The organism is Micrococcus sp. 63XJN7_6_ISO-PGPR-S23-444 (assembly GCF_058072765.1).
Genome location: NZ_CM176516.1, coordinates 2,091,160 through 2,201,159, shown reverse-complemented (window position 1 = coordinate 2,201,159; position 110,000 = coordinate 2,091,160). Strand labels below are relative to the sequence as shown.

At 71.5% G+C, this 110,000-nt stretch carries 103 protein-coding genes and 4 pseudogenes (2 of these 107 only partly in view); 52 read left to right on the top strand and 55 right to left on the bottom strand.

The annotated features are described in order from the left end of the window. Window positions 1-1,433: the 5' portion of an SDR family oxidoreductase gene (locus AC3RJ9_RS10095; RefSeq protein WP_123243936.1), read on the bottom strand. Its footprint begins 253 nt before the window's first position; 1,433 of the gene's 1,686 nt are visible here — the first part of the coding sequence; the start codon lies at window positions 1,431-1,433; its stop codon lies beyond the left edge, outside the window. A 134-nt stretch (window positions 1,434-1,567) separates the two neighbouring features. On the opposite strand from AC3RJ9_RS10095, the gene AC3RJ9_RS10090 reads away from it, so the two are divergent. The 3 genes from AC3RJ9_RS10090 (at window position 1,568) to AC3RJ9_RS10080 (ending at window position 8,114) form a co-directional block, all read left to right on the top strand. Then, on the top strand, window positions 1,568-4,999 hold the full coding sequence (locus tag AC3RJ9_RS10090) for a DEAD/DEAH box helicase (protein ID WP_489727658.1): 3,432 nt from the start codon (window positions 1,568-1,570) through the stop codon (window positions 4,997-4,999). A 156-nt stretch (window positions 5,000-5,155) separates the two neighbouring features. Then, the gene (locus AC3RJ9_RS10085; RefSeq protein ID WP_119217715.1) at window positions 5,156-6,388 is read left to right on the top strand and encodes an aminotransferase class I/II-fold pyridoxal phosphate-dependent enzyme; all 1,233 of its coding nucleotides are present in this window, start codon (window positions 5,156-5,158) and stop codon (window positions 6,386-6,388) included. A gap of 244 nt (window positions 6,389-6,632) precedes the next feature. Then, a complete protein-coding gene (locus AC3RJ9_RS10080) occupies window positions 6,633-8,114 on the top strand; it encodes a hypothetical protein (RefSeq protein ID WP_489727657.1) in 1,482 nt (493 codons plus the stop codon). Between the two features lie 238 nt (window positions 8,115-8,352). Here the strand turns inward: AC3RJ9_RS10080 and AC3RJ9_RS10075 are convergent, their stop codons facing one another. From AC3RJ9_RS10075 to AC3RJ9_RS10065, 3 genes are all read right to left on the bottom strand, one after another. Further along, window positions 8,353-8,577: a hypothetical protein gene (locus AC3RJ9_RS10075; protein ID WP_233263222.1), complete on the bottom strand. Its 225-nt coding sequence runs from the start codon at window positions 8,575-8,577 to the stop codon at window positions 8,353-8,355. Beyond that, window positions 8,577-9,146 carry a hypothetical protein gene (locus tag AC3RJ9_RS10070; RefSeq protein WP_233263221.1) on the bottom strand — a complete coding sequence of 190 codons (570 nt, stop codon included), beginning with the start codon at window positions 9,144-9,146 and terminating at the stop codon, window positions 8,577-8,579. Before AC3RJ9_RS10070 ends, AC3RJ9_RS10075 begins: the two co-directional genes overlap by 1 nt. Window positions 9,147-9,306: 160 nt before the next feature. Then, the gene (locus AC3RJ9_RS10065) at window positions 9,307-9,978 is read right to left on the bottom strand and encodes an SGNH/GDSL hydrolase family protein (RefSeq protein ID WP_036341247.1); all 672 of its coding nucleotides are present in this window, start codon (window positions 9,976-9,978) and stop codon (window positions 9,307-9,309) included. Between the two features lie 82 nt (window positions 9,979-10,060). Here AC3RJ9_RS10065 and AC3RJ9_RS10060 point away from each other — a divergent pair, with 82 nt between their 5' ends. Then, window positions 10,061-10,522, top strand: coding sequence for a DUF805 domain-containing protein (locus AC3RJ9_RS10060; RefSeq protein WP_036341245.1), 462 nt, complete (start codon window positions 10,061-10,063; stop codon window positions 10,520-10,522). Here the strand turns inward: AC3RJ9_RS10060 and AC3RJ9_RS10055 are convergent. Next, the gene (locus AC3RJ9_RS10055) at window positions 10,504-10,932 is read right to left on the bottom strand and encodes an organic hydroperoxide resistance protein (protein ID WP_036341242.1); all 429 of its coding nucleotides are present in this window, start codon (window positions 10,930-10,932) and stop codon (window positions 10,504-10,506) included. The two genes, AC3RJ9_RS10060 and AC3RJ9_RS10055, sit on opposite strands and share 19 nt — an antisense overlap. 121 nt (window positions 10,933-11,053) lie before the next feature. Here AC3RJ9_RS10055 and AC3RJ9_RS10050 point away from each other — a divergent pair, with 121 nt between their 5' ends. Further along, window positions 11,054-11,485 (top strand): MarR family winged helix-turn-helix transcriptional regulator, encoded by a 432-nt coding sequence (locus AC3RJ9_RS10050; RefSeq protein WP_012751108.1) that lies wholly within the window; start codon window positions 11,054-11,056, stop codon window positions 11,483-11,485. Between the two features lie 97 nt (window positions 11,486-11,582). Here the strand turns inward: AC3RJ9_RS10050 and AC3RJ9_RS10045 are convergent, their stop codons facing one another. Both AC3RJ9_RS10045 and AC3RJ9_RS10040 read right to left on the bottom strand, forming a co-directional pair. Then, entirely contained in the window at window positions 11,583-12,416 is an 834-nt protein-coding gene (locus AC3RJ9_RS10045; RefSeq protein WP_010080013.1) for a cytochrome c oxidase assembly protein, read from the bottom strand. Then, window positions 12,409-12,945, bottom strand: coding sequence for a DUF2243 domain-containing protein (locus AC3RJ9_RS10040; RefSeq protein ID WP_010080014.1), 537 nt, complete (start codon window positions 12,943-12,945; stop codon window positions 12,409-12,411). Before AC3RJ9_RS10040 ends, AC3RJ9_RS10045 begins: the two co-directional genes overlap by 8 nt. A 99-nt stretch (window positions 12,946-13,044) precedes the next feature. On the opposite strand from AC3RJ9_RS10040, the gene AC3RJ9_RS10035 reads away from it, so the two are divergent. Continuing rightward, window positions 13,045-13,509, top strand: a complete 465-nt coding sequence (locus AC3RJ9_RS10035) for an NUDIX hydrolase (RefSeq protein ID WP_036341256.1) — start codon at window positions 13,045-13,047, stop codon at window positions 13,507-13,509. Between the two features lie 31 nt (window positions 13,510-13,540). Here AC3RJ9_RS10035 and AC3RJ9_RS10030 read toward each other — a convergent pair whose 3' ends face one another. Both AC3RJ9_RS10030 and AC3RJ9_RS10025 read right to left on the bottom strand, forming a co-directional pair. Then, window positions 13,541-14,314, bottom strand: coding sequence for a class I SAM-dependent methyltransferase (locus AC3RJ9_RS10030; protein WP_010080016.1), 774 nt, complete (start codon window positions 14,312-14,314; stop codon window positions 13,541-13,543). Beyond that, complete coding sequence (locus AC3RJ9_RS10025) at window positions 14,311-14,928, bottom strand: hypothetical protein (protein WP_036341240.1); 618 nt, start codon at window positions 14,926-14,928, stop codon at window positions 14,311-14,313. The genes AC3RJ9_RS10030 and AC3RJ9_RS10025 overlap by 4 nt, the downstream gene beginning before the upstream one ends. Window positions 14,929-14,987: 59 nt before the next feature. Here AC3RJ9_RS10025 and AC3RJ9_RS10020 point away from each other — a divergent pair, with 59 nt between their 5' ends. From AC3RJ9_RS10020 to AC3RJ9_RS10010, 3 genes are all read left to right on the top strand, one after another. Further along, window positions 14,988-15,557: a P-loop NTPase family protein gene (locus tag AC3RJ9_RS10020; RefSeq protein ID WP_049145716.1), complete on the top strand. Its 570-nt coding sequence runs from the start codon at window positions 14,988-14,990 to the stop codon at window positions 15,555-15,557. Window positions 15,558-15,681: 124 nt separating this feature from the next. Further along, window positions 15,682-16,122, top strand: a complete 441-nt coding sequence (locus AC3RJ9_RS10015; protein ID WP_010080019.1) for a hypothetical protein — start codon at window positions 15,682-15,684, stop codon at window positions 16,120-16,122. Window positions 16,123-16,262: 140 nt separating this feature from the next. Next, on the top strand, window positions 16,263-16,778 hold the full coding sequence (locus AC3RJ9_RS10010; RefSeq protein WP_049145708.1) for a GNAT family N-acetyltransferase: 516 nt from the start codon (window positions 16,263-16,265) through the stop codon (window positions 16,776-16,778). Between the two features lie 52 nt (window positions 16,779-16,830). On the opposite strand, the gene AC3RJ9_RS10005 is transcribed toward AC3RJ9_RS10010, so the two are convergent. The 8 genes and pseudogenes from AC3RJ9_RS10005 to AC3RJ9_RS09970 all read right to left on the bottom strand — a co-directional run bounded on the left by AC3RJ9_RS10005 (window position 16,831) and on the right by AC3RJ9_RS09970 (window position 21,485). After that, entirely contained in the window at window positions 16,831-17,382 is a 552-nt protein-coding gene (locus AC3RJ9_RS10005; protein ID WP_225348748.1) for a hypothetical protein, read from the bottom strand. Then, entirely contained in the window at window positions 17,379-17,951 is a 573-nt protein-coding gene (locus AC3RJ9_RS10000; protein ID WP_167754990.1) for a DUF2812 domain-containing protein, read from the bottom strand. Before AC3RJ9_RS10000 ends, AC3RJ9_RS10005 begins: the two co-directional genes overlap by 4 nt. 61 nt (window positions 17,952-18,012) lie before the next feature. After that, on the bottom strand, window positions 18,013-18,192 hold the full coding sequence (locus AC3RJ9_RS09995) for a hypothetical protein (protein ID WP_158184041.1): 180 nt from the start codon (window positions 18,190-18,192) through the stop codon (window positions 18,013-18,015). 121 nt (window positions 18,193-18,313) lie between these two features. Further along, window positions 18,314-18,475 (bottom strand): hypothetical protein, encoded by a 162-nt coding sequence (locus tag AC3RJ9_RS09990; protein WP_489727656.1) that lies wholly within the window; start codon window positions 18,473-18,475, stop codon window positions 18,314-18,316. A 286-nt stretch (window positions 18,476-18,761) separates the two neighbouring features. Continuing rightward, window positions 18,762-18,896, bottom strand: a pseudogene (locus AC3RJ9_RS09985) (GNAT family N-acetyltransferase); the annotation flags it as partial. A 79-nt stretch (window positions 18,897-18,975) separates the two neighbouring features. Further along, a complete protein-coding gene (locus AC3RJ9_RS09980) occupies window positions 18,976-19,389 on the bottom strand; it encodes a VOC family protein (protein ID WP_036339525.1) in 414 nt (137 codons plus the stop codon). A gap of 45 nt (window positions 19,390-19,434) precedes the next feature. Next, complete coding sequence (locus tag AC3RJ9_RS09975) at window positions 19,435-20,760, bottom strand: MFS transporter (RefSeq protein WP_233569958.1); 1,326 nt, start codon at window positions 20,758-20,760, stop codon at window positions 19,435-19,437. Continuing rightward, a complete protein-coding gene (locus AC3RJ9_RS09970) occupies window positions 20,757-21,485 on the bottom strand; it encodes a class I SAM-dependent methyltransferase (RefSeq protein WP_036339527.1) in 729 nt (242 codons plus the stop codon). Before AC3RJ9_RS09970 ends, AC3RJ9_RS09975 begins: the two co-directional genes overlap by 4 nt. Before the next feature lie 295 nt (window positions 21,486-21,780). On the opposite strand from AC3RJ9_RS09970, the gene AC3RJ9_RS09965 reads away from it, so the two are divergent. From AC3RJ9_RS09965 to AC3RJ9_RS09940, 6 genes are all read left to right on the top strand, one after another. Next, entirely contained in the window at window positions 21,781-23,130 is a 1,350-nt protein-coding gene (locus AC3RJ9_RS09965) for an O-acetylhomoserine aminocarboxypropyltransferase/cysteine synthase family protein (protein WP_206495878.1), read from the top strand. Window position 23,131: 1 nt separating this feature from the next. Further along, entirely contained in the window at window positions 23,132-24,442 is a 1,311-nt protein-coding gene (locus AC3RJ9_RS09960; protein ID WP_440315619.1) for a cystathionine gamma-synthase, read from the top strand. After that, a complete protein-coding gene (locus AC3RJ9_RS09955) occupies window positions 24,439-25,485 on the top strand; it encodes a putative oxygenase MesX (protein ID WP_127435210.1) in 1,047 nt (348 codons plus the stop codon). The genes AC3RJ9_RS09960 and AC3RJ9_RS09955 overlap by 4 nt, the downstream gene beginning before the upstream one ends. Beyond that, a complete protein-coding gene (locus AC3RJ9_RS09950) occupies window positions 25,482-26,513 on the top strand; it encodes a methionine synthase (protein ID WP_206495879.1) in 1,032 nt (343 codons plus the stop codon). Before AC3RJ9_RS09955 ends, AC3RJ9_RS09950 begins: the two co-directional genes overlap by 4 nt. Window positions 26,514-26,708: 195 nt before the next feature. Further along, window positions 26,709-27,050: a luciferase domain-containing protein gene (locus tag AC3RJ9_RS09945; RefSeq protein ID WP_010080039.1), complete on the top strand. Its 342-nt coding sequence runs from the start codon at window positions 26,709-26,711 to the stop codon at window positions 27,048-27,050. Window positions 27,051-27,125: 75 nt separating this feature from the next. After that, window positions 27,126-27,638 carry a helix-turn-helix domain-containing protein gene (locus AC3RJ9_RS09940; protein ID WP_012751105.1) on the top strand — a complete coding sequence of 171 codons (513 nt, stop codon included), beginning with the start codon at window positions 27,126-27,128 and terminating at the stop codon, window positions 27,636-27,638. Between the two features lie 37 nt (window positions 27,639-27,675). Here AC3RJ9_RS09940 and lysE read toward each other — a convergent pair whose 3' ends face one another. Beyond that, window positions 27,676-28,290 carry an L-lysine exporter gene (gene lysE / locus AC3RJ9_RS09935; protein WP_206495880.1) on the bottom strand — a complete coding sequence of 205 codons (615 nt, stop codon included), beginning with the start codon at window positions 28,288-28,290 and terminating at the stop codon, window positions 27,676-27,678. A gap of 71 nt (window positions 28,291-28,361) precedes the next feature. On the opposite strand from lysE, the gene AC3RJ9_RS09930 reads away from it, so the two are divergent. Further along, on the top strand, window positions 28,362-29,237 hold the full coding sequence (locus AC3RJ9_RS09930) for an ArgP/LysG family DNA-binding transcriptional regulator (RefSeq protein WP_012751104.1): 876 nt from the start codon (window positions 28,362-28,364) through the stop codon (window positions 29,235-29,237). Window positions 29,238-29,261: 24 nt separating this feature from the next. Here AC3RJ9_RS09930 and AC3RJ9_RS09925 read toward each other — a convergent pair whose 3' ends face one another. Then, complete coding sequence (locus AC3RJ9_RS09925) at window positions 29,262-30,332, bottom strand: GNAT family N-acetyltransferase (RefSeq protein ID WP_206495881.1); 1,071 nt, start codon at window positions 30,330-30,332, stop codon at window positions 29,262-29,264. Window positions 30,333-30,471: 139 nt separating this feature from the next. After that, window positions 30,472-31,719: an IS256 family transposase gene (locus AC3RJ9_RS09920; protein WP_011117090.1), complete on the bottom strand. Its 1,248-nt coding sequence runs from the start codon at window positions 31,717-31,719 to the stop codon at window positions 30,472-30,474. 279 nt (window positions 31,720-31,998) lie between these two features. Between AC3RJ9_RS09920 and AC3RJ9_RS09915 the strand changes: the two genes are divergently transcribed. From AC3RJ9_RS09915 to AC3RJ9_RS09900, 4 genes are all read left to right on the top strand, one after another. Beyond that, window positions 31,999-33,342: an IS256-like element ISMlu11 family transposase gene (locus AC3RJ9_RS09915; RefSeq protein ID WP_010078807.1), complete on the top strand. Its 1,344-nt coding sequence runs from the start codon at window positions 31,999-32,001 to the stop codon at window positions 33,340-33,342. 154 nt (window positions 33,343-33,496) lie between these two features. Beyond that, entirely contained in the window at window positions 33,497-34,759 is a 1,263-nt protein-coding gene (locus AC3RJ9_RS09910) for an IS110 family RNA-guided transposase (RefSeq protein ID WP_220482113.1), read from the top strand. Window positions 34,760-35,062: 303 nt separating this feature from the next. Further along, window positions 35,063-35,326, top strand: a complete 264-nt coding sequence (locus AC3RJ9_RS09905) for a hypothetical protein (RefSeq protein ID WP_087114240.1) — start codon at window positions 35,063-35,065, stop codon at window positions 35,324-35,326. After that, window positions 35,299-36,438: an aminotransferase class I/II-fold pyridoxal phosphate-dependent enzyme gene (locus tag AC3RJ9_RS09900; RefSeq protein WP_063190184.1), complete on the top strand. Its 1,140-nt coding sequence runs from the start codon at window positions 35,299-35,301 to the stop codon at window positions 36,436-36,438. Before AC3RJ9_RS09905 ends, AC3RJ9_RS09900 begins: the two co-directional genes overlap by 28 nt. A gap of 56 nt (window positions 36,439-36,494) precedes the next feature. On the opposite strand, the gene AC3RJ9_RS09895 is transcribed toward AC3RJ9_RS09900, so the two are convergent. Then, window positions 36,495-37,115 carry a TetR/AcrR family transcriptional regulator gene (locus AC3RJ9_RS09895; protein WP_063190183.1) on the bottom strand — a complete coding sequence of 207 codons (621 nt, stop codon included), beginning with the start codon at window positions 37,113-37,115 and terminating at the stop codon, window positions 36,495-36,497. A 179-nt stretch (window positions 37,116-37,294) separates the two neighbouring features. Between AC3RJ9_RS09895 and AC3RJ9_RS09890 the strand changes: the two genes are divergently transcribed. The 3 genes from AC3RJ9_RS09890 (at window position 37,295) to AC3RJ9_RS09880 (ending at window position 40,937) form a co-directional block, all read left to right on the top strand. Beyond that, window positions 37,295-38,743, top strand: a complete 1,449-nt coding sequence (locus AC3RJ9_RS09890; RefSeq protein WP_231866355.1) for an MFS transporter — start codon at window positions 37,295-37,297, stop codon at window positions 38,741-38,743. Next, window positions 38,740-39,567: an SDR family NAD(P)-dependent oxidoreductase gene (locus AC3RJ9_RS09885; RefSeq protein ID WP_063190181.1), complete on the top strand. Its 828-nt coding sequence runs from the start codon at window positions 38,740-38,742 to the stop codon at window positions 39,565-39,567. The genes AC3RJ9_RS09890 and AC3RJ9_RS09885 overlap by 4 nt, the downstream gene beginning before the upstream one ends. A 116-nt stretch (window positions 39,568-39,683) precedes the next feature. Further along, window positions 39,684-40,937 carry an IS256 family transposase gene (locus AC3RJ9_RS09880; protein ID WP_206495990.1) on the top strand — a complete coding sequence of 418 codons (1,254 nt, stop codon included), beginning with the start codon at window positions 39,684-39,686 and terminating at the stop codon, window positions 40,935-40,937. A 111-nt stretch (window positions 40,938-41,048) separates the two neighbouring features. On the opposite strand, the gene AC3RJ9_RS09875 is transcribed toward AC3RJ9_RS09880, so the two are convergent. Further along, the gene (locus AC3RJ9_RS09875) at window positions 41,049-42,299 is read right to left on the bottom strand and encodes an IS256 family transposase (protein WP_206495861.1); all 1,251 of its coding nucleotides are present in this window, start codon (window positions 42,297-42,299) and stop codon (window positions 41,049-41,051) included. 166 nt (window positions 42,300-42,465) lie between these two features. Beyond that, window positions 42,466-42,855, bottom strand: a complete 390-nt coding sequence (locus AC3RJ9_RS09870) for a heavy metal-responsive transcriptional regulator (protein WP_036382791.1) — start codon at window positions 42,853-42,855, stop codon at window positions 42,466-42,468. A gap of 71 nt (window positions 42,856-42,926) precedes the next feature. On the opposite strand from AC3RJ9_RS09870, the gene merA reads away from it, so the two are divergent. Next, window positions 42,927-44,375 carry a mercury(II) reductase gene (gene merA / locus AC3RJ9_RS09865; protein WP_446740581.1) on the top strand — a complete coding sequence of 483 codons (1,449 nt, stop codon included), beginning with the start codon at window positions 42,927-42,929 and terminating at the stop codon, window positions 44,373-44,375. A gap of 271 nt (window positions 44,376-44,646) precedes the next feature. On the opposite strand, the gene AC3RJ9_RS09860 is transcribed toward merA, so the two are convergent. The 3 genes from AC3RJ9_RS09860 to AC3RJ9_RS09850 form a co-directional block, all read right to left on the bottom strand. Continuing rightward, window positions 44,647-44,787: a hypothetical protein gene (locus AC3RJ9_RS09860; RefSeq protein ID WP_002854087.1), complete on the bottom strand. Its 141-nt coding sequence runs from the start codon at window positions 44,785-44,787 to the stop codon at window positions 44,647-44,649. A gap of 64 nt (window positions 44,788-44,851) precedes the next feature. Next, entirely contained in the window at window positions 44,852-45,763 is a 912-nt protein-coding gene (locus tag AC3RJ9_RS09855) for a cation diffusion facilitator family transporter (protein ID WP_044659924.1), read from the bottom strand. Continuing rightward, entirely contained in the window at window positions 45,763-46,137 is a 375-nt protein-coding gene (locus tag AC3RJ9_RS09850) for an ArsR/SmtB family transcription factor (protein ID WP_036334148.1), read from the bottom strand. The genes AC3RJ9_RS09855 and AC3RJ9_RS09850 overlap by 1 nt, the downstream gene beginning before the upstream one ends. A 78-nt stretch (window positions 46,138-46,215) precedes the next feature. Here AC3RJ9_RS09850 and AC3RJ9_RS09845 point away from each other — a divergent pair. Beyond that, window positions 46,216-46,347 (top strand): annotated as a pseudogene (locus tag AC3RJ9_RS09845) (ArsR family transcriptional regulator); the annotation flags it as partial. 234 nt (window positions 46,348-46,581) lie between these two features. Here AC3RJ9_RS09845 and AC3RJ9_RS09840 read toward each other — a convergent pair. The 3 genes and pseudogenes from AC3RJ9_RS09840 to AC3RJ9_RS09830 all read right to left on the bottom strand — a co-directional run bounded on the left by AC3RJ9_RS09840 (window position 46,582) and on the right by AC3RJ9_RS09830 (window position 49,264). Beyond that, window positions 46,582-47,069 (bottom strand): annotated as a pseudogene (locus AC3RJ9_RS09840) (type IIL restriction-modification enzyme MmeI). Between the two features lie 88 nt (window positions 47,070-47,157). Then, window positions 47,158-48,270, bottom strand: a complete 1,113-nt coding sequence (locus tag AC3RJ9_RS09835; protein ID WP_206495996.1) for a low temperature requirement protein A — start codon at window positions 48,268-48,270, stop codon at window positions 47,158-47,160. A gap of 169 nt (window positions 48,271-48,439) precedes the next feature. Further along, on the bottom strand, window positions 48,440-49,264 hold the full coding sequence (locus AC3RJ9_RS09830) for an aldo/keto reductase (RefSeq protein WP_241252599.1): 825 nt from the start codon (window positions 49,262-49,264) through the stop codon (window positions 48,440-48,442). Between the two features lie 491 nt (window positions 49,265-49,755). On the opposite strand from AC3RJ9_RS09830, the gene AC3RJ9_RS09825 reads away from it, so the two are divergent. The 3 genes from AC3RJ9_RS09825 to AC3RJ9_RS09815 are packed head-to-tail and all read left to right on the top strand — an operon-like array spanning window position 49,756 to window position 51,814. Further along, complete coding sequence (locus AC3RJ9_RS09825; RefSeq protein ID WP_010080061.1) at window positions 49,756-50,421, top strand: biotin transporter BioY; 666 nt, start codon at window positions 49,756-49,758, stop codon at window positions 50,419-50,421. Beyond that, entirely contained in the window at window positions 50,418-51,179 is a 762-nt protein-coding gene (locus AC3RJ9_RS09820) for an energy-coupling factor ABC transporter ATP-binding protein (protein WP_206495994.1), read from the top strand. Before AC3RJ9_RS09825 ends, AC3RJ9_RS09820 begins: the two co-directional genes overlap by 4 nt. Beyond that, window positions 51,179-51,814 carry an energy-coupling factor transporter transmembrane component T family protein gene (locus AC3RJ9_RS09815; protein ID WP_182488640.1) on the top strand — a complete coding sequence of 212 codons (636 nt, stop codon included), beginning with the start codon at window positions 51,179-51,181 and terminating at the stop codon, window positions 51,812-51,814. Before AC3RJ9_RS09820 ends, AC3RJ9_RS09815 begins: the two co-directional genes overlap by 1 nt. Window positions 51,815-51,912: 98 nt before the next feature. Here AC3RJ9_RS09815 and AC3RJ9_RS09810 read toward each other — a convergent pair whose 3' ends face one another. Beyond that, the gene (locus AC3RJ9_RS09810) at window positions 51,913-52,365 is read right to left on the bottom strand and encodes an acyl-CoA thioesterase (RefSeq protein ID WP_010080066.1); all 453 of its coding nucleotides are present in this window, start codon (window positions 52,363-52,365) and stop codon (window positions 51,913-51,915) included. A 125-nt stretch (window positions 52,366-52,490) separates the two neighbouring features. Here AC3RJ9_RS09810 and AC3RJ9_RS09805 point away from each other — a divergent pair, with 125 nt between their 5' ends. Then, entirely contained in the window at window positions 52,491-53,312 is an 822-nt protein-coding gene (locus tag AC3RJ9_RS09805) for a hypothetical protein (RefSeq protein WP_489727655.1), read from the top strand. Between the two features lie 6 nt (window positions 53,313-53,318). Here the strand turns inward: AC3RJ9_RS09805 and AC3RJ9_RS09800 are convergent, their stop codons facing one another. The 3 genes from AC3RJ9_RS09800 to AC3RJ9_RS09790 form a co-directional block, all read right to left on the bottom strand. After that, window positions 53,319-55,850, bottom strand: a complete 2,532-nt coding sequence (locus AC3RJ9_RS09800; protein ID WP_144825151.1) for an HAD-IC family P-type ATPase — start codon at window positions 55,848-55,850, stop codon at window positions 53,319-53,321. Window positions 55,851-55,943: 93 nt separating this feature from the next. Further along, entirely contained in the window at window positions 55,944-56,510 is a 567-nt protein-coding gene (locus tag AC3RJ9_RS09795) for a DinB family protein (protein ID WP_100059152.1), read from the bottom strand. A gap of 269 nt (window positions 56,511-56,779) precedes the next feature. Next, window positions 56,780-57,385 carry a TetR/AcrR family transcriptional regulator gene (locus tag AC3RJ9_RS09790; protein WP_095353721.1) on the bottom strand — a complete coding sequence of 202 codons (606 nt, stop codon included), beginning with the start codon at window positions 57,383-57,385 and terminating at the stop codon, window positions 56,780-56,782. A 221-nt stretch (window positions 57,386-57,606) separates the two neighbouring features. On the opposite strand from AC3RJ9_RS09790, the gene AC3RJ9_RS09785 reads away from it, so the two are divergent. From AC3RJ9_RS09785 to AC3RJ9_RS09740, 10 genes and pseudogenes are all read left to right on the top strand, one after another. Beyond that, window positions 57,607-59,289: a long-chain-fatty-acid--CoA ligase gene (locus AC3RJ9_RS09785; RefSeq protein ID WP_095353722.1), complete on the top strand. Its 1,683-nt coding sequence runs from the start codon at window positions 57,607-57,609 to the stop codon at window positions 59,287-59,289. A 45-nt stretch (window positions 59,290-59,334) separates the two neighbouring features. Further along, entirely contained in the window at window positions 59,335-60,549 is a 1,215-nt protein-coding gene (locus tag AC3RJ9_RS09780; RefSeq protein ID WP_100057820.1) for an acetyl-CoA C-acetyltransferase, read from the top strand. A gap of 46 nt (window positions 60,550-60,595) precedes the next feature. Next, window positions 60,596-62,773: a 3-hydroxyacyl-CoA dehydrogenase NAD-binding domain-containing protein gene (locus AC3RJ9_RS09775; RefSeq protein ID WP_100057819.1), complete on the top strand. Its 2,178-nt coding sequence runs from the start codon at window positions 60,596-60,598 to the stop codon at window positions 62,771-62,773. After that, entirely contained in the window at window positions 62,770-63,621 is an 852-nt protein-coding gene (locus tag AC3RJ9_RS09770; RefSeq protein ID WP_044658735.1) for a CoA transferase, read from the top strand. The genes AC3RJ9_RS09775 and AC3RJ9_RS09770 overlap by 4 nt, the downstream gene beginning before the upstream one ends. Before the next feature lie 46 nt (window positions 63,622-63,667). Beyond that, complete coding sequence (locus tag AC3RJ9_RS09765) at window positions 63,668-64,849, top strand: acyl-CoA dehydrogenase family protein (RefSeq protein ID WP_087113629.1); 1,182 nt, start codon at window positions 63,668-63,670, stop codon at window positions 64,847-64,849. Window positions 64,850-64,888: 39 nt separating this feature from the next. Beyond that, window positions 64,889-66,250: an AMP-binding protein gene (locus AC3RJ9_RS09760; protein ID WP_489727654.1), complete on the top strand. Its 1,362-nt coding sequence runs from the start codon at window positions 64,889-64,891 to the stop codon at window positions 66,248-66,250. 109 nt (window positions 66,251-66,359) lie between these two features. After that, a pseudogene (locus tag AC3RJ9_RS09755) lies at window positions 66,360-66,848 on the top strand (LD-carboxypeptidase); the annotation flags it as partial. A 214-nt stretch (window positions 66,849-67,062) separates the two neighbouring features. Further along, window positions 67,063-68,586 carry an IS21-like element ISMlu14 family transposase gene (locus AC3RJ9_RS09750; RefSeq protein WP_031943827.1) on the top strand — a complete coding sequence of 508 codons (1,524 nt, stop codon included), beginning with the start codon at window positions 67,063-67,065 and terminating at the stop codon, window positions 68,584-68,586. After that, window positions 68,583-69,368, top strand: a complete 786-nt coding sequence (gene istB, locus AC3RJ9_RS09745) for an IS21-like element helper ATPase IstB (protein ID WP_010078636.1) — start codon at window positions 68,583-68,585, stop codon at window positions 69,366-69,368. Before AC3RJ9_RS09750 ends, istB begins: the two co-directional genes overlap by 4 nt. A gap of 114 nt (window positions 69,369-69,482) precedes the next feature. Continuing rightward, window positions 69,483-69,920: a S66 peptidase family protein gene (locus AC3RJ9_RS09740; protein ID WP_206495989.1), complete on the top strand. Its 438-nt coding sequence runs from the start codon at window positions 69,483-69,485 to the stop codon at window positions 69,918-69,920. Window positions 69,921-69,922: 2 nt separating this feature from the next. Here the strand turns inward: AC3RJ9_RS09740 and AC3RJ9_RS09735 are convergent, their stop codons facing one another. Beyond that, window positions 69,923-70,099 carry a hypothetical protein gene (locus AC3RJ9_RS09735; RefSeq protein WP_489727653.1) on the bottom strand — a complete coding sequence of 59 codons (177 nt, stop codon included), beginning with the start codon at window positions 70,097-70,099 and terminating at the stop codon, window positions 69,923-69,925. A gap of 385 nt (window positions 70,100-70,484) precedes the next feature. On the opposite strand from AC3RJ9_RS09735, the gene AC3RJ9_RS09730 reads away from it, so the two are divergent. The 7 genes from AC3RJ9_RS09730 to AC3RJ9_RS09700 are packed head-to-tail and all read left to right on the top strand — an operon-like array spanning window position 70,485 to window position 79,557. Continuing rightward, window positions 70,485-71,600 (top strand): DNA cytosine methyltransferase, encoded by a 1,116-nt coding sequence (locus AC3RJ9_RS09730; protein WP_206495987.1) that lies wholly within the window; start codon window positions 70,485-70,487, stop codon window positions 71,598-71,600. Between the two features lie 35 nt (window positions 71,601-71,635). Then, window positions 71,636-74,347, top strand: coding sequence for a Z1 domain-containing protein (locus AC3RJ9_RS09725; RefSeq protein WP_206495986.1), 2,712 nt, complete (start codon window positions 71,636-71,638; stop codon window positions 74,345-74,347). After that, on the top strand, window positions 74,340-75,314 hold the full coding sequence (locus tag AC3RJ9_RS09720; protein ID WP_206495985.1) for a PD-(D/E)XK motif protein: 975 nt from the start codon (window positions 74,340-74,342) through the stop codon (window positions 75,312-75,314). The genes AC3RJ9_RS09725 and AC3RJ9_RS09720 overlap by 8 nt, the downstream gene beginning before the upstream one ends. Before the next feature lie 4 nt (window positions 75,315-75,318). Next, the gene (locus AC3RJ9_RS09715; protein ID WP_206495984.1) at window positions 75,319-77,304 is read left to right on the top strand and encodes a hypothetical protein; all 1,986 of its coding nucleotides are present in this window, start codon (window positions 75,319-75,321) and stop codon (window positions 77,302-77,304) included. Further along, window positions 77,304-78,206, top strand: a complete 903-nt coding sequence (locus AC3RJ9_RS09710; RefSeq protein ID WP_206495983.1) for a hypothetical protein — start codon at window positions 77,304-77,306, stop codon at window positions 78,204-78,206. The genes AC3RJ9_RS09715 and AC3RJ9_RS09710 overlap by 1 nt, the downstream gene beginning before the upstream one ends. Further along, window positions 78,203-79,102: a DUF6339 family protein gene (locus AC3RJ9_RS09705; RefSeq protein WP_206495982.1), complete on the top strand. Its 900-nt coding sequence runs from the start codon at window positions 78,203-78,205 to the stop codon at window positions 79,100-79,102. The genes AC3RJ9_RS09710 and AC3RJ9_RS09705 overlap by 4 nt, the downstream gene beginning before the upstream one ends. A 56-nt stretch (window positions 79,103-79,158) precedes the next feature. Further along, the gene (locus tag AC3RJ9_RS09700) at window positions 79,159-79,557 is read left to right on the top strand and encodes a very short patch repair endonuclease (protein ID WP_206495981.1); all 399 of its coding nucleotides are present in this window, start codon (window positions 79,159-79,161) and stop codon (window positions 79,555-79,557) included. A 100-nt stretch (window positions 79,558-79,657) separates the two neighbouring features. Here the strand turns inward: AC3RJ9_RS09700 and AC3RJ9_RS09695 are convergent, their stop codons facing one another. The 5 genes from AC3RJ9_RS09695 to purB form a co-directional block, all read right to left on the bottom strand. Then, entirely contained in the window at window positions 79,658-81,214 is a 1,557-nt protein-coding gene (locus AC3RJ9_RS09695; RefSeq protein ID WP_134377443.1) for a DUF1846 domain-containing protein, read from the bottom strand. Window positions 81,215-81,280: 66 nt separating this feature from the next. Further along, window positions 81,281-82,294 (bottom strand): trimeric intracellular cation channel family protein, encoded by a 1,014-nt coding sequence (locus AC3RJ9_RS09690; RefSeq protein WP_060775426.1) that lies wholly within the window; start codon window positions 82,292-82,294, stop codon window positions 81,281-81,283. Window positions 82,295-82,366: 72 nt separating this feature from the next. Next, entirely contained in the window at window positions 82,367-83,266 is a 900-nt protein-coding gene (locus AC3RJ9_RS09685; protein ID WP_489727652.1) for a trimeric intracellular cation channel family protein, read from the bottom strand. A 150-nt stretch (window positions 83,267-83,416) separates the two neighbouring features. After that, complete coding sequence (locus AC3RJ9_RS09680) at window positions 83,417-84,580, bottom strand: hypothetical protein (protein ID WP_363932599.1); 1,164 nt, start codon at window positions 84,578-84,580, stop codon at window positions 83,417-83,419. Between the two features lie 139 nt (window positions 84,581-84,719). Further along, window positions 84,720-86,159, bottom strand: coding sequence for an adenylosuccinate lyase (gene purB / locus AC3RJ9_RS09675; protein ID WP_489727651.1), 1,440 nt, complete (start codon window positions 86,157-86,159; stop codon window positions 84,720-84,722). A gap of 196 nt (window positions 86,160-86,355) precedes the next feature. Between purB and AC3RJ9_RS09670 the strand changes: the two genes are divergently transcribed. Next, window positions 86,356-87,936 carry an AMP-binding protein gene (locus AC3RJ9_RS09670; protein ID WP_098094205.1) on the top strand — a complete coding sequence of 527 codons (1,581 nt, stop codon included), beginning with the start codon at window positions 86,356-86,358 and terminating at the stop codon, window positions 87,934-87,936. Window position 87,937: 1 nt separating this feature from the next. Here the strand turns inward: AC3RJ9_RS09670 and AC3RJ9_RS09665 are convergent, their stop codons facing one another. Continuing rightward, window positions 87,938-91,528, bottom strand: a complete 3,591-nt coding sequence (locus AC3RJ9_RS09665; RefSeq protein ID WP_159833546.1) for a TM0106 family RecB-like putative nuclease — start codon at window positions 91,526-91,528, stop codon at window positions 87,938-87,940. 212 nt (window positions 91,529-91,740) lie between these two features. Here AC3RJ9_RS09665 and AC3RJ9_RS09660 point away from each other — a divergent pair, with 212 nt between their 5' ends. The 3 genes from AC3RJ9_RS09660 to AC3RJ9_RS09650 all read left to right on the top strand — a co-directional run bounded on the left by AC3RJ9_RS09660 (window position 91,741) and on the right by AC3RJ9_RS09650 (window position 94,282). Then, the gene (locus tag AC3RJ9_RS09660) at window positions 91,741-92,157 is read left to right on the top strand and encodes a PaaI family thioesterase (protein WP_020624995.1); all 417 of its coding nucleotides are present in this window, start codon (window positions 91,741-91,743) and stop codon (window positions 92,155-92,157) included. 71 nt (window positions 92,158-92,228) lie between these two features. Then, a complete protein-coding gene (locus AC3RJ9_RS09655; protein ID WP_095353730.1) occupies window positions 92,229-93,578 on the top strand; it encodes a phenylacetate--CoA ligase family protein in 1,350 nt (449 codons plus the stop codon). 92 nt (window positions 93,579-93,670) lie between these two features. Continuing rightward, the gene (locus AC3RJ9_RS09650) at window positions 93,671-94,282 is read left to right on the top strand and encodes a TetR/AcrR family transcriptional regulator (protein WP_095353731.1); all 612 of its coding nucleotides are present in this window, start codon (window positions 93,671-93,673) and stop codon (window positions 94,280-94,282) included. Window positions 94,283-94,295: 13 nt separating this feature from the next. Here AC3RJ9_RS09650 and AC3RJ9_RS09645 read toward each other — a convergent pair whose 3' ends face one another. From AC3RJ9_RS09645 to paaZ, 3 genes are all read right to left on the bottom strand, one after another. Then, a complete protein-coding gene (locus tag AC3RJ9_RS09645; protein WP_095353732.1) occupies window positions 94,296-95,246 on the bottom strand; it encodes a hypothetical protein in 951 nt (316 codons plus the stop codon). Window positions 95,247-95,361: 115 nt separating this feature from the next. Further along, a complete protein-coding gene (locus AC3RJ9_RS09640; RefSeq protein ID WP_061866831.1) occupies window positions 95,362-96,294 on the bottom strand; it encodes a 3-hydroxyacyl-CoA dehydrogenase in 933 nt (310 codons plus the stop codon). A 138-nt stretch (window positions 96,295-96,432) separates the two neighbouring features. Continuing rightward, on the bottom strand, window positions 96,433-98,553 hold the full coding sequence (paaZ, locus tag AC3RJ9_RS09635) for a phenylacetic acid degradation bifunctional protein PaaZ (protein WP_095353733.1): 2,121 nt from the start codon (window positions 98,551-98,553) through the stop codon (window positions 96,433-96,435). A gap of 286 nt (window positions 98,554-98,839) precedes the next feature. On the opposite strand from paaZ, the gene AC3RJ9_RS09630 reads away from it, so the two are divergent. Both AC3RJ9_RS09630 and panD read left to right on the top strand, forming a co-directional pair. Further along, the gene (locus tag AC3RJ9_RS09630; RefSeq protein WP_095353734.1) at window positions 98,840-99,832 is read left to right on the top strand and encodes a DUF559 domain-containing protein; all 993 of its coding nucleotides are present in this window, start codon (window positions 98,840-98,842) and stop codon (window positions 99,830-99,832) included. 183 nt (window positions 99,833-100,015) lie between these two features. After that, a complete protein-coding gene (panD, locus tag AC3RJ9_RS09625) occupies window positions 100,016-100,453 on the top strand; it encodes an aspartate 1-decarboxylase (RefSeq protein ID WP_119217749.1) in 438 nt (145 codons plus the stop codon). Between the two features lie 21 nt (window positions 100,454-100,474). Here panD and AC3RJ9_RS09620 read toward each other — a convergent pair whose 3' ends face one another. The 12 genes from AC3RJ9_RS09620 to paaA form a co-directional block, all read right to left on the bottom strand. After that, the gene (locus tag AC3RJ9_RS09620; RefSeq protein ID WP_119217750.1) at window positions 100,475-100,969 is read right to left on the bottom strand and encodes an SRPBCC family protein; all 495 of its coding nucleotides are present in this window, start codon (window positions 100,967-100,969) and stop codon (window positions 100,475-100,477) included. Further along, window positions 100,969-101,352, bottom strand: coding sequence for an MmcQ/YjbR family DNA-binding protein (locus tag AC3RJ9_RS09615; RefSeq protein WP_119217751.1), 384 nt, complete (start codon window positions 101,350-101,352; stop codon window positions 100,969-100,971). Before AC3RJ9_RS09615 ends, AC3RJ9_RS09620 begins: the two co-directional genes overlap by 1 nt. Before the next feature lie 120 nt (window positions 101,353-101,472). Beyond that, on the bottom strand, window positions 101,473-102,360 hold the full coding sequence (locus tag AC3RJ9_RS09610) for a 3-hydroxyacyl-CoA dehydrogenase family protein (RefSeq protein WP_123244484.1): 888 nt from the start codon (window positions 102,358-102,360) through the stop codon (window positions 101,473-101,475). Between the two features lie 8 nt (window positions 102,361-102,368). Next, window positions 102,369-103,154, bottom strand: a complete 786-nt coding sequence (locus AC3RJ9_RS09605) for an enoyl-CoA hydratase/isomerase family protein (RefSeq protein WP_060973844.1) — start codon at window positions 103,152-103,154, stop codon at window positions 102,369-102,371. 4 nt (window positions 103,155-103,158) lie between these two features. Then, window positions 103,159-104,376 carry a thiolase family protein gene (locus AC3RJ9_RS09600; protein WP_060973845.1) on the bottom strand — a complete coding sequence of 406 codons (1,218 nt, stop codon included), beginning with the start codon at window positions 104,374-104,376 and terminating at the stop codon, window positions 103,159-103,161. A 353-nt stretch (window positions 104,377-104,729) separates the two neighbouring features. Next, complete coding sequence (locus tag AC3RJ9_RS09595; RefSeq protein ID WP_061866837.1) at window positions 104,730-106,088, bottom strand: MFS transporter; 1,359 nt, start codon at window positions 106,086-106,088, stop codon at window positions 104,730-104,732. A gap of 231 nt (window positions 106,089-106,319) precedes the next feature. Beyond that, on the bottom strand, window positions 106,320-107,105 hold the full coding sequence (locus tag AC3RJ9_RS09590; RefSeq protein ID WP_123244416.1) for an enoyl-CoA hydratase/isomerase family protein: 786 nt from the start codon (window positions 107,103-107,105) through the stop codon (window positions 106,320-106,322). Between the two features lie 31 nt (window positions 107,106-107,136). Beyond that, complete coding sequence (paaE, locus tag AC3RJ9_RS09585) at window positions 107,137-108,306, bottom strand: 1,2-phenylacetyl-CoA epoxidase subunit PaaE (RefSeq protein ID WP_061866839.1); 1,170 nt, start codon at window positions 108,304-108,306, stop codon at window positions 107,137-107,139. Further along, a complete protein-coding gene (paaD, locus tag AC3RJ9_RS09580) occupies window positions 108,306-108,815 on the bottom strand; it encodes a 1,2-phenylacetyl-CoA epoxidase subunit PaaD (RefSeq protein WP_061866840.1) in 510 nt (169 codons plus the stop codon). The genes paaE and paaD overlap by 1 nt, the downstream gene beginning before the upstream one ends. Further along, window positions 108,812-109,645: a 1,2-phenylacetyl-CoA epoxidase subunit PaaC gene (paaC, locus tag AC3RJ9_RS09575; protein ID WP_095347245.1), complete on the bottom strand. Its 834-nt coding sequence runs from the start codon at window positions 109,643-109,645 to the stop codon at window positions 108,812-108,814. The genes paaD and paaC overlap by 4 nt, the downstream gene beginning before the upstream one ends. Next, window positions 109,642-109,944, bottom strand: a complete 303-nt coding sequence (gene paaB, locus AC3RJ9_RS09570) for a 1,2-phenylacetyl-CoA epoxidase subunit PaaB (protein WP_020624884.1) — start codon at window positions 109,942-109,944, stop codon at window positions 109,642-109,644. The genes paaC and paaB overlap by 4 nt, the downstream gene beginning before the upstream one ends. 3 nt (window positions 109,945-109,947) lie before the next feature. Next, on the bottom strand, window positions 109,948-110,000 hold the 3' portion of the coding sequence (gene paaA, locus AC3RJ9_RS09565; RefSeq protein WP_144859535.1) for a 1,2-phenylacetyl-CoA epoxidase subunit PaaA. It continues 955 nt past the right edge of the window; 53 of the gene's 1,008 nt are visible here — the last part of the coding sequence; the start codon falls outside the window, past its right edge — the gene reads right to left on this strand; it ends in the stop codon at window positions 109,948-109,950.

Here is a 110,000-nt window from a genome sequence, read left to right as displayed (position 1 = left end):
TAGACGGAGCCGCCGCCCTCCCGCGGTTCGGTGCTCAGCTGCAGCCAGGCCCGCCCGCCGGCCTTCATCTCCGCCCGCAGCGTCAGCCGCCGCCCCGGCTCCATGTCCTCCACCCGCCACCAGTCCACGGCGTCGCCGCGTCGCAGGTGGTCCGGGTCCCGCCGGCCGCGGGTCAGGCCGGGCCCGCCGACCAGCTTGTCCATCAGCCCGCGGATCTTCCACAGCAGCGGGGTGGAATACCAACCGTTGGCGCCGCCCACCGACTCGATCACCGGCCACACCTCCTGCGCGGGCAGGTCGGACTCGCGCTCGCGCTCGTCCGTGTAGACCGTGGTGCCGGCCCACTCGGGATCCGAGGGCAGGGGGGCGGCCGGGTCCGCGGAGCTCTGGAGGTCCGCGTCGAAGGTGACGTCCAGGGGACCCTCCTTCTCCCGCTTCAGCGCCAGCCGCACGGCGTCCATGTAGGAGGTCAGCCCGCCCGGCGGGTCCGGGATGAGGTCGCGGACCGAGCGGTCCTCCACGACCGCCTCCTCGGCGAGGGATGCGGCCAGGGGCAGGGCCACCGCGACCGGGATGGGGGTCACCATGCCGATCCAGAAGCCCGCCAGGGTCTTCAAGGGCAACGGGGTGGGGATCACGATGCGTCGGGACAGGCCGGCGGCCTTGGCGTAGTCCACCAGCACGCTCGCGAACGACTGGGGGTGTCCGTTGCCGATCTGGGCCCTCAGCTGCACGGGCTCCGGGAGGGCGCAGGCCTGCAGGAGGTAGTACAGGACGTCGCGGATGGCCAGCGGCTCCACCCGGTTCCTCAGCCAGGACGGGCCGGGCATCACGGGCAGCCGCTCGGCGAGATGGCGGATCATCTCGAACGAGGTGGAGCCCGAGCCGATGATCACCCCGGCCTCGAACGTCAGCGCCGGGGTCGCCGCCCGCTCGAGACGCTCGGCCACGAGGGCGCGGGAGCGCATGTGGTCGGACAGCTCCGCGACGGGGACCGTGTCCGGGTGCAGGCCGGAGAGATAGACGAGCTGGGCCACGCCGGCCGTGTCCGCGGCGGTGCCCACGATGTCCGCGATCCGCTGCTCCTGGGCCACGAAGTCGCCGCCCCCGCCCATGGAGTGCACGAGGTAGAGCACGGTGTGCACGTCCTGCATGGCGGCTTCGACGAGGTCCGCCTCGGTGAGGTCGAGCTCCACCGCCTCGATGCTGTCCGACCACGGTCGGTCCGCGAGGACGGAGGGGTTCCGGGCGCCGGCCCGGACGTCGAAGCCGGCGGCGAGCAGCTCGGGGATGAGGCGCCCGCCCACGTAACCGGTGGCACCGGTGACGAGGACGCGACGGCCCCGGCCGTCCGGCAGGGACAGGCCGAGGGGGGAGGTGTGGGACGCCGGCGTGGCACCGGCGGGGACGGGGGAGGGCTGTGTGGACGCCATGGGCGCACTCTAGGGTCCGGGGCGGGTCGGGCTGAAGGTCTCAGGTGTGCGGACCCGGGGCCCGTGAGTGGGCACGCCGCCGGACCTGCGTCGGTCGGAGCGGGCCCGGCACGGTCCGTGAAAGACTGCTCGCTATGGCCACTGCAGATTCCGGAGACGTCCTGCCGCACCTGCGCACCGAGGCCATCCGCGCCGTCGTCGGGCCCACCAGTGCGGACCGCGGCTTCGCCGTGGCCGCGTCGGGTGCCGTGGGGCGCCTGCGCTATGACGCCGCCACCGGCCGTCTGAGCGCCTCCGTCCAGGGCACCGCGCCCAGCCCCTACCGGGTGCAGGTGCAGCTGCAGGAGGCCTACGACGACGCCGCCGAGGACGGCGCCGGCGCCCTCATGGAGCCGGTGGGCGGGCGCTGCACGTGCCCGGTCGGGACGGACTGCAAGCACGTGGCCGCCGCGCTCTACCAGGTGGTCCGCCTCGACGCCGACCAGGCCCTCGACGACGCCCGCCGCAAGCTCGCCGAGATGGTCACCACGGCGGACGCGCTGCCCGCGCCCGCCGGCCGGGGCCACGACGGCGGCGGCCCGGCCGGCCTCGACGCCCCGGCCGCGGACGGGGCGGCACCCCCACCCCCTGCCGGCCTGGACTGGCGACGGGTCATGGAGCCGCTGGCCGGACTCCACGGCCCGCGCCGGGTGGGCACGCCGCCCGCGCTGGCGATCGGCGTGGAGCTCGTGGCCGAGTCCTCCCGCAACGCGTTCCAGCAGTGGGGCCCGGCGACCGCCGGGGAGGAGCAGGTGCGCGAGGGCCGCCCGCTGTACGTGACCGTGCGCCCGCTCAAGCGCGGGGCCAAGGGGACGTGGATCAAGGGCGGGCTGACGTGGAAGGCGTTCCAGTTCCCGCGCGCCGAGTTCGCCCCCGCCCAGGAGCGGGCGATGCGCCTGATCTGGCGTCAGGTCCAGGCCGAGGACTCCTACCCGGGCGACGCCTGGTTCGGTCTGCACGTCTTCGACTCCCCGCGGATCTGGCAGCTGCTCGCGGAGGCCCGCGAGGTCGGGGTGGAGCTCGTGCCGCTGGGGCTGCTGACGGACGTGGTGCTGGAGGCGCCCGTCGCCGTCGGGCTGGACGTCACCCGCGCCCCCGACGGCGGTCTGGACGTGGCCCCGTCCCTGGACCCGGCCCCGCCCGGCCCCGGGCTGAGCGGTGTGCACGCCGTGGGAGGCATCGGCTTCTACCGCGTGGAGCTCACGGACGAGGAGGCCGTGCTCCACCTGATCCCCGCCGCACGCCCCGTCCCCGAGGCCGTGCAGCAGCTCGTGCTCGCCGGCGGGCCCGTGCGCGTGCCCGCCGCGGACCGCGAGGAGTTCCTCGGCCGGATCTACCCGCGGCTGCGTGGCGCCCTGCCGGTGACCAGCGGCGACGCCTCCGTGGAGCTGCCCGAGTTCGAGCCGCCCGTGCTGCGGCTGCGCGCCGACTTCCGACCCGGCCACGAGCTCGTGCTGCGCTGGTCCTGGCTCTACTTCGACCCGCCCCGCGAACTCGGCCTCGACGCCGGCGGCGACCCCCTGCGGGACACCCGGCACGAGGACGCGGTGCTGCGCGCCGTGGCCGAGCTCTGGCCGCGCGCCGGCCGTGCGGAGGAGCAGGTCCTCGAGGGCGTGGGCGCCGCCCGGTTCTCCGAGCAGGTGCTGCTGCTGCTGCAGCGCGCGGACCACGTGCGCGTGGACGTCACCGGCGACCGCCCCGACTACCGCGAGCTGAAGGCCGCCCCGCGCATCGAGGTCGGCACGAAGGCCACGCAGAACGACTGGTTCGACCTCGGCGTGCAGGTCTCCGTGGACGGGCACGTGCTGCCGTTCGTGGAGCTGTTCACCGCGCTCGTGCAGGGCAGGACCACGCTGATCCTCGCGGACGGCTCCTACCTGGGCCTCGACCACCCCGCCTTCGACCGGCTGCGCGCCCTGCTCTCCGAGGCCGCCACCCTGCAGGAGTGGACCCCGGAGCACACCCCCGTCTCACGGCACCAGGTCGGCTTCTGGGAGGACCTCAAGGAGCTCGCGGACGAGGTGGACGAGGACCCGGAGTGGACCGCCGCCGTCGGGCGTCTGGCCGCCGTCGAGCGCCTCCCCGAGGCCCCGCGCCCCGCCGGCCTGAAGGCCGACCTGCGCCCCTACCAGGAGGAGGGCCTGCGCTGGCTCGCGTTCCTGTGGGAGCAGGACCTCGGCGGGATCCTGGCCGACGACATGGGCCTGGGCAAGACCGTCCAGACCCTCGCGCTCTTCGCCCACGCACGCCAGGCACGGCCCGAGCGGCCGCCGTTCCTCGTGGTCGCGCCGAGCTCCGTGGTGTCCGTGTGGGCGGCCGAGGCCGAGAAGTTCACTCCGGACCTCGACGTGCGCGTCCTGGACACCACCACCCGCAAGCGCGGCACCGCCGTGGCGGACGAGGTGGCGGGGGCGGACGTGGTGGTCACCAGCTACACGCTCCTGAGGATCGACGCCGGCCAGTACGGCGGACTGGACTGGGGCGGGGTGGTCTTCGACGAGGCCCAGTTCCTGAAGAACCGCGCCGCGAAGGTGCACACGGTGGCCCGCGACCTGCGCGCCCCCTTCCGGCTGGCCATCACCGGCACGCCGATGGAGAACTCCCTCAGCGACCTGTGGGCGCTGCTGGGCGTCGTCGTGCCGGGCCTGTTCCCGAGCCACCGCCGGTTCCGCGAGACCTACGTGACCCCCATCGAGACCGGGGGGGACCCCGAGCGGATGGCGGCCCTGCGCCGCCGCGTGCGCCCGTTCATGCTGCGCCGCTCCAAGGAGCTCGTGGCGAAGGACCTGCCGTCCAAGCAGGAGCAGATCCTCCAGGTGGAGCTCGAGCCGGCCCACCGCAAGCTCTACGACCGTGTGCTCCAGCGCGAGCGCCGCAAGGTGTTGGGCCTGCTCGGGGACATGGACGGCAACCGGTTCACCATCTTCACGTCGCTCACGCTGCTGCGGATGCTCGCGCTGGCGCCGCAGATCGTCGACGACCAGTACGCCTCCGTGCCCAGCTCGAAGCTCGAGCGGTTCCTCGACGACCTCACCGAGGTGATCGGCGAGGGGCACCGCGTGATCGTGTTCAGCCAGTTCACGAGCTTCCTGCGGGTGATCGCCGAGGAGCTGGACCACCTGGAGATCGAGCACGCGTACCTCGACGGCTCCACGCGCGGGCGCGCCGACGTGATCCGCGGCTTCCGCGAGGGCGAGGCGCCGGTGTTCCTGATCTCCCTGAAGGCGGGCGGCTTCGGCCTGACCCTGACCGAGGCGGACTACGTGTTCCTCATGGATCCGTGGTGGAACCCCGCTGCGGAGGCGCAGGCCGTGGACCGGGCGCACCGGATCGGGCAGGAGCGGACCGTGATGGTCTACCGGCTCGTGTCCGAGGGGACGATCGAGGAGAAGGTGCTCGAGCTGCAGCGGCGCAAGGCCGAGCTGTTCGGCGCGCTCATGGACGAGTCCGACGACTCCGGAGCCGGCGCCTTCACCGACTCCCTCACCGCCGAGGACATCCGGGAGATGCTCGGCGCCGAGGAGTGAGAGCCACCCGAGGCGCGCCGGACGTTTTCGTTCGGGAAACGGCGGCGTGTCGCGACGTTTTCGTTCGGGAAACGGCGGCCCGCCCGCCCGTTTCGTCAACGAAAGTCGTCCCCGGGGCGCCGTTTCCCGAACGAAAGCGGGGGGTAGCCTCGGGCCATGCGTCGCCCGTCCCGTTCCAGCACCACCACCCCCACCTTCGTGCCGTCCGCCCGGTCGCAGGTGCCGCCGTTCACGGTGATGAGCATCCTCGGCCGGGTCGCCGAGCTGCGTGCCGCCGGCCACGACGTCGTCAGCCTGTGCGCGGGGGAGCCGGGCGGGGGCGCCCCGCCCGCCGTCGACGCCGCGGCCGCCGCCGTCCACGCCTCCGGCTGTGCCCTCACCTACACCCCGGCGCTGGGCCTGCCGGAGCTGCGGGCCGCCGTCGCCGGCCACTACCGCCGCTGGTACGGGCTCGACGTGCGCCCCGAGCAGGTCGCGATCACCACGGGCTCCTCGGGGGCGTTCATGCTCGGCTTCCTCGCGGCGTTCTCCCCGGGGGACCGCGTGCTCCTGCCGCGCCCCGGCTATCCGGCGTACCGCAACATCCTCACGGCGCTCGGGGTGGAGGTGGTGGACGTGGACGTCGACGCCGGCACCCGCTACCAGCCCACGGTCGCCCACCTGGAGGCGGCGCTCGCGGAGGGCCCGGTCGCGGGGCTCGTGCTCGCCTCCCCGGCCAATCCCACGGGCACGATGGTCAGCGCCGCCGAGCTCGCCGAACTCGCCCGCTGGTGCGAGGAACGCGGTGTGCGGCTCGTCTCGGACGAGATCTACCACGGCATCGTGCACACGGACGGGGAGGGGCTCGGCGCCTGCGCATGGCGCACCTCCCGCACCGCGCTCGTGGTCAGCTCGTTCTCCAAGTACTGGGGCATGCCCGGCTGGCGGCTGGGCTGGATGCTCATGCCGGACGATCTGGCCGCCGCGGTCGACGGCCTCGCCGGCTCGGTCGCCCTCTGCCCGCCCGCCGCGGCACAGGAGGCGGCCGTCCACGCGTTCAGCGAGGAGTCCTACGCGTTCTGCGCTGAGCAGGCCGGCGGCTTCACGGCGACGCGCGGCGTCGTGCTGGCCGCCCTGCCCCGGCTCGGCTGGGCCGACGCCGCCCCCGCCGACGGCGCCTTCTACCTGTGGGCCCGTCTCGCCCCGGGCATGCTGGCGGAGTTCGGCAGCGCCGTCGGCTACTGCGCCGCCCTGCTGGAGGAGGCCGGCGTCGCGCTGACCCCCGGCGACGACTTCGACGCCGTCCACGGGCCCGAGTCCGTCCGGCTCTCCTTCGCCGCCGGCCCGGACGCCCTCCACGAGGCGCTCGAGCGGATCGCCGCCTGGCACGCGGCGCGCGGCCTGGCCTGACGGGCTCCGCCGCACGCCGCACCGGCCGACGTCTCAGCCGCCCAGCCGGTAGCGGCGCCCGAGCGGCGTGTCCGTGACGGCCCGGTCGCCGCGTCGAGGGCGTCACGTGCCGGTTCCCGCGACGGGGGCGCGCCGTCGGCGCCGCCGGGATGACGGGGTGAGGTCCACCGCAGTATTGCGAATCATCCGCAACAGTCTTTATTGTGAATCAGTCGCATCTTCTCGCTCTCGTGAAAGGCTCCCCGTGTCCCACTTCGCCCCGCAGCGCCGTTCCACGCGCACCGCCACCTTCTCCGCCACCCTCGCCGCCGCGGCCATCGCCCTGACGGCGTGCGGCGCGGACGCCGACCCGTCCGGCCCGACGTCGGCACCCGCCTCCGCCGCGGGCGGCTCCGAGTCGCCGGCGGGTGAGGCGACGGCGGCCTCCTCCGTCTCCGCGGAGGACCGCGTCGACCCGACCCAGACCACCGAGGTCTCCGCGGTGACGCCGCGCATCCTGCTCTCGCACGAGGACGGGCTCACGCTGCTCGACGCCGAGTCCGGTGAGGTGGTGAAGGAGCAGGATATCACGGGCTTCAAGCGGCTGAGCAACGCCGGCAACGGCAAGGACGTCCTGGTGACCACCGGGAAGGGCTGGGAGGTGTTCTCCACCGGCATCCAGGCCAAGGCCCACGGCGATCACGTCCACAACTACGAGTCCGCGCCCGGCATGACCGGCGTAACGTTCCCGGGTGAGCATCCCGGCCACGTCGTCACCCACAACGGCAAGACCACCCTCTTCGCGGACGGCACGGGCGCGATCCGCACCTTCGACTCGACCCACCTGGACAAGGCGACCCCGGACCTCATGCCCGTCATGACGGAGGCCGAGACCGAGGACCCGCACCACGGCGTGGCGCTCGAGCTCTCCGACGGCACCCTCTTCACCACGCAGGGCACCGAGGACTCCCGGAACACGCTCCAGGTGATCGACCCGAAGACCGGCAAGGTCACGGCCGAGACCGACGACTGCCCCGGCAGTCACGGCGAGGCCGCGGCCCAGCCGACGGAGGCGGGCGACGTCGTCGTGATGGGCTGCGAGAACGGGCCCGTCGTGTACCGGGACGGCGAGTTCCACAAGGTGGACGTCGAGACCGAGTACCAGCGCTCCGGGAACCTGTTCGGGTTGCATGACTCACCCATCGTCCTGGGTGATCACAAGGTCGAGGAGGAGCCGACGGAGGCCGTCGAGCGGCCCACGGGGATCGCCCTCATCGACACCCGCACCGATGAGCTCACCACCGTGGACCTCGGCTCGTCCTACTGGTTCCGCTCGCTCGGCCGCGCTGAGGACGGCTCCGCGGTCGTGCTGACCTACGACGGCGAGGTCAACGTGATCGACGAGGAGACCGGTGAGGTCACCGCCGAGTACCCGGTGATCGAGCCGTGGAAGGAGAAGGACGAGTGGCAGGAGCCCGGCCCGATCCTGAAGGTCGCCGGGAACACCGCCTACGTCACCGACGCGGAGGCCCAGAAGCTCGTGGCCGTCGACCTGGAGACCGGTGAGACCGTCCTGGAGAAGGACCTGGAGTTCGCCCCGGTTGAGATGGCCGTGGTCACCGGCGAGCCCGAGTCCGTGAAGCCCGAGGAGGGCGCGCACGGTGACGAGGACCACGACGACGACGGCCACGAGGGCCACGACCACGGCGCCGAGCCCTCGGAGGGCCACGAGGGGCACGACCATTGATCGTGTGACGAGACTCCGGCCGGGCGCCCTTCGTGGGGAGGGGTGCCCGGTCGGCGGCCGGGGGCGTCGTGGGGACGCTGACGGCCAGGGCCGGCACCTGCCGCCGGCCCGTGGATGGAGGAGGGCGGGGTCGCGTCGTGGGGACGCGGCCCCGCCCGCCTGTCCGCAGGCCCCGCTCCGGGAGGGCCTGCCGGATCCAGGAGGGCCTGCCGGAGAGGATGCCCCGGGGATGGTGGGGTCAGTCGGCCACCGGATCGTGGTCCGTGATCACGCTCAGGCGGTACCGGGTGCCCTCGGGGACCTCGGCGCTCACCACCAGGTCCTCCGCGTCCGACTCCGGCACCATGACGACGTATCCGCCGCAGCGGTCCGACCACCCCAGGGGTTGGTAGGCGGCGAAGCCGTCCGCCCCGAGGATGCCCACCGAGGACGGGCCGGCGTCCGGGTCGTCGCACAGCAGCATCAGGCGCAGGGTGCCCTCGGGGCGTTCGCCGCCCATCGCCGCGCCCCCTCCCCGGGGGTCTGGAGGCCCTGCAGCTCGGAGGCGATCACGTTGACGTCCGTCGTGGGCGTGCCGGGCAGCTCGACGCCCTCCAGGGCCCGGGCCAGGGGGTCCTCCGTCGGACTGCCCGCCCGGTGCGTGACGGCGGCCTCCGGGAGGGCGGCGAGGAAGCCCTCGCTCAACGGCAGAGCCCCGTTCCTGGCGGGATCGGCGCCCTCGGGCACGAACCCGGCACCGGCGGTGGAGCCGCCGCCCGAACCCTGCGTGGCGCTCCCGGAGGCCGGCGCCGGAGTGCTCGGCGCCGTGGTGCCGGAGGCTGGCCCGCCCGCGGACGGCGTGGTGGTCTCGGACGTGCTCGACGGGGACGGCGTCGTGTCGGAGGACGCCGCAGGGGAGGGTGTGGTGCCGGACGCCGTCGCTGGGCCCCCGCCGCCGGAGCAGCCGGCGAGCGTGAGGGCCAGGGTCAGGGCCGCCGTCGTGGCCGGGAGGGCATGGCGGGCGGAGCGGAAGGAAGGGGGTGAGGGGGTCATGGCGGACCTCCGTCGGTCGGGGGAGCCCGTGCTCCCGGACGCCGGCCCGACCGGTCGTCGTGCAGTGCGTGAGGGGAGACTATGCATCGCATGGGTCCCCGTCTAGCCCCCGGTGTGAGGGACGCCGGATGTGCGCTTCGCGCGCGGCGGGGAGGAGTCCTCAGGCGGCCGGTGCCTGACCCCGCACCTGCCGCAGCGCCTCGGGGGCGACCGCCGCGGCCCAGTCCTCGTAGCCGGCGCCGTTGGGGTGGAACAGGTCCCGGGCCAGGCGGTTGACCTGGTGCCTCAGATTCCGCCGCCACGTGGCCGCGTGCACGTCCGCCACGCCGAGGCCGTGCCGGGCGGCCACCCGCCGCACCACCGTGTTCGCCCGGCGCACGCGAGCCTCGAACGGCGGGATGCGGAACGTCGGGACCAGGCCCAGCGTGGCGCCGGCGGGCAGGGCGCGGGCGATCGCCTCGAGGGGCTCCTCGAAGGCGGCCTCGCGGAACCGCCAAGCCCAGGTGACGTCGTTGCCGCCGACGACGCACGTCACCGCGTCCACCCCGCTCGCCGGCATGAGGGGCAGCTGGTCGGCGAGCACGTCCTTCGCCATGGCCCCGCTGACGGCGAGGTTCACCACCCGCACGGGCCGGCCGGTCTCGGCGGCCACCCGCTCGGCCACCTGGGCCACGTACGTGCGCTCCACGCTCTCGGCCCCGATCCCGACGGCGGCCGAGTCGCCCAGCACCACCCACGTGAGCGCGTCGGGGTCCGCGCGGGCGGCGAGGGCGTGCCAGTGGGCGCGGTAGTCGGCGTCGTGCTGGGCCTGCCAGCCGGAGGGGGAGGGCATGCGCGCCAGGCTACCGGCGCCCTGACGTGCGGACACGCGGGAGGGCCTCGACTCGGGCCACCTCATGGGCCAGGATCCGGCCATGACGTTCCTCCGGGCCGTGGGCCGCTTCTACGGACGCTACGCGCAGTTCGGCGGCCGGGCCGGGCGCGCCGAGTTCTGGTGGGTGGTGCTGTACCTGTCCCTCGCGTCCCTCGGCATCACCCTCCTGTTCGGGGCCCTCGGGGCGGACACGACGACGGCCACCCCCTCCGCCGTCGTGTTCCCCGGCTTCGCGGTCAGCGGTCTCAGCGTCCCCGCCGTCGACTCGATGACCGAGGCCTACCAGGCCTTCTCGGGGGTCTGGGGCCTGCTCCATCTGGTGCCCGCCTGGGCGCTGACGGCCCGGCGCCTGCACGACGCCGGGCTCAGCCGCGCCTGGCTGCTCCTGGCGCTGCTGCCCGTGCTCGGTGCGATCGCCCTGCTGGTGATGGTGCTCCAGCCCTCGGATCCGCGGGTGGCCGCGGAGGCCGCCGCGCCGAGCGGTCAGTCGTCGACGACCTGAACGTCCACGCGGATGTTGCCGCGGGTGGCGTTGGAGTAGGGGCAGACCTGGTGGGCGGCGTCGGCGAGCTGCTGCGCCTCGTCCTGGGGCAGGTCCGGGATGACGACCTCGAGGGTGACGGCCAGGCCGAAGCCCTCGCCGGCCTTGCCGATCGAGACGCGGGCGCCCACGGAGGAGTCGCCGAGCTTCTTCTTGGCCTGGCGGGCGACGCTCTGCAGGGCGGAGTGGAAGCACGCGGCGTAGCCGGCGGCGAAGAGCTGCTCGGGGTTGGCGCCGTCGCCGCTGCCGCCCATCTCGGCGGGGATCGCCAGGTCCATGTCGACGCGGCCGTCCGCGGTCCGGACGTGGCCGTTGCGGCCGCCGCCCGTGGCGATGGCCTCGGTGGTGTAGAGGGGCTCGATCTCGATCACGGTGTGCTCCTTGACGGTGTCTGGCCCGGGGTGCCGGGGGCCGCTCGACGGCGGCCACGGTCCAAGGTAGTCCGCGATCAGGTTGTGTGCAATCCAGTTGTCTGCGGGGTAGGTTGTCCGGGTGGACGTCACCCCCCTCGACCTCGACCGCCAGCTGTGCTTCTCCCTCTACCGCGCCAGCCGGGCGGTGACCCGCGCCTACCGGCCCCTGCTCGAGGAGCTGGGCCTCACCTACCCCCAGTACCTCGTGATGCTGGTGCTCTGGCAGGAGGACGGGCCGGTGGGCGTGAACGACATCGGCGCGCGCCTGGGACTCGACAGCGGCACCCTCACCCCGCTGCTGCGCCGCCTCGACCACGCCGGCCTGGTCACCCGTGCCCGCAGCGCCGACGACGAGCGGCGTCGCCTCATCTCCCTCGCCCCCGCCGGCCGGGACCTGCGCGAGGCCGCCGCCGACATCCCCGCACGCATGGCCGACCTCTACCCCGGGCCGGCCGGACAGCGGGAGGAGCTCAAGGCCTTCCTGGACGAGCTGGCCGCGGGACTCGACTGAGCCGGGGCGCGGGCGGGGGCGCAGGATCCCCGCGACCGCCTGCTGTGCTCAGGACCGCGTCATGAGGACGCGGTCCTGAGCACATCGAGCGGTCTTCTCAGGACGCCGCCCGGGCCACCACACCGCCCCGCCCCGACCGCACCGGCGCGGTGCGGCGGTACCAGTCCAGGCAGAAGACGGCGATCAGCACGAGGTCGATCCAGTCGCCGCCGTAGTACATGAGCTGGGCGCCGGCCTGGGCCTCCGCCACGCCCACGCCCGCCGGCGGATGCGCGTAGACGTGCTTGGAGAGGATCGCGTGCAGCGCGAGGAACGCCACGAGCACACCTGCCCGCAGCGGGTGTCCGTGCGGGTGCGGTGCCGGGTCCACCTGCAGGATCGCGGCGGTGAACACCCACCCGGCCAGCAGCACGTGCACGTGCACCAGCAGATGCCCCACCGCGGAGGCATGCATCCAGGCGTGCAGGGGTGTGGTGTAGAGCAGCCACAGCCCGCCGATGTTCAGCAGCCCCGCCACCACCGGGTGCGAGACCACCCGCACGTACGGCGTGGACAGCACCCGGGACAGCCGCCGCGCCCACGCCACGGGCAGGCCCCGCAGGGCCACGGTCACCGGCGCGGACAGCACCAGCAGCAGCGGGGCGAGCATGCCCAGCAGCAGGTGCCCCCACATGTGGGCCGTGAAGTCGTGGTGGCCGAGCACCCCCAGCGGTCCCACCGCCACGACGCCGGCCACCACCCCCGCGGCCGCGCTCAGGGTGCGCGCGTCGGACCAGGCGCGGCCCCGGCGTCGTCCGGCGCGGACCAGCGCCGCATAGGCGACCAGGAACAGCAGGAGTCCGCCGCCGATGACGACGCCGGCCAGCGGGAACGGGGCGCTCGCCGCCTGGGCGCCGAGCTCCGCCCCGATCCCGCCGGGGTGCTCATGCACGGGCGGCCGCCCGGCGGGAGCCGCGCCGCCACGCCAGGGTGCCGATCACGAGGAAGGCGATCGCAATGGCCATCCACACGAGGTCGTACACGAGGATGTCGTCCACGGGCGCGTACGGGCCGGTGCCCTGCAGCTCCGTGGGGATGACCTCGTACCGGATCTGGTGGATCCTCATGAGCTTGTGCTGGACGGTGCCGTCCCACGCCTGGAACGCGCCCGCGCCGATCAGCACCGCCGGCCACCACCGGCCGACGCCGGGGCCGCCGCGGCGTCGCACGTCCGCGAAGAGGAACAGCCCGGCCACGGCGGCGAACCAGCCGAAGGCGTGGAAGAGTCCGTCGGAGACCAGGCCGACGGCCGCGGTGGACAGGTCGTAGAAGTGGTGCCAGTGCAGGAGCTGGTGCAGGACGACCTCGTCGACGAAGGCGGCCACGCCCACCCCGAAGAGGATCCCGGACAGCAGCAGGCGGCGGTGGAGGTCGGGGGCGGGGCGGCCGACGGGCCGAGCCGTGACGGAGGGGGAGGCCATGGCGCCCACGCTAGCGGCAGTTCCCAGCGAATGCCCAGGTCACGGGCGTCATCCACGCACCGGCCGCAGTGGCGGTCCCGTGAGGCGATGATGGTGCCCATGGCCGCCCACTCCTTCGCCCTCGTGCCCTCCTCCTACGTCCTCTTGCTGCGGGGACGGGAGGTGCTGCTGCAGCGCCGGCATCACACCGGGTACATGGACGGGTTCTGGGTGGCGGGCGCCGCCGGGCACGTGGAGCCGGGGGAGGCGGCCCGGCAGGGGGCGGTCCGGGAGACGGCGGAGGAGCTCGGCGTCGAGATCGAGCCTGCTGCCCTCGAGCTGCTGACCGTCATGCAGCGCACGGACGGCACGGACACCCCGCGCGAGCAGCGCGTGGACTGGTTCTGGGCCTGCCGGTCCTGGGCGGGTGAGCCGCGGATCTGCGAGCCCGGCAAGGCCCCCCACCTGGAGTGGTTCCCCCTGGATTCGTTGCCGAGCCCGATTCCGGACTACGAGCGGCTCGTGCTGGAGGGCCTGCGCGACGGCGACCTCACCCCGGACACGGCGGTCGGGTTCGGGGGCTGAGGGGCATAGGGGCTCGCCGTCCACCGCCCGGTCAGTCCCGCACCGCCTCCACCACCATGAGCGGGTGCTCGGCGGGGTCGAAGGCCGTGCGGTGCCAGTCTCCGGAGAGCCGTTCCACCCGCAGCCCCGCTGCGGCCAGGTCCGCGCGCACCTGCTCCGCGGAGCGGAACTGCAGGTGCTGGTCCACCTCGGACACCTCCCCGGAGTCGAGGAACTCGGTGCGCACGCGCATCGTCACCACCCCGTGCCGGTCCGGGGCGGAGGTGCGCTCCGACTCGAGGACCCGCCCGGCCGGCATCGTGCGCTCCGTGGGGTCCTGCTGCCAGCCCTCCCACGCGCGCCGGACGGGGTTGCGCGTCTCGAAGACCAGGCGGCCGCCGGGCACGAGCCCCGCACCGATGCGCCGCAGCGACGCGTGCCAGTCGTCGTCGACCAGGTGCATGGCCACGTTGCCGCTCATCACCACCAGGTCGGCGGAGTCCGGCGCGATCAGCCCCGCATCCCCGTGTCGCCACTCGACGCCGTCCCCGCCCGGGCGCGCGCGGGCCGCCGCGAGCATGGCCTCGGCCGGGTCGATCCCGACAACGTCCCGCCCCGGGCCCGCGAGCGTCACCGTCAGGATGCCGGTGCCGCAGCCGAGGTCGACGATGCGGGTGCTGGCCCGCGCGGCCGAGACCTCGTCCGCGACCCGGCGGAAGAACGCGTGGTCCTCGCCCGCGGGGTTGTCCACGTCGTAGATCGCGGCGAGGCGGGCGTCGTCGTAGGTGCGCCGGTTGGCCTCGGCGCGGGAGGGGGCGTCGGTCATGCGCGCAGTCTGTCACCCGGGGCGGGCGCCCCCTGCCGCAGGGCCTGCCCCGCCACGATCAGCAGCATCGCCGCGCCGGCCGCCGCGGCCCCGGCCGGTCCCGCGGCGGGCACGCGGAGCATCGCCGCCAGGGCGCCGACCAGGCCCAGGACCAGCATCGACCCGCCGATCCACCGGAACACCGGCGCGCCGAACGCGCGCGCGAACGGCAGGAAGTGCGCGCCCACCACGGCCGCCACCAGGGCGATCTGCGCCGTCGGCGCGTCTGCGGCCCGGGCCACCAGACGGGTCACCGGGAACAGCAGCAGCATCACGACGACGGCGGCCCCGTAAACCCGCAGCGCCCCGGGCGCCGGGGGCGGCAGGGCGGGCAGGGTCCGGCGGCGGAGCAGGACCGCCGCGAGGGCGAAGACGGCGAGGGCGACCGCCGCACTGCGGAGCATGCTCTGAGCGTCGCCGGGCAACCCGGCGATCCCGGCGAGCAGGAAGGCCATGCCGCCGACCACCCCGATCAGCCCGCCGAAGACCACCGGATGACCCGCCCGGCTGATCCCGCGGACGCGCTGGCCGTCCACGATCTGCCTGTGAGCGTTGCCTGTGTGCACCTGTGTCATCGTTCCCCTCCTGCTGTGTGCGACCGGGGCCATCGTGTCACGGCCGTTAGCCTCCTCCCATGCCCTCCGCCTCGATCGACCACGTGCGGCAGGCCCGCCGCGTCCTGTTCCACGGGGTCACGGGGGCCGGGAAGTCCACCGCGGCCGTGCGGCTCGGCGCTGTGCTCGGCCTGCCGGTCACCCTCGTGGACGAGGAGTTCGGCTGGCTGCCGGGCTGGGTCCCGCGGCCGGAGGCCGAGCAGACCGCCCTGGCGGACTCGGTCACGGCGGGGGAGGCCTGGGTGCTGGACTCCGCCTACGGCTTCTACCGGCCGATGGTCATGAAGCGGACCGACGTCGTCATCGCCCTGGACTACTCGCGGGCCCGGACCTTCACGCGCCTGGTGCGGCGCACGATCCGCCGGGTGGTGGGGCAGGGGGAGATGTGCAACGGCAACCGCGAGTCCTGGCGTCGGGTGCTCGGGGAGGAGTCGATCCTGCGCTGGCACGCCGCCACGTTCGACCGCAAGCGGGCATGGGCCCGGGAGCGGGAGGCCGCGGCGGAGGGGGCGCCGGTGCTGCGCCTGAGCACGCCGCGGCAGTGGGAGTGGGTGCTGGCCCGGCTGGAGGGCAGGCGGCAGGCTCCCTGAAGCACGCTGCTCCTCCGGACCTCACGTCGTGCTCAGGACCGCGTCCTCAGGACACGGTCCTGAGCAGAAGGGGAGGTCCTGCGGCCGCCTCGCCCTTCGTCCCGCGCTCTGACAGGGTGGGGCCATGGACGGGATGGAGCGGGAGAAGGTCTGGCACGTGCGGATCGCCGTCGCGGCGGCGCTCGTGGGATGCGCCGGCGTCGTGTCCGGACTGCGGCACGAGCTGGGGCTGGGATGGGCGGTCGGGCTGCTGACGGCGTGCCTCCTGGGCGTGGCCCTCGCCCTGCGCGACGTGCACCACCGGGTGGACCAGGAGGAGGCGGGGCGTCAGGTGTTCTACGCCGGCCGGGGGAGTACGGCGTGGTTCGCGGTGGTGATGGTGGGGGTCGCGATCGTGCCGGGCATGGTGATCCCCCTGCTCGCGGACGGGGCCGCCACGGCGCTGGGTGTGGGACTCTTCGCCGCCGTGCTGACCGCGGCGGCACACGGCGTGCTCGCGGCCACCACCACCGGGGAGCCGCAGCCCGAACCGGTCCCGGTGCCGTTGCGCCGCGAGGACGGCTGAGAATCCGCTGCGGAAGTGACCCTTCTGAGGGCGGTGGCGGTCGCCAGAAGGGTCAGTTCCGCAGTGGATTCGGCGACGCCGGAGCACTCAGGAGCACGTCGGGCGCCGGGCGTCGGACGCTCCCGTGGCACCATCGGCTCATGCCCGAGCGCCCCGCCCCCACGCCGCCCGCCGCCACACCCGGCCCCGCCCCTGCCGTCCATGCCGCGGGCTTCGACGAGCTCGACCGGACGACGGCCTACCGCCTCTGGCAGCTGCGGTCGCTGGTGTTCGTCGTCGAGCAGGACTGCCCCTACCTGGACCTGGACGGCCGCGACCTCGAGCCGGCCACCGTCCACCTGTGGGTCGAGGACGAGGCGGGCACGCCCGTCGCCACGCTGCGGCTGCTGGACGACGGCGACGTCGCCCGCATCGGCCGCGTCGTCACCCACCCCGACGCGCGGGGCCGGGCCCTGGCCGGGGCGCTGCTGGACGAGGCGGTCGCCCGGATCGGCGGGCGGCCGAGCGTGCTGGACGCCCAGGCCCACCTGGCGCACTGGTACGCCCGCTGGGGCTACGCGCCGGACGGGCCGGAGTTCCTCGAGGACGGCATCCCGCACGTGCCGATGCGGCGGGCGGGGGCGGGTGCGACGGACGGGCGTCGCGCGCACACCTGAGAATCGACTGCGGAAGTGACCCTTCTGGGGGTGTCAGCGGGCGTCAGAGGGGTCACTTCTGCAGTCGATTCCGGACGTCGCCGCTCGACGTCGCCTGGGTCACCGTCGCCTGCAGCTCCGCGGCCGTCTCTGGATCCGGGGTCACCACAGTGAACCGCTGTCCGTCGTGGGTGGTGAGGACCAGCCCGGCGGGGCCGCCGAGGTCCAGGCGCACGCCGCGGCGGGAGCGGGCCCGCCCCGTCACCGGCCAGTTGATGTAGGCGACGCCCGGGCCGACGTCGTCCTGGACCTCCACCGTGGCCAGTGAGTCCAGGGGCAGCTCGCGGGAGTACAGCGGGGCCCGGAGGCGGAGTACGCCGGCGGCGGGGTCCGCCGCGAGCTCGATGCGGGCGCGCAGGAACGCCACCTGGCTCAGCCACACGACCAGCCCGAGGCTCACCGCGGCGATCACGAGGATGCCCGCCGACCGTAGGGCCTGATCCAGCACGAGCAAGAGGACCAAGGGGAGCGCCGTGACGAACACCAACGCCCACCCCAGCACCGCGTAGCCGGGCGGCGGCTCGACGACGGCGGTGCGCGCCGCCTCGGCCGGCGCGGTGGTCATCGGCGCCGGTCCGGGTCCGACGGGGGCTTCAGCCCGAACCGGACGATGTGGAACGCCAGACCCAGCAGCAAGAGCCCCCAGCCGATGAGTCCTCGCCATTCGAGGTCCGTGAAGGAGAGGACGTAGAGGCCCGCGACGGTGGCGAGCACCGCCGCAAGAGGCCAGTCGGCGGCCGCCATCGCCAGCACCACCAGGAGCACGGCGGCGATCGTCACTGCGGTGTACCGCAGGAACAGGGCGCGGTTGCCGAGCGCCTCCTCGAGTCGTGACTCCGTGCCGGTGTGGACGGGGGTGGTACCGGGGGCGGCCTTGAGGAGGCGGATGTGGCCGTAGGTGAGCGCGGGCGTCCAGCCGGCGGCCCGGAAGAGATCGAAGTGGTGGTCGTCGGGGTCGGTCTCGTAGGACATGTCGAAGACGACGTCCTCGGGCTCGGCGTCCTCGAAGCGCCAGCCGTGGGCGGCCAGGGAGAACCCGGTCAGCCGCTGGCCGCGGCGGGCCGTGTCTTCGAACCTCGCGAGGTCCTTCTCCGGGGTGAAGGCCGGCCCACTGCTCATGCGTGTGGTGCTCATGTCGTCTCCATGATCTGGTCGGCCATCGCCAGGATTCCGCGCCGGCGCTCGATGTCGCTCATCAGGACGCCGCGTCCCCGGGGGTGAGGCGATGGACGCGTCGGGCGTCGTCGCCGTCGAACTCCTCGATGAACCCGGCATCCCTGAGCTTCTTCAACGTGGTGTGGAGATGCGGATCATCGGGGTCCCGCCACTCCCCGAGAATCATTGAGGGATATATCTCTGAGTGACACTCAGTCATCGACTGCCGGTGGGTGCAAGGGGATGGGGCATCGGATGCCGACCTTGACGCCCCCCCGGGCGCGACGACGCCCCGGATGCGCGCGGCACCCGGGGCGTCGTCGGTGGGACGAGGTGGTCGGTCAGTGGCCGTAGCCGCCCTCGTCGTTCTCCTCGGTCTCCTTCTCGGACTGCTCGGCCTTGGCCGCGAGGCCGTCGACCTCGGCGGGCGCCTGCTGCGCGGCCTGGTCCTGGTCGCCGGGGGCGTTGGAGTTCTTCGTCTCGGGGATCTGCTGATCAGCCATGGGTGCCCTCCTCAGGCGTGGTGGGAGGGGCGCCGGGTGAGCGCCCCCTGTCCGACGGCGCCCGGGGTGGGGTGGGCCGACGTCGTCGCAAGTCAACCAAGGGTCAGGCCGACACGCCCACCCCTGGCCCTCCTGCCGGAGGCCCCCGGGTCAGTCCTTGCCGGGCAGCAGGTCGCGGGCGGTCTCGGCGGCGCGCTGGAGCAGGGAGTCGTCCCCGCCGCCGGCCCAGGAGGGGTCGTGGGGCATCGGGCCCATCGGATCGGCCGCGTCCGGGTCGGGTCCACCGCTGCACCTCGTTGCGCGACTTGGCTCGCGGGTAGTAGCGCATGACCTCCGCGTCTCCGAGGAGCCTGCACATGTCGTCGAGGTCAGCGTCGGTCATGCACCGGAACGTGAGTCGATCGGTGGGTTGCGGGATCACCCGACGACCTTACCGACGGCACCGAACCGGCTTCTTGTCTTCGACATGTGCGTGAAACCGCCCCCGCGGTCTGCCGCGCTCACCCCACGAAGACGCAGAAGGGGTGGCCGGCCGGGTCCGCGAACACGTACAGGGGCTCGTCCTCGTCGTCGGAGCGGTCCAGGACGAGACGCCCGCCCAGGCGCAGCGCGTGGTCGTGGGCCGCGTCGAGGGACTCGCGGTCCGGCACGGTGAAATCCAGGTGCAGCTGCATCGGCACCTCGGGTGACGGCCACGTGCTGGGCTTCAGTTCCTCGGTGCGCTGGAATGTCAGGACGCGGCGGCCGTCGTCGTCCAGCAGCACGAGCCAGTCCGCGCTGTCCGGCTCGCGGCCGTCCGCGAGCTCGTCGCCCGCGCGGTAGTGGAGGCCGAGGAGCTCGCGGTAGAACTCCGCGACGGAACGGATGTCGGCGGCGTCGACGACCGGCTGCTGGAGCACGGGGCGGCTGACCATGGCCACACATTAAGCGACCTCGGCGTCCGCGTCAGCGTCTCGGCCTCAGTCGACGTCGTCGCGCCCCGCATCCACCCACCGCGCGGCCGGCACGACGGCGGCCAGCGAGACCACCGCCAGGACCTGCCACCCCGCGAGCGCCCAGCCGACCCCGAGCGTCGCCCCGAGCGCACCTCCCGCGAGGGTCGCCAGCGGCACGGAGCCCCGGGTGAGGGTGCGGCGCATCGCGGTGACCCGCCCGAGTGTGCCCTCGGGGCAGGCGCGGGCGGTCACGGCGGCCTGGGTGATGTTCCCGAGCAGGACCATGAACCCCCAGAGGGCGGCGCCGGCCAGCAGCCACGGCCCGGCATGAGCGCGGTCGGCGTAGGCCAGCAGGTGCAGCCCCACGGCCACGGCGCAGCCGACCGAGCCGAGGAGGATGCACCGGCGCTCGCCCAGGCGGTCGATGGCCCGGCCCGCCAGGGACGAGGCCGCCAGTGCCCCGACCGCACCGGCGGTGATCTGGACGCCCAGGAACTCCGGCCCGAGCCGCAGGTCGGTCAGGATCCAGACCGCCTCGACCGGGGCGAAGAGGGCCATGCCCACGTTGGCGGCCACCGACCCCATCGTCAGCAGCCACAGGACCGGGGTGCGCCGCAGCACCGTCCACCCCTCCGCGGCGTCCTTCCCGAACCGGGCCCAGCGGGACAGGACGTCCGCGACGCCGGGGTCCCCGTCGTCGTCCGGAATGTCCACCGCGGCGGAGGGCCGCAGCCGTACCCGGAGCGCGACGATCGCCGCCGCGAAGAGGAACGCCGTCGCGATGCCGAGCACGGGTCCCGCGCCCAGCGACCCGACGAGGACGCCCGCCGCGGCGGGCACGATCAACACGAGGGCGGCGTCGGCGGACTCGAGCCGCGCCGTCAGGCGGGCGACGGCGGTGGCCGGCACGACGCGCGGCACGAGCGCGGTCTGGGTGGTCTCGGCCAGCACCGTGAGCACGCCCAGCAGGGCCATGACGGCGGCGAGGTGACCGAACGTGAGCGCGTCGAACGCCCACGCCACGACGAGCGAGCCGAGCACCGCCGCCTTGGCGAGGCCGGTGGCCGCGAGCAGCCGCGGGCTGAGGTGCCGGTCCACCACGATGCCGATGGGCACGCCGAGCAGGAGGAATCCCAACCCGGAGAGCGTCATCAGCACGCCCATGCCGTCGGCGCCCACGCCGAGCAGGAGCACCGCCAGGACGTCCAGGGCGACGTCCGTGGCGGACCGGCCACCCGCGTCGAGGGCGTTGGAGGCGACCAGCCACCGCGCCCGTCCTTCCGGCGGCGGGGGCGTCTCAGCGTCAGGGGTGCGGGGGGCAGGCGTCTGACGACGCGGGTCCGTGCTCACCGCCACACGTGGAGCAGGTAGCCGTAGCTCAGCGACGTCGTTGCGGGGTGCTCGGCGAGCCACGCGTCGGCGACCCCTCGCTCGAACTCCAGCCGCAGGACGGCCTCGAGGTCGGCGCGGGAGTCGAAGGTCCACGAGCTCATGACCTCGCGGGTCTGGGCCCCGACGCCGGCCCACCACTCGCGGGCGTACGTGTCCTGGCCCTGCGCCGCGGCGTTCGTGCTCGCCCGCAGCAGCTCGGCGAACTGGCCGCGCTCGGTGTCGTTGTCGATCACCACGAGCGCGCCGCCGGGCCGCAGCACCCGGGCGACCTCGTCCAGGCCGGGTCGGACGTCCCAGCGCGGGTGCGGGAAGAAGTACGCGAACCGGGCATGCACGACGTCGACGCTCGCCTCCGGCAGCGGGATCTGCTCGGCCGAGCCGTACAGCACGCGCGCCCCGCCGGGGCGGGCGCGGGCGGCCCCCAGCAGGCGCACGTCCGGCTCGACGGCGATCGTCTCGGCCGCGTCGGCGTAGCGGGGCAGCCAGAAGCCGGTGCCCGCACCGAGGTCGAGCAGCGTCCGCCCGGCCCAAGGCGCCGCCTCCTGCAGCGCCGCCCAGAGGGCGCCCTCACGGTCCATGGCCGCGTTCTCTATTTCGTACAGCGCCGGGTCCACGCCCTGGTTGCCCGAGGGACGGAAGTCGGGCAGGCCCGTGGCCGGTCCGCCCGGTGTGCTCTGCGTCATGCCCGGGAGTCTGACACACCCCCCCTCCACGCCGGTCCGTCACACGAGTCCGCCCCGGCCCGCCGCGCCCCGGAGAGGCTCCGGCCGGTCCTGGATGGCGCGGTGGCGGCTCATGTGACGCGCGAGCCGGCCGCCCGCTGGACTCGCGGCGGCCCACCGCGTGGGATGGGCTCACCACCCATCCAGAGCGGCCGAGAGATCTGGCTCGACGACGCCGCAGCAACCCGCCCGCCGGACCCGGACCCCCGGGAACGGCAGGCCCGGTGCTACCGCCAGGACCGATGGAGGAGAGCAGATGCCCCGTCACGCCACACAGCAAGTCCACGCCGGCTACGAGCCCGCCGCACCCCACCGGCCGGTCGTCCCGCCCATCCACCAGACCACGGCGTTCCGTTTCCCGGACCACGCCACGGCGGCATCGATGTTCCGGCTCGAGACCCCCGGCTTCACCTACAGCCGCACGGGCAACCCGACCGTCGCGGTGTTCGAGAACCGCCTCGCCGCACTGGAGGGCGGCATCGGCGCGATCGCCACGGCCACCGGCCAGGCCGCCGTCGCGCTGTCCCTGCTGGCGCTGCTGCAGGGCGACAAGCACCTGGTCGCCTCCAGCCAGCTCTACGGGGGCACCGTCGACCTGCTGACGGACACGTTCGCGGACTTCGGCATCGAGGTCACCTTCGCGGACCCGGCGGACCCGCCCGCGTGGGCCGCCGCGGTCCGGCCCGACACGCGCGCGTTCTTCCTCGAGGCCATCACCAACCCGCTCGCCACCCTCCCGGACCTGCCGGCGCTCGCGGACCTCGCCCACGCGGCCGGTGTGCCCGTGGTGGTGGACAGCACCCTCGCGACGCCGGCCCTCTACCGGCCGCTGGAGCACGGCGCCGACGTCGTCGTGCACTCGGCCACCAAGTTCCTCGGCGGGCACGGCGCGGTGCTCGGTGGCGCGATCGTGGACGGCGGCACGTTCGACTACGGCGCGGCGCCGGACCGGTGGCCGCAGCTGGCCCGGCCCAAGGCCCGCTACGGCGGGCAGACGCTGGTCGAGCGGCACGGCCGCGGCGCCTACCTGACGCTGGCCCGCAGCAAGTTCCTGCACGACCTCGGCCCCACCCTCGCCCCCGCGAGCGCGGCGCAGTTCATCCAGGGGCTCGAGACGCTCGACCTGCGCGTGGCCCGCCACACCGCCACCGCGCTGGCCGTGGCCCAACACCTGGCCGGGCACCCCGCGGTCGCGCGGGTGCACCACCCCGGCGTGGCCGGGCATCCCAGCGCGGTGCTGGCCGCCCGCGACTTCCCGGACGGCGTCGGCTCGGTGTTCTCCTTCGACCTGGCCTGCGGCCCCGAGGCCGTGGCCCCGTTCCTCGACGCGCTCGAGCTGTTCCAGCTGGTGGTCAACGTCGGCGACGCCCGGTCCCTCGTCTCCCACCCGGCGACCATGACGCACTGTCGCCTGACGCAGCAGCAGCGCGAGGACGCCGGGATCGCCGAGACCACCGTCCGGCTCTCCATCGGGCTGGAGTGTCCCGACGACCTGATCGCAGACCTGGACCGTGCCCTGGCCGTGGTGACCGCCGCCGGGCCGGCCGTCCCCGCCACCACGCCCGCCGTCCCCGAGACCGCCGCCGTCACCCAGGAGGTGCGCTGAGATGACCGCCGTCCACCACACCACCCGCTCCGTGTCCCGTCCCGCCGTCCGCGGCTTCACCACCACCGCCGTGCACGCCGGCCAGGAGCCCGACCCGCTGACCGGCGCCGTGGTGCCGCCGATCTACCAGACCAGCACCTTCGTGCAGGACGGCATCAACGTGCTGCGCGCCGGGCACGAGTACAGCCGGGGCTCCAACCCGACCCGGAACGGCTTCGAGACCCAGCTCGCCGCCCTCGAGCACGGCGACCGGGCGTTCGCGTTCGCCTCCGGGCTCGCCGCCGAGGACGCCCTCCTGCGGGCCGTGCTGCGCCCCGGCGACCACATCGTGCTGGGCGGCGACGGCTACGGCGGCACCCACCGCCTCATCACCACCGTCCTCGAGCCGTGGGGTGTGTCCAACACCCCCGTGGACATCACCGACCCGACGGCGGTCGCCGCGGCCGTCCGTCCCGGCCGCACCGCGCTGCTGTGGGTGGAGACGCCCTCCAACCCGCTGCTCGGCATCGCGGACCTGGCCGCCTGGGCGCAGATCGCCCACGACGCCGGCGCGCTGCTGGTCGTGGACAACACGTTCGCCTCGCCCTACCTCCAGCGGCCCCTCGACCTCGGCGCGGACGTCGTGGTGCACTCCACCACCAAGTACATCGGCGGGCACTCGGACGTGCTCGGCGGCGCCGTGGTGGTGGCCGACCGCGAGTTCCGCGGCCGGGCGCTGGCCGAGGCGGTGGCCTACCAGCAGTTCGCCGCCGGTGCGGTCGCCGGCCCGCAGGACTCCTACCTCGCCGCCCGCGGCCTCAAGACGCTCGGCCTGCGCATGGACCGGCACGGCGCCAACGCCGCCGCGCTCGCGGGCTGGCTGCAGGGCCGCCCCGAGGTCGCCCAGGTCTTCTACCCCGGGCTGCCCGACCACCCGGGCCATGCACTCGCCGCGCGGCAGATGGACGGCTTCGGCGGGATCGTCTCCATCCGGTTGGGTGGGGGAGAGGCCGCGGCCCGCGCGTTCGCCGAGGCCACCGAGCTGTTCGCGCTCTCGGTCAGCCTCGGCGGGGTCGAATCGCTGCTCTGCTACTCCTCCGAGATGACCCACGCCTCCGTGCGGGGCACGCCCCTGGCCGTCCCCACGGACCTGGTCCGGCTCTCCGTCGGCATCGAGGACGTGGCCGACCTGCAGGCGGACCTCGAGGCCGGCCTCGAGTGCGCCGCACGCGTCGCCGCCGGCCGCGGGGCGCCGTCGTCGTCCGCGGTGCCCCGTCCCGCCCCCGCCCACCACCGCACCACCCACGCCCGCACCCCGGAGAGGACCCGATGAGCCACGCCACCCTTGTCCCGAGCACCGCGCCCACCCGCGTGGACGACCTGACGTTCAGCATCCACACCACGCCGTTCGACGAGGACTACACGCCCGCCGCCAGCACGCGCGCCACCACGAACTTCGCGAACCTCGCCCGCGGTGCGGACCGGCGGGAGAACCTGCGCGCCGCCCTGGCCATGATCGACGGGCGCCTCAACGACCTCGCCCCCTGGGACAACCCGGAGCGGGACCGCTACACGGCACGGATCGAGATCGTCTCGATCGACGTGCACTTCACCGCCGACGACGGCGCGGATGTCGACTTCCCGCTCATGGAGATGCTCGACGTGCGGGTGGTCGAGCGTGCGACGGGCGCCGTGCTCGGCCGCAGTGTGGGGAACAACTTCTCCTCCTACGTCCGCGACCACGACTTCTCCGTGGTGCTGCCCGCGCACGCGGCGACGTCGCCGGGGACCGAGGAGCCCGACGGCTTCGGCGACCTGCACGGGCGGCTGTTCCAGCACCTGCTCGACTCGCAGGCGTACCGGGAGCGGTTCCCGCAGCCGCCCGTGATCTGCATCAGCGTGTCCACGAGCCGCACCTACCGGCGGCTGACGAACGAGCACCCGGTGCTCGGGGTCGAGTACCGCCAGGACGAGCCCTCCCGCACGGACCGCTACTTCGGCCGGATGGGCCTGGGGATCCGGTGCTTCCTGCCGCGCGGGGCCGTGGCGCCGCTGGCGTTCTACTCGCGGGGAGACCTGCTCAACGACCACGCGAACCTCTCCCTGGCCGGGCTGATCGCCACCATGGAGACCTTCCAGCGGATCTACCGGCCGGAGATCTACAACGCGAACGCCGGGGCCGGCGAGGTCTACCGGCCGCGTCTGGACCACGGCGACTTCTCGCAGACCCGGATCGCCTACGACCGCGAGGAGCGGGCCCGCCTCGGCCGGGAGCAGGGGGAGTACACGCAGGCGCACTTCGTGGGCCCGCACCGCGACCTGCTGGAGCGCTGGGCCGCCGCCCACGCCGCACGAGACACCGAGGAGACCCGATGACCACCCTGATCCCCACCACCCTCGTCGGCAGCCTGCCGAAGCCCGGCTGGCTCGCCGAGGAGGAGACGCTCTGGTCGCCCTGGAAGCTCGAGGGGGAGCAGCTGCGCGAGGGCAAGCTCGACGCGCTCGCCCTCGCCGTGGCCGATCAGGAGCGTGCGGGCATCGACATCGTCTGCGACGGCGAGCAGACCCGCCAGCACTTCGTCACCACGTTCATCGAGCACCTCGGCGGCGTGGACTTCGACCGGCGTGAGACGGTGCGGATCCGCGACCGGTACGACGCGAGCGTGCCGACCGTCGTCGGGGAGGTGGGCCGACCGGCGCCGGTGTTCGTGGACGACGCGAAGGCCCTGCGCGCGCGGACGGACCGGCCCATCAAGTGGACCCTGCCCGGGCCGATGACCATGATCGACACCCTCGCCGACCGCCACTACGGCAGCCGCGAGAAGCTCGCGTGGGAGTTCGCGCGCATCCTCAACGAGGAGGCGCGGGAGCTGGCGGCGGTGGGCGTCGACGTCGTGCAGTTCGACGAGCCCGCGTTCAACGTGTTCTTCGACGACGTCCGCGACTGGGGCGTGGCGACGCTCGAGCGTGCGGCCGAGAGCCTGACGTGTGAGACGGCCGTGCACATCTGCTACGGCTACGGGATCAAGGCGAACAACGACTGGAAGGCCACGCTCGGGGAGGAGTGGCGCCAGTACGAGACGTCGTTCCCCCTGCTGCGCGAGTCCACGATCGACACGATCGCCCTGGAGCGGCACCACTCCCGGGTGCCGGCGGAGCTCATCGGCCTGCTGCGCGGCAAGAAGGTGATGGTCGGCGCGATCGACGTGGCGAGCGACGAGATCGAGACGCCCGAGGAGGTCGCGGCGACCCTCCGGGAGACCCTCGAGTTCGTGGACGCGGACAAGCTGATCGCGAGCACCAACTGCGGCATGGCGCCGCTGGCTCGCTCGGTGGCGCGGGACAAGACGGCGGCGCTCGTGGCCGGTGCCCGGCTCCTCCGGGAGGAGCTGGGCGGGGAGTGAGGGGGCCTGGTGGCCTTGCCTGGCCGGCGGGGCCCCGTCTGGATCGTCTGCATGGATCCTGATGCGAGCCCCCGTGTCCGGCTCACCGCTGACGATCCCCGGCCGGGCGGTCGTCCCGCGACGTCGACCGAGGGGCCCCACCGACAGCTTGATCAGCGATCATCGCCGGAGCTGTGGGGCCGTCTGGTCGCTGCGGTGTTCGCCCTCGACGGCGTCGAGGAGGGCCACAGCACCGTCTCGCCAGCAACGTCGCGCGCCGTCCACCTGACAGGCCGGCCGGAGGAGCGCACCCCGGAGGTCAACCTCTCACCAGGCCGGCGCTGGGAGCCGGTGCACCTGCATGGGGTGGACGACACGTCAGTGCACCTCGTCCTGGCGCCCGAGCGCGGCGTCCGTCTGGCCGAGCTCGGATGGCTCGAACCGCATGGCTACGCGGACTTCGGCACGGAGTGGATGCTCTACGGTCCGCGGGACGAGGCAGAGCTGGCCGTCGTCGTCGGGATCATCGAGGAGTCGCTCGCCTACGCGCGCGGTTGACGCAGCGCCCCGGAGCGGGGAAGCGGACGCGAGAGGAAACTGCGAATTTTTCGTTTTCGCGGGTAGTCTTGTTCCATGACTGCGACGGTGAATGACAAGCACACGGTGCTGCCGCCGACGGACCTCGAGGAGATGCTCGACGTCGGCAGGTTCCTCGACGGCCTGACGCAGCCGGCCGCCCTGGTCGGCCCTGATGGGCAGAAGGTCCCCCTGCCGCCAGAGGCTTTCAACGTCCTGCGGGACGTCGTCGAGGCGATGCGGGTGGGCAAGGCCATCACGGTGGCACCCGTCGACCAGCTGCTCACGACACAGGAGGCGGCGAACTTCCTCGGCATCAGTCGTCCCACGCTGGTGAGGCTGCTCGAGGAGGGCGCGTTGCCGTACGAGAGGACGACCGGTGGTCGGCACCGACGCATCCGGCTCCAAGACGTCGTGTCCTATCAGCAGCGGAAACGCGGGGAGCGGCGTGCCTCGCTGAGCGACCTCGTAGGGGAGGCCTCGCCTGCGGGGCTCTACGACCAGAAGGCGGAGTCCTACCGCGAAGCGTTGCGTCAGGCTCGCGCCGACCTCCGGGGTGAGCGCGGGTAGTGGCTCGTGCCGGAGGCGCGCTCCGGCGTCTGCCGGCTCAGCCCCACACGTCGGAACCGGCGATGAGCCGGACCGCGAGCACCGCCATGACCACCGCGATCACCACGTCCACCACGCGCCACGCCTTCGGGTCGGCGAGCACCCGGGCCAGCAGGCGCGCGCCGTAGCCGAGCGCGGTGAACCACAGGACCGAGGCGGCGACGGCGCCGGCGGCGAAGACCCACCGCGCGTCGGGGCCGTGCTGGTTGGCGAGGCTGCCCAGCAGCACCACGGTGTCCAGGTAGACGTGCGGGTTGAGCCAGGTCAGCGCGAGCGTGGTGGCGATGACCGAACCCGCGGTGCGCGGCGCCTGCTCGGCCATGAGCCCCTGCGGGCGCAGCGCGGCACGCAGGGAGGAGACCGCGAACCAGAGCAGGTACAGGGCGCCGCCCCAGCGCAGCACCTCGAGCAGCCACGGCACGGCCTGCACGAGCGCACCCACCCCGGCGGTCCCGGCCAGGATCAGCACGGCGTCCGAGGCCATGCACACCAGCACGACGGCGCCCACATGCTCCCGGCGCACGCCCTGGCGGAGCACGAAGGCGTTCTGGGCGCCGATGGCGACGATGAGGGTGAGTCCGGTGAGCAGGCCGGTGCCGGCGAGGGTCCACATGGGTGAGGACGCTAGAGCCCGGCCGGGCCTGAGCCAAACGAAGAGAACTGCAGGTGCCTAAGCTCTGCTTCATGAACCTGGATCAGCTGCAGGCGCTACGTGCGATCGCCGACGAGGGCTCGTTCGAAGCGGCCGCGTACGAGCTCGGCGTCAGCGCCTCCGCGGTCAGCCAGCGCATCCGCGCCCTGGAGCGGGAGGTGGGCCAGGTGCTGCTCCGGCGCGGCACACCCTGCGAGCCGACCGAGGCCGGCATCGGCCTGGTGCGCGTGGCCCGGCACATGCGGGTGCTCGAACAGGAGGCGTGGGCCGGGCTGGGCCGCACGGCGGCCGGGCGCAGCGTCACCTCCCTGGCCGTGCCCGCCGACGTGCTGGGCACGTGGTTCGGGCCCGTCCTGGCCGAGGCCGCCGACTGGGACGACACGGTCCTGGACCTGCACGTCGAGGACCAGGACCACAGCGCCCGGCTGCTGCGCCGGGGCGAGGTGCTGGCCGCCGTCACCACGGAGCCGCAGCCGGTGCAGGGGTGTGCGGCGGAGCCGCTGGGGAGCATGCGCTACGTCCCGCTCGCCTCGCCCGCCCTGCTCGCCCGGCACGCGGCGGGCGACGTCGTCGACCTCGGCGCGATGCCCATGATGCGCTACAACGCGAAGGACGACCTGCAGCGCCTCGCGCTGAGCGGCGCCGGGCTGGACGTCGCCCCGCCCACGCACCTGGCGCCGTCGTTCGACGGGTTCCACCGGTCCGTCCGGGCCGGCCTGGGGTGGGGGATGCTCGTGGACGCCCAGGCCGTCGAGGACGTGCGCGCCGGCCGGCTGGTCCGCGTGCCCGGGCTCGACGACGTCCTCGTGCCCCTGTACTGGCAGGCGGCCACACTGCCCGTGACGCGCCTGGTGCGGCTCACGCGGGCGGTGCGGGAGGCGGCCCAGCGGACGCTCGAGCGGGGGTGAGGCGGCGCCGCGGGTCGCGGGCCGTCAGCGACGTCGCAGCGGTGCCGGCGCTTCCATGGACGCCTCGGCCAGCACGGGCCGGAAGCCCAGCGCCTCGTTGACGTCGAGCATGTGCCGGTTCTCCTCGGCGTTCCACGTGATGATCGCGCGGGCCCCGGGCAGCGCGTCGCGCACGGCGATGAGGTTCGCCGCCTTCACGCGCATGCCGAGGCGGTGGCCGCGGTGCTCGGGCAGCACGATGGTGTCCCACTGGTCGATGAGCCCGTCCGGGCGCGAGCGGGGCGCCACCAGCTCGCTCAGGGCAACGATCCGACCGGTGGCGCGGTGCCGCGCCACCGCGCGGAAGAGGCGCCCGGTCGTGAGGATCTGCTCGTCCATGCGACGCACGCGGGCCGCGTCCCACACCTGCTCCACCACGGTGCGTTCCCCGGAGGGCACGTCCGTGGCCATGCGGGCCTTGAGGACGGCGAGGTCGTCCTGCAGGGATGCGTCGGCCGCGCCCTCCCAGGCGTGGAGCTCGTAGTCCGGCGAGACGCGTTCGGCCTCGGCCAGGGCGACGGCGGGGTCGATCCCCGGATCGGCGAAGTCATACCGGCTCACCCGCTCGATCTGGACGAGCGCGAAGCCGTAGGACTGGGCGAGACGCACACCCGGATGTTCGGCGGACACCGCGCCGGCGCCGTTGGGCGGGGTGAGCGTCCGTTGCCCGGCCACCGGCCGCGGCGTCAGCGGCCAGGTCTCGAAACGGGTGAGGCCGGCGGTGTCCAGGACGAGCCGCTCGGCCAGTGCCCGGCCGTGGCCGCGTCCGCGGTGCCGCGGGTGGACGTAGACGTTGAGGGCGGCCGCGTCAGGGTCGTCGACCTGGTTGATCAGGACGCGGGCGTAGCCGACCGCCTCGCCGTCGACGTACGCCAGGTAGCGGCGCAGCGTGTGGTCGGTCTCGGCGGTGGCCTGGATGAGCGCGTCCGTGGGGGTCTCGTCCCACTCGGTCGTGCCGATCAGCTCGTGGTTGTACTCGTCTCCGAGGCGGCAGTAGGCCCGCCAGTGGGGGTCGTCCGACGAGGCGGGCAGGGGGAATTCGATGATGTCAGGCATGCGGTGACTGCTTTCTGAAGAAAGGGGTGGGCGCAGAGGCGCCCGTCGAGCCGTGCTCGAGACGGGCGCGCGGGGAGGCCGGGGTCAAGTCCCTGGAAGTGGTGTAGCCGTCTTCGAGGTTGTAGGGGGCTTGTACCTGTCAGGTCTGCAGGGTCGGCATCACCTCCGTGCTCATCACGGTCTCTTGCTCCGTGGTCAGGGGCTCACGGCACCGGGCGAGCAGTTCCAGGCCGAGATACCGGCGGCCTTCGGCCCACTCATCGGTCTGCTCGGCCAACACAGCCCCGACCAGACGCACCACGGCATCCCGGTTCGGGAAGATCCCCACCGAGTCCGTGCGGCGCCGGATCTCCCGGTTCAGCCGCTCGGCAGGGTTGTTCGACCAGATCTGGGACCACACGTCCCTCGGGAACGAGGTGAACGCGAGGATGTCCTCTCGTGCTGCATCGAGGTGCCCAGCCACCGCGGGCAACCTGTCCTGCACGTAGTCCAACAGGCGCTCGAACTGGGCCTGCACGGCCGGCCCGTCGGGCTGGTCGTACACGCTGTGCAGCATGGCCTTCACCGCCGGCCACATGCTCTTCGGGGTCACGGCCATCAGATTCGCCGCGTAATGGGTGCGGCAGCGTTGCCACACGGCCCCGGGCAGGTTCGCCGCCACGGCTTCCACGAGGCCGCGATGGGAGTCCGAGGTCACCAGTGCCACCCCGGCCAGCCCCCGGGCCACCAGGTCCGCGAAGAACTCGTTCCACGCCGCACCCGTCTCCGTGGTGGCCACCCTCAGCCCGAGGACTTCGCGGCGCCCGTCGGCGTTGACCCCGGTGGCGACCATGGCCACCGCGTTGATCACCCGCCCGCCCTCTCTGACTTTCATGGTCAGGGCGTCGGCGGCGAGGAACACGAACGGGCCGGCCTCGCCCAGCGGCCGGTGACGGAAAGCCTCGATGTGCTCGTCCAACTCCTGTGCCATCCGGCTGACCTGGGACTTCGAGAGCGAGTCGATGCCCAGCTGCCGTACGAGCTTGTCCATGCGCCGGGTCGAGACCCCGGCCAGGTAGCAGTCCGCGACCACGGTGATCAGTGCGGACTCGGCCCGTTTGCGGCGCTCGAGCAGCCATTCGGGGAAGTACGTGCCGGCCCGGAGTTTGGGGATGGCCACATCGATCGTGCCGGCGCGGGTGTCCAGGGGTCGGTGGCGGTAGCCGTTGCGCTGCGCTGTCCGGTGTTCGGAGGGCTTGCCGTACTCGGCCCCGCAGACCGCGTCAGCGTCGGCGGAGAGCAGTGCGTTGATCACGGTCTGCAGCAGGTGGCGCAGCAGGTCTGGGGAGGCCTCCCCGAGAGCTTCGCGCAGCAGGCGTTCAGGGTCGACAATGTGTGGAGCGGTCATCGTGGTGATGTCCTTTCGAGAGTGCTGTGGAAGGTTCGCTCGAAGGCTCCCACGGTGACCGCGTCCGTCTCGAAGATGGTCGTGGCCACCGGGGAGGGTTACACAGAGATGATGGATTCGGCTCCGGCGCCGGCGTGACCCGAAATTACACGGACGCCGTTCGCGGCTGTCTTTTTGTGGATCTGTCCGTCGACGCCGGGGTCGCTGCGGGCCGGGCGGGCAGGGCGTGTCAGATGGTCTGTGTAAGCCGTACCGAGAGGAACGGTAAGAATCATGACCATGACCGACGAGAAGAACCCAGGCGAGCCCTCGGGCCAGGACCTGGTCGAGCAGCTGAAAGCCTCAGGGCAGCTTGATTCCCTATTCGCGCAGATCGACGCGGGCGGCGTCGAGCTCACCGGTGACGGCGGGTTCGTGCCCGCGCTGGTCAAGGCCGCGCTCGAGCGGGGCCTGCAGGCCGAGCTGACCAGCCATCTGGGCTACGAGAAGGGCTCGAGCGAGGCGCCGAAGCACGCCAACTCCCGCAACGGGACCACCCCGAAGACCGTGGAGTCCGAGGTCGGGCCGATCGAGCTGGACGTCCCGCGAGACCGGGGCGGGTCGTTCACCCCGCGCCTGGTGCCCAAGGGCCAGCGGCGCCTCGGGGGCCTGGATGACATGATCATCAGCCTCTATGCCGGCGGAATGACGATCCGGGACATCCAGCACCACCTGGCCTCCACGATCGGCACGGACCTGTCGCACGAGACGATCTCCAACATCACCGACGCCGTGAGCGAAGAGGTCCTGGCGTGGCAGTCGCGGCCGCTGGAGGAGTTCTATCCGGTGATCTATCTCGACGCAATCCGGATCAAGATCCGAGAGAACAGCCAGGTCCTCAACCGTGCCGCCTACATCGCCGTCGGCGTGGACCTCGAGGGCATCAAGCACGTGCTGGGGATCTGGGTCCAGGACACCGAGGGCTCGGCGTTCTGGGCCCACGTCTGCGCCGATCTCGCCAACCGGGGCGTGCAGGACGTGCTGATCGTGTGCTGCGACGGGCTCAAGGGCCTGCCGGAGGCGATCGAGGCGACGTGGCCGGACTCGATGGTCCAGACCTGCGTGGTTCACCTGATCCGGGCCGCGATGCGGTTCGTGGCCTACCAGGACCGCAAGAAGGTCGCCGCCGCGCTGAAGCCGATCTACACTGCCCCCAACGAAGAGACCGCGAGGAAGGCGCTGGCCGAGTTCGAGGCCTCCGAGCTCGGCACGAAGTACCCGTCTGCAGCCGCGACCTGGGCGAACTCCTGGGAGCGGTTCATCCCGTTCCTGCAGTTCCCACCCATGCTCCGCAAGGTCATCTACACGACCAACAGCATCGAGTCGCTGAACTTCCAGCTACGGAAGGTGACCAAGAACCGCGGCCACTTCCCCTCGACCGAGGCGGCGGTGAAGCTGCTCTGGCTGGCGATCTGCAACATCGAAGACAAACGCGCCGCCGAACGCGCTCGGGACCGGGGCAAACCCGCCGGCCAGCGCAAAGCCCAGGGCCGGCTCGTCGAAGGCCAGGCCGTCACGAACTGGAAGCAGGCCCTCGCCCAGCTCGCCGCGGCCTACCCCGACCGGATCAACCCCTACCTGTGACCACCCCGCTTACACAGACAAGTTGACACGCCCGGCGGGCACATGACTTGATAGGAGCCTGACCGGAAAGTCGTCTCACCTTTGTGCTGTCTGCACTCACCCGACCCGCGGTGACGTTCATCACCATTGGAAGGGAATCCCGTCAATGACGAGCATGACACTCGACCCGCCGCTGACCAACCCGTTGCCACCAGGCTCCGAGTTGGTCGCCGGGGTCGACACGCACAAGAAAACGCATCACGTCGCGATCCTCGATCTCGTGGGCCGACCTGTCGCGGACCGAGAGTTCCGTGCCGACGGTCGCGGTTACGCGCAGATCGTCGCGTTCCTCCACGCGCACGGTGATGTCGTCCGTATCGGGGTGGAGGGAACGGGGTCGTACGGGGCTGGCCTCGCACGCGCGCTGACCACGGCGGGGCTGACCGTCATCGAAGTCGCGCGACAGGACCGGCAAGCCCGCCGTCGTCGCGGCAAGTCCGACCCCCTCGACGCCCACCAGGCAGCGGTCGCTGTCCTCGCAGGAACGGACACCGCGATCCCAAAGTCTGGTGATGGCGCGGTCGAGTCGATGCGGATCCTCCTCGCAGAGCGGCGCTCGGCGGCCAAGGCCAGAGCGCAAGTGATGAACCAGATCCACGCGCTGCTGATCACCGCACCCGAGCTCGTGCGACAGGCGTTCCGCGCTCTCAGCGGGCAGCGTCTGGTGAACACGCTCGCCAAGACTCGGCCCGGAACAATCACGTCCCCCGATCCCGCGGTCGTCGCCCGGCAGACACTGCGACGGTTCGCGGTCCGACACCTCACGATGCAAGCCGAGATCGACCTGATAGAACAACAGTTGGAGATGCTCGTCCGGCAGGTCAACCCCACGCTGCTGTCCCTGAGCGGAGTCGGTCCTGTCACCGCAGCGACGCTCCTGGTCGCCGCCGGCGACAACCCCGAGCGGCTCGGAACCCGCGCCAGCTTCGCCGCTCTCGCCGGTGTCGCCCCGATCCCCGCCTCCTCCGGACAACGCACACGGCATCGACTCTCTCGCGGCGGGAACCGGCACGCGAACGCCGCGCTGCACCGGATTGTGCTGTTGCGCATGCGGCATCGCGAGCCTCGGACGATGGCCTACTTCGAGAGGCGTCGTTCGGAGCAACTCACCGACCGTGACATCATGCGCTGCCTCAAACGACACGTCGCGAACGAGATCTATGCCGCTCTGCTCAATCCCGCCACCGACAATCCCGTCGGGCGCGAACTCCGAGCACGCCGACAAGCGAAAGGCATCCCGATCAGCGTTCTCGCCGCCACTCTCGGCGTCCCCTACCAGCGGCTCCGACGACTCGAGATCGGCACTCGCGCCGACCCTGAACTCGAGGCCCGAGCGACCGCCATCCTGGAGCAGATCAGCCCGCCACTGGCCGCTTGACAGCAATAGGAGCATCCACTATCCGGGACTCAACTGAGGCCGGTGGTGGGTCGTCCGACCCACGGGGTCACTGCTGCTGCATCATGGGGTGAACTGTGTCACGACGCGGATCGGTGGGCAAGGGCCTTTGCTGTCGAGATGCAGGCAAAGTTCCCCACGACGCGCGGGGAACTCTTCGCATATCGGGCTCTTCCGAGTTCCGGTGGGGGTGAGCGGCGCGCCGGTGTCGTGATGCCCGGGTGAGAGGGGTCGAGGCCTCCAAGATCGGGAGCGACCAAGCACCCTGTCCGGAAGGCCTCGACGTTGTCTGAGCCTACGGCGCACATCGCTGCGCGCTGCCATGACCACACCGACTACTGCTCGCGTTGCGACCTGCTCGTCGGGCTCGGCGAGCTGCACGTGATCGCCGTCGAGTTCGACCACGACATCGGGCTGCTCACGGTGCGGGTCGAGTCGCCCAGGACCCCGATGGGTTGCCCGACGTGCGGTGTCATTGCGGGCAGCCACGGCCGCCGTGACGTGGTGCTGGTCGATGCGCCGTGCTCGACAGTGCCACATCGGCGGTGATCACGGGCGAAGCCCGCGACCTGGTGAACTTCGCCAGTTGCAGCTTCTTGAACATGCACAATCACCCCGATGTGCTGGAGACCTTCGTGACGCAGGCTCCGCGCTTCGGGCTCGCGACCGGCGGGTCCCGAATGATCCAGGGGAAGCTGCGGCCGCACGTCGAACTCGAGGAGGCTCTGGCTGAAGCCACCGGGAAGGAGGCCGTCATCACGTTCGCCTCCGGCCTGCTGGCCAACGTCGGGTTCGTTCACGCCATGAGCCGGTCGATGACCATCGGCGGGGATCTGTCGTGGAACGTCGATGACATCGTGTTCCTGCTCGATCACGACAGTCACTGGAGCATGTGGAAGGCCGTGGAGGGTCTGAAGTTCGGTGAGCGAGTGCTGGCGTTCAAGCACAATGATCTGGACTCCTTGGAGCGCAGGCTCCAGGGCTTGAACGGCCGTCGGGCGGTGATCATGTTTGAGTCGATCTACTCCGACGACGGCAGCATCGCGCCTGTACGCGGCATCGTCGACCTGGCGCGCAAGTATGACGCGCTGACCTTCGTAGATGATGCCAACGGCTTCCTCGTCTATGGGCCCGAGCGGTTCCGGTTCGCCGAGGAGTTCGCCGCGTTGAAGGATGTCACCTTCCACATGGTGTCGCTGTCCAAGGCGGTCGGACTGGAAGGCGGTGCGATCGCCGGCCCTGCCGAATACATCGCGGTTTTCGAGTGGCTGGCCGGAACCTCGTCGTTCACCGCGACGATGCTTCCACCGCAGGCGGCAGCCGCCGTGCGGGCGATGGCGCTCATCCGCGACGATTCCTCGATCCTCGATCGCTTCCACTCCATCGTCGATCACTTCCGTGCGGCATTGTCAGAGGCAGGCTTCGAGCTCAACCCGACGCCGGCCTACATCACCACTACCCGGATCGGTGCTGAGAGCGATGCGGAGCAGGTGCGCGAGCGTGCTCACGACGCGGGATACCTCGTGCCCGTCTTCCGATACCCGGCCGTCAAGCGCGGGCGCGCCGGTCTCCGGTTGATGCCCAATATCGACCACACCGAGGAGCACATCGCTGGCTTCGCGGCGACGTTGCGGGGCATACGCGATGCGGTTGGGTTCTGATGCGCCCAGAACGTGGCCCTGGCGATGCACCCTTCCGGGGCCGCTTCCATATGCGCCTACTGCGAGGACGAGGCGTAGGAGGCGAACACGGCGGCGAACTGGTCCAGGCTTCGCCGGGCGATCGTCCCGTCTCCGTGAGTAAGCCACGCGGTCGTCACCCCCGAAAGCGCGGCAAGGATCAACTCGGCAAGGTCGTCGGCGGGGATGGTGAACTCGACGCCGAGCTGCGTCTGGAACTGCTGGAGATGGTGAGCGATCTTGTCGCGGTAGGCACCGTGCTCCCACTGCGGCAGACCTCGTAGTTCCTCGTCGCGCAAGGCGTAGTTCGTCAGCTCTGAGAGCACGAGCTGATGCCCGGCGTCCTTCTCCAGGCTAGTCCAGTATTCGGCGAACAGGTCGCGGAATCCGTCTTCGGGGTCGGTCGTTGGGCCGAGCTTGCCCCATGCCGCCTCCAGGGGGGCGTTGAAGTCGGCTTCGATGAGGGCTGCGAAAAGCTCGTACTTGGAGCGGAAGCAGTAGTGGAACACGCCATGGGCCATCCCCGCTTCCTGGCAGATCGCGCGCGTCGATGCGGCGGCGATCCCCTCGCGTTTCATGACCGTCATCGCCGCGTCCATGAGCAGGCGCCTGCGCACATCGGCGCTGATCTGCGGCCTCGGCTGTTTCTCCTCGGGCATGGGGTAAAACTATCACACATGCCTTGGGCGCTTGCCTTGGGCAGTTGACCAACCTATGATCGGAGGCACCGTTCCCGATGAGAGGAGACCCTGTGTCCACCGGTCCGAACACTGCTCCACCCCGTGCGACGCCCCGGTCCTGGGTGGCGCTGGGGCTGCTGACGATCCCGGTGCTCCTGATGAGCATCGACCTCACGGTCCTCGCTGTGGCCGTCCCGGAACTCAGCGAGGATTTGGCCCCGTCAGCAAGTCAGCTGCTGTGGATCGTCGACATCTACGGCATCTTCCTCGCCGGGCTGCTCATCCTGATGGGCTCGCTCGGGGACCGCATCGGGCGGCGACGGCTTCTCCTGATTGGCTCACTGCTGTTCGGTGCCGCTTCGGCGATCGCCGCGTTCTCCACCAGCCCTGAGATGCTCATCGCCGCTCGGGCCTTGCTCGGCATCGGCGGCGCGACGCTCATGCCCTCAACCCTGTCGTTGATCCGCAACATCTTCGCTGATCCTGATCAGCGCAGGCGGGCGATCTCGGTGTGGGCGGCAGCGTTCGCCGGAGGTGCCGGGCTCGGACCGGTCGTGGGTGGAGCCATCCTGGAGCACTTCGAATGGGGGGCAGTGTTCCTCATCAACGTGCCGCTGATGATCGTGCTCCTCATTGCCGGTCCATTCCTGCTTCCCGAGTCCAAGGACTCCCGCCCTGGCCGGTTCGATCTCGCCTCGGCGGCACTACTGATCGTCTCCGTGCTCGCGTTCGTCTACGGACTCAAGCACGCCGCCGAGTACGAATGGGGCTGGTCCGCCATCGCGTTCCTGGCTATCGGCATCGTAGGCGGCACCTGGTTCACGTTCCGGCAGCGACGTCTGGCCAACCCCCTGGTCGACGTCACGCTCTTTCGCTCACTGCCCTTCTCCGTGGCGGTACTGGCCAACATTGCCGGCGTGTTCGCGTTGGTCACCGTGCTGTACTTCTTCCCCCAGTACATCCAGCTCGTCCTCGAAAAGACTCCTCTGCAAGCGGGTCTGTGGGCTCTGCCTATCGCGTTCGGCGCGATCCTCGGCGCGATCCTCGCCCCGATCCTCGCTCGGAAGATCCCGATCGGCTGGCTCATCGGCATCGGCCTAATCATCGCCGCAGCCGGTTACGCGGTGCTGGCAGGCCTCGGGGTCGACGAGATGATGGCCCTGGCGTTTACCGGTGGAGCCCTGATCGGTGGCGGAGTCGGCCTGGCCGACACGCTCACCAACGATGTCATCATCGCGACCGCTCCACCCAATCGTGCCGCTGCCGCCGCAGGGATCAGCGAGACCGCATACGAGCTCGGTGGCGCTATGGGCATCGCGATCCTCGGCAGCTTCGGCACGTCCATCTACCGCGACAGGGTCGAATCCTACGCAGCCGGCCTTCCCGAGGAAGCGGTCGATGCCGCGAAGGAGACACTCGGGGGTGCCCACATGGTTGCCGGGGAACTGCCCGGCGAGGCCGCGGGAGGGTTCATCGCGAGGGTCAACGATGCCTTCACCACGGCCATGACCGACACCTTCATCGTCGGCAGCGCGATCCTGGCCGTCACCGCGATCACCGCTGTCCTCGTGCTGCGCACCCGGCGCGCCCGGAAGGACGCGCCATGAGCACCCAGCAGCCGGACACTATCCCTGTCGTCCTGGTCACGGGTGCCACTGGGGGTCTCGGTGCCGCCTTCGCCGAGTACTTCGCGAGCCGGGGATGGGCGATCGTCCTGTCTGCCCGCAACTGTGAGGCGCTGGACCGCCTCGCGCAGAAGCTCAGGGCTGACCACGGTGCACGAGTCGAGGTCGTGGCCGCAGACCTCACCACGAGCGACGGGATCGCGATGCTCACGGGATACTGCACAACCCATCGAGTCGATGCGGTGATCAACAATGCAGGCGCGGCCCATACTCGACCGTTCGCCGCCTTGCCACGTGAGGTCATCGAGCAGGAGATCCTACTCAACTTCCATGCCCAGGTCATGATCACCCACGCCGTTCTCGCCCAGATGACACAGCGCGGGCGTGGCTGGATCGTGCTCGTCGCCTCCTTGGCCGGGCTGATCCCTGCCGATGACGACTCCGGATACGTCGCGGCCAAGGCGGGCTTGATCGGCCTGGCCGAATCACTGCACTACCAACTCAGCAACACCGGGGTGCAAGTGACCGCCCTGTGCCCGGGGTTCGTGCGCACGAACATCTACCGAGCCGCCGGTGACCATGACCCCGATCTCCCGGCGTGGATGTGGTCGACTCCCGAGCGCACGGTCACGCACGGGATGCGACGGTTGATCCGCACGCGGAAAGCAATCGTCGTTCCCGAACGACATGACAGGCTTCTCCTGGCCGGATGGCGTCTCCTCCCCAAAGCACTGCGGACGCGAACCGCGCAGGCCATGTACGAACCCACGCGGATACCAGTGGCGACGGAGACACCACCGAGTTGAGTCCCGCATAGTGGTGTAGCGCCCGGTGGTCGGGCACGTCGTTCCAGACGTGGACGCGGCCACCGTGTGATCCTTCGAGTCAACCTCTCACAGAATCCTCGAATGGAGTCATCACGATGACCGCTCCTCATATTCTCGACCCTGCCGGCCTGCTGGGCGAAGCCCTGTCCGAGGCCTCCCCGGACATGATGCGCCACCTGCTGCAGACGATGATCAACACCCTGCTCTGCGCTGACGCCGATGCGGTGGTCGGCGCCGAATGGGGCAAACCCTCCCGTGACCGCACGGCCCAGCGCAATGGGTACCGGCACCGGGACCTGGACACCCGGGTCGGCACCGTGGACGTGGCCATCCCGAAGCTGCGCTCGGGCACCTACTTCCCGGAATGGCTGCTCGAGCGGCGCAAGCGGGCCGAATCGGCGCTGATCACCGTGGTCGCAGACTGCTACCTGGCCGGTGTCTCTACCCGGCGGATGGACAAGCTGGTCAAGACCTTGGGCATCAATGCCCTGTCGAAGTCCCAGGTGTCCCGGATGGCCGCGGACCTCGATGAGCAGGTGGAGGCCTTCCGCCACCGGCCGCTCGGGGAGGCGGGACCGTTCACGTTCGTTGCCGCGGACGCGTTGACGATGAAGGTGCGTGAGGGCGGGCGTGTGGTCAACGCGGTGGTGCTCATCGCCACCGGGGTCAACGGCGACGGCCACCGCGAAGTGTTGGGCCTGCGGGTGGCCACCAGCGAGACCGGGGCGGCGTGGAACGAGTTCTTCGCCGACTTGGTCGCCCGGGGCCTGGCCGGGGTCCGGCTGGTCACCTCTGATGCCCACCCCGGGCTCAAGGACGCCATCGCCGCGAACCTGCCCGGTGCGGTGTGGCAACGCTGCCGCACCCACTACGCGGCGAACCTGATGGGCATCACCCCGAAGAGCATGTGGCCGGCGGTGAAGGCCATGCTCCACTCGGTCTACGACCAGCCCGATGCCGCCAGCGTCAACGCCCAGTTCGACCGGCTGCTGGACTACGTGAGCGAGAAACTGCCGGTGGTGGCCGAGCACCTCGATGCTGCCCGGGCCGACATCCTGGCGTTCACCACATTCCCCAAGGACGTCTGGACCCAGATCTGGTCGAACAACCCGGCCGAGCGGCTCAACCGCGAGATCCGCCGCCGCACCGACGCGGTGGGCATCTTCCCCAACCGGGCGGCCATCGTACGACTGGTGGGCGCGGTGCTGGCCGAGCAGACAGACGAGTGGGCCGAGGGCCGTCGCTACCTCGGCCTGGAGGTCCTGGCCCGCTGCCGACTCACCACCGTCAGCAACACGGGAAGCGAGGTGAACCCCGACACCGCGCCCGCCCTCGAGTTCAGCGCCTGACAACCCCAACGAAGGAATCAGCCGCTACACCACTTCATGGGGCTTGACCGTTCCCGGTCAAGTCCCTGGAAGTGGTGTAACCGTCTTCGAGGCGGTGGGGGCTTGAGTCGGTCAGGTCTCCAAGGTCGGCATCACCTCCGTGCCCAGGATGGTCGTGGATGTCGTGTCCGCATCCAGACCTGAGCAGCGGGCCAGCAGCTCGAGTCCGAGGTACCGGCGGCCCTCTGCCCACTCATCCGTCTGCTCGGCCAACACCGCCCCGACCAACCGGATGACGGCCTCTCGGTTGGGGAAGATCCCCACGGAGTCCGTGCGGCGCCGGATCTCCCGATTGAGGCGCTTGGCAGGGTTGTTGGACCAGATTTGGGACCAAACGTCCTTGGGGAAGCCGGTGAACGCGAGGATGTCCTCCCGTGCGGCGTCGAGGTGGGCGGTCACCGCGGGCAACCTGTCCTGCACGTAGTCCAGGAGCCGGTCGAACTGGGCGTGCACCGCGGGCCCGTCGGGCTGGTCGTAGACGCTGTGAAGCATGGCCTTCACCGCCGGCCACATGGACTTCGGAGTCACGGCCATCAGGTTGGCCGCGTAGTGCGTGCGGCAGCGCTGCCAGACCGCTCCGGGCAGGTTCGCCGCCACTGCTTCCACGAGGCCTCGGTGGGAGTCCGAGGTGACGAGCTTGACCCCTGTCAGGCCGCGGGCCACCAGGTCCGCGAAGAACTCGTTCCACGCCGCCCCTGACTCCGTGGTGGCCACGCGCAGCCCAAGGACCTCGCGGCGCCCGTCGGCGTTGACGCCGGTGGCGACCATGGCCACCGCGTTGATCACCCGACCACCCTCGCGAACCTTCATGGTCAGGGCGTCCGCGGCGAGGAACACGAACGGGCCGGTATCGCTCAGGGGCCGGTGCCGGAAGGCTTCGATGTGCTCATCCAGCTCGGTGGCCATGCGGCTGACCTGGGACTTCGAGAGCGAGTCGATGCCGAGCTGTCGCACGAGTTTGTCCATGCGGCGGGTTGAGACCCCGGCCAGGTAGCAGTCAGCGACCACCGTGATCAACGCGGACTCGGCTCTCTTCCGGCGTTCCAGGAGCCAATCAGGGAAGTACGTACCGGCCCGGAGTTTCGGGATGGCCACGTCGATGGTGCCGGCGCGGGTGTCGAGGGGTCGGTGGCGGTAGCCGTTGCGCTGGGTGGTGCGGGACTCGGAGGCGGTGCCGTACTCGGCCCCGCAGACCGCGTCGGCGTCGGCGCTGAGCAGGGCGTTGATGATGGTCTGGAGCAGGTGACGCAGCAGATCTGGTGAGGCTTCGCCGAGGGCTTCGCGCAACAGGCGTTCAGGGTCGACAATGTGAGGAGCGGTCATCGTGGTGATGTCCCTTTCGAGAGTGCTCTGGAAGGTTCGCTCGAAGGCTCCCACGGTGACCGCGTCCGTGCAGGGGACGGTGTCGGTGACCGGGGAGGGTTACACCACTATCAGGGACTCAACTAGTGGGCCGCCATGCGCTGCCACGGGCCCGTGAACTTCGGTGTCACAGGTAGCGGCAGACATCCTCGGGGGAGCACGTGGCCGGGTCGCCGGCGGCGGCGTCCTCGCGCAGGTCGGCGATCGTGGTGCGTAGCTGCGCGAGCTCGGCGAGTTGCCGGTCGATCACATCAAGGCGGGTGTCGAGCAGGTCGGTGACGTGCCGGCAGGGGGCCTGCCCCCGGTCGCGGATGTCCAGCACCTGACCGATCTGGGCCAGGGTCAGCCCGGCCGCTTGCCCCCGGCGGATGAAGTCCAGCCGGTCGAGCACCTCGGCGCCGTAGTCCCGGTAGCCCGCCGGGGTGCGGTCCGCGGCGGGTAGCAGCCCGACCTCCTCGTAGTACCGCAGGGTCTTGCTCGTCGTGCCCGACGCCCGAGCCACCTCACCGATCCGCATGCCACTCATTCTCCCCCTTGACCTTCCAGTGCACTGGAAGGTCGATCCTGAGGGCGATGAAGGAGGAGTTCATGACGGCAACGGCTAACAGCAGGTCGTATGACCTGGCAATGATCGGGTCCGGTGGGGCGGCGTTCGCGGCCGCGATCCGCGCCACCAACCTCGGCAGACGGGTGGTGATGATCGAGCGTGGCACCGTCGGCGGTACCTGCGTGAACACCGGGTGCGTGCCCTCCAAGGCCTTGCTCGCGACCGCCGAGGCCCGCCACGTCACACTCGACGCCTCCCGGTTCCCCGGGCTGCCGCTCCCCGAAGTCCGGCCGGTCGACATGCCCGCCTTGATCGCCGGCAAGGATCGGCTCGTCGGGTCACTGCGTGGCGAGAAGTACCTGGACCTGGCCACCGAGTACGGATGGGATCTCCACCCCGGGGACGCCACGTTCGTCGGCACACCCAGCGAGCCGGCACTGCGCGTCACCGGCCCTGACGGCATGGTGGAGACGGTCCGGGCCGCGCACTACCTCATCGCCACCGGCTCCAGGCCCTGGGCGCCGCCGGTCCCCGGCCTGCAGGAGGCCGGTTACCTGACCTCGACCACCGCGATGGAACTGGACCACGTCCCGGAGTCGCTGCTGGTCATCGGCGGCGGCTACGTCGCGATGGAGCAGGCCCAGCTCTTCGCTCGGCTCGGCGTCCGGGTCACCATGCTGGTCCGCTCACGGCTGGCGTCCCAGGAAGAACCCGAGGCGTCCACCGCCCTGGATGAGATCTTCACGGACGAAGGCATCCAGATCATCCGCGGCGCGGTGCCCAGCGCGGTCCGCCGCGACCCGGCCACCGGCGAGGTCACGGTCACTGCCACCACCACTGACGGCTCACAGGAACTCCGGGCGGCCGAGGTACTCGTCGCCACCGGGCGCCGCCCGGTCACCGCCACGCTCGGTCTCGACACCGTCGACGTGCGCACCGGCGACCACGGCGAGGTGGTTGTCGACAGCCATCTGCGCAGCACCAACCCGCGCGTCTGGGCTGCCGGTGACGTCACCGCCCACCGTCAGTTCGTGTACGTCGCCGCGGCCCACGGCGCCCTCGTCGCCGACAACGCCCTCACCGGCGCCGGCCTCGAGGTCGACTACCGCCACCTGCCCCGGGTCGTGTTCACCAGCCCCGCCCTGGCCGCCGTCGGGATGACCGAACGGCAGGCCTCCGCTGCCGGGATCCGCTACGACAGCCGTGTCCTGTCACTCGCGCACGTCCCACGCGCGATCGTCAACCGCGACACCTGCGGGTTCATCAAGATGGTCACCGACGCCGACACCGGCCGCATCATCGGCATTACCGCCCTGGCCCAGGACGCCGGCGACCTCGCCGCCGCCGGGGTCTACATGCTCGAGGCCGGCATGACCACCAGTCAGGTCGCCAACCTCTGGAGCCCCTACCTGACCATGGCCGAAGGCCTCAAGCTCACCGCGCAGGCCTTCACCACCGACATCGCCAAGCTCTCCTGCTGCGCGGCGTGAACCTGCCCCGCACACAGGGACACCGATAGGGGACCGCCTCGCCCCGGGGCGCGAGACAAGAAAATGGGCGCCGATCAGCCCTACTTACTGGCACCCCTGCGTATCGGACCTGCAACCACCGGGGAGTTCAGTCGATGCAAGAACTCCCGTCCCAGGCCTATATCTGGACGTCTTCACGACCTCTACGTGCTCGACCCGACGAGGACAGCACTGGACGACGCGATGACCGCCTTGCGGCGCCGCCATGAGGCCGCGGTCCGTTTGGGCCGCGTCACCGCACCACCATGACCACGATCGTCACCACGTAAGCCGCGGCGACCAGACCGATCCCCAGCAGGGTGAGCACCACCCCGCGCCGGGCCGGCCGCTGGCCCTCGTCCGGCCCGGGGCCCTTGCCGTGCTTCGCGGTCATCGCGCGCTCCTAAGACGTTGCTCAAGCATGTGCGGCTCTCGCGAGCGGGCTTCCGTGCCGAGTGCTACCAGCTCAGGTCGTGACAGCCGTCGCTGCCGGCGCCCTCCACCTGCAAGGTGGCATGGGCGATACCGTAACGGTCGTGCAGCACCCGGCGCGCGCCGGCAAGCACGGCGCCGTGGTCCGCGCCCTGGTCAGCGACCAGGTGGGCCGTGGCCACGTTCATCCCCGACGTCAGGGTCCACAGGTGCAGGTCGTGGACCTCCTCCACCCCCTCGACCGCGTCCAGGTCACCGGCGACGTCCTCCGGGTCCACCCCTTCCGGGGCGTGCTGGCCCAGCACCGCGATCACCTGCCTGCCCAGAACCACCGCCCGGATGATGACGAAGACCGCGATGAGCGCCGCGACCACGACGTCCCAGATCGGCTGGCCGGTGAGGATGATCAGCACGCCGGCGACCATGACACCCACCGACCCGGCGGCGTCGGCGATCACCTCGTAGTAGGCGCCCTTGACGTTCAGGCTGTCCTTGGCCCCGCTGCGCAGCAGCAGCATGGAGATGATGTTGATCACCAGGCCGGCGAAGCCGACCGCGAGCATGGCGCCGGAGGCCACCTCCGGCGCGTCGCCCAGCCGGCTGATGGCCTCGACCACCACGTACACCCCGACCGCGAGCATCGCCAGCACCGCCAACGCCGAGGCGAACACCTCGGCCCGGTAGGAGCCATAGGTGCGTCGCCCCGTGGAGTCCGGCCGGCTCGCGATGCGCGTCGCCAGCAGCGCCGCACCCAGCACCACCACATCGGCAGCCATGTGCCCGGCATCCGACAGCAGCGCCAACGACCCCGACACCAGCCCCGCGACCAGCTCGATCAGGAAGAAGCCCGCCGTCAGGGCGAACGCCCCCGCCAGCCGCCGACGGTAGCGGCCACCGGCATGCCCGGTCGCCGGGGCATGGCTGTGTCCCGCCCCCATCAGCCCTGCCCCTCGTGGCGGGCGTGCTCACGGGAGACGTCCAGCAGCATCCGCACATGCCCGTCAGCGAGGCGGTAGTACACCATCCGCCCCTCCCGGCGGTTCTCGACCACCCCAGCGGTACGCAGCACCCGCAGCACCTGGGACACCGACGCCTCCGCGACATCGACCGACGCCGCCAGGTCACACACGCACAGCTCGCCGGCCTCCAGCAACGCATACAGCACCCGGGCACGGCGCGGGTCCCCCAGGAGCTTGAACAGCCCGGCCAACCTGCCGGCCTCGCGCTCGTCGGGGATCCTCTCCCGGGTCAGCGCCACCTTCTCCGGATGGACGGCGGTGACCTGACACGAATCCAACGGCGTCACACTCATGCCACGACCATACACCTATGCAGATATCAGCAGCGGGAGCCACACACGAGAGGTCAGCAGGTTCTGTATGGTCAGCGCATGCTGACTATTGCTTCGCGGCTGGACGTGATGAACCGGCTGGGCCGGGCGATGGCCGACCCGACCCGCTCCCGCATCCTCATGACACTCCTCGAGGGCCCGAGCTACCCGGCGGTACTCGCCCGCGACCTAGGGCGTGTCTGAGAATGGATCCAGGGCCTTAGCCAAACCCTCGAAGCATTATCAGACACGCCCTAGGCGTCCAGCCGGGTATACCCCTTTACACGCCCCATACGGCCACGGGAGCATCACGTCAGAGACGGTCCCAAACCGGGCCGTTGGACACAAGCGGCGGAGGGTCTAAGACGTGGCTGGATAGACCGTGGCCTACGTGCGGGTCAGCTCGGCCGAGCAGAACTTGGATCGTCAGCTCCAGGCGGTAGGGGAGTGCGACCGCATCTTCGGAGACAAGATCTTCGGCAGCTCGAGGACGCCGTAGACCTTGTTGGAGACGATGACGTCAGACTCGAAGTGGGCCACGGACAGATAGGCGCGTCCCTCGCTGCTGACCTCCGGGATCCCGACGAAGGGCACGTCAGAGACCAGGCCGCGCTGGCGGAACAGGTGCGGAACCGGGCCCATTCCTGGGTGGACGCGGCTTTGGACTTGGCCCGTTCGGCGGCTACGCCCTGGAGTCGGCGCTTGAGCTCCGGGGAGCGGGAGGCGGCATCGGGGTCCATGTCGGTCAGCCAGAGGCACCAGCGCTGTTGGCCTCGGATGAGCTCCACCGCCCCGACGTAGGGGCGCACGTAGGGGGCCATCACCGGGTCGGCCATCACGGCCTCGTACTGCTCCGCAGTGACTACGAGGTTGCCAGCGTCCGCGGGCTTGGAGCCATACGTGACTTCGGGCAGGTCGGAGAAAGAGCCACTTTGCCCCCGGGTTTCAGAGGTACGACAAAGCCTTCCGTATTGAGGCGGACGAGGTCTAGGCGTGCTGGCCTCAGTCGACTTGGCCGGCGGCTGCGGGACCGATCCGCGGCCGTCGCACGAGTTCCCATGTCAGGCGCAGGGCGCCGACCGCGGTGAGAGCCGCCAGCACTGACCATGCGGGCATGGTCAGTGCTGGCGGGATGATGAGCAGGGATGCGGCCGCCGTGAGGAGGCGGTCCGGCACGAGCTGATGGTGATCGCGCCATCGGTAGGCGACATCGGCGGCGTAGAACAGGCCCACCCCGCCACTGAGGGCGATGGCCGGCGGCAGCGGCAACGGGTCGGACACGTGCTCGAGCGCCGCGCTGGCGCCGAAGCCGAAGAAGGTGACCCCGGCGACCAGGGGAAGGTGGAGGTAGCTGTAGGCGTCGCGGGCCAGTCGGGCGCGTTCGGGCCCGTCGGCGTCTTCGAGGCGCTGCTCGGCGCCGGCGGTCAGACCGAAGTAGGTCCACCACAACGAGGCGGCGATCAGGACTCCGAGGACGGCGGCGGCGAGCACGACCGGTTCCTGCAGGTGCTCGCTGGCCCCGGTGCCCAGCCCGACGACGGCTTCACCGAGCGCGATGATGATGATGTTGCCGTGGCGCTCGACGAAGTAGGAGGGCACCACCCGGAAGACCTCGACCCCGGCGACCAGGGGTCCGCCGAAGTCGATGATGGCTGCACCGATCCAGAGCAGCTCTCGGTAGGGGGCTGGGAAGGCGGCGGCGACGGCGATCAGGACTGGTGCGATGAGCAGGCTCGGGACCAGCCGGAGGAGGCCTGCACGGAGGTGTTCGTCGTTGTGGGAGGCGGCCACGACGAACATGACCAGGTGGATGACGCGGATGGCGAGCAGGGCAAGCCCGAAGACGAGGGCTCCGGTGCTGAACGCGGTCGGGAGTGCGCTTGCGGCCAGCAGCATCGCAGCCATGGCGGCGATGACCAGGCAGCGAAATACCACCCGATTCGTGGTGAAGGTGTTCGTGAGCCAGGTGTAGCAGACCCAGGCCCACCACACCGCCAGCAGGCCGAGCACACCATGGCCGAAACCCCGCCACGAAACGTCGTCCCGCACCAGCTCGGTCAGCTGCGCCATGGCGTACACGAACACCAGGTCGGAGAACAGCTCGAGGTTGCCCACCGACCCGCTGCCGCTGTCCCGCGCGTCGGCCTCGCTGCCCGGCTCAGAGTTCTCTGACACCCGCGAAGTCATCCCCTTTCAAGCCCGGCAACTCCCACCCCTCAGCGACGGTGCTGCCGCGCTGTCCGGAGCGCTGCCCGGAACGACCGGGCCGCGCCCTGGGGCAGGGTCACAGCATTTCCAGTGGTCGCGGTCCGCTCGGGGGCGGAAACGCACGGTCCAGAGCATCCAGGTCTTCGCGGGTCAGCTCCACGTCCAGTGCTGTGGCGTTGTCGCGCACGTGCTGCGGGCTGCTCGCCTTGGGGATCGTGCAGAGCGAGTCGCGGCGCAGCACCCAGGCGAGGGCCGCCGCCGCGGGGCTGACGCTGTGACGGGCCGCGACGTCGTTCAGCGTCGTGTCGTCAAGGATGCGGCCCTGCTCGATCGGCGAGTAGGCCATGACCGGCAGCTGGTGGTCGGTGCACCACGGCAGCAGGTCGTACTCCGGTCCTCGCCGCGACAGGTTGTACAGCACCTGATCCGTGGTCAGCCCGCTGCTGCCCGGCACGTCCTGCAGGTCGGCGAGGGCCCGGTGGTCGAAGTTGCTGACGCCCCAGTAGCGGATTTTCCCGTCCTCGACGAGCTGGTGGAAGGCCGCGACGGTGTCCTCCAGCGGGTACCTGCCCTGCCAGTGCAGCAGGTAGAGGTCGATCCGATCGGTGCCCAGGCGTCTCAGGCTGCGTTCGCAGGCCGCGATCGTGCCGGAACGGGAGGCGTGGGACGGCATGACCTTGCTGACCACGAACGCCTCGTCGCGGTGACCCGCCAACGCTTCACCGACCACCTCCTCCGCGCCGCCGTCGGCGTACATCTCGGCGGTGTCGACCAGCGTCATGCCCAGCTCGAGGCCGGCATGCAGCGCGGCGACCTCGTCGGCGCGGCGGCCGGTGTCCTCACCCCAGCCCCAGGTGCCCTGGCCCAGCACAGGGATGGACTCCCCGCTCGGCAGCGTCATCCGTCGCATCCGCGATCACTTCCTTCTGGTTGTCCTGAGGTGGGACGCGGGCTGAGATCCTCGAAGGGCCGGCGCGTCCTCGACCGGTGCCGGCTTATAGGAGGGTGGCGGGTACCGAGGTGCCGGGTGTCGAGCTGGTAGCCAGCCCCGCCTGTGCCATGTGGCGTACCGGGCTGCTCACGAGCGGTTTCCGGCGCCGGTGGGCTGGACAGTACCACCACGGCGGAACAGAAGGCAGAGGTCATCGGGTGAGCGGCTGGTGGCCAGGTTCCCGTCTCGGGCCGCAGACCTCGTTCCTGCTGATCGCCGGTCAGCACAACGCCCAAGCCGACCGCTGCCTCGGTGTCGCCCCGGGAACGCACCCCGGCCGCCCACACCCTCGCCCCTGCAGTAGACTCCTGAACACTGTTCAACTCGTCGGGCACTCGCCATGCGCCCCGCGCCTCGGCTGAGCGCCCCCTCGCACTCGCTTCCGCACCAGGAGTCCCTCCATGAGCACTTCCGTGCCCTCGTCCCACGACGGCCACGTCCGCCCCGCGGCCACCACGACGGCGGACCGCCCCACCGACGCCGGCCGCCCCCGTCGCGGTTCCGCCGGCGGCAGCCTTGCACGCATCGCCGTCATGACCGCGCTGATGGCCGTCCTCGGTCTGGTGCCGCCGATCGCCGTCGCCGGTGTGCCCGCCCCGATCGTGCTGCAGAACATCGCCGTGATCCTGGCCGGTGTGATCCTCGGCCCGTGGCGCGGGGCCGCCTCGATGGCGCTGTTCGCCGGCCTCGTGGCGCTCGGCCTGCCGCTGCTCAGCGGCGGCCGCGGCGGCCTGGGCGTGTTCGCCGGCCCGACGGCCGGCTTCATCCTCGGCTGGATCCCGTCCGCGCTGATCGTCGGCCTGATCTTCTGGGCCCTCACCTCCCGGGCACGTCCCGGCCTCGGCGCCGGACGGGTCGCGCTCGGTGCGGCCGTCGCCGGACTGATCGGCGGCGTCGTGATGGTCTACTTCTTCGGCGTGCTCGGCTTCGTCGGGATCGCCGGGATGGAGTTCGGCGCCGCCGTCCTCTCCATGGCCCCGTTCGTGCCCGGTGACCTGATCAAGCTCGTCGTGTCCGTCATCCTCATCGTCGGCCTGTGGAAGGCCTACCCCCGCGCCTTCCGATGAGCCCGGACCGTTCCGTCACCCTCACGGGCGTCCGCGTCGAGGCCGACGGCCCCGAGGGCGCCGTCGTGCTCCTCGACGGTGTGGACCTTACCCTCGCCGCCCCACGCGTGGCGGTGATCGGGGAGAACGGCTCCGGCAAGTCCACGCTGGCCCGCGCGATCGCCGGGCTGGCCGACGTCGTCGCCGGGGAGGTGAGCGTGCACGGGGTGGACGCCGTCCGGGACGTGAAGGCGCTGCGCCGCACCGTCGGCTTCGTGTTCGCGAACCCGGCCGCGCAGATGGTCATGCCCACCGTCCGGGAGGACGTGGAGCTGACCGTGAAGTCGTTCAGGGACGACGCCGGCCGCCGCCTGACCAAGGACGACGTCGCCGCGCGCGTGGCCGCGGCGCTTCAGGAGCACCGGCTCACCGCGCTCGCGGACCGGGCGTGCCTGTCCCTGTCCTCGGGGCAGGCGCAGCGACTGGCGATGTGCTCGGTGATGACCGCCGGGCCGTCCCTGGTGATCGCCGACGAGCCGACCTCCCTGCTGGACGGCCGGCACCGGCGGATCGTGGCCGACCGGCTGCTGGCCGCCGACCCCTCGGCCCCGGACGGGTTCCAGCTGCTGCTGGTGACCCATGACCTCGAGCTGGCCCGTGCGTGCGACGAGGCGGTGTGGATCCACGGCGGCCGTGTGGAGCGGACCGGCCCGGCCGGGGACGTGGTCGAGGCGTACGAGCGCTTCCTGGACCACGCCGTGGCGGCGGAGCTGCGCTGATGCTCTCCTTGTACGTCCACGGCGACTCGCCCCTGCATCACGCCCGTGCCGGCCTCAAGACGGGCCTGTTCGCGGTGTGGGTGCTGGCCCTGACCCTGCTGCCGCTGTCCCTGTGGACGGCGGGCGCCGCCGTCGTGGGCGCCGTGACCGCGTATCTCGTGGGCTTCGGGCTGCGGCGCGGGGCGGCGATGATCGCCTCCGACCTGCGCGCTCTGTGGCTGTTCTACGTGGTCCTGTTCGCGGCGCAGTGGATCTTCACCGACGCGTTCGCGGCCGGACTCATGGTGGCGCGCGTGCTCGGGCTCGTGCTCACCGCGCAGGTGTTGACGCGCACCACCCGGATCGCGGACATGACCGGGGTGGCCGAGGCGGTGCTGCGGCCGGTCGAGCGGATCCCGTGGGCGGGGCCACGCCTGGCGCGGGCGGGGTTCCGCGCCGACCGCGTGGGCCTGGCGATGGGCCTGGTGCTCTCCTCGATCGGCCACCTGCGCGCCCTGGCCGAGCAGATCCGGCATGCGCAGGCCGCCCGCGGGGTGCGGATGGCGCCGTGGGCCTGGGCGCTGCCGCTGCTGGTGCTCAGCTTCAAGCACGCCGACGACGTCGGGGACGCCCTGGCCGCCCGCGGCATCGACTAGAGCCGCCCGGCCCTTCCGCGTTGGGGGCGGAACTCGGCGGTATTCGGGGTGGGGATCCCCGAGTTCCGCCCCCGGACCGCGTGGGGTGGCGGGCCGGCTCAGAGGGGGCCGTCCAGGGGCAGACGGTCGCGGTCGTAGGTGATCTCGGTGAAGCCGTGGGGCACGGGCTTGCCGTCCTCGCCCAGGGACACGAACACGATCTTGTCGATGGTCAGGATCATCTCGCCGGTCACGATGTTCCGCACCTTCGCCCGCATGGTCAGGGACGTGCGCCCGAACTCGGTGGCGCGCAGGCCCATCTCGATCATGTCGCCCTGCTTCGCCGAGGCCAGGAAGTTGATCTCCGAGATCAGCTTCGTCACGCACCGCGGGTTGCCCAGCTGCAGGGTCGCGTAGATGGCCGCCTCCTCGTCGACCCAGCGCAGCAGCGAGCCGCCGAAGAGGGTGTTGTTCGCGTTGAGGTCCTCCGGCTTGACCCACTTGCGGGTGCGGAAGTTGACGTCGTCGTGGGCGGCGCGGTCGGCCGAACGGGTGAAGAGCGTGGAGTCCATGGCTCCACGGTAGAGCGACGGCGACGCCGGCACGAGGGAGGGCGCCCGATGCGGAGACGTGCTCGACCAGGCCGTAGGGTCGCCGGCAGGGATTCACAACGGAGCACACAGGAGGGACCCGACCGATGACCATCCGCCCCCACCCCGACCCCGTCACACCCGACGCCACCTGGCGCGATGTGCCGGTGGTCGGCTTCACGGTCGCCGCCGGCATCGCCGTCCTGTTCTGCCTGGTCTGGCTGCTCCGGGACGGGCTCACCACCGACTACACGTGGGGGCTGCTGCTGGCCCCGGTGCTCATGGGCGTGGCCGGGGTGGCGGTGATGGTCCTCTGGGAGCGGCTCCTCGTCCGCGTCCCGCGGCTGGCCGCCACGCTGGTGGCCGGCGGCGCCCTCCTGGCCTTCGTGCTGGTGCTCGCCTGGTGGCTCGTGGAGGTGAACGCGCCGACGCACCTGTTCACCGGGAGCACGTTCTGGCTGCTCGCCGTCGCCCCGGTCTGCGCGGGCCTCGCCTGGCTCGCACACCGGCTGCTCCCGGCGGCCCGCCGTCCCGTGGAAGAGCCCCCCGCCGCCCTCGACGACGACGCCTGGGCCCGCCGCCTCGCCGGCGTCCTGCGGCTGCGCAAGGACCTGCCCGACGCGCGGGTGGGCGAGATCGTCCGTGACGCGCGGGCACGCGGGGCCGCGGCCGGGCGCCCGCTGGCCGAGGAGCTCGGCTCCCCGGAGTCGTACGCCGCGGGCTTCCAGAAGGACCGGGTCGCCGCGCCCCGCCGGCGGGCCTGGGCGGTCACCGCGTTCGTGGTGCTCATCCTGGCCACCCGTCTCCCGGGCGTGGTGGCCGGGGAGCGGCTCAGCGCGTGGGACGTCGCGTACCTGCTGGTCGCCGTCGTCGTGCTGGTGTGGACGTGGCTCGACTACCGGGCCGCCGTGCGTCGCGCCCGCCGCTGAGGGGTCTCAGGCCCCCGCGGCGGCCAGCACCCTCGCCACGTGGCGGCGGTGCACCTGGTGGATGACCTCGATCAGTCCGCACCCGAGCGCGGCGACCACCAGCGCGGCCACGAGCACGTCCGTGGGCGGGACCTCCATCCGGTGGTACCAGCGGGAGGCCGGCACCAGCACGACGGCGGCCAGCACCGCGTACATCGCCAGGATGAGGACCACCACGCGCGCGCTCAGCGGCCGGGACATCACGCTGAGCACCCACAGGCCCAGCAGGGTCAGGGTGATCATGAACGCGGCCTGCTGGCGGGCCAGGTCGATGTCGCCGGCGGTGAGGCGCACGTACGAATGCAGGGCCACCATGGACAGCAGGATCACCGCGCCGGAGGGGATCGCGAACCGCAGCGCCCGCCCCAGGAATCCGGGCACGTAGCGGCGCGGGTTCGGCAGCAGCGCGAGGAAGAACGTGGGCGCGCCGATCATGATGAAGTCCACGGTGGAGGCCTGCCGCGGCAGCAGCGGGAACTGCCACGCGAACAGGGAGAACACCACGCCGAACAGCAGCGCGTACGTCGTCTTCGTCAGGTAGATGTGGGCGAGCCGCTCCATGTTCGCGATCACCTGGCGGCCCTCGCCGAGCACGCGCGGCAGGCGGTCGAAGCGCCCGTCCAGCAGCACCATCCGGGACACCGCCTTGGTGGCCGGGGCCGCGTTGCCCATGGCGATGCCCAGGTCCGCGGTCTTCAGGGCCAGGGCGTCGTTCACGCCGTCGCCGGTCATGGCCACCACGTGCCCGCTCGACTGCAGCGCCTGCACCATCGCCTTCTTCTGGTCCGGGCTGACGCGGCCGAACACGTCGTGCTCGGCCATCACGTCGGCGAGCTCCCCGGGCTCGTCCGGCAGGGTGCGCCCGTCGTAGGCCTGGCCCGCCACCTCGAGGCCCACCTCGCGGGCCACGGCGGCCACGGTGCGCGGGCTGTCCCCGGAGATCACCACGGTCCGCACGCCCTGGGCGTGGAAGTAGTCGAGGGTCTCGGCGGCGTCCGGGCGCACGTTCTCGCGGAACGTCACGACGGCGACCGGGACGCCTCCGGAGGGCAGCGCATCCCCGATCAGGGGCTCGTCCGTGCGGGCCAGCAGCAGCACGCGGCGGCCGGCGTCCGCGTCGGCGTGGACCTGGGCGCGGACGGCCTCGGCGGCGTCGGGGCCGAGGAGCCGCTCGTCCACGAGGGCCTCGGGCGCGCCGAGCAGCCACGTGCCGGCCGCCGCCCCGGCCTCGGGGCCGAACGCGACCGCCGACCACCGGCGCGCGGAGGAGAACGCCACCTGGGCCGCGGGGTCCACGGGCGGGACGGCCGTGAAGGGCTCGCGCAGGGCCGCCGCGGTGGGGTTCACGTCCGGGTCCGCGCCGAACCAGGCGAGCACGGCCCGAGCCCCGTCGCCGACCTCGGCCGGGGCGCCGTCGTCGTGGGTGTCCGGGGACGCGTCCGCCGAGGCGGGTGCGGTGAGCCGGTCGAACCGGACGCCGCCCTCGGTGAGGGTGCCGGTCTTGTCCAGGCAGACGGTGTCCACGCGGGCCAGGACCTCCACGGCGGGCTGCTCCTGGATGAGGACCTCCTGCTGGGCCAGCTTGAGCGCGGACACGGCGAACGCGATGGTGGTCATGAGCGCCAGGCCCTGCGGGATCATGCTGGTCACCGCCGCCACGGACGCGATCAGCGCGGGCTCCAGGGCGGCCTCGCGCGGCTGGGAGAGGGCGAGGGACCAGCCGCCGACCGCCGTCATCTGGCCGTGCACGATCACCGCGATGATCGGCACCAGGGCGATCGTGAGCCCGCGGGCCACCTTCTCCAGGGCGCCGCGCAGCTCCGAGCGGATGGCGGAGTAGCGGCGGGCCTCGGCGCTGAGCCGGGCCGCGTGCGAGGCCGAGCCCACCGCCGTCGCGCGCACCAGGCCCGCGCCGGCCACGACGGCTGAGCCCGAGAGCACGGCGTCCCCGGGGGTCTTGGGCACGGGGTCGTTCTCCCCGGTGAGCAGCGCCTCGTCCATGTCCAGGCCGTCCGAGACGAGGACCTCGCCGTCCACGGGCACCTGGTCGCCGCGGCGCAGCACCACGACGTCGTCCCGCACGATCTGCGCCATCGGCAGGGGCACGCGCGCCCCGTCCCGGATGACGACGACGTCGTCCTGGTGCAGCAGCGCGATCCGGTCCAGCTTCCGCTTGGCCGAGTACTCCTGGAGCACGCCGATCACCACGTTGGCCACGGCCGCCAGCGAGAACAGCAGGTCCAGCCAGCGGCCCATCAGGATCACGACGACGGCGCACAGCGCGATCGCCAGGTTGAACAGCGTGAACACGTGCACGCGCAGGATCTGACCCAGCGAGCGGGACGTGTCCCGCGACTGCACGTTGACCAGGCCCGCGGCCTCCCGCTCGGCGACCTCGGCGGCGGTGAGCCCGGTGATCCCCGCCGCGCCGGTGAACCCCAGGCCCGTCCCGCTCTCGGGGGCGGACGGGTGCGCGGACGCAGGGGAGGGGGAGGCCATGGCACAGAATCTACCCAGCCGGCGCGGGGCCGGGCATCCGACGTGGGGATGAACCCGGGTGCGACCGTGGGCGGGACTGCGGGTGGGGCGGGCTCACTCGCCGGCCTGGCCGTCGATCCCCTCGCGCAGCAGGTCGGCGTGGCCGGCGTGGCGGCCGTACTCCTCGATCATGTGGGTGAGGATCCACCGCAGCGAGACCGGGTCCCGCCCCTCCCGGATCCGGTGGGCGCGGGCCAGGGCCGCGTCGCCGTCGTCGCCGTCCGCCGCGAGCAGGTCCACCACGATCTGCCGGGAGCGCTCCACCTGGCCCTGCCAGAGGGCGCGCAGGTCCGCCGCGGAGTCCTGCGCCGCGCTGTGCCAGTCCCAGTCGGGGTCGGCGTCGAAGTCCGCTCCCACCCAGGGCGCCGAGGTGGGCTCGCCGAGGGCGACGGCCTCGAACCACCAGAACTCGACGAACGCGAGGTGCTTGAGCAGGCCGCCGAGCGTCATCGCGGACGGGTGCCCCGGCAGCCGGCGGTGCAGCGCCGCCGTGTCCAGGTCCGCCGTCTTCCACTCGATCGTGGCGCGCAGGAAGTCGAGGAAGCCCAGCAGGGTGGCGGCCTCGCCCGCGGCGAAGGGCGGCTCGGGGCGGCCCTGGTCGTCGTAGAACACGGTGGTCATGGCGGCCAGGCTACGCCCCACCTCGCGTTTTCGTTCGGGAAACGGCGCGTGCGGGGGCGGGGGCGGGTGGGGGCGGGGCGCCCGCGGACCTGGAACGCGTGCGGTCGCTCTGAGCCTGCAAAGTGCGCTCATACCGACCGCAGGCGTTCCCGGAACGGGCGGGCCGGCGTCGTGGCCACCCAGGAGGACCCGGAGGAGCTCGTCGGGGTCAGCGAGGACTGGGCGGCGCAGGCGTACGCGGACGCCGCCGCGGTGGGCGGCGATCCTGCTCACCGCGGCGGATCCACCACGAGCCGCACCCGCGGGCTCGCCTGTTCGGCGGCGCCCTCCTGGGTCTCGGCGATCCGGCGCCAGATGCGGTCCGCCGACGGGTCGACCATCAGGTGCCCCATCTGCCGGATGACGGTGCCGAACACGGACGTCGGCATGCTGCGCCGCGGGGCGAAGCCGGACCGGCGCAGGCGCTCGGTCTGTTCCGTGGTCAGGTCCACGAGGCGCTCCAGCAGGGACTCGGTCTCCCCGCCGGCCTCCAGCAGCGAGCGGCGCACGTAGGCCCCCACCACCGGGTGGTCGGCCAGCAGGTCCGCGAACGCCGCGTCGCGGGCCGCGGACACCTCCTGTGGGGTGCCCACGAGCGGGACCTCGTCGAGGGTCGCGGCGATCAGGCGCAGCACGTCGTCGTCGACGGCGCGGGTCAGCCCCGCCTTGCTGCCGAAGTGGTGCCGCACCAGCCCGGGGGCGACGCCGGCCCGTTGCGCTATCTCGCGGACGCTGGCCATCTCGACCCCCCGCTCGGCATACAGCTCGAGGGCCGCCAGGCGCAGGCGCGCGGGGGAGGCGAGGTCGTCCTGGTCGAAGGGCAGGAGGGTGTTCATCGGGTCCTCGGGGCTGGGTCGGCGGATGGGATGGCCCGTGGTCGGGAGACGAGGATGCGGGGGCTCGCTGAACCCTACGGCAGGGATCGAAACGCCCCCCCCCGCACCCTTCTTGCACGCTAGTGCAACATCGTGCTTGAGTGTGCAACATCAGCTCAGTGAGGCATGTCACAGACGACTGCCGCCCGCCTCCGCGACCACCACACCTCCCAGGGGGACCCATGCAGACCACCGACACCGTCCTCGGCACCCCGTCCACCATGGGCGACGACGAGCAGCTCACCACCACTCGCCTCCTGCGGGACGCCGCCCGGACCTTCGGGGATCAGCAGATCATCCACACCCGCGGCGGCGGCTCCCCGTGGCAGACCACCACCTACGCGGCCGTGTGGGAGCGGGTGCGCCGCATGGCCGCGGCCCTGCGCGCCGAGGGCGTCGGGCCGGGGGACCGGGTCGGCCTGCTGCTGTGGAACGACGTCCGCCACCTCGAGTCCTACTTCTCCGTCCCGCTGCTGGGCGCGACCATGGTGCAGCTCAACCTGCGCCTGGCGCCCACGGACCTGGCCTACGTGATCACCCACGCGAAGGTGGGGACGATCGTCGTGGACGAGACCCTCCTGGAGCTCGCCGCCGCGCTCGAACCGCACCTGCCCGACGGCGTCCGCTGGATCGTGGCCGGCGACGGCGAGCTCCCTGCCGACTGGGCCGGTCGCGGCGACGTCCTGTCCTACGAGGCCCTCCTCGACGGGCACGAGCCGCTCGAGACAGCGGGCCTGCCGAACGTGAGTGAGCGCTCCGCCTCCGGCGCCTGCTACACCACGGGCACCACCGGCCGTCCCAAGGGCGTCTTCTACTCGCATCGGGCCACCTGGCTGCACGCGCACGCCGTGGTGTCCACCCTGGGCATGACCATGGCGGACACCGCCCTGATGCTGACCCCCATGTTCCACGCGCAGTGCTGGGGCCTGCCGTTCGCCGCCGTCGCCGTGGGCGCGCGCCTGGTGCTGCCGGGCCGGTTCAACCTCACGGACACCCCGTGGCTGACCTCCACCCTTGTGGACCACGGCGTCACCGTGGCCCCGGCAGCACCCGCGATCCTCATGCCGATGCTCCACCACCTCCGCACCCTCGAGACGCCCCCACGGATGGACGGCGTGCGCCTGCTGTGCGGCGCGACCGAGCCCCCCGTGGCCATGATGCGCGGCTTCGACGAGCTCACCGGCGCGGAGGTCATCCACGCCTACGGCGCCACGGAGACCTCGCCCATCGTCTCCCTCAACCGCATGAAGCCGAGCCTCATGGGCACCCTCTCCGAGGACGAGCGGTGGAACCTCAAGCGGTTCCAGGGCCTCGTCGTCGTCGGGGTGGACGTGAAGATCACCGACCCCATGGGCGAGCTGCTGCCGCCCGGCGAGGAGAACGTGGGCGAGATCCGCCTGCGCGGGCCCTGGGTGACCGCCTCCTACGCGGACAACGCCGAGGCCACCGACGCCGGCTTCGACGAGGAGGGCTACTGGCGCTCCGGGGACCTGGGCTACCTCTCCCCGGAGGGCTACCTCAAGGTCACCGACCGCCTGAAGGACGTGGTCAAGTCCGGTGGCGAGTGGATCTCCTCGATCGACCTGGAGAACCACATCATGACCGTCCCCGGGGTCCGCGACGCCGCCGTGATCGGCGTCCCCCACCCCGAGTGGGAGGAACGCCCCCTGGCCCTCGCGGTGCGGGACGAGGGCTCCGACGTCGACCAGGACGCCGTCCTCGCCGCACTCGCCGAGCGCTTCGCCACCTGGCAGCTGCCCGACGAGGTCCGCTTCGTGACGGAGATCGACCGGACCGGCGTCGGGAAGGTCAACAAGCGCAAGCTGCGCGCCGACTACGCCGACGCCCTCACCTCCGGCCGCTGACCGGCCCACCACCTCCCCAGACCCACCCCAACCCCAGGAGACCCCGTGACCCAGGACGCCTTCCTCTACGACGCACTGCGCACCCCGCGGGGAGTCGGCAAGCCCTCCGGCTCCCTCCACGAGGTCAAGCCGATCGACCTCGTCGTCGGCCTGACCCACGCGCTGCGCGACCGCCATGAGGGGCTCGACCCCGCCGACATCGAGGACATGATCCTCGGCTGCGTCAGCCCGGTGGGCGACCAGGGCGCGGTCCTGCCCCGCGTGGCCGCCCTCAAGGCGGGCCTGCCACAGACCGTGGCCGGCGTGCAGCTGAACCGGTTCTGCGCCTCCGGACTCGAGGCCGTGAACCAGGCCGCCGCCCGCATCCGCTCCGGCTGGGAGTCCCTGCTCGTGGCCGGCGGCGTGGAGTCCATGTCCCGCGTGCCCATGGGCTCCGACGGCGGTGCGTGGGCCATGGACCCGGCCACCTCCCTGGCCACCGACTTCATCCCGCAGGGCGTCTCCGCAGATCTGATCGCCACCCGTGAGGGCTTCAGCCGCGAAGAGCTGGACCGCTTCGCCGCGCAGAGCCACCGTCGTGCTGCGGCGGCGTGGCAGGAGGGCCGGTTCGCCCGCTCCGTGGTCCCGGTGAGGGACATGAACGGGATGACCGTGCTGGACCGGGACGAGACCATCCGCCCCGACTCGACCGTGGAGACCCTGGCCACGCTCAAGCCCTCCTTCGAGGCGCTGGGTCGGGAGGCGGGCTTCGACGCCGTGGCGCTGGAGAAGTACAGCTCGCTGGCGGAGATCGAGCACCCGCACCACCCCGGCAACTCCTCGGGCATCGTCGACGGCGCCGCGCTGACGCTGATCGGCTCCGAGGAGGCCGGCCGGCGGGCCGGGATGAGCCCGCGGGCCCGGATCGTCTCCGCCGCCGTCGTCGGCTCCGAGCCCACCATCATGCTCACCGGCCCCACCCCGGCGTGCCGCAAGGCCCTCGAGGTGGCCGGCATGACCGCCGCGGACATCGACCTCGTGGAGATCAACGAGGCGTTCGCGGCCGTGCCGCTGCTGCTGATGAAGGAGATGGGCTGGACCGAGGAGCAGACCAACGTCAACGGCGGCGCGATCGCCATGGGCCACCCCCTGGGGGCCACCGGCGCCATGATCCTCGGCACCCTCGTGGACGAACTCGAGCGGCGCGACCTGCGGACCGGCATCGCCACGCTCTGCATCGGCGCCGGCATGGGCGTCGCCACGATCGTCGAGCGCGTCTGAGCGCCCCACCCACCCGACCGACCAGCACGGCAGGAAGAGCACCGGCATGAGTGAGCACATGATCACCTGGGACCAGGACGCCGACGGCGTCGTCACGCTGACCATGGACGACCCGCAGGCGCGGGTCAACACGATGAACGAGCGGTACCAGGACGCGATGGACGCCGTCGTGGACCGCCTGGAGGCGGAGCGGGACACGGTGACCGGCGTCGTCCTGACCAGCGCGAAGAAGACCTTCTTCGCCGGCGGCGACCTGGGCTCCCTGGCCCAGGCCGGTCCCGAGGACGTGGAGTCCGTGTTCGCGCTGACGCAGCGGGTCAAGGGCCAGCTGCGCCGCCTCGAGACCCTCGGCCGCCCCGTGGTCGCCGCGATCAACGGCACGGCGCTCGGCGGCGGCCTGGAGATCGCCCTGGCCTGCCACCGGCGCATCGCCGTGGACGACCCGGGGCTGAAGGTCGGCCTCCCGGAGGTCACCCTGGGCCTGCTGCCCGGAGGCGGCGGCATCACCCGCCTGGTGCGCATGGTGGGCGTGGAGCGCGCCCTGATGGAGTGGCTGCTGCAGGGCACCGCCCGCGACGCCCGGGCCGCGATGGAGAAGGGGATCATCGACGAGGTCGTGACCGACCCCGCGGACCTGGTGCCCGCCGCCAAGCGCTGGATCCTGGAGCACCGCGACGACGCCGACGCCGCCGCGAAGCCCTGGGACGTCAAGGGCTTCAGGATCCCCGGCGGCACCCCCGCCCAGGCCTCCTTCGCCTCCCGCCTGCCCGCGTTCGCCGCCACCCTGCGCCGGCAGCTCCACGGCGCGGACCTGCCCGCCCCGAAGGCGATCCTCAGCGCCGCGGTGGAGGGCTCGCAGGTGGACTTCGACACCGCCTCGCGCATCGAGACCCGGTACTTCGTGTCCCTCGTGACGGGCCACACCTCCTCCGCCATGATCCAGGCGTTCCACTCGGACATGCAGGCGCTGCGCTCCGGCGCGGCCCTGGGCGGTCCCTCCCGCGAGCGCAGCACGATCACCACGGCGGCGGTGCTGGGCGCCGGGATGATGGGCGTGGGCATCGCCCACGCGCTCGCGCTCAACGGCGTGGACGTGATGCTCAAGGACGTCAGCCTGGAGGCCGCCGAGCGCGGCCGTGAGCGGGTGGGCGCCCTCCTCGAGGGGCGCGTGGCGAAGGGGCGCATGAGCCGCGAGGACGCCGACGCCGTCCTGGCCCGCGTGCAGCCCACCGAGGACTATCAGGACCTCGCGCACGTGGACGCGGTGATCGAGGCCGTGTTCGAGGACGTCGAGCTCAAGGACTCGGTGTTCGCCGAGGTGGAGAAGGTGGTCGGCCCGGACACCCTGCTGTGCAGCAACACCTCCACGCTGCCGATCACCCTGCTGCAGGGCCCGCGGGAGCGCTCCCAGGACTTCATCGGCCTGCACTTCTTCTCCCCGGTGGACCGGATGAAGCTCGTGGAGATCATCCGTGGTGAGCAGACCTCCCCGCGCACGGTGGAGCGCGCCTACGACCTGGTGCAGCAGATCCGCAAGCTGCCCATCCTGGTCAACGACGGGCGCGGCTTCTACACCTCCCGCGTCTACGGCACGCTCGTGCTCGAGGCCGCGGCCCTCGTGGAGGAGGGCGTGGACGCGCAGCGGATCGAGCGGGCGGCCCGCCACGCCGGCTTCCCGGCCTCCCCGCTGGCCATGATGGACGAGGTCTCCCTGACCCTGATCCAGCACATCCGCCGCGAGGAGGAGAAGGCCGTCGCCGAGGCCGGCGGTGAGCGTCCGGTGCGTCCGGGCGAGCGCGTGGTGGAGCGCATGGTGGACGAGTTCGGCCGCCCGGGCCGCGCTCAGGGCGCCGGCTTCTACGAGTACCCGGAACAGGGCCCCAAGCACCTGTGGCCAGGCCTGGCCGAGCACTTCGCCACCGGGGCGGACGTGCCCGAGCAGGACCTGCAGGACCGCCTGCTGTACCGCATGGCCATCGAGACGGCCCGCTGCTTCGACGACGGCGTCCTCACCGACGCCCCCTCGGCGAACCTCGGCGGCGTGTTCGGCATCGGCTTCCCGCCGCACACCGGTGGGCCAGTGACGTTCATGACGCACCGCGAGGGCGGACCGGCCGCGTTCGTGGCCCGCGCCGACGAGCTGGCCGACCGCTACGGCGAGCGGTTCCGTCCCGGCGGCACCCTCCGGCAGCTGGCCGAGCGAGGCGAGGGGCCGGGCCGATGAGCGCCGCACCGCTGGCCGGGGTGCGCGTGGTGACCATCGCGCTGAACCTGCCCGGGCCCGTCGCCGCGGCCCGCCTGCAGGAGCTGGGCGCCGACATCGTCACGGTGCTCCCGCCCAGCGGGGACCCCGTGGCCACCCTGGTGCCGGCCCTCTACGAGGAGCTGCACCGCGGGCAGTCGGTGCGCACCGTGGACATGAAGTCCCAGGCCGGGGCTGCCGAGATGGAGCAGATCCTGGCCGAGGCGGACGTGTTCCTCACCTCCCACCGCTCCGGGGCGCTGCGCCGGCTGGGCCTGGACGCCGACGCCGTCCGCGCCCGCCACCGGCGGATCTGCCAGGTGGACATCACCGGATACGACGGGGACCGCACGGACGTGCCAGGCCATGACATCAACTACCAGGCCGCGGCGGGCCTGCTGGCGCCGGGGGCTCCACCGCGGATCCTCGCGGCGGATCTGCACGGTGCCGAGCGGGCCGTCTCCGCCGCGCTGGCCCTGCTGTGGGCCCGCGGCGCGGACGGGGACGGCGGGCATGCCACGGTGGCGCTCGCCGATGCGGCGCACGCCCTGGCCCTGCCCAACCGGCACCGCATGACGGGCCCGCGCAGCCCCCTGGGCGGGGCCCTGCCCCACTACGGGGTGTATCCGGCGGCCGAGGGCCATGTGGCCGTCGGCGCGCTCGAGCCGCACTTCGCGGCCGCGCTTGTCGAGGGCCTCGGGCTGGACGCGGACGGGGACGTCCGCGCGCAGCTCACCGAGGCCCTCTCCCGGCACGACGCCGCCCACTGGCAGGCATGGGGGGAGGAGCGGGGCATCCCGCTCACCGCCCTGGCCAGCCCCACCGCCTGACCCCCACGACTCAGCACCCCCCTCGAACGACCTCCAGGAGCCCCTCATGACCACCACGGATTCCCGCACCCGCTCGCTGATCGACGTCGACGTCCTCGAGTACCACCGCCTCCTGACGCCCGAGCAGCAGGAGGAGCTCACGGAGATCCGCGCCGCCCTGGCCGAGATCGTCACCCCGCACGTGGCGGAGGCCTGGAGCCGGGACGAGTTCCCGCACGAGATCGCCCGCCGCGTCGGGGAGCTGGGCTACAACCACATCAGCGGCATGACCGAGGACCCGTTGTTCCGCGGGCACCTGATGGCCGAGCTGGCCCGCGCGGACATCTCCCTCAGCGTGTACTTCGCCCTGCACAACGACCTCGTCGGGGCCACCCTGGAGGCCCTGGGCTCGGAGGAGCAGAAGCAGACGTGGCTGCCGGGCCTGTACGCGATGGAGTACACCGGCTGCTTCGCGCTGACCGAGCCGGAGCACGGCTCCGACGTCGCCGGCGGCATGGCCACCACGGCCCGCCGAGAGGGGGACGAGTGGGTGATCAACGGGGCCAAGCGGTGGATCGGCAACGGCACCATGTCCCGCATCGCGATCGTGTGGGCCCGGGACGAGGAGGACGACCAGGTCAAGGGCTTCATCGTGGAGACCGACACCCCCGGCTACGAGGCCACCAAGATCGAGCACAAGACCGCGGTGAAGATCGTCCAGAACGCGGACATCACCTTCACGGACGTGCGCATCCCGGCGGAGAACAAGCTGGAGAAGGCCAACACCTTCGCGGACACCAACGTGATCCTGCTGGGCTCCCGCAACGGCCTGGGCTGGCAGGCCGTGGGCGCGCAGCAGGGCATCCTCGACGCCGCCCGCCGCTACGCGCTGGAGCGCACTCAGTTCGGCCGGCCGATCGCCGGGCATCAGCTGGTGCAGTCCCTGCTCGTGCAGATCGCGGCCAACCTGGCGGCCACCCTGGGCATGGCGCACCGGGCGGTGCAGCTGGAGGCCACCGGCGAGGTGTCCATGACGCAGGCCTCCCTGGTGAAGCTGAAGACCTCCCAGATGTGCCGCGAGTCGGCCGCGCTGGGCCGCCAGATGATGGGCGGCAACGGCATCCTCGCCGACGTCGGGCTCGGCCGGTTCTTCTGCGACGTCGAGGCGATCTTCACGTACGAGGGCACCTACGAGGTGAACTCGCTGATCGTGGGCCGCGGCCTCACCGGTCACTCCGCCTTCCTCTGAACCCCCTCCGACGACCGCCCCACCAGATCAGGAGCCACCGTGACCACCTCCGAGACCCCCGACACCTCCGCGACCACCCACGGCCGGCCCACCGAGCGCCGGGGTCATGTGGCCGAGCTGCTCTCGGCCACCGTGGCCCGGCAGCCGGATGCCGTGGCCCTGCGGATCGGCGAGGCCCGCATGACCTACCGCGAACTGGACCAGGTCACGGCCGCGACGGCCGGCTGGCTGCGCCACCGCGGGGTGGGCCCGGGGGACCGGGTGGCCGTGCTGCTGCCCAACGTCCCGGCCTTCGTGGCGGTCTACGAGGCGCTCATGCGCCTGGGTGCGGTGATGGTGCCGCTCAACCCGCTGTTCACGGCCCGTGAGCTGGAGTACTTCCTCGAGGACTCCGGGGCGCGCGTGCTCTGGGCCATGCCCGGGCTGCCGGCCGTGGACGAGGTGGCCGGGAACGTCGACGTCGAGGTGGTCACCCTGGACCTCGAAGCGGTCGGGCGGGAGCGCGCCGCCGAGGGCATCGCCCCGGTCACGGAGATCACCCCGCGCGACCCCGACGACGACGCCGTCCTGCTCTACACCTCGGGCACCACGGGGCGGCCCAAGGGTGCCCGGCTGACGCACACGAACCTGCGTTCCAACGCCATGGCGACGGCGACCGGCCTGGGCCGGCTCGGCCCGGACGACGTCGTGTTCGCGGCGCTGCCGATGTTCCACGTGTTCGGGCTCTCGGTGGTGCTCAACGGGGCGGTGTTCGCCGGGTCCACCCTGTCCCTGATGCCGCGGTTCGTGCCGGCGGACTTCTCGAGGCTGCGCATGCCCCTCTCCGGCGGTGCGAGCCTGCCGGTGGAGACGCTGCACGCCGCCGAGAAGCTGTACGGCGTGCCCGTGTTCGAGGGCTACGGGCTGTCCGAGAACGCGGGCGCGTGCTTCTTCAACCCCGTGGACGCGCCGACCCGCCCGGGCACCGTGGGCCGGCCGGTGGACGGCTTCGAGTTCCGGATGGTCGCGATGGACGGCACCGAGGTGCCCGAGGAGGACCTCGAGACCTCCGGTGAGCTGCGCATCCGGGGCGAGGGCATCATGGCCGGCTACTGGGGCCGCCCGGAGGACACGGCGGCGGCGTTCGACGAGGACGGCTGGTTCCGCACCGGCGACATCGCCCGCCGGGACGAGGCCGGGTACGTGATGATCGTGGACCGGCTCAAGGACGTGATCATCCGCGGCGGCATGAACGTGTACCCCCGCGAGGTGGAGGAGGTCCTCTACGAGCACCCGGACGTGGTCGAGGCCGCCGTGGTGGGTGTGCCGGACGAGCGGCTGGGCGAGGAGATCGCCGCCTTCGTCTCGCTGGCCCCGGGCAGCGCCGTCACGGGGGAGGAGCTCCAGGTGTTCGCGGCCTAGCGGCTGGCCCGCTACAAGCAGCCGCGGGAGGTGACCGTCCTGGACGGGCTGCCGAAGAACGCCACGGGCAAGATCCTGCGCCGCGAGCTGCGTCAGGGGTGAGGGGCGTGTGGCGGTCCGGGCGCGGGACCTGAACGCGGCGTTCGCGGACCCCCAGATCCGGGCGGTGATCGCCACAGTGGGCGGGGAGGACCAGATCACTGTGATCGGCCACCTGGATGCGGACGCAGTGCGCTCGGACCCCAAGCCGTTCCTCGGCTACAGCGACAACACCAACCTGCACCAGTGGCTGTGGGCGAACGGCGTGGCGAGCTTCTACGGCGGCTCCACCCAGGTGCACCTGGGGCCGGGGCCGGCTGTGGATGAGGTGCACGCCGCGTCCCTGCGGGCCGCCCTGCTGACGGGAGGGCGGCTGGAGATCACGGAGCCAGGGGAGTCGGAGGACCACGGCGTCGACTGGATGGACCCGCGGGCGCTCACCGAGTTCGGGACCCGCGAGCCGGTGCCGGGCCCGCACGACGACGGCGCGCCCGGCGTCGGCGGCGCCTCACCCTGGCGCTGGGCCGGGCCGCGGCGCGCGGTGACCGGCCGGACATGGGTGTAAGCGGCCATGAAAAGCTGCCCATAGGTGGCCAGGGAATGACCCGCTGACGGCCATGAGGACTGCCCAGTGATGGCCACGGGAACTGCCCGGTGCTGGCCATCTGGTTTGCCCGCATTGCTCGTTGCCCGCCGCGTCGTGAGCCGGCGGGGGCCTCCTCCCCGGGTTGGATATCGGTGTCGAATCGAATCCAGCGAGGAAGAGGCCCTGAATGAAGGATGCCGCAGAAACCATGAAAATACTCAGTGCCTATGACCTGACCAAGTCATTGCGGGGCGCCGCCGAGCTGGCCGGTTGCTCCCATCACACCGTGGCCCGGCTGGTGCGGGCCCGCGACGCCGGCCAGACCCCTGGATCCGGAGCCAGCCGCCCGAAGGTCACCGATGTCTGGCTGCCCAAGATCGAGGAATGGGTCGAGGCCTCCACGGGCAGGATCCGCGCCGATGTCGTGCACGCCAAGCTCACCGCAATGGGCTACACCGGCTCTGAGCGCTCCACCCGGCGGGCGGTGGCCGAGGTGAAGGCCGCCTGGCGGGCCGGGAAGCGCCGGGTGCACCGGCCCTGGATCACCGAGCCGGGCGCATGGCTGCAGTACGACTTCGGCGATGGGCCGGCGATCGACGGGGCCAAGACGGTGCTGTTCGTGGCCTGGCTGGCCTGGTCCCGCTACCGGATCGTCATCGCCCTGCGTGATAGGACGGCTCCGAGTGTGTTCGCCGCCCTGGACCGGTGCTTCCGGCTGATCGGGGGCGCGCCGACCTATGTGCTGACGGATAACGAGAAGACAGTGACGGTCTCTCATGTGGCCGGGGTGCCGGTGCGTAACCAGGCCACCGTGGCGTTCGCTCGGCATTACGGCGTGGAGGTGCTGACCTGCCAGCCAGCGGATCCGGCCGCCAAGGGCGGGGTGGAGAACGCGGTGAAGCTGGCCAAGGCCGACCTGGTCCCGAAGGACACCAACCTGCGGGACCAGTACGCCTCGTTCGCTGAGCTCGAGGCCGCCTGCGCGGGGTTCATGGCCATGGTGAACTCCCGGGAGCACCGGGTGACCCGGCGCCGCCCGGACCACATGCTCGCCGAGGAGACCAGCGCGTTGCATCGGATCCCCGCCACGGCGCACACCGTGGCCTACGGGGTGGGACGGAAGGTGCCGGAGAACACGCCGATGGTCTCCTTCGAAAACGCCCAGTACTCGGTGCCCGCGCACCTGCTCGGGGCCGAGGTGTTCGTGCGCCATCACGGCACCGGACCGGACTCGATGGTGGTGATCATGCACGCCGGTGCGCAGGGGCCGGTGGAGGTCGCCCGGCACCGGGTGGCCCGGCCCGGGTCCCCGGCCATCGACGACGCGCACTTCCCCGGCCACGAGACGGACAAGGTGCCCGGGGACTACACCCCGGTGCCCCGTTCGGCGGCGGAGGCCGAGTTCCTGGCCATCGGGGCCGGAGCGAGGACCTGGCTGGTGGAGGCCGCCGCGGCCGGCACCAGCCGGATCGGTCAGAAGATGGCCGAGGCCGTCACCCTGGCCAAGCTCGCCGGCACCGACCAGGTCGACCGCGCCCTCGGGGTGGCCGCGGTGCACCAGCGCTTCGCCCACGGCGACCTGGCCTCCCTGCTCACCGCCGCCGGCCACCGCACCGGGATGCACACCGCCACCGAGGAACGGTCCCTGACCCAGGGCACCGCCGGCTGGGCCGGCCTCGGTACCTCCAACACCGAGGGGGCAGCCCGGTGAGCATCCACACCCCGAACACCGCCGCACCGGCGCTGCCGGCCGATTTGGAGGCGCTGTTGCGGCAGCTGAAGATGCCCCACGCCCGCGGTATCGCCGCCGAGGTACTGGCCACCGCCCGGGCCCAACGCTGGGAGCCGGCCGAGGTCCTCAAGGCCCTGCTGGTCGAGGAGACCACCGGTCGGGCCCGATCCATGCTCGCCGCCCGGCGCAAGGCCGCCGGGTTCCCCACCGGCAAGACCTTCACGACCTGGGATCCGGGCGCCTCCTCGATCCCGGCCCCGACCCAGCAGTCCCTGCGCACCCTGGAATGGCTCTCGCGCAGAGAGAACCTCGTGGTCTGCGGGCCCTCCGGCACCGGCAAGACCTTCTTCCTCGAGGCCCTGGGCCAGCAGGCCGTGGAGGAGGGCAAGCGGGTGGCCTGGTTCACCCTGGAGGACCTCGGGGCGATGATCCGGGCCCACCGGCCCGATGACACCATCACCAAAGCCGTCGCCCGAATCCTGCGCGCCGACCTGATCGTCATCGACGACATCGGCCTGCTGCCGGTCGCCGACGATGCCGCCGAGGGCCTCTACCGCATCGTGGACGCCGCCTACGAGAAACGCTCCGTAGCGATCAGCTCGAACCTGCACCCGGCCGGCTTCGACGAGCTGATGCCCAAGACCCTGGCCACCGCCACCGTGGACCGGCTCCTGCACCACGCCCACGTCTGCCAGACCACCGGAGACTCCGTACGGATGACCCAGGCAATGGCCGGGAAGGGAGTCATGCCACTGAACTGATCCCATCACGGTGGCCAGCACCACCACCCAAACGGGCAAACCAGCTGGCCACCAGTGGGCAGTTCTGATGGCCACCAGCGGGAAGAAACACTGGCCGCCTATGGGCAGAACTCAATGGCCCTTGACACATGGGGCGGCTGCCTCGAGGTGCTGCCGTGGGTGATGGCGGCCGGCCGCGGGCCTGCGGACACGGCGGTGCTCGAGGGCGGTGTGCTGTTCATCGAGACCAGCGAGGAGCTGCCGAGCGCCGGCGAGGTGCGGCGGCTGCTGCGGATCCTGGGGGAGCGCGGCGTGCTCGGCGCCGTGGACGCCGTGCTGGCGGCCCGCCCGCCGACGAGCTCCTTCGAGGCGCCGCGGGGTGCGGAGGAGCGGGTGCGGCGGCGCGCGGAGCAGGCCGATGTGGTGCTGGAGGTGGTCGGGCGCTACAACCCGGACGCGGTGGTGTGCGTGGGCGTGCCGTTCGGCCACACGCGGCCGCAGTGGGTGCTGCCGCACGGCGGCGTGATGACCGTGGACGGTGAGGCGAGGCGGGTGTGGGCGGAGTATTCGTGAGGTCAGGGGACGAGCGCCGCATCTCCAAATGACTGCTCGACCAGGGAGCGGAGGTCGCGCGCCAGGCCAAGCATGAGTGCCGGGTCTGACCTGTAGAGCTCCACAAGGGCGAGGTCCTGGACTGCTCCCGGCTTGAGACCGTGCTCTCCGCCGGGGTAGTGCCAGATGAGGTTGGACACCTTCATCTTGACGGCATTCGGATTTCGAAAGTTGCCCGGCAGGCTAAGTCCTGGATGGAAGGGGCCCTGAGCGAGTAGACGAGACAGGCCCACGACTGAGGGTGTCCCCTCACTCGGGTTGGCCCACTCCAGGTGATGAGCAAGTCCGAGAGCGAGCAGAGTCTCCCCCGTGGTCCAGGGCGGTGTGGCCATCGTCCTCGTCCTTCCGAAGGCTTCATGAGTTCCGGTCATCCTCTGACACGCGATGTCCCCGTGGAAGAGGCCCAGCGGGCGCCGCGTGTGAACACGGTGCCCTCCAGGCTGCCGAGACGGCAGAATCGCGCTAAGCTGCAGTATGCCGCGCGCGCTTCCCAGCAGGTCTGCGGCGAAGAGCGATAGAGGTTGCATGGAAACGTTCAAGATGGGGGAGTTCTTCTCCGGGCCTGGAGGCATGGCACTCGGCGCCCACCAGGCAGTCGAGAGGGACCCTGAACTGCGGGACAGGATGTCTCTCCAGCACGCGTGGGCTGTCGACATTGACGAGTCATCCTGTCTTACGTACCGACGCAACATTCCCGGTGCGACGCTGAAGTCTGTCAAAGTCGGTGACGCGCGAGCCGCTGCCGAGAACATCGACTCCTTCGGCGACATTGACGGATTCGCCTTTGGTTTTCCCTGCAACGACTTCAGCCTTGTCGGTGAGCACAAGGGGCTCGACGGTGATTTCGGCGGCCTCTACAAGACCGGTGTCAGGGTTCTCGAGGCAAAGCGGCCCAAGTGGTTCGTCGCCGAGAACGTGGGCGGCATTCGAAGCGCGAACGGCGGTCGCGCGTTCCAGGTGATTCTGGAGGAGCTCAAGGACGCCGGATATCGGATCACTCCGCACCTCTACCGGTTCGAGCAGTATGGCGTTCCCCAGGCGCGGCATCGCGTTCTCGTCGTGGGGGTTCGCGATGATCTCGACGTCGAGTACGCCGTGCCAGCCCCCACTCACGGACCCGGGACGGGATATGCCTTCGTCACGTCAGGAGAAGTCGTCGCGGCGCCAATGGACGCATCCGTCACGAACAATGAGCGCACCCGCCAGTCCAGACAAGTGGTCGAGCGCCTGGAGCTCATCGACCCCGGCGAGAATGCGTTCAATGCGAAGCGCATGACAGACCAGGCTCGGCTCAATGTCCGTGGCGCCACCATCAGTCAGATCTACCGTCGTCTCGACCCGGCCAAGCCGTCCTACACCGTGACGGGATCCGGCGGCGGCGGCACCCATGTCTACCACTGGGATGAACCGCGGGCCCTCACCAACCGTGAGCGTGCACGCCTCCAGACATTCCCGGACACTTTCCACTTCGAGGGGAGGCGGGACTCCATCCGGAAGCAGGTCGGCATGGCAGTTCCCCCGCTGGGAGCGCAGGCCGTCTTCACGGCGCTGTTCAGGAGCCTGCTGGGGATTCCCTATGAGAGCATTGCTCCGACTCTGACGACTGCACGCGACAGCTCCTCACCCCAGCGGCTGTTCTGAGACGCGATCCCTGCATCCACCTGGAGGACCAGCACATGACTGACAACTCGGCAATGAAGGATCTGCTCGCCCGCCAGGTGGTGAACCGGATGAAGCGTGGCCGGACCATGGAGGAGGCAGTGGAGTCACTGCTGGATGACTCTGACGATGAGATGGTCATAGCCCTACGTGAACTGTTGCATGATCATCGGGTTAAGACTGACAAGTGGGCCGAGCGCATCCGTGTCCGGATTGATCCCACAGGCGGTGCAATTGCGGTGGATTCGGACAACAATGAGAGCTCTCATCGTTCCTGGTATCTGTCGTCGGCAGGCCCGCGCTGGTCCCAGCTTCGTGAGAAGATGCTCAGCACGGGTCTGGCAGAAGCGATCCCTTCGATCGACCGCTCGAGCGATCAGATCGTGTCGCAACTCGCCGAGCCGTACTCGATGCAGCGCCGTCGGGGCCTGGTCATAGGAAATGTCCAGTCCGGCAAGACGGCGAACTACGCGGCTGTCGCGGCTAAGGCCCTGGATGCGAACTACAAGTTTGTGCTCGTCTTCTCCGGCACCTACAACAACCTCCGAGCGCAGACCCAGAAGCGCATTACGAGGGACCTGGGTGTGGAGGAGAATGCCCAGCAGTGGATCACTTTGACCACGACCCAGACTGATCTTCAGGCCGCCAGCTGGGTCAACGCCGCGTCGACTGTGTCCAGCCTTCTGGACGGAGACCGCACGATGATCGCGGTGATGAAGAAGCAGACCTCTCGGCTCGACCATCTGCTGAAGTTCCTCGACCAGATCGACGAGCAGACACTCCGTAGGCTTCCGATCCTCATCATCGACGACGAATCCGATCAGGCGACCCCGGACAGCTCGCCGAATCCGGAGGATGACCCGACGAAGATCAATGCCAAGTTGCGTCGCGTGTGGTCGAAGGTTCGGAACGGAACGTACGTCGGCTACACGGCCACTCCCTTTGCGAACGTGCTCATGGACCCTCAGGATGCTGCCGATCCTGACGACCCCTCGGCCGGATCCCTCGAGAGTCTCTATCCGCGGGACTTTCTCGCCGTCATGCCGACACCCAAGAACTACTTCGGGGCGGAGACCCTCTTCGGAATCCGCGATGGCTTCCTCGACGGGGAGGAATCCGAGGGACTCGACGTTATTCGCCGTATCCCGCGCGAGGAATGGAGCGATCTGGGTCCCCAGCGGCAGAAGGACGCCGCCGATTTCGTTCCGACGGTGACCAGTTCCCTCGGTGATGCCATCCGGTGGTTCATCGTGGCGAGCGCCATCCGTCGTCTGCGCGGCCAGAAGGACAAGCATTCGTCGATGCTCGTCCACACCACGGAGCGCACGGATCCGCACTTCGCCATGCAGGAGGCGATCAACGATTTCCTAGATCCCATGAAGGAGCGAGCACGAGAAGGCGATGTCTCCGAGTTCCGTGCGATCTTCAACGAGGAGGAGGACCGTGTCGCGGAGCTCTACACCGGAGACGGCCCTGCGCCGACCTGGCCGGCTATCCAGGGTGAGATCCTGAACGTGCTTCGCGTGCTGCGCGTCGTCGTCGACAACGGCAAGGAGGCTCACGCTGATCGGCTGGTGTACGACGACGAGCACCCGTCCACGGTGATCGTTATCGGTGGCGGAACCCTCTCCCGAGGTCTGACACTTGAGGGGCTCTTCGTCTCCTTCTTCACCCGTAGCTCCAAGGCCTACGACACCCTCCTGCAGATGGGCCGCTGGTTCGGCTACCGGCCAGGATACGAGGACCTGCAACGGATCTGGCTGGCGGAGGGCTTGGACTCCGACTATCAGTTCCTTGCTCAGGTGGAGGCCGAGGTGCGTCGAGAGATCACCGAGATGGCGAGCCAGGGAAAGACTCCCGGCGAGATCGGGCTCAAGATCCGCCGGCATCCCGGCCGTCTTGAGGTGACGGCTCCCGCCAAGATGAAGCACGCTCGCCAGATCGAGTACACGTTTCAGGGCCGGAACAAGCAGACGATTCTGTTCGACTTCGCGACGTCGGGTCTGCAGAAGACGAACACCCGTATCGCTGTCGACTTCCTTCACCGCATCTCCGACCATGCCGTGACATCGGCGCCCGGTCAGGGGTCGAGGCTCTACAAGGGTGTTAGCTTCGAACGTGTTCAGGAGTTCTTTGATAAGTTCGCCATGCACCCCAAACACCAGGAGGAGCACAAGCGGGCTCTCGACTGGGCTGCGAAGAAGCTTCCGGAGAAGTCTTGGCGGGTCGTGCTGGCGGCCGGTGGCGGGGAACAGGTGCTCGCGGAGCAGGGCCTTCAGGTGAAGGCGGTGCGGCGCGCGCCAATCAAGGACCCCGAAGAGGGGTCGGTCAACATCCGAGCGCTCATGTCCGGCAACGACCGAATCGCGGACCTGGCGACTGAGGGCAGCCCGCTTGCAGAAGACGCTGGTAACGGTGATGAGCAGAGCGCCGCTCGGTTGCGCCCGAAGAATGAGGGAGGTGCGAACGGAGAAGGCCTGCTGATCCTCTATCCGATCTCGCGCATGTCGCGAGCTCGGTCCGGTGCGAAGGACCGCGAGGATATGCAGGAAGTGCTTAAGAAGATCGACCCCGCCCTGGCCGAAGTCGATATGAACGAACCCTTCTTCGGCTACGCGATGGTCCTCCCCTCGGATACGGAGGGCCTGCTCACGCATGACGGGGACTTCCTCGCGGTCGAGATCCCCGCAGCTGATGAGGAGGAGCCTGAGAATGACCCGAATGCGTGAGGCGTTCGCGCGTGTGGCGAATGAGCCCAGTGTATGGAGCGCTTCCGAGTTCCACGTCGTCGAAGTGCAGGGACGGCCGGTCGGCCGTCGCGTGTGGGTGGGGAAGGACCAGCTGAGCACGCCGACCGCCTTCTTCGAGTCCGGGGACGACCGGCTTCTCAACATTGAAGTGAGCCAGGCCATTCGTCTTGCGTCGGCGACGATTCAGAATGAGCTCGGAGATGCGCTGAGAGCAGTGCAGATCCGGTGCCTCGAACCCCGGCTCGAGGGGGTGTTCCACACGTTCCTCGAGGACGTCATTGCCAGCGTGGATGCGGGCGGGACTGTCTATGACGCACTCGCTAGCACGGTGCGCGAATGGCGCCGACTGCTGATGATCGCCCGCGAGGGGATCAGCGAGCAGGCGCTGAAGGGCCTCTATGGGGAGCTCAGCATCCTCCGCCAGATCGTTGCGGTTCATGGCGCCTCGGCGTTGACCCTGTGGGAAGGCCCGGAGCGGGGCCGGCATGATTTCGTGGGCGACGTGGTCAGCATGGAGGTGAAGACCGCCGCACTCCAGAACCGCCAGGCCGTCACGATTCACGGTCTTCGTCAGCTGGAGCCCTCGGAAGGTTCTGATCTCTACCTCGCCGTCACTGAGGTGGATCCCCACCCGCGCGGAGAGCGGCTCTCCGACCTAGTCGAGGAGATTGTCGACGCAGGAGTCGACGAGTCTGGTATGCGCAAACGGCTGGCGGCCTTGGGATACGTCGTCGACATGCCGGGAACGGAGGACCATCGGTTCAAGCTGGTCTCCACGAAGTACTGGCATATCACGGAGAGCACCCCGGTGCTACGCCGCTCCGTCCTGCCCGAGGCTGTCGTCAACGCTGTCTCGGACCTCAGCTACTCACTGGACCTGTCCGCCCTGGGGGACGGCTTCAGCGAGGAGTTCGACTTCACCAGAATCGCTCGAGAGGAGGCCTGACTTGGTGGCTGAGGTTCGACTGCGCCGCTACTCCAAGCCTCGTGGGCCGGGTGACCAGACCAGCGGAGGCCGCGGCAAACTTCTGAACACCCAGGGTCATCTCACCCGCCTGGACGTCCTTGTTCGGGAGACTCTGCAGAACTCATGGGACGCGGCAGATCATGAGAACTGGTTCCCCGCCTACGGCGCCAGCATCCGCCGCGCGGACACCTCTGTCCGGGAGATTCTCTCCACGCAAATCTTCACGGAGATCACTGAGGATCTGAAGCTGGGAAAGTTGCAGGCTGCGCTGACCTCTCCCGACCTCCATGTGGTGGAGATCTTCGACCGTGGGACCACCGGCTTGAACGGGCCCGTCAGGTCAGGCGAAGCCGCCCCACCCGGACAGCCGAACAACTTCAACGCCTTCGTCTTCGACATCGGGACCACGAAGCCCCAGGGGGGCGGCTCTGGAGGGACCTACGGCTTCGGCAAGACGGCGACCTTTGAGGCGTCGGCAGCCCACGCCGTTGTCTACTGGACCCGGTGCGAACGAGGCGACGGGACTCTCGAGGACAGGCTCATCGCCTCGGCTCTCCACGATGAGTTCGACATCGGTGGCAAGCGGTACACGGGAGCCCACTGGTGGGGAGACATGGGCCAGGAGGAGATCCTCCCCTTGCGCGGTGACCACGCCAAATTCCTGGGCGAGGCGCTGTTCGAGACGCATTTCGGCGAGGAGGAGACGGGGACGTCGATCCTCGTCCTCGCTCCTACCGTGCTCACTCACCGGGACGGCGACGTGGACGAGTGGGTCCCGGTGGGCACGGACGAGCAGTGCGACATGCTCGGGCAACAGATGCTCGATGCGCTGGTGGCGAGTGCCTGGCCCAAGGTGGTGCCATACGGTGACGGGGATGCCCCCATGATCGTCCAGTTCTCCGTACGTGGTGAGGAGGTCGACATCGCCACTGTCGTCGAGGAGCGTCTTCCCGTGTATGCGCACGGCCTCGCCGCCATCCGATCTGCTCAGCTCGGAGAAGACGCCGCCTCTCCCTGGGCTGTCCCGGTCGGCATCCGAGAGGAGGCAGTGACTCCGATCCGTCTGAACCCTAAGGCCTCTGCCGGCTACCCGCTTGAGGACTACTTCGGCGGGCGGGATGATCGGACGGCAGGACACCTCTACATGGCGAAGGTTCTAAGGGACCCGCTGGCCTCCGATGAGGAGGCACGCAAGCGGGACAGCCTTTCCGTGATGCGTTCCGAGACGGAGATCGTGGTCAATTACACTCCGATGCCCGTCGACGAAGGTGAGATGTACGAGTGGTTCGGCGTTTTCAAGCCGACTCCGGAGTGCGATCGGCATTTCGCTGCATCAGAGCCGGCGACGCATGACGCCTGGAATGTCTCGATCCCGGACAACCCCGTGGCGGTCTACGTCGTAGGCCACACGATGCAGAACGTAGCCTCCAAGGTGCGCGGCTTTGTCCGCAAGGACTCGGCGAAGAAGATCCGGGGAGAGGTCCGGTCCGCGCGCGTGCTTTCCCGTGCCCTCAACTCATTCGTGCCGACGGGCTCGGACACCTCCCTTTCGGGACTTCCCGCCCCGAGTTCTCCCGGAAGCATGTCGAGCTCGGAAGACACGACTGCACAGGGGGACCACGAGGGTGGATCCTCGTCCGGCGGACGTCGAAGGCCAGGCAACCAGGGTAACGCCACGGTGCAGCTTCGAGGCAGCCGGCAGCTCCCAGGTGGAGCCTGGGAGATTGACTTCGAAGTGCAGAACGAGAAGGGACGCGAGCGAATCGTGGAGGCAGTGGTCAAGGCGCGTGAGTGGGGCGGTGCGGTGGAGATGGACGCGTCGAATGTTGACGTGGAGTGGGCCCTGGGTACTGAACGTCGTTCGGGGCCTAGCATCACGATCACAGGACCGACTGAGGGGTCGGTGAAGATCACGCCCCACTTCACCGCGGCGATGACCTTCGACCTCGTCGTGGGCAGGGGGGCTTGATGGCGCCGTTGTTCCTCTCACCGTTTCCCCGTCTGGACCCGAGCTCCGCCTCGTGGCAACGGTGGGCGGTCGACTGCGATGGTCGCGATGTCTCTCTCCAGGATCTCGCGGAGCATTGCGATGCAAACTCTTCTCTCACATTTCTGATCGACGTGAGTGTTGATGCTGACGCGCTGGAGGCACTCGAATCACCGGGGTCTCCTGTGCTCGTGGTTTCTGTGACCTGCTCGGCGACGGCGTTCATCCTCACACACCGAACACCGTTGACGCGGAGCGGCGACCGTTTCGTCGCGCGTGGAGAGCTACGTCTTGATGCACATGAGGTCACGGCTCAGCTCGATTTGGCGGCCACGATCGTGGCGCCGGTTGCTGACCAGCCCTGGCTCAGAGACCGGATCGTGGCGGAGGCCAAAACGGAGAAGGTCTCGCTGGAACCGAGTCAGCCCGGCTTCCCGGTAAGCGTGGTGTCGTTCAGGAACGAGTCCTGGCAAGCGGCCCCGTGGCGCTTCGACCTCTACGCTGCGGGTCTCGAGGACGGATTCAGGTCGTCGATGCGCCTCTATGTGAACGAGGACTATCCCCAGGCGATCGACCTGCTCGACGGGACAGCACCACGCATTTCTATGGCACTGCTTGAGGCTGACATCGCACGCCAGCTGATCGCCGCGGCCCATCGCCTCAGTCGGGATCTTGCGGAGAGCGGGTCCGATGCGTCTCTGAGCGGTGATGTGGACGCGGTGGCCGAGGAAAACCCTGAGTCCATCGCCGCTGCCGCGGCTCGGATCGCGGCTCGGTTCTTCCAACGTTCACTGCGGGAGGTGTGTGGAATCTACCGAGATGAGCCCGAGTACTTCGAGTACCTCTTGATGTCCGCGACTCACGTGCTGGAGGGAGACGCATGAATCAGTACACGCTCATGCCGCGACTGTCGCCGACAGCTGCACGCCAGCAGCGCATCTTCCTGTGGGAGAGCGACGGGGTGATGGAATTCGACCGTGGGGTGGTTGAGGATGCCGTGGCGGCTCCTGATGCCTTCCCCTCCACCGGCGGAGCCCCTGCCACAGTGGACGAGCTGCTGCGGTTGCGTGAGGCCCTGCTCGAAGAAGTCTCTGTCGCGCCGCAGTCGAGCATGGCGGACTTCGATCTGGCTCTCGGCCGCGCCCTCTTCACAATGTCCTCTGGACAACGCGCGGAGTTCGCTCATCCACAGGTCTGGGACTTCCTAGCTCTCGCCCTGCTCCCCGACCTGGCAACGCGTCGAATTCGCTCGTCCCAGACAGCGCCGAGTCGTAAGTCGTTCCAAGATCGCCTCATCGGTGGCAACCGGCGGCATGTGATGGAGAGGCTTTGGAAGCGGTGGGTGTTGTTCGGCCCCGAGATTGTGGAGTCCCGCCGTCCCTCGGAGGACCTCTACGCTGCCATTCTCGAGAGACCCTCCTTATGGAGAAACCCGGCCTTTGCTCGAATCGTGATGGAGAAGTTCCTTGCTGAGGGGACTGCCAGAGGAGAGAAGACGGGGGAAGGCTATCGGCAGCTCATCATGCCGATTCGAGCCGCTACAGGTTTCGCTGATCTGACGACAAGTGACGTGGATTGTCTGCGCTCTGTCGTGGACCACCAGTATCAGGAGGCATCAGAGCCGCGGGGCCGTGATGTGAGAGGCGCGAAGTCATCGACCATGGCTGTTGATGCGGTCGCGAGCGAGTCCCTGGCTCCGGTGGAATTTGCTCCTGAGTCGGCGCCGCAGCCCACTGCCCGTCGCCGGCCCACGCTTCGGCGTCTCTTCGGAGGGAGATGACGAGCGGAGGTTCCGAAGGCACCTCTTGGGCTTCCTCTCCGGTGGCGCGCGCGACGATGCGCGGGAACAGGGCCCGAGACACCAAGCCCGAGCTCGCCGTCCGTCGCCGGCTCCACGCAACCGGCCTGCGCTACCGTGTCAACGCTCGGCCGGAGAAGGACCTGCGCCGCACCGTGGATATCCTGTTCCGGCCCGCTCGTGTGGTCGTGCTCATCGACGGCTGCTACTGGCACGGCTGTCCGGAACACTACATCGCTCCGAAGGCCAACGGCGGCTACTGGTCGGACAAGGTCGCCACCAATCGCACTCGTGACGCGGAGACCACCCGGGTACTGACCGAGCGAGGATGGCTCGTCCTCCGCTTCTGGGAGCACGAGGACCCGGCCGTCGTCGCGGAGCGCATTGTCGCCGTCGTCAACGAACGGAGGCCCCGGCGAACTACCGGGGCCTCCTGAGCGGGCCGCGGCCCACGCGCGGCCCGCTCCCACTTCTCGAACGAAAACGCCCCGGGGCCGCCCGTTTTGTCAACGAAAGCGACCGCAGGAACCGCCCCGCTCACCGCTTCCGGTACAGCCCCTTCTTCTGGAACTTCGGCTCGCTCGTCACGAGCATCCCCAGGGACCGGAAGATGCCCTCGTCCACGGAGCCGAGGATCGTCGTCGTGTGCACGTCGCAGCCCTCGAGGCTGGCCAGCTGCTCGACGGCCGCCTTCGCGTTCTCGTCGGTCGCCGCGGACACGGACAGCGCGATCAGCACCTCGTCCGTGTGCAGCCGCGGGTTCTTGGAGCCCAGGTGCACGGTCTTGAGCGTCTGGATCGGTTCGATCGAGGCGGGGGAGAGCAGGTGCACGTCGTCCTCGATGCCGGCCAGCACCTTGAGGGCGTTGAGCAGCACCGCGGCGGAGCAGCCCAGCAGCTCCGAGGTCTTGCCGGTCACCAGGGTGCCGTCCGCCAGCTGCACGGCCGCGCCGGGCTCGCCGGTGCGCTCGGCCACCAACTGCGCGGCACCCACCACCGGGCGGTCCTCCGAGCTCAGGCCCAGCTTGGACATCACCAGGGCCACGCGCTCGGACTCGGTGTCGTCCGTGCCCTCCAGCGCCTCGTTGACCTGGGCCTTGTAGTAGCGCCGGATGATCTCCTGCTTAGCGGCCTCCTGGCACACCTCGTCGTCCACGATCGCCGCGCCGGCCATGTTCACGCCCATGTCCGTGGGGGACTTGTACGGGGTGGTGCCCGTGACCTTCTCCAGCAGCGCGGACAGCAGCGGGAACACCTCGACGTCGCGGTTATAGCTGGTCACCCGCTCGCCGTACTCGGCCAGGTGGAACGGGTCGATCAGGTTGATGTCGTCCAGGTCCACGGTGGCGGCCTCGTAGGCGGCGTTCACCGGGTGCTCGAGCGGCAGGTTCCAGATGGGGAACGTCTCGAACTTCGCGTAGCCGGCCGGGATGCCCCGCTGCCGATCGTTGTACACCTGGCTCAGGCACGTCGCCAGCTTGCCGGAGCCCGGGCCGGGGGCCGTCACGACGACGAGGTCCCGCGTGGTCTCGGACCACTCGTTGGCGCCGAAGCCCTGCTCCGAGACGATCGTGGACATGGCGTGCGGGTAGCCGGGGATCACGCGGTGGCGGGCCACCTTCAGGCCGAGGCGCTCGAGCTTCTCGAGGAACGCCAACGCACGGTGGTTGGCGTCCTCCAGCTGCGTGACCACCACGTGCTCCACCAGGAACCCGCGCTCCCGGAACACGTCCACAAGGCGCAGGACGTCGTCCTCGTACGTGATGCCCAGGTCCGCGCGGACCTTGTTCCGCTCGAGGTCCTTGGCGTTGAAGCACACCAGGATCTCGGTCTCGTCCTTGATGCGGTCGAGCATCGCGATCTTGTTGTCCGGGGTGAAGCCGGGCAGGACGCGGGAGGCGTGCAGGTCGTCGAAGAGCTTGCCGCCCATCTCCAGGTACAGCTTCCCGCCGATCTGGCGGCGGCGCTCCTGGATGTGCTGGGACTGGAGCTCGATGTACTTCGCGCGGTCGAATCCGACGCGGTGGAGGGGGCCGGAGGCCGCGGCCTCCGTGGTGGTGCTGGCGGGGCGGGCGGTCTCATGCGTGCCGGTCATGGACTCTCAGCATAGACCTGTCCGCGGGGCGCGTGGCCCCGGCCCGGCGTCGGGCCCCCGCATCCCTCAGTCCCTCGGGTCCTCCGGGTCGTCCGCGATCCAGTCGTGCTCGGGGTCGTCGAAGCTGCGCGTGCGCCCGGTGCGCAGGTCGGTGACGTCCATGACGCCGGTGCCGCGGTCCAGGCGCACCTGCTGGTGTGAGGCGGGGTCGACGACGGTGATCGTCTGGGTCTGCGGGTCGTAGTCGTCCACCCGCACCTGGTCCTCGTACTCCTGCCGCGGTCCGTAGGACCCGTCCGCGTCGTCGTCGGGGAAGGCGGGGGCGCCGGGGGAGCGCAGCCGGCGCTCGAGGGTGCGCTCCACCCGGCGCGCGGCCGCCTCCTGCGCCTGCGTGGCCAGGCGCCGCAGACGCGCGAGGGACTCCTTGTCCTGGGAGATCTCCGCGCCGAAGAACCGCCACTGGTAGCGGTAGGCGATCATCCGCACCGCGAAGATCAGGAACGCGATGAGGAAGCCCGTGAACGCGTTGAGCGCGCCGTTCATCGCCACCACGGTCGCCAGCACCGCGCCCAGGAACGTGGGGAGCACGTAGACGCCGCGGGGGTCGAAGATGGACGGGACCTCGTTGGCGACGATGTCCCGCAGCACGCCGCCGCCGAGCGCCGTGACCATCGCGATCACCACCGTGGACACCGGGTGCACGCCCATCGAGTGCGCCAGCAGCACACCGGACACCGTGAACAGGGCGAGCCCGGCGGCGTCGAACAGGGTGATGGTCAGGTTCAGCCGATTCGGGTGGATCACCTTGACGTACACGAGCAGGGACACCAGCACGGGCGGGGCCAGGTAGACCGGGTTCTCCAGGGACGCGGGCAGGCCGCGGTCCAGCAGGATGTCCCGGGTGAAGCCGCCGCCCAGCCCGGCCAGCAGGGACAGCGCCAGCGAGCCCACCAGGTCGAACTGCTTGCGCGCCGCCAGCAGCGCCCCCGAGGTGGCGAAGAAGAAGATCCCGATCAGGTCCAGGGTCGTGAGCAGCCACGGGACGTCGGTGAGGGTGGCGAAGAACTGCTGCACGTCCACGGCGGCTCCTTCCGTCGGGTCCGGGGATTCACCGGCCATTGTCCCGTGCGGCCCGCGCAGTGGCTCGTTTGTTCACCCGGGTGTCCCCGGAGGTGTGACGTCCTCGCCGGCTCCGGGCGCCTCCTCGTTCGCCGGGGGGCCGTCCTCGCCGGGGTCGGCGGGCGGCCCGTCCCGGCCCTTGCGGTCGCGGATGTCCGGCACGGGCGGCTCGTCGTGCGGATCCAGGCGCTGGCGCTGGGTCTCCCCCGAGATCTCGGCCCCCGGGGCGAGCCACTCCCTGCGCAGCGACACCACGCGCAGCACGAGCACGAGCACCATCACCGCCGCCGAGGTCAGCGGGCCGAGGAGCTCCGCCTGGCCGAGGGCCGCCGTCGTGCCCGCGCCGAGGATGGCCGGCAGCGCGTACCAGCCGCGCCCGCCGAACACGGCGGGCGGTTCCCCGGCGACGACGTCGCGCAGGATGCCGCCGCCGACGGCGGTCACCAGGCCCAGCACCGCGGCGGCGACCGGGCTCAGGCCGGCGAGCAGGGCGATGCGCGTGCCCACCACGCAGTACACGGCCAGGCCGATGGCGTCGAAGGCCATGACGGCGTGGTGGCCGCGCTCGCCGTCGAAGATCCGGAGGAACACCGCCAGCGACGCGACCGCCGGCAGGATCAGGTACCAGGGGTTGTCGAAGGCCGCGGGCACGTCCCGGCCGACCACGAGGTCACGGACGACGCCGCCGCCCGTGCCCACCATGAGGGCCAGCAGCAGGGAGCCGACGATGTCGTAGCCCTTGCGCACGGCGAGGACGGCACCCGAGATCGCGAAGAAGAACACGCCCACGAGGTCCACGGCGGTGATCGCCGCGGTGATCGCGTCGGCGAGCTCGCCGTGCGCGTCGATCGGCTCGGGCACGTCCCGTTCGAGTTCGGCGGGGTCCTTGGGGGCGGCGGACAGCAGCCACACGGGGAGAAGTGGAAGCAGCACCCGCCCATCGTCCCCCGTCAGGCGGTCCCGGGTCAGCCCTGGGCCGAGGCCGGCCCCGTCACAGGGCGGAGCCGGCCTCTCCCGGAGGGGCGGGAGCGGCGCCTGGTGGTGCCGCAGGTCAGCGGACGAGCGGCAGTCCGGCGCTCCGGGTCAGCGGGCCAGGCCGAAGCGACGCCGGCCGGCGACCAGGGCGCCCGTGCCCACGGCAGCGACGGCGGCCAGCCACCAGGCCTGGCCGGAGCCGGTCTCCACGGTCTCGGGGACGGTGTGCTCATCGGCGGGCTCCGAGGGCTCGGAGGCCTCCGGGGCGTCCGTCGAATCCGGGGCGGGGGTCGCTGGGGACTCCGGTGCGGGTGCCTCGGATTCGTCGTCCTCGCCCTGGGCCTCGAGGGCCTCCCACACGCGGGCCTCGTCGAACGGGAGACCCGTGCCCTGGACCCCCAGGTGGGGGTCGGCGGCCCGCGGGTCCCCGATGGAGAACGTCACGACGAGCGTCTTCTCCTCACCCGTGGTCTCGTCGGTGATCGTGAACACGGCCTGGTCGGTGCCGGTGAAGCCCTCGTCCGCCACGTAGACGGTGCTGGCGAAGCTGCCGCGCTCCTCACCGGGAGTCCAGACCGTGGGGTCGCCGATGCGGGGCAGCTCGACGAGGGTGCCGTGCTCCGGCTGCTCGGTGACGGTCAGCGTGGCCACGCCGGGGGCATCGCCGCTGGAGTTGCCCTGCAGGTGGACCAGGCGGGAGCCGGGAGCGGCGAGGTGGGTCTGGTGGTCCACCGTCGGGCGTGCGCCGAATTCGCAGGTCTGCGGGCCCCTGGCGTCCAGGAACATGCCGGGGACGTCGTCACCGAGGTTCCGGTCCTCCCCGAACACCAGAGTCGCGGTGGCCTTCCCGTCCACGTAGAGGGTGAAGACGGCGCCGGCGGTGCCCTCCTCGTCGAGGACCCGACGCTGCTCCAGGACGTCCACGTAGCCGGCCTCGAGCTCGGCGTCGTAGGTGAACTCCACATCCGTCTCCGGGCCCATCTCACCGGGGACCTCATAGGAGATCTCCTCGAGGTCCGTGAAGGCCGGGTAGAACGGCGCCACGGTCACGCGGACGTCCTTGACGGCGTGCTGCGTGTAGAAGCGGCCCGTCCGGGGCGAGAGCTCCGTGGAGCCGAAGGTGCCCCCGACGAAGTGCCCGTTCTGGCACCCGTCCGTGGTCTCGGCGGGGGCGGCGAGGGCCGGGGCGGCCGCGGTGGCGGCGAGGCCGCCCGCCAGGACGGCGGCGGCGAGGGCGGTGGACAGCGGGCGGGTGGTGCGGCGAGCGGACATCAGGTCTCCTCGGAGCGTGCTCTACGGCGGGTCGTGGCCGCCGGGTGGTGGCCACGCCTCAGCTTGCCTGCGTGGCGCCCGCCACACCAGAGGCGTGCTCAGGTTGTGATCATCCTGTCCTCGGATCGTGACCTGGGCGTCAGTCCTGCGCCGGCCCGAACTCCTGGGCCAGCTGGGCCGCGATACCGGTGTACCCGGCCGGGGTCAGCTCCAGCAGGCGCGCCTGGGCACCCTCGGACAGGCCGAGGCCCTGCACGAACTCGCGCATGCGCGCCCCGTCCACGCGGTGGCCGCGGGTCAGCTCCTTGAGGCGCTCGTAGGGGTTGTCCATGCCCGGCACGCCGGCGATCGCCTCGGCGCGCATGACGGTCTGGATCGCCTCGCCGAGGACCTCCCAGTTCGTGTCGAGGTCCTCGGCCAGCACGGGCTCGGCCACCTGGAGCTGGCCCATGCCCTTGGTGACGTTGGTCAGGGCGAGCACCGAGTGGCCGAGGGCCACGCCGATGTTGCGCTGCGACGTCGAGTCCGTGAGGTCGCGCTGCCAGCGGGACTCCACGAGGGTGGCGCCCAGCGAGTCGAGCAGGGCGCAGGAGAGCTCGAGGTTCGCCTCGGCGTTCTCGAAGCGGATCGGGTTCACCTTGTGCGGCATGGTGGAGGAGCCGGTCGCGCCGGCCACGGGGATCTGCGCGAAGTAGCCGATGGAGATGTAGCTCCACACGTCCACGCAGAAGCCGTGGAGGATCCGGTTGAAGCGCGCGACGTCGGCGTACAGCTCCGCCTGCCAGTCGTGGGACTCGATCTGGGTGGTCAGCGGGTTCCAGGTGAGGCCGAGGTGTTCCACGAAGGACCGGGAGAGGGCCGGCCAGTCCGCGTCGGGCGCGGCGGCGAGGTGAGCGGCGTAGGTGCCGGTGGCGCCGTTGATCTTGCCCAGGTACTCCTGGCCGGCGATGCGCCGGGTCTGACGGCTCAGGCGGTGCACGAACACGGCCATCTCCTTGCCCAGCGTGGTGGGCGTGGCCGGCTGGCCGTGCGTGCGGGAGAGCATGGGGGTCTCGGCGGCCTCGGCGGCCATCGCGGAGACGGTGGCCACGGCGGCGCGGGCGGCCGGCAGCCAGACCTGCTCGACGGCGTCGCGCACGCCCACCGCGTAGGCGAGGTTGTTGATGTCCTCGGAGGTGCACGCGAAGTGCACGAGCGGCTTCAGCCGGCCCAGGCCCAGCCCCTCGAGGCGGCCGGCGATGAAGTACTCGACGGCCTTCACGTCGTGCACCGTGACCTTCTCGGTGGCCGCCAACTCGGACACGGACTCCGCGTCGAAGTCCGTGACGATCGCCCGCAGGCCCGCCTGCTGCTCGGTCGTGAGCGGCTCGAGACCCGGCAGCACGCGGTGCTCGGCCAGGTGGATGAACCACTCGACCTCCACGTGGATGCGGTTGCGGTTCAGCGCCGCCTCGGACAGGTGCTCCACGAGCGGCTCCACCGCCGCACGGTAGCGGCCGTCCAGGGGGCCGAGGGCGATGCCGGCCTCGGCGAGGGAACGGCGGTGGGCGGTGGACGCGGGCGCGGGCTGCGAGGTCATGGCCCCCATTCTGGCAGGCGCCGCGGACGCCCGCCGAAGGCGACGACCGGGTCCGTCCTCGACCGCGACGGGGTGGCGAGTGCAACATCGAGTGCAACATGCGGACGCGCCCGGTGGCCCGGGGCGCGGTGGACCTACCGTGGCTGACGTCGCCGTCGCCCGGCGTCGGCGTGCCGCGAGGGATGAGGAGACCAAGATGACGGAACGGACCGGGCAGGCCCACGAGGCCGGGACGATCGACCGGCTGATGGCCGGGTGGGTCGCCGATGTCGAGACCCCGGACGCCTGCGCCGCCCACCTGCTCTGCGACCGCTGGCCGGCCGACGCCGTGGCGTTCCGGTTCGTGGCGGAGGACATGTCCGCCGTCGACCTCACCTTCGGCGAGCTGGCCGACCGCTCCCGCCGCCTCGCCACCGGCCTCGCCGCTCGCGGCGTCACGCGCGGCGACCGGGTCCCCGTGATGATGTCCAAACGGGAGGAGCTCGTCATCACGCTGCTGGCCCTGTGGCGGCTCGGCGCCGTGCACGTGCCGCTGTTCACCGCGTTCGCCGCGGGCGCCGCGCGGATGCGCATCGAGGGCGCGGCGGCGCGGCTCGTCGTCGCCGAGCCCCGCCAGGCCGAGAAGCTCACGGACATCCCGGGCATCGAGATCATCCGCACCGGCCCGGAGTGGGACGCGCTCGCGGACTCCGCGCCGCTGGCCGAGGACGTCGCCGTCGGCGGGGACGGGCCGATCGCCCTGCTGTTCACCTCCGGCACCACCGGCCGCCCCAAGGGGGTGCCTGTGCCGCTGCGCGCGGCCGCCGCGTTCGCCGTCTACCTCACGTGCGCGGTGGACCTGCGCCCCGAGGACCTGTTCTGGAACGCGGCCGACCACGGCTGGGCGTACGGGCTGTACTACGGGATCGTCGGCACGCTGGTGCTCGGGGCGACCTCGGTGCAGTACCGCGGCGCCTTCTCCCCGGCGACCATGGTCGAGGTGATCCGCTCGCAGGGCATCACGAACCTCGCCGGCGCCCCCACGATGTTCCGCGCGCTGGCCAAGGCCGGGGAGGTCACCGAGGACGCCCCGCTGCGGCTGCGGCGCGTGTCCACGGCGGGGGAGCCGCTGCCGCCGTCCGTGCTCGAGTGGGGCCGGACGGCCCTCGGCACGGAGATCCGCGACCACTACGGCCAGACCGAGCTGGGCATGGTCATCTGCACCCTCGCGCACCCCGAGCTGGCCGCGCCGCCCCGCCCGGGTTCGATGGGTGTGCCCCTGCCGGGGATCGCCGCGGAGATCCGGGACGGGCAGATCGCGATCGACGCGGCCTCGCCCCTGTTCTGGTTCCCCGGCTACCTCGGGGAGCCGGAGAAGACCGCGGAGCGTTTCACCCCGGACGGGCGCTGGTACCTGACCGGGGACACCGCCCGGCAGGACGACGACGGCTGGTTCTTCTTCTCCTCCCGGGACGACGACGTGATCCTCGCCGCCGGCTACCGGATCGGCCCGTTCGACGTGGAGTCCGTGCTCATCGACCACCCGCGGGTGCAGGAGGTCGCCGTCGTCGGCCTGCCGGACCCGGAGGGGGTGCGGGGCGAGGAGGTCGTGGCGTTCGTGGTGCCCGCCGGGGCCGTCGCGGACCCGGACGCCCTGGCGGCCGAGCTGCAGGCGAAGGTCCGCGACGAGTACTCCAAGCACGCCTACCCGCGCCGGGTGCACTTCGTGGACCGGCTGCCCAAGACCCCCTCCGGCAAGCTGCAGCGGTTCCTGCTGCGCCAGGGCGCCGCCGGCTGAGTCAGCGGTGCACGAGCCGCAGGAACGCGCCGATCATCGGCAGGTCCTCGGGGCGGGTGGGCAGCGCGTCCGCGAGGGCGGGGGAGTGGACGAGGTAGGCGGCCCACTGTCCGCGCGAGATCGACACGTTGAGCCGGTTACGGTTCAGGAGGAAGTCCAGCCCGCGCGGCACCTCCTGCGGTGAGGACGCCGCCATCGTCAGGATCGCGACGGCGGCCTCCCGGCCCTGGAACTTGTCCACGGTGCCGACGGTGGTGCCCTCGAGACCGGCGGCGTCGAGCGCCTCCCGGACCGTGGCGACCTGCGCGTTGTACGGGGCCACCACGATCACGTCGGACGGCTCGAGCGGCCGGCCGGGGTCGTCCGGGCCGGTGGACCAGGTGCGGCCGAGCAGTGACTGGATGATCTCGACGACGGCCGCGGCCTCCTCCGGCGAGGACACCGCGTTGCCCGTGTGGGAGACCGGCCACGGGTGCAGCCCGGGCTCCACGCCGTCGAGGCGGCGGGCGTCCGTGACGTCCTCCTTCGCGCCGAGCTCGCCGGCGTAGGAGAGCGTGGAGACGGCCTCCGTCAGCGCGGAGTGCATACGCCAGGAGGTGTCCAGGAAGAAGCCGCGGTCTGCGCGCAGCACCGGCTCGTCGGCGGCCAGCCAGCTCAGCGCGGCCTCGCCAATCGGCTGGGGGTGGGTCCCCTTGGTGACCTGCGGCAGCTGCTGGGGGTCGCCGAGCAGGAGCACAGTGCGGGCCATGGCCGCCGCGGCGAGGGTGTGCGCCAGGGAGAATTGCCCGGCCTCGTCGATCACCAGGAGGTCGAACTCCTGCACGTCCTCGTGCGCGAAGGTCCAGGCGGTGCCGCCGACGACGTGGCCGGGGAGGCCGATGTACGGCTTGGCGTCCGACACCGTGGCCCAGGGGCGCTCGGGCGCGTCCTTGCCGCGCTTCTCCGCCTTGAGCACCTGTTTCTTCGGCACCCCGATGGACACGAGCTTGCCCAGGAAGTTCTCCACCACGGCGTGGGACTGGGCCGTGACGCCCACGCTCCACCCGCGTTCGAGCAGGGCCTTCACGGCGTGGCTCCCCACGTGGGTCTTGCCCGTCCCGGGAGGGCCCTGGACGGCGACGTAGGAGCCCCGCGCGGACTCGAGCGCCTCCACGAGCGCCTCCCAGCCCTGGCGGGCGGGAGCGGGCGCGGAGTCGCCCTCGCGCAGCTCGGTGGAGATGGCCGCCAGGGGGCGGCCGGCGGTCGCCGGGGGGCGGCGCGCCAGGATGTCGAAGGCGGCCGTGGACGGGGCGGCGGCGTCGCCTCCCGATCCCGGCAGACCGCCGGCCTGCACCGCGGTCCGGGCGCGCTCGCGCAGGCGCTCCTTGAGCTTGTCCGTGTTCACCACCGTGTGGGCGAACGCCGCCATGGGCAGCTCCGAATGCTGCTCCACGTCCTGCGTGGGGATCTTCTCCCGCAGCAGCACCACGGAGCTGCCGTCCGGGCGGTCCTCGACGTCCTCCACGACGGCCTTGGCACCGACCCAGCGCACCGCGTTGGGTTGGAGGAGGTCGCGGCGGTCCGCCGGGACGTCCTCGTACACCGTGATGGCCTCGGCTCCGGGCTGCAGCGAGCTCCCCGGCTCCAGGGTGCCGGTCATCCGCAGCACCCGCTGGAAGGTCCGAGCGCCCTTGGGTCGGTGCCAGTCCTCGGCCACGTCCACGCGGTCCGCCACGACGTTGGCGCGGGCGTCCTGCCACTCATCCGGCGGGGAGATGCCGCGGTCGAAGAAGGCCCACCACACGGGTTTGTCCTCGCGCTGGTAGAAGCCCAGCCCGGCGGCGAGCAGGGCCACGCCGCGCTGCTCGTCGTCCAGGACGGCGTCCGCGTCGTCCGCGGTGGGCAGGAGGCCCAGGAGGTCCGCCTCCAGGCGCGCGTCCTCGCCCTCCAAGGCGGGGGCGGGCTCGACGAGGTGCTCATCGTCGTCGGGCCGGGGTGCCGTGGCGCCGTGCTCGGCGGTGCGCCCCACCTGCTCCAGCAGCCAGTCCCGCAGCCGCGCCGTGGAGACGCAGTCGTACCGGTTGTAGTCCTCGATGTCGGCGCGGATCGCCCGCGCGACCTCGGTGTCTCCGGCCTCCAGCGCGGCGACGTACCGGTGGTACTCGGTGACGCTGTCCGCCGCCGTCGTGACGCCGTCCTCCGCCCGGTGCTCCACCCCCATGTACAGCGGCTCGAGCCTCTTGATCGAGTAGCTCGGCACGCCCGCCCGCAGGCTCGCGCGGACGGTGGAGTACAGGTCCACGAACAGGCCGGCGCGCAGCCAGTCGTCCAGCTCCCGCTCGCCCACCCCGTGGCGCACCGTGAGGCGCTTGAGCGCGGTGACCTCGTAGGGCGCGTAGTGGTAGACCCGCATGCCGGGGTGCGCCGCGCGACGGGCCTCCACGAAGCGCACGAACTCCTCCAGCGCCGCCCGCTCGGCGGCACGGGTGTCCGCCCACAGGCCCGTGAACCGGAAGTCGGCCGAGGCGGTGCGCGCGGTGTCCCCGCCCGGCGCCTCGACCCAGCCCCACAGATACTCGAGGCCCTCCATGCTCCCGTCCGCGGAGACCCACAGCGGGTCCCCCTCGAAGTCGAAGAAGACGTCTCCGGCGTCCGGCACGGGCAGCCCCGCCACGGCCCGCGGGTCCACGATCCGATGCGGCGGCAGCCCGTCCGCCCCGGCCGGCTCCAGCTGGATCGCCGCCTGTTCCCGCAGTGCCTCCCACGTGCGGCGGGCCATGCCCTCCGGCGGTGCGACGGACGCCGCGAGCTGCTCGATGGTCATGATGCCGGCCTCGCGCAGCCGGGTGCGCTGCAATCGCGTGGCCCCCGCCGTGAGCAGCACGTCCCGGTGCTCGGCGACGGCCTCCTCGCACGCCTCGCATGCGCCGCAGACGCTCAGGCGGTCGTCACCCCAGCGGGCGGGCTCCCCGGCGGCCACATGATCCTGCAGCAGCGCCTCCAGCCGGGCGCGCTGGTGCCGGTACACCGGGATCACCTCGTCCAGGTCCGCGACGTGCCGGGAACCGTCCCCGAGCCACAGGCTGCCCTGCCGCGCCCGCGGCACGCCCATGCCGTCCAGCAGGTCCGCGTACGCGGCGATCTGCAGCAGCGCCGTCACCCGCGCATGCCGGGCCAGCTTCGTGTCCACCACCTCGTACGCACCCTCGGGGTGCTCCTCGTCCGTGCGGAGCACGAGGAAGTCGGCCAGGCCGCGGAACGCGCCGTCGTGCAGCATCCCCTGGAACACGACGGCGGGACGCGCGGCCAACGCCGCCGCGGTGCGCTCGCGGGCGGCCCGCACACCCTCGGGCGTGTATCGCTCCGGGCGGGCGAGCCGGACCACCTGGTCTGCGCCGTGCTCCGCCTCGAGTCGCGCGAGCACGCGGGACTCGTGCTCGTCCCCGAGGCGGGAGACCCGCTCGAGGAACGCATCCGCCACGCCGATCCGCGGGGCGCGCCCGAGCGCGGGGTCCACCGTCCCCCGCAGCCACCCGTAGGTGCACGTCGCGGCGGCGGTGATGTCCGAGGGGCTGAGCATGAAGGAGGCGCGGTCCGGCGCGAAGGTCACCATGCCGTCACCCTAGACAGCAGCTGCGGACACGATGGGCAGGGCCCGCCCACAGGGTCCCGGCGCGCCTCGCCCCGGCGGCGGCAGGGCGGCGGCGCGCGTCACACACCGGGCCGGACTTGACGTGGGTCACATCCAGGGAGTTACCTAATGATCGTTCAGTAATTCTCTGCGCCGCCGCGCCGGCGCGCCCCTGCCGGCAGGGAGGCCCGCCCATGACCGAGACCGCCCACCACCCCATGCTCGCGGAGGACCGCGTGGCACGGTGGCTCGGCGTCACCCTGGAGGCCGCCGAGAAGGACCACGCGCGCATCCGGATGACGCTCACCGAGGACCAGCACAACGGCTTCGGCCTGGCCCACGGCGGCGCCGTCTTCGCGTTCGCGGACACATGCTTCGCGCTGACCTGCAACGACCCCGCCTCGGACGGCTCCACCCTCACCGTGGCCTCCGGCGTGGACGTCAACTTCCTCGCGGCCACGCGCGCCGGGCAGACCCTCGTCGCGGAGGGGCGCCTGGTCGCCGCCGCGGGCCGCTCGGCCGTCTACGACATCACCGTCACCACCGACGACGGCACCCCGGTGGCCGCCTTCCGCGGCCGCTCCCGCACCATCCCCGCCCCCGGACGCTGACCGACGGGCGCACCCGCCGGTGCGCCGCCGTCGTCGACCGCCGCCCGACCCCGCATCCCCAGGAGAACGCCATGCTCGAGGCCTCGATCCCCAACCCGTACACGCCGGCACCCCTGCCCGCCCCCGCCGACCGCGGGGCCCCGGACCCCGAGGAGACGATGAGCCGGGACCAGATCGAGGCGCTTCAGTTCGAACGCCTCCGCTGGACCCTGCACCACGCCTACGAGAACGTGCCCGCGTACCGCGAGCACTTCGACACGCACGGCGTCCACCCCTCGGACTACAGGGAGCTCGGGGACCTCGCCAAGTTCCCGTACACGGACAAGGAGTTCCTGCGGAAGAACTACCCGTTCGGCGCGTTCGCCGCCACGGGCCCCGAGCTGCGTCGCATCCACGCCTCCTCCGGCACCACCGGCCAGCCCACCGTGGTCGGCTACACCGATGACGACCTGGCCACGTGGGCCACCCTCGTCGCCCGCTGCTTCCGCGCCGGCGGCATCCGCCCCGGTGACCGCGTGCACAACGCGTACGGCTACGGCCTGTTCACCGGCGGCCTCGGCGCCCACTACGGCGCCGAGCGCATCGGCGCGGCCGTGATCCCGATGTCCGGCGGGCAGACGGAGAAGCAGGTGCAGCTGATCACCGACTTCCAACCGCGCGCCATCCTCTCCACACCCACCTACCTGCTGACCATCGCGGACGGCTTCAAGAAGCTCGGGCTGGACCCCCGCGAGTCCTCCCTCGAGGTCGCGATCCTCGGCGCGGAGCCGTGGACCGAGGAGATGCGCCGCGAGATCGAGCAGACCTTCGACCTCGACGCCCTGGACATCTACGGCCTCTCCGAGGTCATGGGCCCGGGCGTGGCCGGCGAGTCCGCGGCCACCAAGGACGGCTCCCACATCTGGGAGGACCACTTCCGCCCCGAGATCATCGACCCGCTCACGGACGAGGTCCTCGAGACCGGCCGCCACGGCGAGCTCGTCTTCACCTCGCTCACCAAGCAGGCGCTGCCGATCATCCGGTACCGCACCCACGACCTCACCCGCCTGCTGCCGGGCACCACACACCCGGGCCACCGCCGCATGGGCCGCATCACCGGCCGCTCGGACGACATGATCATCCTGCGCGGCGTGAACCTGTTCCCGTCGCAGATCGAGGAGCTGGTCCTCAAGGAGCCGGCCCTGTCGCCGCACTTCACCCTCGAGATCACCCGTCCGGACCGCATGGACCAGATGGCCGTGAACATCGAGCGCCGCGATCATGCGACCCTCGAGGAGGCCCAGGCCTGCGCCGCGCACCTGCGCATGGAGATCAAGACGAAGATCGGCTCCTCGTGCATGATCAACGTGGTGGAGCCGGAGTCCCTGGCCCGCTCCTCCGGCAAGCTCAAGCGGATCTACGACCTGCGCGACCAGGCCTGATCCCGTCCCCGCGGCCGATCCCGACGCCGGGGTGCCCGGTAGAGTGGACCGGTGCGCCGTCGTCGGCGTCCGCCCGCCCCCGAAGGAGCCCCGTGCCCCAGAGCAGCCCCACCCCGCGCCGCGGCCGGCCCGGCTATGACCGGCAGACGCTGCTGGCCGAGTGCGTCGAGCTCTTCAACCGGCACGGCTACGAGGCGACGTCCATGGGCATGCTCGCCACCCACCTGGGCATCTCCAAGTCCGCGATCTACCACCACGTGGAGTCCAAGGAGGCGATCCTCGACCACGCGGTGACGGAGGCGCTCGACGCCCTCGAGGCGTGCCTGGACGATGTGGTGGCCAGCGGGGTCGACGCCGGCGCGCAGGTCGAGGCGGCCATCCGCGGCACGCTCGGGGTGCTGGCGGAGAAGCAGCCCGAGGTGACCCTGCTGCTGCGCCTGCGCGGGAACTCGGCGGTCGAGGTGGCCGCCGTCGAGCGTCGTCGTGAGATCACCCGGCGCTTCGGGGACCTGCTCGAGGCCGCCCAGGCCGCGGGTGCGGTGCGCTCCGACGTGACCCCGCGCAACCTCGCCCGCCTCGCGCTCGGCATGATCAACTCGATCGTCGACTGGTACCGGCCGGATCGCGGCGTCCCCGGCCAGCAGGGACCGGGCCAGATGATCGACGCCGTCACGGGCGTGGTGCTCGGGGGCCTGCGGGGCTGAGGGGCCGCTGTCCTCAGCCCTCGCCGTCGAGCGCGGCGAGCACGTCGGCCACGATCGAGGCCGCACGGTCCTCGGCGTCCGGGGGCACCCCGCCGTCCGCGTCGGCCTGGGCCACGGCCACGGTGCGGGCGCCGTCCTGCACGGCCGTGAGGTGGGAGTAGACGGACCCCCCGGGGGCCGGGAGCGCCGTGTAGGCGGTGCCGCCCTCGTGTTCGGTCCGCGTCACGCTCTCCACGCCGAGCCCGGCCAGGTCCACCCCGGTGCAGGCCTGCGCCGCCGCTCGGGCGTCCTCCAGGGCGGCGCGGGCGGCCTCCTCCGTGGGGTACACGGTGACGCGCACGCCGAGCGGAGTGACCTCGGCGTCGGGGGACGCCGTGAAGGAGGGCACCGGCGTCGAGGTGGGCCCGCCGCCGGTCGTGGCGGCCGTCTCCGGCTGGGCCGTGAGCCCCAGGTCCGCCGCCCCGGCCTCGGCGTCCCGCTCCAGGTCGGAGCGGGCGGCGTCCAGGCAGGCCTGCTGTTCCGCGCTGCGGGTGGGAGCCGGGCTCGCGCCGGCGTCGACCGTCTGCTCCAGGCCGGCGGCCCGCTGACGCAGCTCCGTCTGCCGCTCCAACGGCGAGGCGGCGCTCAGCCCCACCTCGGACCCCGGCCCCGCGGCCCGCTGCACGGCGGCCTGCACCGCCAGGGTCCGCTGCCCGTTCAGCGCGGGGGGCATCTCGAGGGACAGGCTGCCCGAGGCGGAGGTGCCGCCCGTGCTCGCCGTGGAGCTGCTGGCGGCGGGCGACGTGGGGGCCGTGGAGCTGCTGGCCGCGGGCGACGTGGACGCTGGCGAGGCCGCCGTCGTCGTGGACGACGCCGACGAGGGGGCGGGGGAGGAGGGCTCCGCGCCGCCGCCGCCCGCGCACCCGGCGAGGGCGAGCGCGCCCACGGCGAGGGCGCCGAGCAGGGGGAGTCGGGGGGTCGTCATGGCCCGACTCTACGTGCGCTGTGACGGATGCCACAAGGAAGCGGCGGGGGCATGCGTCGGGGCCGCCCGATGCGGGGTGCGCACCGGACGGCCCCTGATCCGTCAGTCGAGGAGGTCAGCCGAGCGGGGTGTCCTTGTCGCCCAGGTTCCAGTCCTCCACCGGGCCGAGGTTCTCCCCGTCCGGCCCGTAGCGGTAGAAGCCCTGGCCGTCGGCCACGCCGCTGTGGCCCTCGGCGATGCTCTTCTCGAGCAGCTCAGCGAAGCCGAGCTGCCAGTCGACGCCCGTGTTGCGGGAGACGTTGGCGGCCACGTGGAAGCCCACGATGTCATAGGTCTGGAACGGGCCGCGCTCGTTGCCGGTGGCCACGCGCCACGTGCGGTCGATGTCCGCCGGGTTGCCCACTCCGTGCATGTACAGCTTGGAGCCGGCCTGCAGCCACGGGATGAGCAGGGAGTTGAGGAAGTAGCCCGGGATCTCCTTGCGCACGTGCACGGGGACCATGCCGGTCTCCTCGGCGAACTGCAGGGCTCCCGCGACGGCCTCCGGCGAGGTCGCGGCGGTGCCCATGACCTCGGCGGTGTTCTGCGCCCAGATGCGGTTGGCGTAGTGCAGGGCCAGGAAGCGCTCCGGATGGCCGCTGGCGTCGGCGAAGTCCGAGGGCAGCAGGGAGGAGGTGTTCGTGGCGAACAGGGTCGTGGCGGGGGCGAGCTCGCCCACCTGGGCCCACACCTTGCGCTTGAGCTCCAGGTTCTCCGGTACGGCCTCGACCACGATGTCCGCATCCGCCAGGGCCTCGCCGAGGTCCGAGGTCGGCGTGATGCGGGCGATGGCCTCGTCGAAGCGCTGCGGGTCGTAGCCCTCCCCGAGGTCTGCTTCGTAGCCCTGGCGGATCCACGCCCAGCGGCGCTCGATCCCCTCGAGGGCGGCGGGGACGGCGTCGTAGGCCATCACCTTCTTGCCGTGGTACGCCGCCTGCATGATGATCTGCGAACCCAGCACACCGGTGCCCAGCACGGTGACCTGCTCGAAACGGGTGAACTCGGACATGTGTGTCGACCTTCTTCTCTCGCGGTCCGAATGGGACGTACAGGTGAACGTCCCGGGCACGCTCCTTGTTCCCGGGGACGACGACGGGCCGCCCGGCGCGCAGCGGGCGCACGGGACGGCCCGTCGAAGCAGGGGGGCTCAGCCCTGGGAGGTCTCGGACGGGGCCATCGGCCAGGTCTTGGCCACGAGCGTCAGCACGTCGTACTGGGCGCAGAGCTCGTCCTTCTGGTTGTGGATCCGGCAGTCCCAGGCCACCTCGCCGTACTCGTCGCTCACGCGCGGGGTGATGCGCTTGGCCGTCAGGGTCACGCGGATGGCGTCGTCGTAGGTCACCGGCGTGATGAAGCGCAGGTTCTCCAGGCCGTAGTTGGCCAGCACCGGGCCCGGATCCGGGGCCACGAACAGCCCCGCGGCCCACGAGACCAGCAGGTAGCCGTGGGCCACCCGGCGCGGGAAGAACGGGTTGGCCATGGCGGCCTCCTCGTCCGTGTGGGCGTAGAACCTGTCCCCGGTCTCCTCCGCGAAGGCGGTGATGTCCTCCAGGGTGACGGTGCGCAGGCCGGAGGCGAACTGGTCGCCCACCGTCAGCTCGGCCAGGGACTTGTAGAACGGGTGCACGGCCGTGCCGGCCTCCACGTCCTCGCGCGTCACCGTGTGGGCCGCGGCGCCCTGATGCCACACGCCGGTGATGGCCGTGAGCATGTCCGGGGAGCCCTGGATCGCCGTGCGCTGCATGTAGTGCTTCACGGCGCGGACCCCGCCGAGCTCCTCGCCGCCGCCGGCGCGGCCGGGGCCGCCGTGGATCAGCACCGGCACGGGGGCGCCGTGACCGGTGGTGGTCGTGGCGGTCTGGCGGTTCAGGACGTGCACGCGGCCGTGGTGGGCGCCGATCCCGGCGGCGAACGCGCGGGCGGTCTCACCGTCGTTCGTGGCGACCGTGGCCACGAGCGAACCCGACCCCAGGGCGGCCAGGGCCACGGCGTCGGCCACGTCCGTGTAGCCGATCACCGAGGTGACCGGGCCGAACGCCTCGACGCTGTGCACCTCGGGGGTGCGCGCGTCCTCGAAGGTGAGCACCGTGGGGGCGAAGAACGCGCCGGACTCGGCGTCGGCGTCGCCGGTCGAGCCCTCGGGGCCGCCGAGGCGGACCTGACCGCCGGCGTCGACCAGGCGCTGCACCGCGCCGCGGACCTCGCCCTGCTGCTCCTTCGAGGCCAGGGCGCCCATGGTGGTGCCCTCGACGCGCGGGTCGCCCAGGACGACCTTCGCGGCCAGGCGCTCGGTGAGGGCGGCGGTCACGGCCTCGACGCGGTCCTGCGGGACGATCACCCGGCGGATGGCCGTGCACTTCTGGCCGGCCTTGACCGTCATCTCCTGGAAGACGGCCTTCACGAACGCCTCGAACTCGGGGGACTCCGGGTCCGCGTCCGGGCCGAGGATGGCGGCGTTGAGGGAGTCGGTCTCCGCGGTGAAGCGGACGCCGCCCTCCTGCACGTTCGGGTGCTTCTTCAGCGTGGCCGCGGTGGCGGCGGAGCCGGTGAACGCGACGTGGTCGCGGTAGTCCAGGTGGTCCAGCAGGTCGCGGGCGGAGCCGGAGATCAGCTGGATCGAGCCCTCGGGCAGCACGCCGGACTCGAGCATCAGCTCGACGCACTTCTGCGTGACGTAGCCGGTGGGGGTGGCCGGCTTGACCACGGTCGGCACGCCGGCGACGAAGGCCGGGGCGAACTTCTCCAGCATGCCCCACACAGGGAAGTTGAACGCGTTGATCTGCACGGCCACGCCCGGGATGCGCTGGTAGATGTGCTCGCCGATGAAGGAGCCGTCGCGGGAGAGGGGCTCCACGTCGCCGTCGATGATCACGGTGGAGTTCGGTAGCTCGCGGCGGCCCTTGCCGGAGAACGTGAAGAGGGTGCCGATGCCGCCGTCGACGTCGAAGGCGTGGTCGCGCTGCGTGGCGCCGGTGGCGAAGGAGACGTCGTAGAGCTCCTGGACGCGGGAGTTCAGAAAGAGCGCGAGCTCCTTGAGCTTGAGGGCGCGCTCGTGGATGGTCAGCGCGCCCAGGGCCTGCTGGCCGACGGTGCGGGCGTGCTCGATGGCGGCGGCCGTGTCGAGGCCGTCGGTGGAGACGCCGGTCAGGCGCGCGCCGGTGTTCGCGTCCGTCACATCGGTGACCTTGGACGGGTGCGACGGCGTCCACCAGCTGCCGGCGACGTAGCTGGGGAGGATCTCCGGGAGGGAGGGGGCGGTGACGGTCACGGGGTCTCCTGGTGTCGGGGGCGCGGACGAGTCCCGACCGATCGGTCGGTTATTGGTCCTCACCCTAGCCGAGACGTGGATCACGCGGGAGGAGGAGCCGGGCGGGTGACGCCGTCGTCGTGGGGAGGGGTGGGGTGGGGTCTGGCGGCGACCCGTGGCGCCAAAGCCCGCAGACACGCCGCTATGGCCAGGACGTGGCGGCGTGTCTGCGGGCCTCGGCGGGGCGTCGTCCACAGATCCCGGCGGACGACGACGGCGGCCCGCCCGGATCGGGCACGCTCGGCCCATGCCCCGCTCGCCCGCGCCCCTGCCTCCGATGCGCTGCGGACTGGACGGCCTCCTCCGCGCTCCGACCGTGTTCTCGACCCCGGCCGCGCGCGAGGCGGGCGTGAGTGCGGCCCGGCTGCGGCGCGGGGACGTGGTCTCCCTCGGCTGGGGGCTCTGGGGCCTGCGCGGCGTCGCACCGGACCCCATGGATCATGTGCGGGCACTGCAGGATCTGCACCCCGAGGGCGTGTTCAGCCACGTCACGGCCGCCCGGGTGCTCGGCCTGTGGTTGACCGGGCCGCTCGCCGCCGACCGGTCCGTGCACATCGCGACCCCGCGCGGCCACGGCACCGCGTCGAGCCGGGCCGGGATCCGCTCACACCGCCTCCGCGCCGACGCACCGGTGCGGATCGTGGACGGGGTGCGTGTGACCGCACCGGGGTGGACCTTCGTGGACCTCGCCGCGCACGCCGGGCCGCTCGAGCATCTCGTCGCGCTGGGGGACAGCATGGTTCGGACCGCCCCGACGGAGGCCCGCCGCCGTCGGCTGCCTCCCGGGGTGACGGACGTGGCCGAGCTGCGCGCCGCCGTCGAGGAACGCGGTCGGGTGCGCGGGATCCGTGCGGCCCGGGAGGCGCTGGAGCTCGTGCGTCCCGGGGCCGACTCGCCGCAGGAGAGCCGGCTGCGGGTGCGGCTCGTCCTGGACGGCGTCCCCGAGCCCGCGGTGAACCCGTGCATCCGCCTCGCCACGGGACAGCGGCTCCGCGTCGATCTGGTGTGGGCGGAGGCCAAGGTGGCCGTCGAGTACGACGGCGATCAGCACCGCACGGATCGCCGGCAGTGGCGTGAGGACCGCGAGCGGGACGCGGCCCTGCGCGCGGAGGGGTGGGAGGTGATCCGGGTGACCGCCGACGTGTTCCTGCCGGGGCACTGGGAGCTCTTCGTGCGGCAGCTGCGGGGCCTGGTGGCCGCGCGGACGATGCCGGGCCGAGTGCCGCCGTCGTGGATCTGACCTGTCGAGGCCCGCAGACGCGCCGCTACGGCCTGGCGGTAACGGCGTGTCTGCGGGCCTCGGCGAGAGGGGCGGGAGCCTCGGGCCGGCGTCGGCCCCTGCCCCTCGTCTCCGGACCGGCGTAGAATCGAGCACCGGTCCTCTCGGACCCGACCCACCCCCTCATCCGGAGAGTTCTGCCGCATGCTGCGCACCATGTTCCACGCCAAGATCCACCGGGCCACCGTGACCCAGGCGGACCTGCACTACGTGGGCTCCGTGACCGTGGACCAGGACCTGCTGGACGCCGCGGACATCCTCCCCGGCGAGCTCGTGTCCATCGTGGACGTCACCAACGGCGCGCGACTGGAGACCTACACCATCGCGGGCGAACGGGGCTCCGGCGTGCTCGGCATCAACGGCGCCGCCGCCCACCTGGTGCATCCGGGGGACATCGTCATCCTCATCGCCTACGGGCAGATGGACGACGACGAGGCTCGCAACTTCCAGCCCAAGGTCGTCCACGTGGACGCGGACAACAGGATCGTGGAGCTCGGCGTCGACCCCGCCGACGGCCTCCTCGACGGCCTCTCCCGCCCGCCGCTGTCCCGCGAGTGGGACGAGGCCCAGGCCGAGCTCTGAGCCGGCCGGGGCGCCGGGCCGTCATGGACGAGACGTTCGAGCGGGATCAGCGGTCGGCACGGCCTTCGCCCCGAGCGCCCGACGCGCGGAGCGCATCGCGGCCGCGTGGCTGAGGCCCATCGCGGCGCGGGCGCCCGGCACGCGGGACACAGCGCGCATCCACGGCGAGGTCAGCACCACCTCCTGCTCCCACGCCACGACGCAGCGCGGCGCGTGTCCGGCCGGGGCGCCGTCGTCGTGGACGGTGACCCGCACGGTGCCCGTCAGGTCCCCGCTCAGGCGCGCGACCAGAAGGCCGCGGGCACGGTCGTCGATGAGACGCTCCATCGTCAGACGCACCGGCACGAACCCCCGCAGCCGGACGGCGGCGCGGTCGGGGCCCAGGCGACGGGCGCGCGGGACGGCCGGCCACCAGCGTGGGTAGCCGGCCGGGTCGGCGAGCAGGGCCAGCACGGACCGGGCGTCCGCGGGGACGGCCCAGCGGTGGGTGAAGCGGAAGGGGCGGTCGACCGACATCAGGCCCGGCCGAAGGTCTCGGGGTCCACGGGGCGCCGGGTGCGGGGGAGCCTCGCCACGACCAGCAGGTACGACTCCGTGACGAGGTCCCGGACGAGCTGCTCGTCGAGGTCCGGGTGCGTGGCCAGGCTGAGCCAGTGCCGCTTGTCCGTGTGATAGCCGGGCGTGATCGCCGCGGGCAGGGCCGCGCGCAGCTGGGCGCCGTCCTCCGGGCGGGCCTTGACGTTCACGAGGCGGCGCCCGTCGTGGTCGATGAACACCACGAACAGCTTCCCCTGCACCTTCACGACCTCGGTGTCCGGGCCGAAGGGGTGCGACGCGGCGCTGCCCGGCAGCTCGAGGGCGCGGTCGCGGGCGATGCGCAGCAGCGTGGGCTCGTCCATGCCCGCCACGTTAGCCGCGCCCGCCCCGCCCCGCACTTTCGAACGTGATATCGGGGGAATGGGCGCTTTCGAACGGGAGATAGGCCCTATCTCCCGTTCGAAAGCGCCTGCCCCGGGGGCTCAGCGGTAGTCGAAGAAGCCCTTGCCGGACTTCCGGCCGAGCTCGCCGCGGGCCACCATGTCTCGCATGAGCTGCGGCGGGGCGAAGCGCTCACCCAGCTGGGACTCGAGGTACTCCGCGATGCCCAGGCGCACGTCCAGGCCCACGATGTCGGTCAGGGCCAGCGGGCCGACCGGGAACTTGTATCCGAGCACCATGGCGGCGTCGATGTCCTCGGGGGAGGCCACGCCCTCCTCGACCATGCGGATGGCCTCGAGCGCGATCGCCACGCCCAGGCGCGACGAGGCGAAGCCCGGGGCGTCCTTGACGACGACGGGGGTCTTGCCGAGCCCGCGGACCCACTCGGTGGACAGGGCCTGGAGCTCCGCACCGGTCTGCTCGCCGATCACGACCTCCACGAGCTTCGAGGCGGGCACCGGGTTGAAGTAGTGCAGGCCGCAGAAGCGCTCGGGACGCTGCAGGTGCGAGGCGATCTCGTCGATGGACAGGGAGGAGGTGTTGCTGGCCAGCCAGGCGTCCTCGCGCAGGTGGGCCTCGACGTCGGTGAGCGCCTCGATCTTCACCTGCATGTCCTCGAACACGGCCTCGACCACGAGGTCGCAGCGGGCGAAGTCGGCGCGGTCCACGGTGACGGTCAGGCGCTGCGCCCACTCGTCCAGGTCGCCGTCGATCTTGCCGCGGTCCAGGGAGGCGGCCAGGTCGGCCTCGATGCGCTCCCTGGCGGCCTCGGCCGACCGCGGGTCGCGCTCGACGACGACCACCTCGGACGAGCCGGAGACGAGGAACGCGTGGGCGATGCCGCCACCCATCCGGCCGCCGCCGAGGACGCCGACGACGGCGGGCACGGAGGACGGCGCGGCATCAGGGGTGTGCTGCTGATCGGTCATGTCAGTCCTCACTTCTTCTTGCGGTCGAGGAACGCCTGCATGCGCTCGAACTTGGCCTCGGACTCGAACAGGATGGCCTGCGCGATCTCGTCCACGTGGGGGTGGGCCTCGCGGGGGAGGTGGAAGACGCGCTTGGACAGCCGCACCGCCAGCGGGTCCTGCTGCGCGATGCGGTCGGCGAGGGCGTCGGCGGCGTCGAGGAGGGCCTCCGGCTCGTGCAGCTCGGTGACGAGCTTGAGCTCGAGGGCCTCCTGCGCGTCCAGGATCCGTCCGGCGAGCAGCAGCTCGAGGGCCACCGGCTCGCCCACCAGCTCCTTGAGCCGCCACTGGGCGCCCGCAGCGGCGGTGATCCCCAGACTCGTCTCGGGCTGGCCCATCTTCAGCGCCGGGGTGGCGATGCGGAAGTCGGCCGCGTAGGCCAGTTCCGCGCCGCCGCCGAGGGCGAAGCCGTCGATCGCTGCGATCACGGGCATGGGCAGCCGGTGGATGCGGTCGAAGACCTGCGAGTTCACGCCGCGCAGGGCGTCGTCGCGGCGGCGCTCGCGCAGCTGTCCGATGTCCGCGCCGGAGGCGAAGATGCCGGAGAACGTCCCCGGCTCGCACTTCGACTCCACCTGCGTGCCCGAGATGATCAGGATCTTCGGCTCGCGTTCGAGGTGGGCGCAGAGCTCGTGGAACTCGTCGACCATGGTCTGGTCGATCGCGTTGCGCACGCCCGGGCGGTCCATGCGCGCGTGGACGCGGTCCTCGCGCTCCTCGACGTGCAGCGCCGAGAAGTGGCTGAAGTCGGTCATCTGCTCAGACCCTCTCGACGAGCATCGCGGAGCCCTGGCCCACGCCCACGCACATCGTGGCCAGGCCCCTGTCCGCGCCCTCGCGCTCCATCCGACCGAGCAGCGTGACCACGAGACGCGACCCCGAGGAGCCCAGCGGATGGCCCAGGGCGATCGCGCCGCCGTCGGCGTTGACGGTCTCCGGGTCCAGGCCGAGGCGCCGCATCGAGGCCAGGGACTGGGTGGCGAAGGCCTCGTTGAGCTCGACGGCGCCCAGGTCCGCCACGGACCAGCCGGAGCGCGCGAGGGCCTTCTCGGTGGCCGGGACGGGGCCCAGGCCCATGATCTCGGGGGCCAGGCCCGCCGAGGTGAACTCCACGACGCGGGCGCGCGGGGTCAGGCCGTACTTCTGCGCGGCCCGCTCGGAGACGACGAGGATCGCCGAGGCGCCGTCGTTGAGGGAGGAGGAGTTGCCGGCGGTGACCACGCCGTCCTTCTTGATGATCGGGCGCAGGCCGGCGAGCACCTCGGGGGTGGAGCCGGGACGGGGGCCCTCGTCCGTGTCCACGATCGTCTCGGCGCCCTTGCGGCCCGTGACGACGACGGGCACGATCTCGTCCGCGAAGCGGCCGGCCTCGATGGCGGCCAGCGCACGCTCGTGCGAGCGGGCGGCGAAGGCGTCGGCGTTCTCGCGGGTGATGCCGTCCACCTCGCCGACCTCCTCGGCGGTCTCCGGCATGGAGAAGGTGAACTTCTCCCCGAACTCGCCGTCCGCGAAGCGCGGGTTCACGAAGCGCCAGCCGATCGCGGTGTCGAAGGCCGCGCCGGGCTTGGCGAACGCCGTCGTCGGCTTCTCCATCACCCAGGGGGCGCGGGACATCGACTCCACGCCTCCGGCCACGACGACGTCGGCCATCCCGGAGCGCACCATCGCGGTGGCGATGCCGATCGCGGACATGCCCGAGGCGCAGAGGCGGTTCACGGTGATGCCCGGGACGGTGTCCGGGAAGCCGGCCAGCAGCCAGGCCATGCGGGCGACGTTGCGGTTCTCCTCGCCGGCGCCGTTGGCGTTGCCGAGGATGACGTCGTCCACGACCGACGGGTCGATGCCGGCGTCCTCGATCACGGCCTTGATGGTCAGGGCGGCGAGGTCGTCGGGGCGGACGGAGGAGAGGGCGCCGCCGTACTTGCCGACGGGCGTGCGGCGACCGCCGACGAGCAGGGCCTGGGACTGTGCGGACATGGAGACTCCTTGAGTGACCGACGACGAGGCGGGCGCGGCGAATTACCGACCGTGCGTTCAGGTTCAGTATCCCGGGCCGGTGTGACGGGGGTCAACTGCGGGGGCGGGGTGTGACGGGGCGGAGACGGGGCCGGGCGGCCGCGCCGAGGCCACGTCGATCAGCGTCTGACCCGGCGCACCCCGCACGGAGGCCCGCAGACGCGCCGTTTCGTCCCCGACGTGGCGGCGTGTCTGCGGGCCTCGGCGCCGGCCCGGTCCGGCCCGCGCACCGCACGACGACGGCGCGCCCTTCCGGAGGAGGACGCGCCGTCGTCGTGGGGTGGGGACGGGCGAAGCCCGTCAGGCGGCCCGGATCAGGCCGGGACCACCGGGTGGGAGCGGGTGGCGACGACCTGCTCGTCGTGCAGCTCGCGGTCCTGGATGCCCTTGGGGACGAACAGGACGGCGATGAGCGAGATCGCGGAGATCACGATGATGTACCAGGCCACGTTCTCCCAGCCGGTCTTCACGAGCTGGTCGGCGAGCAGCGGGGCGAAGGCGCCGCCGATGATGGTGCCGAGCGCGTAGCCGATGGAGACGCCGGAGAAGCGGACGCGGGCCGGGAACATCTCGGCGTACATCGCCGACTGCGGACCGTAGGACGGACCCAGGCCGAGGGTCAGGACGAACAGGCCCAGCGAGAACAGCGGCAGAGACGCGGTGTTCAGCAGCCCGAACAGCGGGAAGGCCCAGACGATCAGGAACCCGTAGCCGAGGACGAAGGTCAGCTTGCGGCCGATCTTGTCCGAGACCCAGCCGCCGAGCAGGGTGAAGATGAACCAGCCGACGCCGCCGACGAGGCTCGCGATGAGCACCTCGGAGGAGGTCATGCCCAGGCCCTTCGGACCGCCGTACTTCGAGAACCACGCGATGAGCAGGTAGCCGACGCCATTGTTCGCGGCGAAGATCACGGCGGCGAGGATGACCTCCTTGGTGTGGTGCCGGAAGAGCTCGCCCAGCGGGGCGGACTCGTCCACCTTGAGCTGCTGCATCTCCTTGAAGACCGGGGACTCCTCGACGGCCTTGCGGATCAGGTAGCCGACGACGATGAGCACCACGGAGATCAGGAACGGGATGCGCCAGCCCCAGGTGAGGAACTGCTCCTCGGACATGGTGGAGCGCACGATGAACAGCACACCGGTGGCCAGGATCATGCCCAGCGGCACGCCGATCTGCGGGGCGGAGCCGAACAGGCCGCGCTTGCCGTGGGGGGCGTGCTCCACGGACAGTAGCGCCGCGCCGCCCCACTCGCCGCCGGCGGACAGGCCCTGCAGCAGGCGCAGCACGACGAGCAGGATCGGGGCCCACACACCGATCTGGGCGTAGGTGGGCAGCAGGCCGATGAGGGTGGTGGCCAGGCCCATGCCGATCAGCGTGAGGGAAAGGACGAACTTGCGGCCGAAGCGGTCGCCGAGGTGGCCGGCGACGATCGCGCCGAGCGGGCGGATGAGGAAGGAGATGCCGAGGGTGGCCCACGCGGCGATCTGGGAGCCGCTCTCGCCCATCGGCTGGAAGAAGAGGGCGGCGAAGACGAGTGCGGTGGCCTGGGCGAAGATGAAGAAGTCGTACCACTCGATGGTGGTGCCGACGACGGTGCCGGCGATGACCTTGCGCTCCTCGCGGCGATCGCGCGCGGGGGCGGTCGCCGCGGGGGATGCGACGGTGTGGCTCATGGGTGCTCCTGGGATGCGGTGCGGCGGCCGACCGTGAGACGGCGGCGGGACGGTGTGGCACCCGACCGATCGGTCGGGAAGTGACACCCGTCACCGCATACGATCCCATGTGACTTACGCCACGATCCAGGCTGATGACGGGAATGTGACGCGGCGTAGCCGGGACGACGACGGCGCCGCGCCCCTCGTGCGAAGGGTGCGGCGCCGTCGTCGGTGGCGGGGTGCGGCGGCTCAGCCGCGGCCGGTGAACTCCGGCTTCCGCTTCTCCTGGAAGGCATGGAAGCCCTCGGCGTAGTCGGCGGTGCCGCAGAGCTCGCCCTGGGCGATGTTCTCCGCGTCGAGGGACTCCCACAGGCCCACGCGCCGGTCGCGGACCTGGGCCACGAGCTCCTTCGACGCGCGGAACGCGAGGGTCGCGCCGGAGGCCACCTGGGCGACCTTCGCACGGGTGAACTCGAGCAGCTCGTCCGCGGGCAGGGCCCGGGAGAACAGCCCGGCCTGGACGGCCTCGACGCCCGAGAGGAGCTCGGCCGTGTAGATCAGGTCCAGGGTGCGGTGCGCGCCCAGGCGCTCGGTGAACAGCCAGTGGCCGCCGGAGTCCAGGGTGGCCCCGAGGTTCGCGAACGGCGAGCCGATCTTCGCGTCCTCGGCCACGTACACCACGTCCGTGGCGATCGCGAGGCCCAGGCCCACACCCAGGCAGGCGCCCTGCACCGCCGCGAAGGTGGGGACCGGGATCGCGGACATGGCCCGCAGCACCGGGGTGACCTTGTCCCGCAGGTAGGCGGTGGCGTCGTCCTCGGCCGGGACCACGGCGGAGATGTCGCGGCCCGCGCAGAAGCCGCGGCCCTCGCCGCGCAGCAGCACGGCCCGGACCTCGCCGGACTCGACGCCGGCGGCGGCCCGCTCGTAGGCGGCCTGGAGTTCGGCCAGCGCGGCCTCGTCCAGGGCGTTCATCCTCTGGGGGGCGTCCAGCACGATCTCGGCGACGCCGTTCTCGACGGTGATCTCGATCATCGGGGGCTCCTTCGGTCTCGTGGGCGGGCGCTCAGGCGTCGAAGTCCAGCGTGATCGAGTCGGAGGTCGGGCGGGTCTGGCACGTGAGCACGTAGCCCTTCTCCACCTCGTCCTTCTCGAGCGCATAGTTCTCGTCCATCTCGTACGCGCCGTCGACGACCTTGGCGCGGCAGGTGCCGCACACGCCGCCGGCGCACGCGAAGGGCACGTCCGAGCGGACGCGCAGCGCCGCGTTGAGGACGGTCTCGTGGGCGGACTTGGGGGACTCGACCTTGGCGGTGAGGCCGTCGAGGTTGAACTCGATGGTCACGTTGTCGCCCTTCGGGTCCACCTCGACGACACGTCCGGAGTGGCCCTGCGGGTTCTCCGGACGGCCGGTGGTGAACAGCTCGAAGCGCACGTCGTCCTCGGACACGCCGCGGGCGGCGAGCGTCTCACGCGTGAGCTGCACGAGCTCGAACGGGCCGCAGAGGAACCACTCGTCGGTGCCCTCCACGTCGATCACGCGGTCCAGGAGGGTGGTGAGCTTGTCCTCGTCGATGCGGCCGGAGAGCAGCGGGGACACGCGCTGCTCGCGGGAGAGCACGTGGTGCACCGTGAACCGGGCCGGGTACTTGTCCTTGAGGTCGCCGATCTCCTCGGCGAACATCACGTCCATGGCGGAGCGGTTCGCGTAGACCAGGTCGAAGCGCGAGGTCTCGGAGGCCGCGAGCACGGCCTTGGCGATCGCCATGATCGGGGTGATGCCCGAGCCGGCCGCGAACGCCACCAGGTGCGTGTCCTTCTTCTCCGCGACCTTCTCCGCCGCCACCTTCTGGGCGTCGTTGAGAGAGGTGACGTGCGTGCGGGACGTGAACGCGCCCTGCGGGTTCATCACGTCGATCTTCTCGCCGACCTCGAGGCTCTCGTTGGCCCACGTGGAGAACTTGCCGCCGATGTCCTTCTTCACGGCCACGCGGATCTCGCCGCGCTTCGGGACGGCGCAGATCGAGTAGGAGCGGCGCACCTCGGCGCCGTCGAGCTCCTTGCGCAGGGCCACGTACTGGCCCGGCACGTAGTCGTAGTCGTCGGCGAGCTCCTCGGGCACCGCGAAGGTGATCTCCACGGAGTCGTCGGTCAGGCGGCGCAGCTCGGACACCTCGAGGGTGTTGAACGTGGCGCGGCGCTTGCCGGTGGTGGGGACGTCGGTGGTCTCGGTCATCAGTGCACCTTGAAGTAGTCGAAGGGCTCGAGGCACTCCCGGCAGGTGTAGAGGGCCTTGCAGGAGGTGGAGCCGAAGCGGGTGATCTCGCGGGTGTTCAGGGAGTGGCAGCGCGGGCACTTCACGGCCATGCCGATCCTGACCGGGCCGTCCGTGGTGCGCGCGACGGGCGGGGCGATGCCGTACTCGTTGAGCTTGGCCTTGCCCTCGTCCGTCATCCAGTCCGTGGTCCACGCCGGCTGGAGCACCAGGCGCACCTCGGCGTCGGGGAACCCGGCGCGCTCGAGCGCGCGGCTGACGTCCGTGGTGATGGTGTCCATGGCGGGACAGCCGGAATAGGTGGGCGTGATGACGACGACGGCCCTCTCGCCATCGGCCCGTGCCTCCCGGAGGATCCCGAGGTCCGCGATGGACAGCACGGGGATCTCCGGGTCGTGCACGGTGGAGGCCGCATCCCAGACCCGCGCGTCGGCGGGATCGGCGGGGCGCAGCTCGCTGGCGGTGGTCACCAGGTCGCTCCCGGGTGACGGCGCGCCAGGGACTGCATCTCCGCGAGGATGTACCCGCGGTACTCGCTCATGGCACCGGAACGGTCGCCGCCGCGGGCGGTGCCCGTCGTCGGGACGGTCAGGCCGGCCTCCTCGATGGCCGCGCGGATGCGGGTCATCGTGGGCTCCTCGAGCGAGGACGGCAGCACGGCGACGCCCTGCTCGGCGAGGGCGCGGACGACGTCGTCGTCGTGGAAGAGCTCGGCCACGTAGGGCCACAGCTCGTCCAGGCCGCGCTGCATGCGGCGCTTCGACTCCTCGGTGCCCAGGCCCAGGCGCTGCAGCCACAGGGCGGCGTGGTCCTGGTGGTACAGGACCTCCTTGAGGGCCTTGTCCGCGATGGCGGCGAGCGTGGAGTCCGTGGACTCGCGCAGGCGGGTGTACAGCTCGTACGAGTAGAAGGAGTAGTACAGCTGGCGGGCGATCGTCTTGGCGAAGTCGCCGTTCTCGGCCTCCACGAGGCGGACGGAGCGGAACTCCTCCTCGTCGCGGAAGTACGCGAGCTCGTCCTCGGTCTTGCCCCACGCGGTGCCGGCGTAGGAGAGGAGGAAGCGGGCGTGGCCCACGAGGTCCAGGGCGATGTTGCCCAGGGCGATGTCCTCCTCGAGCTCCGGGGCGCGGGAGATCCACCAGGACAGGCGCTGGCCGAGCATCAGGGCGTCGTCGCCGAGGGCGAGGGCGTAGCGGGCGACGTCGTCGCTCGCCTTCTGCTCGCCCGCCGCGATCTCCTCGGCGGTGATGGCCACGCCCGCGGAGTGCCTCGTGGCGGAGTCGTTGGTCGCGAAGCTCACAGGTGCGGCACCCCCTCGGACTGCTGGTAGTAGGTGGCGTGACGGTAGGACTTGCCCTGCGCGGACTCGAAGAAGCCGCCCTTGGAGTCCGGGTCTGAGGCCGCGATGGCCTCGGCCGGGACGACCCACACGGAGGTGCCCTCGTTGCGGCGGGTGTACAGGTCACGCGCGTTGCGCAGCGCCAGGGTGGCGTCCGGGGCGTGCAGCGAGCCGGCGTGCACGTGGGAGAGGCCGCGGTTGGCGCGGACGAAGACCTCCCACAGGGGCCAGGCGTGGGAGGCGGCGGTGGTCTCGCTCATGGGTCAGGCTCCGATCAGGTGGGTCTCGGCCGGCGCGTTCTGCTCGGCCTGGCGGC

Excerpts from the sequence above, each read along its gene's own strand:
- AC3RJ9_RS10020 (WP_049145716.1), top strand. The coding sequence starts at position 14,988 with ATGCCCTCCGCCTCGATCGACCACGTGCGGCAGGCCCGCCGCGTCCTG.
- AC3RJ9_RS09955 (WP_127435210.1), top strand. The coding sequence starts at position 24,439 with ATGAGCCACGCCACCCTTGTCCCGAGCACCGCGCCCACCCGCGTGGAC.
- AC3RJ9_RS09770 (WP_044658735.1), top strand. The coding sequence starts at position 62,770 with ATGAGCGCCGCACCGCTGGCCGGGGTGCGCGTGGTGACCATCGCGCTG.
- AC3RJ9_RS10085 (WP_119217715.1), top strand. The coding sequence starts at position 5,156 with ATGCGTCGCCCGTCCCGTTCCAGCACCACCACCCCCACCTTCGTGCCG.
- AC3RJ9_RS10040 (WP_010080014.1), bottom strand. The coding sequence starts at position 12,945 with ATGGCCTCCCCCTCCGTCACGGCTCGGCCCGTCGGCCGCCCCGCCCCC.
- AC3RJ9_RS09615 (WP_119217751.1), bottom strand. The coding sequence starts at position 101,352 with ATGGACGAGCCCACGCTGCTGCGCATCGCCCGCGACCGCGCCCTCGAG.
- AC3RJ9_RS10075 (WP_233263222.1), bottom strand. The coding sequence starts at position 8,577 with ATGCTGCTGTGCGACGACCCGGACGCCGGCCCGTCCTCGGTGGGCATC.
- AC3RJ9_RS10070 (WP_233263221.1), bottom strand. The coding sequence starts at position 9,146 with ATGACCCCCTCACCCCCTTCCTTCCGCTCCGCCCGCCATGCCCTCCCG.
- AC3RJ9_RS09990 (WP_489727656.1), bottom strand. The coding sequence starts at position 18,475 with ATGGCTGATCAGCAGATCCCCGAGACGAAGAACTCCAACGCCCCCGGC.
- AC3RJ9_RS09820 (WP_206495994.1), top strand. The coding sequence starts at position 50,418 with ATGAGCCCGGACCGTTCCGTCACCCTCACGGGCGTCCGCGTCGAGGCC.
- AC3RJ9_RS09805 (WP_489727655.1), top strand. The coding sequence starts at position 52,491 with ATGACCATCCGCCCCCACCCCGACCCCGTCACACCCGACGCCACCTGG.
- AC3RJ9_RS09700 (WP_206495981.1), top strand. The coding sequence starts at position 79,159 with ATGCGCGGGAACAGGGCCCGAGACACCAAGCCCGAGCTCGCCGTCCGT.
- AC3RJ9_RS09885 (WP_063190181.1), top strand. The coding sequence starts at position 38,740 with ATGAGCACCCAGCAGCCGGACACTATCCCTGTCGTCCTGGTCACGGGT.
- AC3RJ9_RS09800 (WP_144825151.1), bottom strand. The coding sequence starts at position 55,850 with ATGGCCTCCCCCTCCCCTGCGTCCGCGCACCCGTCCGCCCCCGAGAGC.
- AC3RJ9_RS09600 (WP_060973845.1), bottom strand. The coding sequence starts at position 104,376 with ATGTCCGCACAGTCCCAGGCCCTGCTCGTCGGCGGTCGCCGCACGCCC.
- lysE (WP_206495880.1), bottom strand. The coding sequence starts at position 28,290 with ATGTGGACCCTCGCCGGCACCGGCCTGCTCACCGGACTCACCCTCATC.
- AC3RJ9_RS09890 (WP_231866355.1), top strand. The coding sequence starts at position 37,295 with ATGAGCATCGACCTCACGGTCCTCGCTGTGGCCGTCCCGGAACTCAGC.
- AC3RJ9_RS10065 (WP_036341247.1), bottom strand. The coding sequence starts at position 9,978 with ATGCCCTCCCCCTCCGGCTGGCAGGCCCAGCACGACGCCGACTACCGC.
- AC3RJ9_RS09590 (WP_123244416.1), bottom strand. The coding sequence starts at position 107,105 with ATGATCGAGATCACCGTCGAGAACGGCGTCGCCGAGATCGTGCTGGAC.
- AC3RJ9_RS09775 (WP_100057819.1), top strand. The coding sequence starts at position 60,596 with ATGAGTGAGCACATGATCACCTGGGACCAGGACGCCGACGGCGTCGTC.
- AC3RJ9_RS09960 (WP_440315619.1), top strand. The coding sequence starts at position 23,132 with ATGACCGCCGTCCACCACACCACCCGCTCCGTGTCCCGTCCCGCCGTC.
- AC3RJ9_RS09740 (WP_206495989.1), top strand. The coding sequence starts at position 69,483 with ATGGCCCTTGACACATGGGGCGGCTGCCTCGAGGTGCTGCCGTGGGTG.
- AC3RJ9_RS09790 (WP_095353721.1), bottom strand. The coding sequence starts at position 57,385 with ATGAACACCCTCCTGCCCTTCGACCAGGACGACCTCGCCTCCCCCGCG.
- AC3RJ9_RS09640 (WP_061866831.1), bottom strand. The coding sequence starts at position 96,294 with ATGTCCGAGTTCACCCGTTTCGAGCAGGTCACCGTGCTGGGCACCGGT.
- AC3RJ9_RS09830 (WP_241252599.1), bottom strand. The coding sequence starts at position 49,264 with ATGACGCTGCCGAGCGGGGAGTCCATCCCTGTGCTGGGCCAGGGCACC.
- AC3RJ9_RS10035 (WP_036341256.1), top strand. The coding sequence starts at position 13,045 with ATGGCCGCCCACTCCTTCGCCCTCGTGCCCTCCTCCTACGTCCTCTTG.
- AC3RJ9_RS09645 (WP_095353732.1), bottom strand. The coding sequence starts at position 95,246 with ATGACGACCCCCCGACTCCCCCTGCTCGGCGCCCTCGCCGTGGGCGCG.
- AC3RJ9_RS10000 (WP_167754990.1), bottom strand. The coding sequence starts at position 17,951 with ATGAGCACCACACGCATGAGCAGTGGGCCGGCCTTCACCCCGGAGAAG.
- AC3RJ9_RS09595 (WP_061866837.1), bottom strand. The coding sequence starts at position 106,088 with ATGAGCCACACCGTCGCATCCCCCGCGGCGACCGCCCCCGCGCGCGAT.
- AC3RJ9_RS09915 (WP_010078807.1), top strand. The coding sequence starts at position 31,999 with ATGACCGACGAGAAGAACCCAGGCGAGCCCTCGGGCCAGGACCTGGTC.
- AC3RJ9_RS09660 (WP_020624995.1), top strand. The coding sequence starts at position 91,741 with ATGACCGAGACCGCCCACCACCCCATGCTCGCGGAGGACCGCGTGGCA.
- AC3RJ9_RS09765 (WP_087113629.1), top strand. The coding sequence starts at position 63,668 with ATGACCACCACGGATTCCCGCACCCGCTCGCTGATCGACGTCGACGTC.
- AC3RJ9_RS09910 (WP_220482113.1), top strand. The coding sequence starts at position 33,497 with ATGACACTCGACCCGCCGCTGACCAACCCGTTGCCACCAGGCTCCGAG.
- paaE (WP_061866839.1), bottom strand. The coding sequence starts at position 108,306 with ATGACCGAGACCACCGACGTCCCCACCACCGGCAAGCGCCGCGCCACG.
- AC3RJ9_RS09620 (WP_119217750.1), bottom strand. The coding sequence starts at position 100,969 with ATGTCGGTCGACCGCCCCTTCCGCTTCACCCACCGCTGGGCCGTCCCC.
- AC3RJ9_RS10090 (WP_489727658.1), top strand. The coding sequence starts at position 1,568 with ATGGCCACTGCAGATTCCGGAGACGTCCTGCCGCACCTGCGCACCGAG.
- AC3RJ9_RS09970 (WP_036339527.1), bottom strand. The coding sequence starts at position 21,485 with ATGACGCAGAGCACACCGGGCGGACCGGCCACGGGCCTGCCCGACTTC.
- AC3RJ9_RS09630 (WP_095353734.1), top strand. The coding sequence starts at position 98,840 with ATGCCCCGCTCGCCCGCGCCCCTGCCTCCGATGCGCTGCGGACTGGAC.
- AC3RJ9_RS10005 (WP_225348748.1), bottom strand. The coding sequence starts at position 17,382 with ATGACCACCGCGCCGGCCGAGGCGGCGCGCACCGCCGTCGTCGAGCCG.
- AC3RJ9_RS09720 (WP_206495985.1), top strand. The coding sequence starts at position 74,340 with ATGCGTGAGGCGTTCGCGCGTGTGGCGAATGAGCCCAGTGTATGGAGC.
- AC3RJ9_RS09850 (WP_036334148.1), bottom strand. The coding sequence starts at position 46,137 with ATGAGTGTGACGCCGTTGGATTCGTGTCAGGTCACCGCCGTCCATCCG.
- AC3RJ9_RS09705 (WP_206495982.1), top strand. The coding sequence starts at position 78,203 with ATGAATCAGTACACGCTCATGCCGCGACTGTCGCCGACAGCTGCACGC.
- AC3RJ9_RS09655 (WP_095353730.1), top strand. The coding sequence starts at position 92,229 with ATGCTCGAGGCCTCGATCCCCAACCCGTACACGCCGGCACCCCTGCCC.
- AC3RJ9_RS09880 (WP_206495990.1), top strand. The coding sequence starts at position 39,684 with ATGACCGCTCCTCATATTCTCGACCCTGCCGGCCTGCTGGGCGAAGCC.
- AC3RJ9_RS10010 (WP_049145708.1), top strand. The coding sequence starts at position 16,263 with ATGCCCGAGCGCCCCGCCCCCACGCCGCCCGCCGCCACACCCGGCCCC.
- AC3RJ9_RS09920 (WP_011117090.1), bottom strand. The coding sequence starts at position 31,719 with ATGACCGCTCCACACATTGTCGACCCTGAACGCCTGCTGCGCGAAGCT.
- AC3RJ9_RS09965 (WP_206495878.1), top strand. The coding sequence starts at position 21,781 with ATGCCCCGTCACGCCACACAGCAAGTCCACGCCGGCTACGAGCCCGCC.
- AC3RJ9_RS09670 (WP_098094205.1), top strand. The coding sequence starts at position 86,356 with ATGACGGAACGGACCGGGCAGGCCCACGAGGCCGGGACGATCGACCGG.
- AC3RJ9_RS09860 (WP_002854087.1), bottom strand. The coding sequence starts at position 44,787 with ATGACCGCGAAGCACGGCAAGGGCCCCGGGCCGGACGAGGGCCAGCGG.
- AC3RJ9_RS09730 (WP_206495987.1), top strand. The coding sequence starts at position 70,485 with ATGGAAACGTTCAAGATGGGGGAGTTCTTCTCCGGGCCTGGAGGCATG.
- AC3RJ9_RS09855 (WP_044659924.1), bottom strand. The coding sequence starts at position 45,763 with ATGGGGGCGGGACACAGCCATGCCCCGGCGACCGGGCATGCCGGTGGC.
- AC3RJ9_RS09930 (WP_012751104.1), top strand. The coding sequence starts at position 28,362 with ATGAACCTGGATCAGCTGCAGGCGCTACGTGCGATCGCCGACGAGGGC.
- AC3RJ9_RS09995 (WP_158184041.1), bottom strand. The coding sequence starts at position 18,192 with ATGACTGAGTGTCACTCAGAGATATATCCCTCAATGATTCTCGGGGAG.
- AC3RJ9_RS09695 (WP_134377443.1), bottom strand. The coding sequence starts at position 81,214 with ATGACCGGCACGCATGAGACCGCCCGCCCCGCCAGCACCACCACGGAG.
- AC3RJ9_RS09725 (WP_206495986.1), top strand. The coding sequence starts at position 71,636 with ATGACTGACAACTCGGCAATGAAGGATCTGCTCGCCCGCCAGGTGGTG.
- panD (WP_119217749.1), top strand. The coding sequence starts at position 100,016 with ATGCTGCGCACCATGTTCCACGCCAAGATCCACCGGGCCACCGTGACC.
- AC3RJ9_RS10015 (WP_010080019.1), top strand. The coding sequence starts at position 15,682 with ATGGACGGGATGGAGCGGGAGAAGGTCTGGCACGTGCGGATCGCCGTC.
- AC3RJ9_RS09925 (WP_206495881.1), bottom strand. The coding sequence starts at position 30,332 with ATGCCTGACATCATCGAATTCCCCCTGCCCGCCTCGTCGGACGACCCC.
- purB (WP_489727651.1), bottom strand. The coding sequence starts at position 86,159 with ATGACCTCGCAGCCCGCGCCCGCGTCCACCGCCCACCGCCGTTCCCTC.
- AC3RJ9_RS09815 (WP_182488640.1), top strand. The coding sequence starts at position 51,179 with ATGCTCTCCTTGTACGTCCACGGCGACTCGCCCCTGCATCACGCCCGT.
- AC3RJ9_RS09665 (WP_159833546.1), bottom strand. The coding sequence starts at position 91,528 with ATGGTGACCTTCGCGCCGGACCGCGCCTCCTTCATGCTCAGCCCCTCG.
- AC3RJ9_RS09710 (WP_206495983.1), top strand. The coding sequence starts at position 77,304 with ATGGCGCCGTTGTTCCTCTCACCGTTTCCCCGTCTGGACCCGAGCTCC.
- AC3RJ9_RS09825 (WP_010080061.1), top strand. The coding sequence starts at position 49,756 with ATGAGCACTTCCGTGCCCTCGTCCCACGACGGCCACGTCCGCCCCGCG.
- AC3RJ9_RS10025 (WP_036341240.1), bottom strand. The coding sequence starts at position 14,928 with ATGACACAGGTGCACACAGGCAACGCTCACAGGCAGATCGTGGACGGC.
- AC3RJ9_RS09795 (WP_100059152.1), bottom strand. The coding sequence starts at position 56,510 with ATGACCACCGTGTTCTACGACGACCAGGGCCGCCCCGAGCCGCCCTTC.
- AC3RJ9_RS09750 (WP_031943827.1), top strand. The coding sequence starts at position 67,063 with ATGAAGGATGCCGCAGAAACCATGAAAATACTCAGTGCCTATGACCTG.
- AC3RJ9_RS09870 (WP_036382791.1), bottom strand. The coding sequence starts at position 42,855 with ATGCGGATCGGTGAGGTGGCTCGGGCGTCGGGCACGACGAGCAAGACC.
- AC3RJ9_RS09680 (WP_363932599.1), bottom strand. The coding sequence starts at position 84,580 with ATGTCCGCTCGCCGCACCACCCGCCCGCTGTCCACCGCCCTCGCCGCC.
- AC3RJ9_RS10060 (WP_036341245.1), top strand. The coding sequence starts at position 10,061 with ATGACGTTCCTCCGGGCCGTGGGCCGCTTCTACGGACGCTACGCGCAG.
- merA (WP_446740581.1), top strand. The coding sequence starts at position 42,927 with ATGACGGCAACGGCTAACAGCAGGTCGTATGACCTGGCAATGATCGGG.
- AC3RJ9_RS09810 (WP_010080066.1), bottom strand. The coding sequence starts at position 52,365 with ATGGACTCCACGCTCTTCACCCGTTCGGCCGACCGCGCCGCCCACGAC.
- AC3RJ9_RS09980 (WP_036339525.1), bottom strand. The coding sequence starts at position 19,389 with ATGGTCAGCCGCCCCGTGCTCCAGCAGCCGGTCGTCGACGCCGCCGAC.
- AC3RJ9_RS09605 (WP_060973844.1), bottom strand. The coding sequence starts at position 103,154 with ATGACCGACTTCAGCCACTTCTCGGCGCTGCACGTCGAGGAGCGCGAG.
- AC3RJ9_RS09785 (WP_095353722.1), top strand. The coding sequence starts at position 57,607 with ATGCAGACCACCGACACCGTCCTCGGCACCCCGTCCACCATGGGCGAC.
- AC3RJ9_RS10030 (WP_010080016.1), bottom strand. The coding sequence starts at position 14,314 with ATGACCGACGCCCCCTCCCGCGCCGAGGCCAACCGGCGCACCTACGAC.
- AC3RJ9_RS09610 (WP_123244484.1), bottom strand. The coding sequence starts at position 102,360 with ATGACCGATCAGCAGCACACCCCTGATGCCGCGCCGTCCTCCGTGCCC.
- AC3RJ9_RS09950 (WP_206495879.1), top strand. The coding sequence starts at position 25,482 with ATGACCACCCTGATCCCCACCACCCTCGTCGGCAGCCTGCCGAAGCCC.
- AC3RJ9_RS09895 (WP_063190183.1), bottom strand. The coding sequence starts at position 37,115 with ATGCCCGAGGAGAAACAGCCGAGGCCGCAGATCAGCGCCGATGTGCGC.
- AC3RJ9_RS09875 (WP_206495861.1), bottom strand. The coding sequence starts at position 42,299 with ATGACCGCTCCTCACATTGTCGACCCTGAACGCCTGTTGCGCGAAGCC.
- paaB (WP_020624884.1), bottom strand. The coding sequence starts at position 109,944 with ATGAGCGAGACCACCGCCGCCTCCCACGCCTGGCCCCTGTGGGAGGTC.
- AC3RJ9_RS09940 (WP_012751105.1), top strand. The coding sequence starts at position 27,126 with ATGACTGCGACGGTGAATGACAAGCACACGGTGCTGCCGCCGACGGAC.